Source organism: Kribbella sp. VKM Ac-2566, from assembly GCF_004366005.1.
GTDB lineage: Bacteria > Actinomycetota > Actinomycetes > Propionibacteriales > Kribbellaceae > Kribbella > Kribbella pratensis.
Genome location: NZ_SODT01000008.1, coordinates 1 through 115,343, shown reverse-complemented (window position 1 = coordinate 115,343; position 115,343 = coordinate 1). Strand labels below are relative to the sequence as shown.

Genomic DNA, 115,343 nt, shown 5'->3' with positions numbered 1-115,343 from the left:
ACGCGACGCCGGCGCCGGAGCGGACGGAGGTCGGGGCGTTCCTGGCGTTGTGGGACAACACCGGTGACGGCGTACCGGATCGGTTCGACTGGGTGTGCAGTGGCACGATGGTTGACCGCGACACCTATCTGACGGCTGCGCACTGCACCGACGACTGGCCGGCCGGGACCAAGTTCTACGTGTCGCTCGACCAGGACGTCCAGACGCTCCTGGACAACGCCGCGTCCCAAGGCCTGACTCCCGCGCAGACCGCCGCCTCGTTCGTGACGAACCATCACGCTGTACAGGGCGACACTCACCAGGACCCGGCGTACCCGGGGAACTCGGCCGACGCGCACGACATCGGAGTGATCGACTTCGCCAACCGCGCGACCGATCCCGCCGACGTCTGGAGCTTCACGCCGGCAACGCTGCCGAGCGCGGGTCAGCTGGACAAGCTGGGCAGCCGGGCGCTCGATGCCGCGTCCTGGCTGGTGGTCGGCTACGGCACCCAGGAGGCCGTCAACGGTCCGGGTGGCCAGACGCATCCCGGCGGCGGCGTTCGGATGAAGGCGCCGGTGGACTTCAACGCGTTGAACAAGACCTGGGTCCGGTTGGCCATGACGGAGCCGCAGGGCAACGGCGGCGCCTGCTACGGCGACTCGGGCGGCCCGAACTTCGTCACGATCGGCGGCAAGCTGGTCCTCGCCGCAACCACCATCACCGGCGACTCTCCCTGCTACGCGACAAACGTCGTCTACCGAACCGACACCCCGTCGGCACGGTCCTTCCTCGCGCCGTACGTCAAGCTCCCCTGATCTCCGGAGAACTGGTCACCCGCCGACTACGCTTCGGCGGGTGACCAGTTATCTGATCGTCAGCGCCATCCGCGCAGAAGCGCGCTACGTCCCGGACGAACTGCCCGTCGTCGTCACCGGGGTCGGGAAGACGGCGGCGGCGGTGGCTACCGCGAGGGCCTTGGCGGAGCGGGACACCACAGGGCTGGTGGTGTTGAACGTCGGTACGACGGGCGCATTGCGGGACGGACTGTCCGGGTTGTATCTGCCGAGCATGGTGATCAACCACGACGTGAACGCGGAGGCGGTCCGGGCCATTGGGTTGGATCCGCAGGATGAGTTGGCTGTTGAGGGTGGGGACGGGACCGTGCTGGCGTCGGGGGACGTGTTCGTGACGGATCCCGTCGTACGGGCGCGGTTGGCGGAGCGGGCGCACTTGGTGGACATGGAGGCGTACGGCGTCGTGTACGCCTGCCAGGCGTACGGCGTACCTGTGCGGGTCGTGAAGCACGTGTCGGACTCGGCGGATGAGGCAGCACTCGACTGGCCGGCGTTGGTCGACGCCAGCGCGAAGGTGCTGGGGGAGTGGGTCAGCGAGAACGCTCGCTGAGCCATTCCAGTACGGCGATCTCGCGCACCAGCCAGCGCATCACGCCGACCCCGCTCGCCAGCACCCGCTGATTGGCGACCAGCGCGTCAGGCACCGAGATCCACACCGGTGCGAGCTCCAGCTCGGCCTCGTAGCCCTCCAGATCCTGTGCGGCATCGGCGACGCCGCCTGAGCAGGTGAAGTAGTACGACGTCATTGCGAACACGTCGTACTCGACGTCGATCGCCGGCACCTCCTCGCGGGTCGTGGCGAGTTCGGGGCCGACGAGAACGCCGTCGTACCCGCACTCCTCGCGGAACTCGCGGCGCAGTGCCTGCTCGAAGGACTCGCCGGGCTCGACCCCGCCGCCGGGGAACTTGTAGTCGCCGTGCCGCGAGCTGAGGAGCAGCAGCTCGGGGCCGCGGGCGAGTACGCCGCGGACGGCGGTGCGGGTGATCGTCCGGCCGCCGGGACTCAGGGTGGGATCGCGGAAGGTGGCGAGGTGCATCGGATTATGCTGGCTTGACCTTGACCCTGGGGGCAAGGTTTAGCGTCGGGGGGAAGGAGGCGGGATGCGGATCAGTGATCTGGCGGCCGAGGCCGGTGTGACGGTCAAGGCGGTGCGGTACTACGAGTCGCAGGGACTGCTCAAGCCGCGGCGGGAAGCCAACGGGTACCGGTCGTACGAGCCGGACGACGTGGTCGTCGTGCGTGAGGTGAAGGCGTTGCTGAGCCTCGGGCTGACCGCGGAGCAGACGTACCCGTTCATCGAGTGCCTGCGGGCCGGCAATGCGCGCGCGGACGTGTGCCCCGCATCGCTGACGGCGTACCGGACCCGGATCGAGGAAGTGGACCGGCGGATCGCCGAACTGACCGATCTGCGGGCGCGGCTGACCGACCTCCTGACCGATGCCGAGAACTGGAGGACGAGATGAGCGATCTGCGAAGTGTCGACGAGGCCACCTTCGACGAGGTGGTGCTGCGGTCCGAGAAGCCGGTGCTGGTGGACTTCTGGGCGCAGTGGTGCCCGCCGTGCCACCAGATCGCCCCGGTCCTCGCCCAGATCGGTGTCGAACGCAACGAAAAGCTGACCGTGGTGAAGCTGAACTCCGACGAGAACCCAGCGATCTCCGCCCGCTACCGGGTGATGGCGCTGCCCACTCTCATCCTCTTCCACCACGGCGAGATGATCTGGTCCGTCGTCGGCGCCCGCCCCAAGGCCAAACTCCTCAAGGAACTCGACGACGCGCTGCTGACCGCGGTCTAAAGGGCTGTTTGCTGGTGGAAGGCGACTCGCCAGTCGCCGTGGACGTCAGTCCAGACGGTGCTCGCATACGACGGGACGTAGACCTCGTTGCCCTCCACAAGCGCTGTGACGTGTCGATGATCCCGAACTTGGTCACCGCGACGGCGTCGTCCAGCAGGTACTTCTCGTAGAAGTCTCACCTCCGCAACGGCCACGAGAGGTAGGCAAAGGCGCTGATCCACCCGCCGCCGGGGCGCTCGATCCCCGGCGGGGCGGCTCCTCGGCGCACCAACCTGCCGAGCAGGTTCCACATCAACCCGCTCATGAGCCGTTGAACTGGTAGAGCTCGACCAGTACGCCGTGGGGGCCACGTACGTAGGCCGACGTGGTACCCCAGTCGGTGTCGACGGGCTCGAGGGCTATGTTGCCGCCGCGGCCGCGGATCTCCTCGATGTCGGCGCGGACGTCGTCGCTGGTGAACTGCAGCAGGGTCCCGCCGTGGGTCCCGAAGTCGTCGATCATCGCGCCGGTGTGCAGGGCGATCGTCATCGCGCCGGCCTTCACCTCGGCGTACCCCTCGCCGGCGTTGCCGGAGACTTCCAGGCCGAGTACGCCGGTGAAGAAGTCGGCGATGTCCTGGTTCTTCTCGCGGCTGTCCGTCAGTAGGCCGAGGTGGTCGAAGCGGAGATTCATTGTCGGACTCCCTGAGGATTGACGGCTGGCTTTCTAGGATGCTAGCAATATAGCCATGGTCGATGTTGGTGACAAGAAGGTGCAGTTCAACGTGTACCTGCCGCCGGAGTTGGTGCGGCGGGTGAAGCACAAGGCGATCGACGACGGGGCGAGTCTGTCCGCGCTCGTCGAGCAGGCGCTGGCTGAGTACCTCGACAACCATGGGGAGGCCCGGGGATGAACGACCTGGAGAACGCGGTGATCAGGCCGCTGCGGTTCACGGCGGACGTGGGGGCGATGCGGGCGTTCCTGGAGAGGCTGGGGTTGCGGTCGCGGATCGAGTCCGAGCGCGGGGGATGGGTCGACATGCTGACCGGTCGCGGGATGGTCGCGTTGCACGATGCGGCCTCGAGTTCGACGGGCGGGCAGCCGGGGCAGACGACGCTGTCGTTCGAGGCGGACAAGCTCGACGAGTTGAAGGACCGCCTGGAGCAGGTGGGGTTCGTCGACGCGACGGTCTTCGACGAGGCGTACGGGCGGGTGCTGTCGGTCAGTGGGCCCGAGGGGGTGGTGATCTGGGTCGACGAGCGCAGCGACGATCTGTACGGGTACAAGCTGCACGACGCCGCCCGGGACGATCGCTGGTCGGTCACGCCGTACCTGACCGGAGCGGACGAGGCGCCCTGGCAGCGGTTCCTCGGCGCGCTCGGCGTGCAGACGGTGGTTCGCTTCGGGCCGGCCGACGGCGACTTCGCCGTACGACTCGACCTGACCACGACCGAGGACCTCGACGACGTGCAGCGCCGTGTCGGCGGGTCCCGGACCGAGGCCGGCCTCGAGATCGTCGACCCGGACGGTCAGCTCGTGGTAGTCCACGGATGAAGTCTGAGGTCTTGACCTCGACCGGACCTGAAGTTGCAGGATGCGCGTCATGACGACGGTGGCGCCTGGCAGGCTGCGAGACGATCCGGATTTCCGGCGGTACTGGTCGGCTCGCGCCTTGTCGGTCACCGGGTCGATGGTGACGGCGATCGCGTTGCCGGTGCTCGTCTACCGGCTCAGCGGGTCGACGGTGCTGACCGCAGTGGTGACCGCGCTCGAGTCCGCGCCGTACCTGCTGGCCGGTCTGTTCGCCGGCGCCCTCGCGGACCGTTGGAACCGGCGGCGCACGATGGTGACCGCGGACGCCATCAACGCGGTCCTGGTGGGTTCAGTGCCGGCGGCGCATCTGCTCGGTGTGCTGACCGTCGTACAGGTGCTGATCGTCGCGTTCACCGTGCAGGCCGTCTACACGTTCTTCGACGGCGCGAACTTCGGCGCGCTGCCCGTCCTCGTCGGCCGCGCCCGCGTGGCCCAGGCGAACTCCGCGGTCTGGACGGCGTCGAGTCTGATCGAGTTGCTCGTCCCGCCGGCGACCGGTCTGCTCCTCGCCGTACTCGATCCGGCCAGTCTGCTCACGCTCGATGCCCTGAGCTTCGCGGCGTCCGCGTTCGCCGTCCGCGGGATCGTGCGGGCGATGTCCGAGTCCCGCGACGGGCAGCCGCCGTTACGGCCGAAGGTGGTGCTGAACGACATCGGTGACGGCCTGCGCTTCCTGATCCGGCACGCGGGCGTTCGCACGATGACGGTCATCGGCAGCGTGCAGTCCTTCGCGGGCGGCGGGTTCATGGCGCTGATCGTGGTGTGGTGCGACCGCGTCCTCGACATCGGTACGTCGGGAGTCCGCTTCGGACTGGTGTGGGGTGTGTGGGGGATCGGCGGGCTGATCGCGGCGCTCAGCCTCCCGCGGCTGCTGCGGCGGATGCCGCCCGCGGCGATCACGCTGTACGCGCTGCCGGTGTCGGCGCTGCTCGGAGTGCTCTCGCCGTTGTCGCCCAACTGGATCGTGGCCGCGCTGGCGTTGCTGGTCTGGGGTTCGGCGTACGTGCTGGTGATCGTCAACGCGGTGTCGTACCGGCAGCAGGTCACGCCGGAGAACCTGCTCGGCCGGGTGAACACGGCAGGCCGGATGCTGTCCTGGGGTGTCGGGTGGACCATCGGATCGGTCGTCGGCGGGCTGCTCGGCAACGCGTTCGGGCCGCGGACCGGGATGGTGCTGATGGGTCTGTTCGGTTGCGCGGGCGTGGTGTTCGCGTGGACGTCGCCGCTGCGCCGGATCGCCGCGGACCACGAGCCGCAGGCCGGCTGACCCGGCCCCGTTGCGGCCCCCGTTGCATACGGAGGTGTCGATGATCCGCTAGGTTCTGCGCGTGGGCGTACGGGTTCTCGGTCCTCGTGACCTCGCGGCGGCGCGTGCGGTCATCGCTCGCGATCCGGTCATCAACGTGTTCGTCGACAGCCTCGTGCAGGCGTCCGGACTCGACCCGCGGCGCGGTGCGGAGGTCTGGGGGTACGTCGAGAAAGGCGCGCTCGAGGCACTGTGTCACGCGGGCGGGAACATGGTGCCGGTCGGCGCCGACGACGCGGCACTCCGGGCGTTCGCGGCGTACGCGATGCGCCGCGGGCGGAACTGTTTCCAGATCCTCGGGCAGGCCCGCGCGGTCGAGCAGCTGTGGCACATTCTCGAGCCGCACTGGGGACCGGCCCGCGAGGTGCGCGACGACCAGCCGTTCATGGTGATCGAAGGGCCGCCGTCGATCGCACCGGATCCGCTGGTCCGCGCGGTCGAGCCGGTCGAGCTGCCGATCCTCTACCCGGCGTGCGTGGCGATGTACACCGAGGAGGTCGGCGTTCCGCCGCAGACCGGGCCGGACGGGACGTTCTACCGGTCGCGGGTCGCGGAGCTGATCCGGGCCGGGCGCGCGTTCGCGCGGATCGAGGACGGACGGGTCGTGTTCAAGGCCGAGGTCGGCTCGGTCGGATCGGGCGTGTGCCAGATCCAGGGCGTTTGGGTGGATCCGGAGTACCGCGGTCGCGGGCTGGCCGCGCCCGGGATGGCGGCCGTGGTCGAGCTGGCCCGGCAGATCAGCCCGGTGGTGACGCTCTATGTGAACGCCTTCAACCTGCCGGCGCGGGCGGCGTACGAGCGCGTCGGGTTCCGCACGATCGAGACGTTCGCGACGATCCTGTTCTGATGAGCCGGTGTGCGCCTGTGGATAACGTGGTGAGAGCATGTTCGCCGGACCGATATTCTCTGTGACGTCCGGTCAGCTACTTTTGCACGCTTGGAGACTCCCGTGATTTTGCGTATGTCGTCGTTGTTCCTCCGCACCCTTCGCGAGGACCCGGCGGACGCGGAGGTCCCGAGCCACAAGCTGCTCGTCCGCGCCGGGTACATCCGGCGGGCCGCGCCCGGTATCTACACCTGGCTGCCGCTCGGCCTGCGCGTCCTGCGGAACGTCGAGCGGATCGTCCGTGAGGAGATGGACGCGATCGGCGCGCAGGAGCTGGTGTTCCCGGCGCTGCTGCCCCGCGAGCCCTACGAGGCCACCGGCCGCTGGACGGAGTACGGGCCGAACATCTTCCGGCTGAAGGACCGCAAGGGCGCCGACATGCTGCTCGGCCCCACGCACGAGGAGATGTTCACGCTGGTCGTGAAGGACCTGTACTCGTCGTACAAGGATCTTCCGCTGTCGATCTACCAGATCCAGAACAAGTACCGCGACGAGGCGCGGCCGCGGGCAGGCGTGCTGCGCGGGCGCGAGTTCGTGATGAAGGACTCGTACTCGTTCGATGTCGACGACGACGGCCTCGCCGCGTCGTACGAGAAGCACCGCGAGGCGTACATCAAGATCTTCGACCGGCTCGGCTTCGACTACGTGATCGTGCAGGCCATGTCCGGCGCGATGGGCGGTTCGCGGTCCGAGGAGTTCCTGGCGATCGCGGAGAACGGCGAGGACACCTTCGTCCGCTCGCCGGGCGGGTACGCCGCCAACGTCGAGGCGGTCGTGGTGCCGCAGTCGGCGCCCGTCGACGCGTCCGGCGTACCGGCCGCCGAGGTCGTGGACACCCCGGACACACCGACCATCGACACGCTCGTGGACGCGATGAACGCGAAGCACGCGCGGACCGACGGCCGCGAGTGGACCGCCGCGGACACGTTGAAGAACGTGCTCGTGATGCTGGTGCACCCGGACGGCACTCGCGAGCCGCTCGCGATCGGCGTCCCCGGGGACCGCGCGATCGACGAGAAGCGGCTCGGCGCGCAGGTGGAGCCGGCCGAGGTGGTCGCCTTCGAGGAGGCCGACTTCGAGAAGTACCCGTCGCTCGCGAAGGGTTACATCGGTCCGGGCGTGCTCGGCAAGGACAACACGTCCGGTATCCGGTACCTGCTCGACCCGCGGGTGGCCGAGGGGTCCGCGTGGGTGACCGGTGCGGACAAGCCCGGGTTCCACGTCGTCAACCTGGTGCACGGCCGGGACTTCACCGCGGACGGGACGATCCAGGCCGCCGAGGTCCGCGACGGCGACGAGGCGCCGGACGGTTCGGGTGTGCTGGAGACCGCGCGCGGGATCGAGATGGGCCACATCTTCCAGCTCGGCCGCAAGTACGCCGACGCGCTCGACCTGAAGGTCCTCGACCAGAACGGCAAGCTCGTCACGGTCACCATGGGCTCGTACGGCGTCGGGGTCACCCGCGCGGTGGCGGCGATCGCGGAGGGCAACCACGACGAGCTCGGCCTGGTCTGGCCGCGCGAGATCGCGCCCGCCGACGTGCACCTGGTTGCCACCGGCAAGGACAAGGAACTCTTCGCGAAGGCCGCCGAGCTGGCCGCCGAGCTGGAGTCCCGGGGCCTGACGGTGATCTACGACGACCGCGAGAAGGTGTCGCCCGGCGTGAAGTTCAAGGACGCCGAGCTGATCGGGGTACCGACCATCGCCGTGGTCGGCAAGGGCCTCGCCGACGGCACCATCGAGGTCAAGAACCGCCGCACCGGCGACCGCGAGGACGTCCCGCTCGCCGACGTCGTGGACCACCTGGTCACCACGGTCCGCAGCTGAACCTTCCGGCCCGTTCCCCATGAGGGAGCGGGCCGGATTTTTTCCCGGCATATTTTCTTCGGCATTTGATGTCGAGGAACGTCGGTCGGCTCCGATCCCGGGGTGTGGCGCCTGAGGGGCGTCCGGGAGACAGGGAGTTGGCGATGAGGGAATCTGTGCTGGATGGGCGGGGGATCGACGGGCTGCGGCAGGCCGTTGCGGGTGACGTGCTGGTGGACGGGGACGCGGGGTACCTGGACGCCGGGCGGGTGATGACGGCCGAGGGCCGGCCGCAGGTGATCGTGCGGTGTGCGAGCGCGAACGACGTGGTGGCGGCGTTGAAGTACGCCGAGACGAACGACCTGCCGATCGCGGTCCGCAGCGGCGGGCACCACGCGGCCGGGTTCGGCACGAACGACGGCGGCGTCGTGATCGACGTACGGCCGATGGACGAGGTCAGGCTGCTGCCGGACGACGTCGTCCGGATCGGCACCGGCGCGACCTGGGGCCGCGTCGCCGAGCGGCTCGGCAAGGTCGGTCTGGCGATCTCGTCCGGTGACACGGCGAGCGTTGGTGTCGGCGGGTTGATGGCCGGTGGCGGCATCGGGTGGATGGTCCGCAAGCACGGGCTGGCGATCGACAACGTGGTCTCGGCCGAGGTGGTCACCGCGGACGGTTCGGTACGCCGGGTCGACGCCGCCACGGACTCGGAGTTGTTCTGGGGACTCCGCGGTGCAGCGGGCAGCCTCGGAGTGGTCACGTCGTACGACATCAGCGCCGTACGCCGACCGACCGTGCACTTCGGCACCCTGCTGTACCCGTGGACACAGGCGGAGCAGGTGCTCGAGGGCTGGGCGGAGTACGCCGCGGACGCGCCCGAGGAGCTGACGTCGTCGCTGCAACTGGCGCCGACGATGATGGCCGACCGGCAGGTTCCGGTCGCGATCATGGTGTGTGTGACCGGTGATGTGGACGCGGCACTGGAACCGCTGCGTCACCTCGGCTCGATGATCACCGAGAAGGTGTCCGAGGTCCCGTACGCCGACGTGTTCTCCGACATGTCGATGCCGGCGGACTGGCGCCCGCGGATCCGCAACGGCTTCTACAACGCCTGGTCGCCGGACCTGAGCCAAAGACTGCTGGAGGCCCGCCCGCGGATCCCGGGACTCGCGATCGAGATCCGGTCGCTCGGTGGTGCGTACGGCGCGATGCCCGCGGACGCGACCGCGTTCGCGCACCGTGACGCGCGGTTCCTGGTCAACTCGGTGCTGATGGGATCGCCCGAACAGCAGGGAACCCAGCAGCCCAAGGACTTCGACGCCCTGTGGCGGTCGATGAATCCGAACGGCGCGTACCAGAACTTCATCTCCGACCCGACCGACGCGGACCTGGACAGCTGCTTCCCGGAGCAGCACCGCGCCCGGCTGGCCGCACTCAAGCAGGCAGTCGACCCCGGCCACGTGTTCCGTAGTCCCTTGAGCGTGCCGCCGCGTCCAGAGTGGACGGGCGGGCGCCGTCATCTGATGAGGTGGGCGATGCGGTCGCGGAGATAGTTCTGCTCGGCCGTGTTCCGGGTCCGCTCCAGTGCCGCGAGGTAGTTGGAGCGGGCCAGGTCCGGGCGGCCGGCGAGCTCGTGGAGATGGGCGAGGACGGACAGCCGGCGGTGGTGATCCCCGAGGTACCGGTCGTCGGCGAGGTCTTCGACGATCGCGATCCCGGCGTCCGGGCCTTCGGTCATCGCGACCGCGACGGCGGACCCGAGCGTCACCATCGGACTCGGGTCGATCTTCTCGAGGATCCGGTAGAGCCCGGCGATCTGTTCCCAGTCGGTGGTTTCAACCGAGTCGGCTTCGCTGTGCACGGCCGCGATCGCCGCCTCCAGCTGGTACGGGCCGACGGGGCCGGAGCGCAGTGTCTCCTCGACGATGCGGACGCCCTGGGCGATCTCGTCGGCGTACCAGCGGGATCGGTCCTGTCGATCGGCCGGGATCAGATCGCCACCGGGGCCGGTTCGCGCGTCGCGGCGGGCGTGGGTGAGGATCATCAACGCCAGCAGGCCGGCCACCTCTCCGGCCTCGCCGGTGGCCTGACAGAGCAGGCGGGTGATCCGGAGCGCCTCCTCGGCCAGATCCACGCGCTGCAACGAGTCGCCGGCGCTGGCGGTGTGGCCTTCGTTGAAGATCAGGTAGAGCACGTGTAGTACGGCGCGCATCCGCACGTCGTACTCCTCGGCCGTCGGCAGCTCGAAGCGTGCGTCCTTGAGCTGTCGCTTCGCGCGGCTGATGCGTTGGGCGACGGTGGTCTCGCTGACGAGCAGAGCGGCAGCCACCTCGGCCGTGGTCAGGCCGCCCACCGAGCGCAACGTCAGCGCGATCTGCGATGCGGGAGTCAGCTCGGGGTGGCAGCACAGCACGAGGAGCCGGACCGTGTCGTCGGCGTCCTCGCGGTAGTCGTCCGGGTCGTACAGATCGTCCGGCGCTCGCAGGTAGTCGTTCAGCTCGCGCTGCCGGCGTGCGTTGTCCCGCCGCCACCCGTCCATCATCCGCCGCGACGCGACACTGATCAGCCAGCCGATCGGCTGTTCCGGTACGCCGTTCGCACGCCACTGCACGAACGCTTCGAGCAGCGCCTCCTGTACGGCGTCCTCGCACTGGTCGAACACGCCGTACCGCCGGACCAGCGCGGCCAGCGCCCGCGGCGCCGCCGCCCTGATCGCCGCCTCGAGCTCACTCATGGGCTGTAACTACTCGCCGAGCTCCGCCAGGAAGTCGTCCTGGTCGAGCCGGATCTCCCGCAACTGGACGCGCCGGAACTGCGCCAGCGGGATCATCGCCGCGATCTCCAGCGCTCGCTCGACCGACGCGCAGTGCAGCACCATCGCACCGGCCAGGTACTCCTTCGTCTCCAGGAACGGCCGGTCGGAGATCACCGGCGTACCGGCGACGAGCTGGACGTCCTTCTCCTCGCCGGGCTCGTTCAGCCCGAGGACCGACACCAGCTCACCGGTCTTCAGCAGGTCGCGGGCGAGCGTCGCGACGTGTTCCCGCCCGCCGGACAGCTCGACCAGTTGGTCCTCGGTGAATCCTTTGAGCGCCTCGAGGTTGTTGTGGATCAGCAGTAGAAACTTCACCCCGCCATTCTCCCGGATGAGGTGTCATGGCTCTCACTCCGCGGTGTAAGGGTTGAGCTGTACTACGCCCTTACCGGATCATCGGGCCGTGAGGACTTGCTGCTGTGCCTGATGTCTCGTTGCTGACCTTGCTGTTCCTGGTGGTCGCCGCCTTCGCGGCCGGCTGGATCGATGCGGTGGTCGGCGGCGGCGGGTTGCTGCAGCTGCCCGCGATGCTGCTCGGGCTGCCGAACGCGTCGCCGGCGCAGATCCTGTCGACCAACAAGATCTCGTCGTTGTTCGGTACGACGACCAGTGCGGTCACGTTCGGCGTGAAGGTGCGGCCGGACCGTAAGACCGTGCTCCCGATGGCGATCCTGGCCGGACTCGGGGCGGCGGCCGGTGCCCTGGTGGCGACCAGGATCCCGATGTCGTGGTTCAAGCCGATCGTCCTGGTGCTGCTGGTGGCGGTCGCGATCTACACCGCGATGAAGCCGTCCCTCGGCGCCCGCACCGCGCTGCGGTTCGACGGCCGCGACCACTACCTCGCGGCGGGCGGCGTCGGCGTACTGATCGGCTTCTACGACGGCGCGGTCGGGCCGGGGACCGGATCGTTCCTGATCTTCGCGCTGGTCGGCCTGCTCGGGTACAACTTCCTGCAGGCGAGCGCGAAGGCGAAGATCGCCAACGTGGCCACGAACCTGGGCGCGATCGCGGTGTTCGCGCTGAACGGCGCACCGCTGTGGCGGCTCGGCCTGATCATGGGGGCCGCCAACATGCTCGGCGGTCTGCTCGGCGCCCGGACGGCGGTCGCGCGCGGCAGCAAGTTCGTGCGGGTGATCTTCCTGGTCGTGGTCTCGGCGCTGATCCTGCGCCTCGCGTACGACGTCTTCTTCGCCTGACACCGCGTCTGTACCGTAGGCCGCGGGGGAGGTGGGGCCGTGCAACGGGACAACGTCGCTCTGTGGTCGTTCATCGGGTTGGTCGCGTTCGGCCTGGCCGCGGTGCTCGCCGCGAGCCGCCGTCGCGGCGGTTCGTGGGTGAATCCCTCGAACGCCGATGGACCGCTCTGGGTGCCGGCGGCCCCGGCGGCCGTTCTGCTCGCCTTGTCCACGCCACTGGTGATCTGGGCCGCCTTCACGACGATGTACGACCTCGCGTACTCGGACCCGTCGTTCGACGCCCCTGGCTTTCTGCTCCAACCCATACCTGGCCTGCTGGTCGGCATCGCAGCGGTGCGCTGTGCGCATGCGGTCCGCCAGGAGGCACGTGACCGGCCCAGCGGCCGCACCTTTGCGCTGTCCACGACGATCCTCGCGTACGCCGCCGCAGTCCTAGCACTGCTAGCGGCACTCCTGTCCTTCGCGGCAATGCTCGGCCAAGGCGGATAACCTCGGGTCATGGTCGACTACAACGGTCGGATGGGCAGTGTGTACGTCGCGGGCCGCGGCATCTCGCCCGCCGAGGTAGAGCGTTGGACCAGCGCCTTCGCGACGTACCTCCCGCAGCGGCGCCCGCTGGACGTCCTCGACCTGGGCAGCGGGACCGGTCGACTCACCCCGGGTCTGGCCGCGCGGTTCCAGGGCCAGGTGTACGGCGTGGAGCCGTCGGACCGGATGCGTGCCGCGGCCGAGGAGGCCCCGCATCCGGGGGTGACCTACCTGAAGGGCGCCGCGGAGGACATTCCGTTGCCTGAGGCATCGGTCGACGCGGTGCTGATGTTCCTGTCGTTCCATCACTTCCCGGATCCGTTGCAGGGACTCCGTGAGGTACGCCGGGTGCTGCGGCCCGGGGGAGTGGCGTTGCTGCGCACGCAGTTCGCGGATCTCATGCCGGACCTGTTCTGGTACGAGTACTTCCCGTCCGCGCGGGAGGTCGACGCCGCGATGTACCTCTCGCTGTCCGCGACGCAGGCGCTCGCGGTCGAGGCCGGGCTGACGCCGGGCGACGATATCGTCGAGATCACCGCCGAGGAGCCGCGCACCTTGCGGGAGCGGTACGACCGGCTCAGCCATCGTGCGCTGTCGACGTTCGAGCATTTGCCGGCGGACGAGATCGAGTCCGGGTTCGCCAGGTTCGCCGAGGACGCGGAGCGGGATCCGGACCGGCCGATGCCCGTCTACTCCGCGACGATGCTCGTGCTCACGCGTCCCAGCTGACCCGCAACGCCGACGGCTTGCGGAAGACCAGCCCGCGCGGCGGAGGCGAGTCCGCGGCCAGGCGGAGCCCGGGAAGTTCGAGGACGGCCTCCAGGGCGACGAGTGTTTCCAGGCGCGTCAGGTGCATGCCGAGACAGATGTGCGGTCCGCTCGCGAAGGCGAGATGGCGACGGGCGTTGGCCCGCCGTACGTCGAAGTCGTCCGGCGACTCGAACACCTCGGGATCACGACCGGCACCCGCCAGCGACACGGTCACCATGTCGCCACGACGGATCTCCCGGCCCGCAAGCTCGATGTCGCGGGTGGCGTAGCGGTCGACGACGGCGGCGGCCGGTTCGAGGCGGAGCGACTCCTCCATCGCGTTCGGCAGCAGCGACGGGTCGGCCAGCACCAGGTCGAGCTGCTCGGGATGCGTCAGGAGGTGCCAGAGCGCGTTGGTGATCATGCCCTCGGTCGTCTCGATCCCGCCGAACATGAGGACGGCGGCATTGGCGACGACCTCGTCCACGCCGAGCCCGGCGCGCGCGGCCGTGGCGACCAGGGAGTCCGACGAGTCGATGCCCGCGGCAACATGTTTGTGCAGCTCGGCGAAGGCGGCGGCGCCTTCGGCGGTGACCGGGCGACCGGCGGAGACGCCGGACACGGAGGCGGAGATCGCGGTGTACCAGTCGAGCACCGTCGAGGCCGACGCCGGCGGCAGGCCGAGCGACATCGCGACCACCGCGACCGACAACGGTCCCGCGAGCGCGGTGCGAAGATCGGCCGGCGATTCCAGAGCGGACACAAGCTCGTCGACCGTTTGCCGCACCGGTTGCAGGAAGCGACGACGGGTCTCGGCCAGGCCGAAAGGTGACTCGAAGGGGTCGCGGTGGGCCTTGTGGGGGCTGCCGTCCAGCGACAGCATCGACGGGCCGACCACCTGGGCCGTCGAGAACCGCGGATCGTCGACCGTGAACGTCTCCGGATCGCGCAGGACGGTCAGTACGAGCGCTCGCGACGTGACGACCCAGCTGTTCAGCGCCTCGATCCACCCGATCGGCCGGATCCTCGCCAGGGTCGGATGCGGATCGGTCTCGAGCTCTTCGACGGTCGCCACCCGACCAGCCTAGTGATAAGACCACTAATGGCACTGGTATTGCTGAGACAGATCGGATTTAAACGACTCAGGAGGCCTCCGGGTTACGAATCTTTCCGCATCGCCCTCTAGGGTGTGGCCATGTCTGAGAACCTGGTGCTGCTGCCTGCCGTCGATGTGGCGGACGGTCAGGCGGTTCGGCTGGTGCAGGGCGAGGCCGGCAGTGAGACGTCGTACGGCGACCCGCTGGCGGCGGCGATGGCGTGGCAGAACGCCGGTGCGGAGTGGATCCACCTGGTCGACCTGGACGCGGCGTTCGGTCGCGGCAGCAACCGTGAGCTGCTCGCCGAGGTGACCGGCAAGCTCGACGTACAGGTCGAACTGTCCGGCGGCATCCGCGACGACGACTCCCTGGAGGCAGCGCTGGCAACCGGCGCGCGCCGGGTGAACATCGGCACCGCCGCGCTCGAGGACCCGCAGTGGTGCGACCGGATCATCCAGCAGTACGGCGACCGCGTCGCGATCGGTCTGGACGTCCGCGGACGCACGCTGGCCGCCCGCGGCTGGACCAAGGAAGGCGGCGACCTGTACGAGGTGCTCGCCCGGCTGGAGACGGCCGGCTGCGAGCGCTACGTCGTCACCGACGTCACCAAGGACGGCATGCTCCAGGGCCCGAACCTGGACCTGTACCGCGACCTGTGCGCACGCACCGACAAGCCGATCGTGGCGTCGGGCGGCGTCTCCAGCCTCGACGATCTCAAAGCTCTCAGCACGCTCGTCAAGGACGGCGTCGAGGGCGTCATCGTCGGCAAAGCGCTCTACGCCGGCGCGTTCACCCTGGAACAGGCACTCGAGCTCACGCGTGGAGGCGACAAGTGAGTGTGGGCGGCAAGCTCAAGGACAAGCTCAAGGACAAGAAGGTCCTGGTCACCGGTGTCACCGGCTTCGTCGGTGAGGCGCTGCTGCACCGGATCATCGGCGAGCTTCCCGGCACAACCGTGGTCGCGATCATCCGGCCGAAGGGCTCGATGACCGGCACCGACCGGATGGCGCAGCTGCTGCGGAAGGACATCTTCAAGCCGTTCTACGGCGAGGGCACGGAGTACGCCGACGCCGAGGCCCTGTCGGCCGCCCGGATCCAGGTGATCGACGGCGACCTGTCCGACGTACCGGAGCTGCCGAAGGATCTCGACATCGTCGTGCACTGCGCCGGCGACGTGAGCTTCGACCCGCCGATCCACGAGGCGTTCACGACCAACGTGCTCGGCACCAAGAGCCTGCTCGAGCGGATCGTCGAAACGGGCCGGCAGGTCCATTACGTGCACATCTCCACCGCCTACACGGCCGGCCGCCGGCGCGGTGCGATCCCGGAGGCCCCGGTCGACCACTTCGTCGACTGGCGGACCGAGGCCGAGGCCGGGATGGCGATGAAGTCCCGGATCGAGGAGCAGTCCCGGTCCGCGCCGATGCTGGCGAAGTTCCGCAAGGAGGCCGAGAAGCTGCACCGGCGCGCCGGTCACCTGACGGCCGCGGCCGACACCGAGCGGCGGCGTACCGAATGGGTCGCGAAGCGGCTGGTCGAGACCGGCACCGAGCGGGCCCGCAGCCTCGGCTGGACCGACTGCTACACGTTCACCAAGGCGCTCGGCGAGCGCGTGGTGGAGGAGTTCTCCGGCAAGCTGCCGACGTCGATCGTCCGGCCGGCCATCATCGAGTCCGCGCTGCAGAGCCCGCACCCGGGCTGGATCGAGGGCTTCAAGATGGCCGAGCCGCTGATCCTGGCCTACGGCCGCGGCGAGCTGCCCGAGTTCCCGGCGTCGCCGGACTCCGTCATCGAGATCATCCCGGTCGACCACGTGGTCGGCGCGATCTGCGCGGTGATGGCGACCGAGCCCGAGCTGAGCAAGCCGGAGTATTACCACATCGGCTCCGGCGCCCGGAACCCGTTGACGTTCGAGCAGCTGTACGCCGGCGTCCGCGCGTACTTCTCCAAGCATCCCTTCGACCTCGGCGAGCGCGGCGCGGTCCGGCTGCCGGTGTGGAAGTTCCCCGGCGGCGACTCGGTCGAGAGCATGCTCAGGTACGGCGAACGCGCACACAAGATCGCCGACAAGATCATCACCACCATCCCGCGGGGTGAGCGGACCCGGAAGTACGCCCGCGAGCTCGACGTCCAGAAGCGCCGCCTCGACTTCCTGCGCCGCTACATGGACCTGTACTCCGAGTACGCACAGGCGGAGCTGCAGTTCATCGACGACAACGTGCTCGCGCTGCACAACGCACTCGAAGGCGACGACAAGGAGAAGTTCGCCTGCGACACCGCGGTCGTCGACTGGCAGTACTACCTGCAGGAGCTGCACTGCCCGAGCGTCACCGAGTCGATGCGCCGGCTGGACGTCGTCCGCAAGAAGCGGAACAAGGCGCTCGCCGAGTCCGCCGGTGTGCTGAAGAAGGTCGAGCCGTCCGAGGCCAAGGTCGTCGCGGCGTTCGACATGGACGGCACGCTGCTGTCGTCGAACGTGATCGAGACCTACCTGTGGATGCGGCTGCCCGAGCTGGACGGCCCGCAGCGGGCCGGCGAGATCGGCGCGATGCTCCGCAAGCTCCCGAAGCTGATCGCCGCCGAGCGCAAGGACCGCGGCACGTTCCTCCGCACGATCTACCGCCGGTACGCCGGCGCGGATCTGGAGGAGCTGAACCAGATCGTCGACGAGATCCTCGCCGAGCACGTGCTGGAACGGTTGAGCGGCGCCGCCGTACGCCGGATTCGCGAGCACCGCGCCGCGGGGCACAAGACGATCCTGATCACCGGGGCGGTCCGGCCGCTGACCCGTCCGCTGGAGCCGTTGTTCGACGAGATCGTCGCCGCCGAGCTGGCTGTCGACGACCGCGGCCGCTGCACCGGCTTCCTGTCCGGCCCGCCGCTGGTCGGTGAGTCGCGGGCCGCCTGGCTCAAGCACCACGCGCGGCAGACCAACATCGACCTGTCCAAGTCGTACGCCTACGCGGACAGCCACTCGGATCTGCCGATGCTGTCAGCGGTCGGCAACCCGGTCGCGGTCTCGCCCGACGTGTCGCTGTTCCGGGCCGCCCGGGCCGCGCGCTGGCAGATCGTCGACTGGAAGACACCGTCCACATCGTCCCGTCTGGAGCTCCCCGGGGTGAACGCTCGATGATGCTCGCTCTCGAGATGTACCGGTCGCCGGCGAAGTACCTGGCGGCCAAGGCGGTCGGCGGCCGTATCCCCGGCATCCTGACCGGACCGGCCGCCCCGCTGCGCCTCGTCACGATCAACGAGCCGAAGGCCGAGCGGGAGGGCTGGGCGCGGATCCGGCCGATCCTGTCCGGCATCTGCGGCTCGGACCTCGGCATGGTCACCGGCGCCACGAAGCTGTACTTCTCCGCGGTCGTGTCGCTGCCGTTCGTCCCGGGTCACGAGATCGTCGGCGAGTTGCTCGACGACTGCGAGGACCTGCCGAAGGGCACCCGCGTGGTGATGGACAGCGTCCTGACCTGCGCGGCGCGCGGCGTCGAGCCGTGCGAGGGCTGCGTGTCCGGAAACACCAACAGGTGCGACCGGATCACGGTCGGCCATGTCGCGCCGGGTCTGCAGACCGGGTTCTGCCGCGACACCGGCGGCGGCTGGGGCAACCTGATGGTCGCGCATCGCAGCCAGTTGTACGCCGTACCGGACGGGATGTCCGACGAGCGCGCCGTACTGGTCGAGCCGTTGGCGGGCGCGGTACACGCTGCGCTGCGGGCCAAGGTCGAGCCGGGACAGTCCGTGCTGGTCAGCGGTGCCGGTGCGGTCGGGCTGTTCGCGACGCTCGCGTTGCGTGAGCTGACGCAGGCCGGACGGATCACCGTGGTCGCCAAGCACCCGAAGCAGCGCGAGTTGGCGCGCGCGTTCGGGGCCAGCGATGTCGTGGCGCCGGACGAGGTGTTCCGCGGCGTACGGCGGGCGACCGGGGCGTTCCGGCTGAAGCAGGACTTCAGCGGCGGCGAGTTCCTGCTCGGCGGCGTCGACGTCGCCGTCGACGCGGTCGGCAGCAAGGACTCGATCGACACCGTGCTGCGGGTCACCAAGGCCGGCGGCCGCGTGGTGCTGTCCGGGATGCCGGCCAGCGGCGCCGACCTGTCGCCGGTGTGGTTCCGCGAGCTCGAGGTCACCGGCACGTACGCCTCCGCACGGGAGGAGCCGAACGGCCGCCCGGCGTTCGAGACCGCGCTGGAACTCGCCGGCCGGGCCCCGCTGGACGGGATCGTCGGGGCCCGCTACCCGCTGTACCGCTGGCGCGAGGCGCTCGACCATGCGCACTCCGCCGGCCGACTGGGAACAGTCAAGGTTGCTTTCGATGTGAGGGCCTCATGAGGGCCGTGACACCTGTGCAGTACGTACGACGAGAGAGGTTCTGACATGTCTCGGCCAGGTTTCGTGCTTGAGGTGGACGACCGGACGCCGCCGCTGCTCGTGCACAACGGCGAGGGCTTCCTGCTGGAGCGGTTCCCGCAGGGCACCCGGGTGGTGTACCCGCCGGAGGCGCTGCCGCCGGTCCGCGACGTCGACGAGGCGATCCAGAACGCGCTGCTGAACCCGATCGACTCCGAGCCGCTGCCGGAGCTGCTGCGCGCCGGGATGCGGCTGACGATCGCGTTCGACGACATCTCGCTGCCGCTGCCCCCGATGAAGAAGCCGGACATCCGGCAGCGCGTCATCGAGGCGGTGCTGGAGCTGGCCGCACAGGCCGGTGTCGACGACGTCGAGCTGATCTCGGCGAACGCGCTGCACCGCAGGCTGACCCCGAACGAGCTGCGCGAGATCGTCGGCGAGCGGGTCTTCCGGTCGTTCTTCCCGGACGGGAAGCTCTACAACTTCGACGCCGAGGACCGCGACAACCTGACCCACCTCGGCCAGACCCGGCACGGCGAGGACGTCGAGATCTCCAAGCGGGCGGCCGAGTCCGACCTGCTGGTCTACGTGAACGTGAACCTGGTGGCGATGGACGGCGGCCACAAGTCGACGTCGATCGGGCTGGCGTCGTACAAGTCGCTGAAGCACCACCACAACAGCCACACGATGATCCACTCGCGGTCGTTCATGGACCACAAGGCCTCGAAGATGCACCACTCCGCCTGGCGGATGGGCGAGGTGCTGACCAGCCACGTCAAGGTCTTCCAGATCGAGACGACGCTGAACAACGACATCTTCGGCGGGCCGATCGAGTTCCTGCAGAAGCGCGAGTGGGAGTGGTCGATCAAGGACCAGGCCTCGATGCTCGGCACCAAGCGCGCGCTGGCCGCCGCGCCGGCCAAGGTCCGGCACAAGATCTTCACCGACGTCCGGTCGAACTACGGCCTGACCGGGATCAACGCCGGGGCGATCGAGCCGGTGCACGAGAAGACGATCGAGGCCGTGCACCGTCAGCACCTGGTCGAGGTCCAGGGCCAGTCGGACGTCGCGATCATGGGCGTGCCGTTCGTCGGCCCGTACAACGTGAACTCGGTGATGAACCCGATCCTGGCCGCGTGCATGGGCCTGGGCTACTACTTCAACTCGTACCGGGGCAACCCGGTCGTCCGCAAGGACGGCGCGGTGATCCTCTACCACCCGGTCGACTACGAGTTCAGCCAGTTGCACCACCCGTCGTACGTCGACTTCTTCGAGGAAGTGCTGTCGGAGTCGACCGATCCGGCGACGATCGAGGCGAAGTTCGAGAAGCAGTACGCCGAGGACCCGTGGTACATCCACCTGTACCGGACGTCGTACGCGTACCACGGCGTACACCCGTTCTACATGTGGTACTGGATCTCCCACGCGCTGGACCACTGCGGTGACATCGTCTGGGTCGGCGCGAACCGCAAGACCGTCGAACGGATGGGCTTCCGGTCCGCGTCGACGCTGCAGGACGCGCTCGAGATGGTCAGCCACTCGGTCGGCCGGTCGCCGTCGATCACCTACCTGCACAACCCGCCGCACCTGCTCGCGGACGTGCGCTGATGGGCGCGAGTCTGGTGAAGTTCGGCAAGGACACCGCGCGCGACGTGAAGCAGGTCGCGCGCGGGTGGCGCTGGGGCCGGCGGCCGCAGGTGCCGCGGTCCGCCGAGCCGTACGTGATCCCGAAGGAGTCCACGGTCTTCCCGACGAAGTGGGCCCGGACGCCGGCCGCGATCGCGATCCGCGACCTGCTCCAGAAGGGTCCGCTGAACGCCGTCCTGAACTTCGAGGTCAGCCCGCGGGTCAGCGGCCTGGACTCGCTGCTCAAGCTCGACGGCCCGGCGATCATCGTGGCGAACCACTCGTCGCACCTGGACACCCCGTTGCTGCTGCTGTCGCTGCCGGACGCGATGCGCCGCAAGACGGCGTTCGCGGCCGCGGCGGACTACTTCTTCGACACCTGGTGGCGGGCTGCCGGTTCGGCGATCGTATTCAACACGTTCCCGATCGAGCGCCGCGGCGGCAAGATGAGCTCCACGCCGGGCGACCTGCTCGCGGACGGCTGGAACGTCGTCGTCTTCCCGGAGGGCACGCGCTCGCCGGACGGCTGGATCCAGCGGTTCCGGATGGGCGCGGCGTACCTGGCCGTCGAGCACGACGTGCCGGTGATCCCGGTCGGCATCAAGGGCTCGTTCGCCGCGATGCCGCGCGGCCGCGGCTGGCCGATCCCCGGTCGCCCGGCGGTGCACGTCCGGTACGGCGACCCGCTGAAGCCCGCCGAGGGTGAGAGCGCTCGCGACTTCGCGCCTCGCATCGCGGCCGCCGTCTCGGCCCTCCTCGACGAGGAGTCCACCACCTGGTACGAGGCCCGCCGCCGCGCCGCGATCGGCGCCTCGCCCTCGCAGACCGGCCCCGAAGCAGCCCGCTGGCGCCGCGTCTGGGAGTCCACCCGCCCCATGAAGTCCACCGACAACCGCCGTCGCGCCTGGAAGTGACGACCATCGAGGTCCGGCCGCGTTTCGGCGCGGCCGGCCGCCCGTTCTGGATCCTCGCCGGCGCCTACCTGGTGCTGCCCGCGGTGCTCTGTGTCTCGCTCGCGACCTGGGCCCTGAGTTGGGCGGCGGCCGCCAGTCTGTTCGTCGTACTGGTCGCCGTACTGACGCTCCTGTTCTGGCTGGCGATCCGTGGTGCCAGGATCTGGGTCAGCCCGGATGCGGTCGCCGTCCGGTCCTCCGCTTGGTCGCCGACGAAGGTGGTTCCGCGCGCCCAGGTGGTCAGGGTGCTGACGATCGGCCGGGTCAAGGGGTCGTTGCCGATGGGTCTGCTGGTCGTCCTCGCCGCGGACGGCACCCGCATCGGAGGAGCCCGCTGGCTCTGGACGGACACCGACTTCCACACCGTGACGAGCGCGATCGGCCTTCCGGTGGACCAGCGCGCGACGATGGGCTCGCTCGAGTTGGTGCGTGAGATCGGCGTCGATCCGGCGTACAAGCGCAACCCGTTGAACTTTCTGTGGCTGCTCGGTGCGGCGGCCGCAGGCGTGCTGATCGCGTGGCCTGTCGTCCGAGCGCTGCTCCTCTGAGACAGGTTGACCGGATCGGACGGCCCGGCTCGGTACGCTTGGCCGCGTGAGCCTTGCTGTGCGAGTCATTCCGTGTCTGGACGTTGATGCCGGACGGGTGGTGAAAGGCGTCAACTTCGCGGATCTGCGGGACGCCGGGGATCCGGTCGAGATGGCGCAGGTGTACGACGCGGAGGGTGCGGACGAGCTGACCTTCCTCGACATCACCGCGTCGTCGGGGTCGCGCGAGACGACGTACGACGTTGTCCGGCGGACCGCCGAGCAGGTGTTCATCCCGCTGACCGTGGGCGGCGGGGTCCGCGAGGTGGGCGACGTGGACCGGCTGCTGCGGGCCGGTGCGGACAAGGTCGGGATCAACACCGGCGCGATCGCGCGGCCGGACGTGATCCGCGAGATCGCGCACCGCTTCGGCAACCAGGTGCTGGTGCTGTCCCTCGACGTACGACGGGCCGCGGAGCAGCCGAGCGGGTTCGAGGTCACCACGCACGGAGGCCGGAAGTCGGCCGGGCTGGACGCGATCGAGTGGGCGCAGCGCGGCTGTGAGCTGGGCGCGGGGGAGATCCTGCTCAACTCGATGGACGCCGACGGGACGAAACAGGGATTCGACCTCGAGCTGATCAAGGCGGTCCGCGCGGTGGTCGACGTACCGCTGATCGCCAGCGGGGGAGCGGGGGCGCCGGAACACTTCCCGCCCGCGGTCGAGGCCGGTGCGGACGCCGTACTCGCCGCGAGCGTGTTCCACTTCGGCGACTTCCGGATCGCCGACGTGAAGAAGGCGCTCCGCGACGCCGGGATCGTGGTCCGGTGAGCACACCCGCCGAGGTCGACCACTCGAACCAGCCGGCCCCGTCTGGTGAGCGGTCGGAGCAGATGGTGGCAGCGATCGAGCAGGAACTGTCGGCGCTGTTCCGCCGGTCACGGTCGGCCTCGCTGCGGCTCGCCCGCCGCGTGCACCCGGAAATGGACGCGGCCGGCTACGCGCTGATCTCCCAGATCGAGATGGGCACCGGCAGCAGCGCCGGCGTACGCGCGTCCGACGTCGCCCAGGTGCTCGGCCTCGACAAGTCCACCGTCAGCCGCGGCATCACCCAGCTGGAGAACCTCGGTCTGATCGAACGCGTCGGCGACCCGGACGACGGCCGTGCCCGCCTGCTCCGCCTCACCACCACCGGCGCCGAACGCTTCGAGGCCATGCGAACGCAACGTCAAACCGAGTTCCGCGCCATCCTCGACCGCTGGAACCCCACCGACCTCGCCGACCTCGGCCGCCTGCTCGGCCGCCTCAACGCCGACCTCGGCTGAGGGCTCACTACTCGTAACCAGTTTTCCACAGCTTGTGCATATGGTTGTGGAAACCAACTACCCAGCTATATAGTTGGGTTATGCAACTAGCTCAGCAACCCCTTGTCCCGGGGGTAGAGCGGGATGCGGCCGCGCAGGAGCTGCTCGAAGGAGTCAGCTCGCTGGTGCGCGCCGTGCGGTGTATCGAGCACCGGCACCTGGCCGGCGACGGCGGACTCCGTCGTTCTGACGCGAGTGTGCTCAAGGTGCTGATGAAGGACGGCGAGCAGCGTGGCGGCGAGATCGCCGCCAAGCTCGGCGTCGACGCGTCGGTGGTGAGCAGGCAGCTGACCGCGCTCGAGGCCGACGGACTGGTGAGCCGTCGGCCTGACCCGGCCGATGCCCGCGTGGGGCTGGTCAGCCTCTCGTCCCAGGGCAAGGCCCAGCTCGAGGCGCTCTATTCGTCCTACACCCGGCAACTGAGAACCGCCCTTGCGGACCTCGACGACGACGCGATGACCGCGGCCGCGGCCACCATGCAGCGGGTCGCCACCGCCATCGTCGAGGCCAACAAGGTCGTGAGGCGTAACCCCAAGACTGGAGACTGATGACTGTCACCGAGACCCGGCGCCAACTGCCCAGTGTGCCGGAACTCACCCACCGCGAGATCCTCGAGATCCTGATCGGCCTGCTCGCCGCGCTGTTCACGGCGATGCTGAGCTCGACGATCGTCAGCAATGCGCTGCCGACGATCATCGCCGAGCTCGAGGGTTCCCAGACGCAGTACACCTGGGTCCTCACCGCGAGCCTGCTGGCCACCACGGTGTCCACCCCGATCTGGGGCAAGCTGTCGGACCTGATGAGCAAGAAACTGCTGGTCCAGCTCGCGATCTCGCTCTTCGTGGTCGGTTCGGCACTGGCCGGCCTGTCCCACAACGTGCCGTTCCTGATCGGCGCCCGGGTGCTGCAGGGCCTCGCGATGGGCGGACTGATGGCGCTCGCCCAGGCCATCATCGGCGCAGCGATCCCACCGCGGTCGCGGGGTCGGTACTCCGGGTACATGGGCGCCGTGATGGCGGTCGCGACCGTCAGCGGCCCGCTCATCGGCGGCGTCATCGTCGACACCTCGTGGCTCGGCTGGCGATGGTGCTTCTACGTGTGCGTCCCGCTGGCCGTGGTCAGCCTGGTGATCCTGCAGAAGTACCTGCACCTGCCGGTGCTGAAGCGTGAGGTCCGGATCGACTACCTCGGCGCGGTGCTGATCAGCATCACGGCCAGCCTGCCGCTGCTCTGGGTCACCTTCGCCGGCTCGGACTTCGCCTGGATGTCCTGGCAGTCCGCGTTGTTCGTCGGCGGCACCTTGCTGTTCGGGTTCCTCGCCGTCATGGTGGAGAACCGGGTGGCCGAGCCGCTGGTCCCGCTGAAGGTCGTCCGGGAGCGGACCACGGCGCTGGCGATCGTCGCCAGCCTCGCGGTCGGTGTCGCGATGTTCGGCAGCGCGCTGTTCCTCGGTCAGTACTTCCAGATCGCCCGCGGCTACAGCCCGACCGAGGCCGGCCTGCTGACGATCCCGATGATGCTCGGTTCGTTCGTCGGCTCGGCGGGCTCCGGTCAGCTGATCACCCGCTACGGCAAGTGGAAGCGGTACCTGGTTGCCGGCGGCATCCTGCTGCTCGGCGGTCTACTGATCCTCGGCACGATCGACCACACCTCGCCGTACTGGTTCGTCGGGCTCGGCATGCTCGCGATGGGCCTGGGCATGGGCATGACCATGCAGAACCTGGTCCTCGCTGTGCAGAACACTGTGGACGTCACCCAGATCGGTGCCTCGAGCGCGACGGTCGCATTTTTCCGCAGCCTAGGTGGTGCGGTCGGTGTCTCCGCACTGGGCGCCGTCCTGGCGGTCCGGGTGAAGGACCTGATCGTCGACGGTCTGCTGGCCACTGGTCCAGGTGGTGCCGATGCCGCGAGGAAGTTGCAGGAGGGTGGCTCCGGCGGCACGAGCCTGCTGGACGTCAACCATCTGCCGCCGCAGCTGGCCGAGCTGGTGCGGCACGCGTACGGCGACGCAACCGGACGGATCTTCCTGATCGCGGCCGCCTGTGCGGTGGTCAGCCTGATCGCGGTCCTCTTCATCAAGGAGGTCCCGCTCCGCACGACCGTCGCCAAGGTCGACGTGATCGAGGACTAGAGCTCGGGTGGTTCGAGGCCGGACAGTTCGCGGGTGCGGATGATCGGGGAGCCGACCAGCCACAGTACGGCGAGCAGGCCGCCGGCAGCGGAGACGAGGAGGGTTTCGCGGACACCGATCCAGGTGCCGAGGAACCCTCCGACGACCGCGCCGAGCGGCCTGATGCCGTAGTTGATGCTGCTGAACGCGCCCGCGACCCGGCTGCGCATGTGGTCGTGGACGACGGCCGCCTGCAGTGAGTTCAGCGGTACGTCGAAGCACATCACCGCGAATGCTCCGATGAACTCCGCGACCGCGAGCGCGACCGCCTTGAACCACGTCGGTCCGTCCGCGAGCGCGGCGATCGCGATCGAGGCCGGGAAGACGACCGCGCCGGCCGCGATCACCGGACCGGCGCCGAACCGGCGACTGAGCGGTGACGCGGTGACCGCGCCGAGCAGGCCGCCGGACGCGCCGACCCCGAACGCAACGCCGATGACCCCCGCGGACAACCCGAGGATGCGGCTCGCGAACAGCACGAGCAGCGCCATGCTCATCAGGTTGAAGAAGTTCACCGTGGTCGCGCAGCCCAGGCTGCGGCTGAGGTACGGATGCTTGAGCACGTACCGCATCCCGGCGGCGGCCCGGCGGAGCAGCGGCTCGTCCGACTGCTCGGATGCCCCCGGCTCGACCTTGAGCCGGCTGATCTGAACAGCCGAGAACACGAACGTCAACGCATCGACAACGATCGCGACCGGCGCGGTCAGCCACTGGACGAGCAGACCGCCAACCGCCGGTCCGCCCATGAACGAGATCGAGCGTGTCGCGGACAGCTTGCTGTTCGCCTCGAGGAACTGGTCCCGCTCGACGATCCGGACGAAGAACGAGGCGTACGCCGTACCGAACACGACATGCGCCGTGCCGGCCAGGATCGCGATCACGTACAACTGACCAAGGGCGAGCAGATCGAACCAGTAGGCGATCGGCAAGGTCAGCAGCAGGATCGTCCGGGCCAGGTCGGCGGCGATCATCAGCGGTCGTTTGTCGCGACGGTGGTCGACCCAGGTGCCGATGAACAGCGATGCAAGGTTCGGCAGCCACACCGCCGCGGTCAGGAAGCCGACCTGGCTGGGGGAGGCGTTGAGCATGGTGACGGCGATCAGCGGCAGCGCGAGCTCGGTGATCCGATCCCCGAACTCGGAGACGCCCTGAGCGGACCAGAAGGTCCGGAACCGTTGGTCGCGCCAAAGGCTGGGGGCGGGCAGCGTCTTCATGGTCGCTCCGTTGCTTCAGGCAAGGAGATGCGGACGTACCGCACCGGGCGGGCGTCGTCGGGGGACTCGCCCGCGTCGCGACGCTGGATGTACGGCGCCATCAGCTGCTCGATGGCGGACTCGAGGGCCTCGGCCTCGGCGGGCGTGACGACCATCAGGGTGTTCGCCGAGCCGGCCAGCCGGCTCCATTCCGGGTCCAGATTCGGCTCGGTCTCGACCAGCCATTGCTGGGCCGCCTCGAGAACCTGGTTCATCATCTCGGTGCGCAGCAGCCGGCCGGCCTCGGCACCCTCCGGGGTGTCCGGCATCTCGTACCGGAATCCGCGGGCGGCGGCGTTCCACCAGCGCTGGCGCCGGTCCGTTCCGCTCGGCGGCGGTACGTCGATCACCAGCCCGAACTCGGCCAGGTGCCGCAGGTGCCAACTGGTCACCGAGGGGGAGGCGCCGACGTGCTCGGACAGCTGCGTCGCCGTCGCCGGGCCGTTCTTCTGCAGATAGCTGAGCGCAGCGAGCCGCACCGGATGCGCCAGTGCGCGCATCGCCTGCGGGTCGGTGATCTCGAAATCGCCGTACGGATTCCTGAGAGACATGTTTCGAGAGTAATCTCTCAGATCTCCCGAAAGCAATCCCTCCAGCGTCGACAGGAGGGCCGGTGGTCAGGAGTGGATTGTCTTGGTCCAGATGTCGCTCGTGACGTCTGGGCGCATGCCGGCGCCTGTGTAGAGGGCGACCGCCGGGGTTGGGTTGCCGGCGTCTACGTGCAGGATCGTGCCGGTGCGGCCGGCGGCGGCGTCGACCGCGAACGCGTTCTGCAGGAGGAACTTGGCCAGGCCCCGGCCGCGGGCGGACGGTACGACGCCCAGTCGGCCGATATACCCGCAGTTGTCGGTGCTGAGGAAGTTGTGGTTGCACTCGGTCATCCCGACCGCCCGGCCGTCGACCTCGACGACCGTCACCTGCGACCAGTCGAACGTCGACCGGCTCTCGCGCGATGCGGCCCAGTCCTCGAACGGTCGCGGCAGGGTCCCGGGCTGGTCCGCGAAAGCTTCCATCAGTACGTCGTGCGCCGCCCGGCGGCTCGCCTCGTCCGGAGCGCCGCGCCGTACGACGACGCCCTCCGGTACGGCCGGTGGTGGCACCGGGCCGTCGAAGGTGATGCGCATCCGATGCGTCGACGTACCGACCATGAAGCAGTGCGCCGCGGCCACCTTCGCGAGTCGATCGTCCTGCCGGATCACGCCGAGTCTGAGGATCACCTCGTCCCGGCCGATCTCGCGGGCGCGGCGCTCCGACCGGTCGAGCAGCCAGTCGAGGACGGCCGGGTCCTCGCTGAGGACGTCGAGATTCAGGTGGGTGCCGGCGGTGATCGCGACGGCCGTCGCGGAGCCGGCGAAGTCGCCGTCCGGGCCGAGCACCACCCACGCGTCGGTCGCCAGGTCGATGCCGGGATCCCGGAGGTAGTTGGCGACATCCTCCGGGCTGTGTTTCGGGAAACCGAGCAGCGCCGACGTGTAGACCCCGGACCGCTCCGCGATCAGCGCGGCGTCCTCCTGCCGCATCGGCCGAGCGGTGTAACCGGGCGGCCCGCCGCGACGGAGTCGCGGCGTCAATGCAGTCATGCGGCGGGCACCTCGCGTCGCCAGACCTCCATCACGAGGACGGCCTGCATACCGACCGACAGGTAAACTCCGAGTGCCGGCGTCGGGTTGTTGGTGTCGACGTGCAGGATCGTGCCGGTCCGGCCGGCGGCCGCGTCGAGCGCGAACTGGTCGCGGAGCAGGAACTTCGCGAGGCCTTTCCCGCGAGCCTTCTCGAGTACGCCGAGCCGCCCGATGTAGCCGCAGTTCTCGTCCTCGACGAACTGGTCGTTGCACAGCCGCATCGCGACCACCTCGCCGTCCAGTTCGAGCAGCGTCTGCTGGGACCAGTCGAACCCCGAGAAGTTCTCCAGCGAAGCGTGCCATTCCTCGTACGAGCGCGGCGAGAACCCGAACTGCCCTGCGAAACTGGCATTCAGTACGTCGTGCGCCGCCCGGCGGCTCGCCTCGTCCGGCGCGCCCCGCCGTACCGTGACGCCGTCCGGAACCGCGGGCGCCGGCACCGCCCCGTCGTGGTCGATCCGCATCCGGTGGAAGATCGTGCCGCGTTCGAACCCGTAGCCGGCCAGCCGTTCCTCGCGGGCCTTGTCGGCCTGGTAGTTGACGATATCGACGAGCACCACCGGGTGCCCGTACTCCGCGGCGAGCTCGGCTGCGCGGCGCTCGACCCGGTCGAGCAGAAAACGCTCCACGACGGGGTCGGTGGTGACGACATCGAGGTCGAGCTGGCGATGATCGCCCTTGCCGAAGACCGAGCCGTACCCGACCAGCCGGCCGTCGTCGAACACGAGCCAGCCGTCGGTCGCCGGGTCGAAGCCGGGCTCGGTGAGCTGGTCCTCCGCATCCTCGAGGGTGTAGTCGGCGAAGCCGATCACCGGGGTGTTGTAGGCGGCCACAAGGTCGAGGACCGCTTGCGCGTCCTCCTTCGACGGGGGCCGGACGGTGTAGGTGCTGGGCAGTACGGCGGTCATTCCCACATGGTGATGAACGACCGCCGTACTGTCCACGGCATTAAAGAGGCATCAGCACGCCTTGTCCCACTCCAGCTCACACGTGGTCTGGGCGGTTCGCAACGTGGACACGGCCGCGGGAGGTGCTTGGTCGGACCAGGACGCGAGCGTGACGCCGACGGCGTCCTCGATCGAACGCGGGCTGACCAGGTAGTTGTTGCTGATCATCGAGAACACCAGCTTCCGGCCGTCCTTGTTCGTCACGTACCCGGACAGCGAGGTGACGCCGGTGAGCGAGCCGGTCTTGCCGTGCAGGTTGTTGGCGGCCGGCGTGTTCTGCATCCGGCTGCGCAGCGTGCCGCCGACGAACCGATCCGGGTTGCCCGCGATCGGCAGCGCGTCGTACCACTGCTTCCACCAGGACTCTTTCTGCGCACCGATCAGTACGTCGGTGATCGAGTCCGCGGTCACGTTCACCTTGCGCGACAGACCGGAGCCGTCGGAGAGCCGGATCCGGCTGGTGTCGACGCCGATGCTCTTCGCGTAGGCGGTGACGACGCCCAGGCCGGACGACCAGGAGCCGTCCGCCTCGACGACGGCACCCATCGCCTTGACCAGCGTCTCGGCGTGCATGTTGTTCGAGAGCTTCAGGAACGGCGTCATCAGTTCGCCGACCGTCATCGACTCGTCCCGCGCCAGGCGCGTTGCACTCGCCGGAGTGGCCGCGTTCTTGATCCGTCCGCTGACGGAGATGCCCTGGGCGGACAACGCGCGCCGGAACACGTCAGCGGCGTACAGCTCGGGCTCCCAGACGGTCACCCATTCCTGGTCGACAGAGGCACCCAGCGGCAGCGAGCCGCTGACCCGGACCACATTGGTGCCGTGGTCGCGCTCGACGTTCAGCGTGTTCGAGGAACCAGCCGCGCCAGTCGTCGCGGTGTTGACGATCGTGAGTACGCCGTTCGCCGGGACCATGGTCAGCTGCACCGGCGCGCCGGCGGTCGCCCCGGGGCGGCTCTCGACGATCGCCGTACCGGAGTCGTAGTCCGTGTTCGGGGCGAGCGTGAGTGCGGAGATCTGGGCGTTGTAGTAGAACGGCTCGTCGTCCCAAGCCCAGCTGTCACCGAGACGGACGTGGTCGAAGTACGTGTCGTCCGCGATCAGGTCGCCGTACACCCGCCGTACGCCGGCCGCCTTGAGCTGCTTGGCCAGTGCCGCGTAGTCCGACTCGAGTGCGGTCGGGTCGCCGTACCCCTTCAGGTAGAGGTTGCCGAGCAGCTGTCCGCCGCGGACGGGCGCGCCGGCGAGGACGTCGGTGTGGAAGCGGTACGACGGGCCGAGGACGTGCATCGCGGCGGTCGAGCTGAACAGCTTGGTGTTCGACGCGGGCAGCATCCGCTGGCCGCCGTTCCGGTCGTACAGCGTCTCGCCGGTGGTCGCGTCGCGGACCACGAGCGCGACCTGCGAACCGTCGTACCGGCTGTCGTTCAACAGCCCGTCGAGCCGCTGCTGCAAAGCAGATGCCTGTACGGCGGTGGGCGCGGCGACGGACTGTGTCACGACCCCACCCACAGCGGCCGCGACCGCGGCGACCGCGGCGATCATCCCTCTCGGTAAACGACTCACGAGACACTCCCTCACCCCTGGCGGAAACCAACTAGCGGGAGTCAACACCTCGCAGTCGTCGGGGTCCAGGGATTGAGGTCTCGTGTTTCAGGTGAATCGATGGAAAAGTTCGTCCCACAGGTATCCGCCCCCACCTGAGGAGTCACACATGAGACGACTTCTGGCGGCCGCTCTGGCCGTCTTCAGCCTCACCGCCTTCCTGTCACCCGCGGTCCACGCCGCCACCACCGTGGCGGTCTTCCCGAGCGAGATCACCGGCGAGAACTTCCCCGACCCGGACGTCTTCGAGCAGAACGGCACCTGGTACGCCTACGCGACCAACGGCAGTCGCGGCACGCTTCCGGTCGCGACCGCCCCGAGCGCGAACGGGCCGTGGACGGTCCGCGGCGACGCGATGCCCGGCGGGCCGTCCAGCGCCTGGGCCCAGCCCGGCCGCACCTGGGCGCCGGACGTCTACCCGAACTCCGACGGCACCTACACCTTGACCTACACCGCCTGGCACAAGGCCTCCGGCCGCCAGTGCATCGGCGTGGCCACCGCAACGAGTCCGCTCGGGCCGTTCCAGCCGGTCGGTACGGCGCCGTTGATCTGCCCGCTCGACCTGGGCGGCGCGATCGACGCGAACACGTTCGTCGCGAACGACGGCACCCGGTACCTCGTCTGGAAGAACGACGGCAATGCCATCAGCCGGCCGTCGACGCTCTGGCTGACCCGTACGGCGAACAACGGTCGGAGTCTCGTCGGCGGCAACACCGCGATGCTTACCTCGAGCGGTGTGATCGAGGCGCCGGATCTCGTCCAGCGCGGCAGCCAGTACGTCCTGTTCTTCTCCGGCGGTGGGTACAACGACTGCAACTACCTGACGTCGTACGCGACCTCGACGAGTCTGAGCGGGCCGTGGACCACGGCGTACCGGCCGTTGATGACGACGGCGACGTTCGACAACCACGTCTGCGGCCCGGGTGGCGCGGACGTCGTCGGGGACAAGGTGTTCGTCCACGGCTGGGTGAACGGCGGACGGCATCTGTACGTCGCTGACGTCGGGTGGGCGAACGACTACCCGGTGGTGCGCGGGAGCCGGGTCCGGTACGAGGCGGAGCGCGGCACGCTCAACCACTGCGTCGTACGGTCGAACGCGGCCGGCGCGTCGGACGGGAAGGTCGTCGCGTACATCGACTACGCCGACTCGTGGGTGGAGAACACGGTGTTCGCGCCGGTCGCCGGCGGCTACACGCTGCATGTCGGGTACGCCAACGGTTCGGCGTCCACGGCGAGCCACGGTCTCGTTGTCAATGGCAACAATGCCGGTTCGGTCAGCTATCCGGTCACTGGCTGGGACAACTGGCAGCAGAGCTCGGTCTCCGTCACGCTCAACGCCGGCTGGAACACGATCCGGCTGACCAAGGGCACGCTCTACACGGAGGTTGACTACCTCGAGGTGCAGTAAATCCGTCTGTAGGACCCCGTACCCTCGTACTGGCACTGTGAGGTGCCGCAGGGCGACGGACGGGGAGCACGAAGCAGGCGATGGCGAAACCACCAGAACAGGTGTCGAAGAACAGGCGTGGACGTCCGGTGTGGCTGGACCTGCGCCGCACCGGACGCGGCCTGCAGGCGATGCTGGTCGGCGGCCTGCTGTCGTTGATCTCGCTGATCATCACGTTCTGGACGCTGCCGCAGATCAGCAGCGACGGCCGGCTCCCGATCCTCCGGCTGGTCGTCCTGCTGGCGGTGTTCTCGGTGCTGGTGCGCTGGGTGCTGGCCGGGGTCGCGGTGCTGATCGGCTCGCTCGGGGTGCTGATCGGCGGGCTGCTGTCACAGTTCGGAGTCGTCTACCTCGCCATCACCGTCGATCCCGGGGTGAGCCTGCACGGCGGGGTGGAGGCGCCGCTGCTGGTGTCGATCTGGATGGCGTCGGTGAGCGCCTTCGTCGGCTGGGTCGCGTACGCGGGCAGTGACGACGCGTACGTCGCGGAGGTGATGCGGGTCGTGCACCGCCGTGCCCGGCGGATCCAGCCCGCGTCGAAGACCGGGATGCTGATCATCCAGATCGACGGCCTGTCCGCCCCGCTGCTGAACTGGATGGTCCTGGCCGGCAACCTGCCGAACCTCGGCGGCTGGATCCGGGACGGCAAGCACTCGATGCTCGCCTGGCACACCGGCGTACCGGCCACGACCCCGGCGAGCCAGGCCGGGATCCTGCACGGCGGCTCCCGGCACATCCCGGCGTTCCGGTGGTACGAGAAGGAGACCGGCCGGGTGATGGTCACCAACCGCGGCCGGGACGCGGCGGAGATCGAGGCCCGGATGTCCACCGGCCGCGGCCTGCTCGCGGACGGCGGCGTCAGCATCAGCAACAACTGGTCCGGCGACGCGGACAAGTGCGAGCTGGTGTTCAGCCGGGCCTCCCTGCCGAACAGCCGCAGTCGCGGCTATGTGCGGTTCTTCTCCAGCCCGCAGGGCGCCGCGCGCGGCCTGGTGCTGTGCGTGGCCGAGATGGTCAAGGAGCTGCACCAGGCCCGCCGGCAGCGTGTCCGGCACCTGGTCCCGCGGGTGAAGCGCGGCGGCGCGTACATCTTCCTGCGCGCGGTCACCAATGTCCTGCTCCGCGACCTGAACGTCTCGCTGATCACCGACGAGCTGGTGAAGGGCACACCGGCCATCTACTGCGACTTCGTCGACTACGACGAGGTCGCGCACCACGCCGGCCCGACCCGCGCCGAGTCTCTGCAGACCCTCGAAGGTCTCGACCGGGTGCTCGGCGCGCTGCAGCGGATCATCGAGATCCTCCCGCACTCGTACGAGATCGTCGTGCTGTCGGACCACGGCCAGAGTCAGGGAGCGACATTCCTGCAGCGCTACGGCCGGACACTCGCCGAGGTCGTCGACGACCTCGTCGACACCACCAAGGAGCCGGTCGCGGCGGTCGGCAAGTCCGAGGGCTGGGGCCCGGTGAACGCGTTCCTGACCGAGCTGAGCATGCGCCGCAGCGTCGCCGGGTCCGTGACCCGTAGGGCGCTGCACGTGAAGACCGGCGAGGTCGAGCTCGGCCCGAAGGACTGCGAGCCGATGATCGCCGCGGACGAGCAGATGGTCGTCACCGCGTCCGGCAACCTGGCGCTGATCTACCTCGCGACGACGCCCGGCCGGGTGCCGCTGGAGGAGATCGAGCTGCTGCACCCGAAGCTGATCCCGGGCCTCGCGACCCATCCCGGGATCGGGTTCGTCGTGGTCGACTCGCTCGCCGAGGGACCGGTCGCGATCGGACGGGCCGGGGTCCGGGTCCTGCGGTCCGGCCGGGTGGAGGGTGAGGACCCGCTGGCGGCGTACGGCGAACTTGCGGCGCCGTCGTTGCTCCACCAGGCGGAGATGCCGCACAACGGTGACCTGGTGGTGGTCAGCCGGCTGGACGAGTACACCCACGAGGTGGCGGCGTTCGAGGAACTGGTCGGGTGCCACGGCGGGATCGGCGGCTGGCAGACCGAGGCGGTTCTGGTACACCCGAGTCGCTGGGTGCTGAACGAGCCTCCCGTAGGCTCCGACGCGGTCCACGAAGTGCTCATCGACTGGCTGGAGAAGCTGGGACAGCGCAAGGACCTACCGGTCGAGTCGAAGGTGGAGGCCTGAAGCGTGCGAGTGACATGCGGGTGACATGCGAGTGACATGGTGGGGGCATGCCACCACCACGATCGAGGCGAACGGCACGCGGCTCCTGACAGATCCGGTGCTGACCTCGCGGATCGCGCACCTGCGCCGCCGCCGCGGCCCGACGCCGGCCGCCGAGGCGGGTCAGTGCGACGCGGTCCTGATCTCGCACCTGCATGCCGACCACCTGCACCTCACGTCGCTGCCGTTCATCGCGCCGGACGCCGCGCTGATCGTGCCCCGCGGTGCGGCCAGGCTCATCCACGCCGACAGCGGGCCGATGTACTCGGACCGCTGTATCGAGGTTGCGCCCGGCAATCAGGTCCGGATCGGGTCGCTCGAGATCACCGCCGTCACGGCCCACCACGACGAGCGGCGGCTGCCGTGGTCGTCGTACGCCGCCCAGCCGCTCGGGTACCGGGTCGACGGCTCGTCGAGTGTCTGGTTCGCGGGGGACACCGATCTGTACGACGACCTCGCGGCCGAGACCGGCGCGATCGATCTCGCGCTGGTGCCCGTGGGGGGATGGGGACCGTCGCTCGGGCCGGGGCACCTGGACCCGATCCGTGCTGCCGAGGCGGTGCGGCGGGTCGGTGCGTCGACGGCGGTGCCGGTACATTTCGGGACGTTCTGGCCGATCGGTCTCGACTGGGTCAAACCGGAGCTGTTCCTGCCACCGGGGGACAGGTTCAAGGCTGCGATGACCGAGGTGGATCCCGCGGTGAAGGTGGAGGTTCTGGTGCCGGGCGAGTCGATCGAGGTGCCTACGTGACGGGTGACACCAGGTTCGATCTCTGGTACTTGTTCGCGTTGGCCGGTGCGGTCCTGATCGGAGCGGTGCTGCCCGTGTTGCCGACCGGCGCCGCGGTGTCGGCTGGCGCCGTACTGGCGTCGCACAGCAATCCGATCGGGCTGGTCGGCGTACTGATCGCGGGCGCGGCCGGAGCGTACGTCGGGGACCTGATCGTGTACGCCGGATGCCGGTTCGGTGGCGAACGACTGGCGAAGCGGGTCGGGTGGTTGCGCAACAACGGGTCGCTGGACGCGCTCCGGGAGCGGCTGGCCGAGCACGAGATCAGCGTCCTGCTCACGTCCCGGCTGATCCCGGGCGGCCGGGTCCCGGTGCTGCTCGCGGCCGGGCTCGCCGGTTACAAATGGGAGCGGTTCGCGCTCGTCGACCTGTTCGCGTCATCGTTGTGGGCGGCGGTCTACATGGCGATCGGCCTGCTCGGCTACGCGCTCTTCGACGAGCCGTGGCAGGGCGTCGTGGCAGCGATCGTGCTGGTCATCCTCACCACAGTGGTGAGCAGTCTGATCCAGCGCGCCCGGCGTAAATCACACGCCGAATGACGCGTTGCGGAGCCGCTCGACCGTCTCCGCGTCGCCGTCCAGCTGTACGTCGGCCACCTGCTGCCGCCCGAAGCAGAACAGCACCAGCTCGCCGGGCTCGCCCGTCACGGTGACAGAACCGTTGTCGTTCGGCCGCTTCGCGACGGCCGTCGTACCGTCCGTCCGCTTCAGCACCAGGCCGCTCGGCGCCTTCCGCATCATCGTCTTCGCCGCCAGCCGGACCGCCTTCCACAGCGCGTCCTGCTGCTCGGCCGGAAGGTCGCGGACGTCGTACGACGGCTGGGCGCGGCGGACGTCCTCGTGGTGGACGAAGTACTCGGTCGTGTTGAGCTGGTGCCCGAGCTTCGGCAGCGCGTAGATCGAGACCGGCGGCGGGCCGTTGCGTACCTTGCCGACGACCTCCGCGAAGCCGTAGCGCTCCTTGGCCCGCTGCATCCGTCTCTCGGTGGTGTCCGCGAGCGCCGGGATCATGATCCCGGGGCCCGCCATCGGGTCCGCTTCCCGGACGTACAGGTGGACCGCGAGGTCGTAGGCGTCCCAGCCGTCACACAGCGTCGGAGCGGCGGGACCGACTTCCTCGAACAGGTCACACAGAGCGAGTCGTTCTACCCGGCTGTAGTCGGTCACATATCCGATCGTAGTTGTCTGTAGCGGGTGGCAGAATGTCAATCGTTGTCATGCCTGTGTCCCACATATGCACCTGACTGTCCTGGAGTGTGTCTTGCCTGTGCCGAAAGTCCCAGACAAGGGCGGCGTCACCCGGAGAGGTTTCGGGGTGTTGCGGGTGGCGATCTGGGAGGAGCCGGGCATCTTCGCGCTGTCCGTGCTCGCCGCCATGCTGTACGGCGCGATGACCGTGGCCGGCGGCTGGGCGCTCGGCTGGTCCACCGATCACCTGATCCGCCCGTCGTTCGAGCGCGGTGACACCACCGGAGGCACGATCGCGGCGCTGATCTCGCTGTTCATGGGGATCGCGATCCTGAACGCGATCGGGGTCGTCGGACGGCGGCTCGGGGCCGGTGTGATGCAGTTCCGCCTGCAGGCGACGTACCGCCGCCGGGTCACCCGGCAGTACCTGAAGCTGCCGCTGGAGTGGCACCACCAGCACTCGACCGGCATGTTGCTGTCGAACGCCAACGCCGACGTGGAGTCGACCTGGTTCGTGATCGCGCCGCTGCCGATGGCGATCGGCGTCATCGCGATGCTGGTGTTCGCGACCGTCGCGATGTTCGCGGCCGATGTGTGGCTCGCGCTGGTGGGATGCCTGGTGTTCCCGCTGGTGTTCGTCGCGAACGTGATCTTCCAGCGCTACCTGCAGCCGCTCGCGACCCGGGCGCAGCAGCTCCGCGCGGACGTCTCCGAGGTCGCGCACGAGTCGTTCGACGGCGCGCTGGTGGTGAAGACGCTGGGCCGGGAGGCCGCCGAGACGGAGCGGTTCCGCGCGCCGACGTACGCGCTGCGCGACGCGAACATCGCGGTGAACAAGGCCCGCGGCATGTTCGACCCGGTGATCGACGGCCTGCCCAGGCTCGGCGTACTCGCGGTGCTGCTGGTCGGCGTCGGGCGGGTGCGGTCCGGCGGTGCGGACGCGGGCGACGTGGTCCAGGTGGCGTTCCTGTTCACGCTGATCGGTTTCCCGATCCGGGCGCTCGGCTGGGTGCTCGGTGAGCTTCCGCGGTCGGTCGTCGGGTGGGACCGCGTGCAACGGGTGCTGACGGCCGAGGGCGGGACGGAGTACGGCGAGGCGCGGCTGACGTCGACGAAGGCGGCCCGGCTGCAGGTCGCCGGCGTCCGGTTCGGGTACCTGCCGGAGCGCGACGTACTCGCCGGGGTGGACTTCACGATCGAGCCCGGCCGGACCGTCGCGGTCGTCGGGCCGACGGGAGCCGGGAAGTCGACGCTGACGACGCTGCTGACCCGGCTCGTCGACCCGGAGCAGGGTGCGGTGAAGATCGACGGGATCGACCTGCGAGACCTCGCGCGTGACGAACTGGCCGGATCGGTCGCGCTCGTCGCGCAGACCGCGTTCCTGTTCGACGACACGATCCGCGGCAACATCACGCTCGGCGGGGACTACAGCGACGACGACGTGTTGGACGCGCTGCGGATCGCGCAGGGCGACGGCTTCGTGAAAGCCCTGCAGGACGGGCTGGACACCAAGGTCGGCGAGCGCGGTACGACGCTTTCCGGCGGGCAGCGGCAGCGGATCGCGCTGGCGCGGGCGCTGGTACGGCGGCCGCGGCTGCTGATCCTGGACGACGCGACGAGCGCGGTCGACCCGCAGGTCGAGGCGCGGATCCTGGCCGGACTGCGATCCGCCGTCCAGTCGTCGGGGCAGGACGACACCGGTGCGGCGACGACCGTGCTGGTGATCGCCTATCGCAAAGCGACGATCTCGCTCGCCGACGAGGTGCTGTTCCTCGACGAAGGCCGGATCCAGGCGCACGGGACGCACACCGAGCTGCAGGCTTCGACGCCGGCCTACCGGGACCTGGTCGACGCGTACGAGAAGGACACCGAGCGCCGCCTGGAAGAAGCCCAAGAGGATGCGCAGCTTGATTCGGAAGGGGTTTCAGCGTGAGCGCGGCGGAAGCTTCGCGGCTTGACCACGGCGACAACGCGGGCGGACTGCAGACCCTCAAGGACGGTCTGAAGGTCTCGCCCGAGCTCGCGCGCGGGTGGTGGCTGACCGGGCTCCTCGCGCTGACGATGACGGCCGGGCGGATCGTCGTACCGATCGCCGTACAGCAGACCATCGACAAGGGTCTGTCCGGCCCGGGCGGTCCGGATACGTCGTACGTCGCCTGGATGTGCCTGATCTGCGCGGTGGGCGTGATCCTCACCGCGGGAGCGTCGTACCTGACGACCGTGCGGCTCGCGGTCAACTCGGAGCACGGGCTGGCGACGATGCGGATCAAGGCGTTCCGGCACGTGCACGACCTGCCGGTGCTGACCCAGAGCACCGAGCGGCGCGGGGCGCTGGTCAGCCGGGTCACGTCGGACGTGGACACGGTGTCGCAGTTCCTGCAGTTCGGCGGGTTCATCTTCCTGGTCAGCCTCGGGCAGATGCTGCTCGCGACGATCGTGATGTTCTTCTACTCGTGGCAGCTCGCGCTGGTCGTGCTCGCCTGCTTCATCCCGCTGTTCGGCAGCCTGAAGTACCTGCAGCGCGCGATGTCGAAGGCGTACGGCGTGGTGCGGGCGAAGGTCGGCGAGATGCTGTCCGCGATCGCCGAGCCGGTGGTCGGCGCGCAGGTCGTCCGCTCGTACGCCATCGAGCAGCGCACGCAGGACCGGATCGACGCGTCGATCGAGGACTACCGCCGTACGGCGACGAAGGCGCAGGCGCTCACCGGTCTGACGTTCTCGATCGGCGGTCTGGCCGCCGGTCTCGCGAACGCCGGCGTACTGACGGTCGGCGTACTGCTCGGCATCGACAAGCAGGCGACGCTCGGCGAGCTGCTCGCGTTCATGTTCCTGGTGGCCCTGTTCTCGGACCCGGTGCAGATCGCCACGCAGGTGCTGACGGATGCGCAGAGTGCGTTCGCCGGCTGGCGCCGGGTGCTCGGTGTGATCGCGACGCCGGCCGATGTCGCGGACCCGGGCGAGGACGGCGTGAAGCAGGCGCGCGGGCCGATCACGGTCGAGTTCGACGACGTCGATTTCGCTTATCCGGAAGGCGAACTGGTGCTGCGTGACGTCGACGTACGGATCGAACCGCATCGGCGGGTCGCGGTGGTCGGGGAGACCGGGTCCGGCAAGACGACGTTCGCGAAGTTGCTGACCCGGTTGATGGATCCGACGTCCGGGGCGGTGCGGCTGGACGGGGTGGACGCCCGCGAGATCTCCTTCGAGTCGCTGCGGGAGCGGGTCGTGATGGTGCCGCAGGACGGGTACCTGTTCGACGCGTCGCTGGCCGAGAACGTGCGGTTCGGGCGGCCCGAGGTGACGGATGCGGAGCTGGTCACGGCGTTCGAGTCGCTCGGACTGACGGACTGGCTGGAGTCGCTGCCGGACGGCCTGCAGTCGCCGGTCGGTCAGCGCGGCGAGTCGCTGTCGGCGGGGGAGCGGCAGCTGGTGGCCCTGGTCCGCGCGAACATCGCCGACCCGGACCTGCTCGTGCTCGACGAGGCGACCTCAGCGGTCGACCCCGGCACCGAGGTGCGGGTGAACGCGGCACTGGAGCGTTTGATGTCCGGCCGTACGTCGGTCACCATCGCGCACCGCCTGTCGACGGCCGAGGCAGCCGACGAGGTCCTGGTCTTCGACGAGGGCAAGATCGTGGAACGCGGCCCGCACGCCGAACTCGTCGGCGCAGGCGGCGTCTACACCCGCCTGCACGACAGCTGGATCGCTCAGCGCAGCGCCCTCTAATTTGCCTGGCTGACCAGGCAAATTGCCTGGTCAGCCAGCCAAGTCCGGGGTTTGTCACCCACTTTCAGGGTGTAGAACCCCTCATTTGCCTGGCCGACCAGGCAAACGTGGTTGGCTCAGGGGGTCGGGGCCGCGCCGTTGCTCGGGCCCGGCTGCGGTACCAGCAGGAACTCGACACCGCCCTTGTCGTCGACCGCCGCGTCCAGGATCTTGTCGTCGAGCGCGTTCGCGGCGTTCTGCTCGAGGAAGACCCGGGCACCCGCGTCCTCGACGACCTGGTCACCCGGTTGCGGAGCCTCGGTCGTGGTCACCGCGAGCGCCGGATCCGCCGGGTTCTCCTGCGAGATCCGCACCCCGGCCCCGTCCGGCGCGCCCTCGACCCCGGTGATGCTCTTGATCACCAGCGTCGCGTTCTCAGTCAGGGTCAGCACAGCCACTCCATCCGTCGATTGTCACTAGCCCACGCCCCGTGCCCGACCGCCGAAACCTCAAACACTCCTCGAGCACCCACCAACCACGGACGCGCCTCGAAAACGGCTGGCCCGTGCTCAAGGTCACGCGGCATCGACGTGCGGCGGCGGAGCGGTACGCCAGTGGGGTGGCTCGGTGTGACGCGCCTCGCCGCGCGCAAAGGCCGCTCGGAAGCGATCGATCAGATCCGACCTCGGATCGACCACGTCCTCCCAACCGAAGTGAACGAGTTCGACGCCACGGTCACTGAGCCGCTGGTCACGCCGGTGGCTCCGGCGCAGCAGACGCCGACGCTCCTCCGGGCTGCTTGCTTCGTACTTCGCAAGCCCGTCCGCCTCCCCGACCGTACGAAACCACGGCCACCAGAAGTCAACCCGCTCGAGCATCCAGTCGAAGCCGTCGAAGAACTGCACTTGGAGAACGGGAGAAGGCAGACCGGCGGCCGCGAACCTGGCCCGGGCGATCGACTCCAAAGGGGACTCCGACGCGGGGTCACCGAACGCGATGGCCGACAGTGCTCGCCGGATGCCGGGCCAATGCTCCTGGCGTTCGGCCATTGCGTGCAGGTCCGCCATCGCCGTACCGCTACGCAACGCGGCGTCGACCGTGACGATCGACTCGCGCAGCGGCAGTTCCCGGGCGAGGTCGAGCACGGTCCGGGCGCTGCAGGTGACCGGTAGCCACAAGTGATGTGACAGGTCAGCCACCGTCAGGCCGGCACGCCGTACGACGATGTCCGCGCGTCGCTGATTGCGCGGGGCTTCCGGCGGACGGGTCAGCCACGCGGCATCGATCGGGACGCCACTCGGGCGGCCGCGGTCGGTCCACACCGGGATGTCGGCCAGCCGGGCGGCGCTGAAGTGACTCACGACAGAGCCCGGGTACGCCGCATGTGCGCAGGCGATCGCCGCGAGTTGCTCATCGAGACGCCCGTCGACGTAATGGCCGTGGTGGTGTCGCAGAGCACCACGCCGTACCAGCCTCCGGAGGTCGGCGTCACCGAGCCCGAGCTCACGCAGGGCGGCGCGCCGCTGCGGAGTCCGCGCAACCGCAGCCAGCCGCTCCCGCACCCCATGATCAAGCCGATCCATCCCACCACCCTCCCTCCACCCACATCACCCCCGCACCCCGTTACCCACCGACCTGTGGAAAACGTCTTTGAGCACGGGCCAACCAAATCTCGCGGCGGATTTTGGTTGGTGGAGGCTCAAGGTGGCGGTGGGGTGGTTGGTGGGGCCTCAAAGTCGGGTGCCGGGGCTGGAAGTGGGGTGCGGGGAGCGGGGTCGATGGTGTGTGATCGGGGGATGGGTATTGAGATGGTTACGGCGGGGGTCGGGGAGTTGGGGGATGTCGTGGGGGTGCTGCGGGAGTGGCAGCGGGAGGGGGTGGCGTCGCAGTTGCATCCGGGGGATCTCGGGTGGTTCTGGCGGTTCGGCGAGGAGCGGACCGCGGCGGCGACCCGGATCTGGCGGCGGGGCGGGGAGATCGTCGCGATCGGGATGCTCGACGAGCCGGACTGGCTGCGGATGGCGATCGAGCCGGACCTCCAGCGTGACGAGGAGCTCGCGCAGCGGATCGCCGAGGACGTGTCGGAGTCCGCGCGGGGTGTGCTGATCGAGGGCAAGGTGTACGTCGAGACGCCGATGGGAGCGCTCGTCCAGGACCTGCTGTTCAAGGACGGCTGGAACGCGGACGTGCCGTGGGTCCCGGTGTGGCGCGACCTGACCGACCCGGTGCCGGATCCGGGGGTACGGATCGACGTGATCGGCGCGGAGGAGGCTCACGAGCGGACGGGCGTACAGCGGGCGTCGTTCGACGGGTCGACGTTCACCGACGACCGCTGGTTCGCGATGGCCGACGGCCTGCCGTACGCCGACGCACGCGATCTCGTGCTCCGCAACGAGCTCGGCGAATCCGTTGCCGCCGCCACCGTCTGGTCGGCCGGCGAGGGACGCCCCGGCTACATCGAGCCGATGGGCGTCCACCGCCTGCACCGCGGCCGCGGGTACGGCACCGCGATGGTCCTCGGTTGCGCCCGCACGCTCCAGGAGATGGGCTCGTCCAGCGTCTACACGGTCACCCCGGCAACGAACGTCGGCGCGGTCGCGACGTACCAGGCCGCCGGGCTCGAACCCCAGGACGAGATCCGCTCCCAGTACCGGGACGCCTAGGCGGTAGCTGCGTCGTCCGCGGCCCGGAGCACGCGCAGGATGTTGCCTCCGGCAAGTTTGCCGAGCTCCTCGTCGCTCCAGCCGCGGTCGGCCAGCGCGCTGAACAGCACCGGGTACGACGCCACGTCCGGCAGCTCGACCGGGAACTCGGGGCAGCCGTCGTAGTCCCCGCCGAGACCGATGTGGTCGACCCCCGCGACCTCGCGGGCGTGTTCGACATGCTCGACCACGTCCGCGAGCGTGACCTCCGGCCGCGGCACGCCGTACATCGCCTCGACCTTCTCGCGATGCTCAGGTGCCTCGAGGCCGTGCTCCTTTGCCAGTGCATGCATCCCGTCGAGCCAGTCGACGTACGCCTGGGAGGTGAAGTACGGCACGAACGTCACCATGCAGACGCCGTCGTTGCCGGTCAGCGTCTCGAGGACGTCGTCCGGCGCGTTCCGCGGTACGTCGCAGACCGCGCGCGCAGACGAGTGGCTGAAGATCACCGGCGCACTCGTCACCCGCAGCGCGTGCCGCATGGTGTCCGCGGAGACGTGCGACAGGTCGACGAGCATGCCGATCCGGTTCATCTCCCGGACGACGTCCTCGCCGAACTCGTTCAGCCCGCCGAGCACCGGCTCGTCGGTCGCCGAGTCCGCCCAGGACACGTTGTTGTTGTGGGTCAGCGTCATGTACCGCACGCCGAGCGCGCGCATCACCCGCAGCACGCCGAGCGACTCACCGATCGAATGGCCGCCTTCCATCCCCATCAGCGACGCGACCCGGCCGGCCTTGATCGCCGCGTCCACGTCGTCGGCCGTATCCGCCAGTTGGAGATCCGCCGGGAACCGCTCGACGAGTCGCCGGACGAAATCGAGCTGTTCGAACGTACGCCGTACCGCGTGCTCGTCCTGCGGCACCCACAGGGACCAGAACTGCGCACCCACGTGGCCCGCGCGCAGCCGCGGCAGGTCCGTGTGGAGTTGCGGCACCGAACCGGCCAGGTCGTACGCGTCCAGGTCGTACCCGCAGAGCTCGTAGAACGCGATCGGCAGGTCGTTGTGCCCGTCGATCACCGGATGCTCCGCCAGCAACGCCTCGATCCGCGCCTCACTAGTCATTGCGCCATCCTCGCAGTTCGGGACCGTGGTCAGAAGGCAACCCCGGATCGGGGACAATGGGCGGGTGATTATCGACGAGTTGACCTTCGACGCGGCCGGTCTGATCCCGGCAGTGGTGCAGCAGTACGACACGCGCGAGGTCCTGATGGTGGGCTGGATGAACGCCGAGGCGGTGCGCCGTACCGCGGAGAGCGGGCGGAGCACGTTCTGGTCGCGCAGCCGGCAGCAGTACTGGGTGAAGGGCGAAACCAGCGGCCACCGTCAGCACGTCAAGCAGATCCTCGTCGACTGCGACGCCGACACCCTGCTGGTCCTCGTCGACCAGGAAGGCCCCGCCTGTCACACCGGGACCCGCAGCTGCTTCGAGCACGGCGAGATCGAGGTGAAGGCAGCGTGACGGCGCCGGCGCTCGAGACGTTCCGCGAGTACGCGAAGGACCGCCGGGTCATCCCGGTGACGCGGCGGCTGCTGGCCGACGCGGAGACCCCGATCGGCGTGTACGGCAAGCTCGCGGCCGAACGGGAAGGCACGTTCCTGCTGGAGTCGGCGGAGAACGGCGGCGTCTGGTCCAGGTATTCGTTCATCGGTGTCCGCTCCTCCGCGACCCTCACCGAACGCAACGGCGAGGCCGTCTGGACCGGCAACCCGCCCGTCGGCCTGCCGCAGACCGGCGACCCGTTGAAGGCGCTGCGCGAGACGCTCGAGATCCTGCACACGCCGCGGCTGCCGGACCTGCCGCCGCTGACCGGCGGCATGGTCGGCTTCCTCGGGTACGACGCCGTACGCCGCCTCGAGCGCCTGCCGGACACGACCACCGACGACCTCGGCCTGCCCGAGCTCACGTTCCTGTTCGCCACCGACCTGGCCGCGCTCGACCACGAGACCGGTGAGATCTGGCTGATCGCGAACGCGGTCAACTGGGACGACTCCGACGAGCGCGTCGACGAGGCCTACGCCGACGCCGTACGCCGCCTGGACGCCATGGAGCGCGACCTCGCCCGGCCCACCCCGTCGTACGTCGTGCACGCGGACCGGCAGGCCCAGCCGGACCCGCACCGGCAGCGCTCCAGCGCCGAGTACCGCCAAGCGGTCGAGGACGCGAAGGAGGAGATCCGCGCGGGCGAGGCGTTCCAGATCGTCGTCTCGCAGCGGTTCGAGCTGCAGAGCAGCGCCTCCGCGCTCGACATCTACCGGGTGCTGCGGCGCTCGAACCCCAGCCCGTACATGTACCTGGTCCGCCTGGACGGCTTCGACATCGTCGGCTCCAGCCCGGAGGCACTGGTCAAGGTCACCGAGAACAAGGTGATCCTGCACCCGATCGCCGGCACCCGCCGCCGCGGCGCGACGCCGGAGGAGGACCACGCGCTGGAGGAGGAGCTGCGCGCGGACGTGAAGGAACGCGCCGAGCATCTGATGCTCGTGGACCTCGGCCGCAACGACGTGGGCAAGGTCTGCGCGCCCGGCACGGTCGAGGTCGTCGACTTCATGGACGTCCGCCGCTACAGCCACGTGATGCACCTGGAGTCGACGGTCACCGGGCAGCTCAAGGCCGGCATGACGGCCTTCGACGCGCTCACCGCCGCGTTCCCCGCGGGCACGTTGTCGGGGGCACCGAAACCGCGCGCGATGGAGATCATCGACAAGCTCGAGGTCACCCGGCGTGGGGTGTACGGCGGTGTGGTCGGCTACCTGGACTTCGCCGGCGACGCCGACACCGCGATCGCCATCCGCACCGCGGTGCTGCGCGGCGGTACGGCGTACGTCCAGGCCGGAGCCGGGATCGTCGCGGACTCGGATCCCGCCGCGGAGGACGCCGAGTGCCGGACGAAGGCGGCCGCCGTACTGAACGCGATCGCGGTCGCGGGAACGTTCAGCGACGTCCTGGCGGACGGATGAAGCCGCAACGGCTGGTCGACCTGCTGACCCTGGTGGCGGTCGTCCTGCTCGGCCTCTCGGCGTACCTGACCTGGGTGTCGGTCAACCCGGGCACCGGTCGCGTGGACGAGGTCTTCAACGGCTACACGATCACCAAGGCCCCGGTCGCGCTGGCGCTCGCGTCGCTGGTGGCGGTGGTGATCACCAAACTCGCAGGTACGGCGCTGCGCCGCCTGCTCGGTGCTCTTGTCGTGGTGCTGGGTGCGATCGCGGTCGCCGTCGCGCTGCTGGTGCGGCCCGACGGCGCCGAGTTGAGCCGGATCCGGCCCGTGCTCAGCGCCGTACTGACCGATCAGGTCGTGCAGACCGGAGGCCCGGCGCCGTGGTTCGCCCTGGGCGGCGGAATCGCGCTCGTCGCGGCAGGTCTGCTCACCGTGCTGACGGCGCACCGCTGGCGCAGCGCGACCCAGCGTTACGAGCGTGACCCGGCCACCGCCAGGTCGGATCAGGGGGCGGATCAGTGGAAGGCGATCGACGCCGGGGAGGACCCGACTCTCTGATGTCGGCGGGCTACCGCCACAATAGGACGGGACGACGAGGAGGAGTGGCGCCAACTATGGACAATACGGTGGCGGATCAAGGGGCAGCTCGGACCGAGGAAGCTCCGCACGATCTGCACGGCAACAGCCCGGCTGCGTGGACGGCGGTGGCGATCGTGCTGGTCGCGTTCACGGTCGGCGCCATCGCCATGGTGCTGGGACCGAACTGGGTGCTGTTCTGGATCTCCGTCGGGATCGCGGTGCTGGGAGCGCTGGCCGGCAAGGTGCTGCAGCTGCTCGGCTTCGGGGTCCCGGCCGACGGCGACCACTGAAGGGCGGACGGACATGACTGTGCTTGACGACATTCTCGCGGGGGTCCGGGAGGACCTCGCGGAGCGCCAGGCGCTGGTCAGCCTGGACGACCTGAAGCTCGAGGCCCAGCGCAAGCCCGACGCCAAGGACCCGATGCCGGTGTTCCGCGGCGAGGGAATCGCGATCATCGCCGAGGTGAAGCGGTCCAGCCCGTCCAAGGGCGAGCTGGCCGAGATCACCGACCCGGCTGCGCTGGCCGGTGAGTACGAACTGGGCGGCGCCGCGGCGATCTCGGTGCTGACCGAGGAGCGCCGGTTCAACGGCAGCCTCGACGACCTCCGTGCCGTCCGCGGCCGGGTCGACGTACCCGTGCTGCGCAAGGACTTCATCGTCTCGTCGTACCAGCTCTGGGAGGCCCGGGCGGCCGGCGCCGACATGGTGCTGCTGATCGCGGCGGCGCTGGAGCAGGAGGCACTGGTCTCGCTGATCGAGCGGGCCCATTCGATCGGCCTGTGCCCGCTGGTCGAAGTGCACGACGAGGAGGAGACCCGGCGTGCGGTGGACGCCGGCGCCCAGCTCATCGGCGTGAACAACCGGAACCTGAAGACTCTCGAGGTCGACCGGGACACCTTCGCCCGGGTCGCGCCGACGATCCCGACCGAGCTCGTCCGGGTGGCCGAGTCCGGGGTCCGCGGTCCACGTGATGTAATCGAGTTCGCGCGCGCCGGGGCCGATGTCGTCCTCGTCGGTGAAACTCTGGTGACCGGCCGCGACCCCCGCGCCTCGGTCGCCGATCTCGTCGCCGCCGGATCGCACCCCGCCATCCAGCAGCGGCACTAGCCCTTCCCGGCCGGTCCAAACGGCACGGGACAGCAACTCTCCCGTGCCACAAGGCCGGGTTGGAAGGTTTGTCGGATGTCTACTGTGCTGCCCGACCAGTTCGGGCACTTCGGCCGCTTCGGCGGCAGGTTCATGCCGGAGGCGCTGATCGCGCCGCTCGACGAACTCACCCAGGCATGGCGGGACGCCATGGCCGACCCGGAGTTCACCGGCGAGTTCGAGCGGATGCTGCGCGAGTACATCGGCGCCCCGAGCCTGCTGTACGACGCGACCCGGCTGTCGGACGTCGCCGGTGCGCGGATCCTGCTGAAGCGCGAGGACCTCAACCACACCGGCGCGCACAAGATCCGCAACGCGATCGGCCAGGCGCTGCTGACCAAGCGGATGGGCAAGCCGCGGGTGATCGCGGAGACCGGCGCCGGGCAGCACGGCGTCGCGACCGCGACCGCGTGCGCGTACCTCGGCCTGGAGTGCGTGGTCTACATGGGCGAGGTCGACACCGAGCGGCAGGCGCTGAACGTGGCCCGGATGCGGCTGCTCGGCGCCGAGGTGATCTCGGTGAAGACCGGCAGCCGGACGCTCAAGGACGCGATCAACGAGGCGCTGCGTGACTGGGTCGCCAGCGTCGACAAGACCCACTACATCCTCGGTACGGCGGCCGGTTCGCACCCGTTCCCGGCAATGGTCCGCGACTTCGTGCGCGGGATCGGCGACGAGGCGCGGGAGCAGTCGCTCGCCCTGCTGGGCAAGCTGCCGGACGCCGCGGTCGCGTCGGTCGGCGGCGGGTCGAACGCGATCGGTCTGTTCACCGCCTTCATCCCGGACGAGGACGTGAAGCTGTACGGCATCGAGCCGGGCGGCGACGGGTTCGAGACCGGGCGGCACGCGGCGACGATCACCGCGGGGCAGGTCGGTGTACTGCACGGTGCGCGGTCGTTCCTGCTGCAGGACGACGACGGGCAGACGATCGAGTCGCACTCGATCTCCGCGGGACTGGACTACCCGGGTGTCGGACCGGAGCACGCGTGGCTGGCGGAGACCGGGCGGGCGACGTACCGGCCGATCACCGACGCCGAGGCGATGGAGGCGTTCCGGTTGCTGTCCAGGACCGAGGGCATCATCCCGGCGATCGAGTCCGCGCACGCGGTCGCGGGCGCGCTCGACATCGCCAAGGAACTGGGGCCTCAGGCTTCCATCTTGGTGAACCTGTCCGGCCGCGGCGACAAGGACATGGACACGGCCGCGACGTGGTTCGGCCTGGGGGGGTTCTGATGAGTGATGTGGTTGCCCTGGGCAAGGCAGGGGTCGCGATCCGGAAGGCGAACGACGCGGGCCGCGGCGCCCTGATCGGGTACCTGCCGGCCGGCTTCCCGTCGTACGACGGTGGCGTGGACGGGATCAAGGCGCTGATCGACGGCGGCGTCGACGTCGTCGAGATCGGCCTGCCGTACAGCGATCCGGTGATGGACGGTGTCACGATCCAGCGGGCGACCGAGGTCGCGCTGGCCGGCGGGCTGCGGACCCGCGACGTACTCAGCACGGTCGAGAAGGTCGCGGCGTACTCCGACGTACCGCTGCTCGTGATGACGTACTGGAACCCGATCGAGCGGTACGGCGTGGACCGGTTCGCGGCCGACTTCGCCGCCGCCGGGGGAGCGGGGCTGATCACGCCCGACCTGATCCCGGACGAGGGCGCGGAGTGGATCGCGGCCGCAGACAAGAACGAACTGGACAAGGTGTTCCTGGTCTCGCCGTCGTCGACCGACGAGCGGATCGCGATGACGACGGCCAACTGCCGCGGCTTCGTCTACGCGACTGCTGTGATGGGTGTCACCGGTGCGCGGGACAAGCCGTCGGATCTCGCGGCGCCGCTGGTGGCCCGGGTGAAGTCGGCGACCGGCCTGCCGGTCGGCGTCGGTCTCGGCATCTCGAACGGCGACCAGGCAGCCGGTGTGGCGGCGTTCGCGGATGCGGCGATCGTTGGTGCGGCCCTCGTCAAGGCGCTCCAGGACGGCGGCCCCGCGGGTGTTCGCAAGCTCACAGAGGCCCTGGCCGAAGGCGTCCGCCGGGAACCCCGCGCGACCGCCGGACGTTAGAACCGCCGTGAGTCGATCGAGGAACGCTGTCCTGCTCCTGGCGGCGGTAGCTCTGCTCGCCCTCGCGGGCTGCAGTGGCAAGGATGAGAAGCCGGACAACCCCGGCGGCGCGATCATCCGCAGCAGCCAGGACCCGAACGGGTTGCGCGGTGCCACCCTCGACCGGCCGTACACGATGCCCGCGGCCACCTTGACCGACACCGCAGGGAACCCGTTCAACCTGGTCACCTCCACCAAGAAGCCGGTCACGCTGGTGTTCTTCGGGTACACGAACTGCCCGGACGTGTGCCCGACGGTGATGGCCGACGTGGCGTCCGCGCTCACCAAGCTCGACGACCAGGTGCAGAACCAGATCCAGATGCTGTTCATCACCACCGACCCGGCGCGCGACACCGGGCCGGTGATCCGCAAGTACCTGGACCGGTTCGACCCGGCGTTCGTCGGGCTGACGGGATCGCTGACGTCGATCAAGGACATCGCGAAGGCCGTCGGGGTACCGGTGGAAGGGATGCAGAGGCTTCCGTCCGGCGGGTACGAGGTCGCTCACGGAGCGCAGGTGATCGGCTTCGGGAAGAACGACAAGGCGAACGTGCTCTGGCTGTCGAACGCCGCCATCGGCGACCTGGCGCACGACTTCGGGAAGCTGGTGGAGGACAACCGGTGAAGCCGTGGATTCCCTGGGTTTCCCTGGTGGCGCGGCTGGTGCTCGGCGGCGTGATGCTGGTCGCCGGCGCGCTCAAGGTGACCGATCCGGAGACCGCCGCGCAGGCGGTCCGCGCGTACGAGTTGCTCCCGTCGGCCCTGGTGGAGCCGGTTCGGCTGGGGGCTGCCGTTCCTGGAGATCGCGATCGGGTTGCTGTTGATCATCGGCTTCGGTGTCCGCGCCTCCGCGGTGGCCGCGGGTGTTTTCCTGATCGTCTTCATCGCCGCGGTGTCGTCCGCGTGGGCCCGCGGCCTGTCGATCGACTGCGGCTGCTTCGGCGGCGGCGGTGAGGTCGCCCCGGGACAAACGAAGTACCTGCAGGAGATCCTCCGCGATCTCGGGCTGCTGGTGCTGGCCGGCTGGCTCTGGTTGAAGCCCGCCAGTAAGTTCGCTGTCGTATCAGAACCGGACACAGGGCCGGACATAGAACCTGACACAGGACCGCAAGGAGTCACCGCGTCGTGAGCAAGACCAATTCCCCTGGGAATCCGCTGCTGCAGCCCAAGCGCCGGATCTCACCCGGGATCATCGTGGTGATCGTCCTGGTGCTGGCCCTCGGCGCCGGTGTCGGCGTGCAGTACTACCGCGGCCACTCCAAGGTCGAGGTGAGCTCCAACGGGCGCCCGGAGCCCGCGGTCGTCACCGGTCCGGGCACGTCCGGCAAGGGCGTGACGGTCGGCAAGCCCGGCGCGAAGGTCAACATCGACCTGTACCTCGACTTCCGCTGCCCGCACTGCGCGGAGTTCGAGGAAGCCAGCGGCGCAACCGTGGACAAGCTGGTCCAGGACGGTACGGCGACGCTCACGTACTGGCCGCTGCAGTTCGTGAACCCGGACGCCTCACCGCGACTCGCGAACGCGTTCGCCGCGGCAGCCGCGAACGGCAAGGCGCTGAGCTTCGTCGACGAGCTGTACGGCGACTTCTCGAAGTCCTGGACCACCGACCAACTGCTGGAGCTCGGCAAGCAGCTCGGGGTCGGCGACGCGAAGTTCCAGCAGGCCGTGCAGGACAACACGTACGCGAGCTGGCTGGAGTCCGTGGGCAAGTCGGCCGACGACCGGGGCGTGACCGGTACGCCGACCGTCTACGTCAACGGCAAGCAGCTCGAGACCGACCAGCTCACCGCCGAGGGCCTGCAGAAGGCCGTCGACGCGATCGCATCGTGACCCGGGGTTTGTGGCCGTGGTCTGACGGGTCGAGTAGCGTTCCCCTTTGCCATGTCTAGTCTGAGTCTCGCCGTGACAGTGCCGGCGTTCATCCCCAGCCCGAGCCAAGGTGTCTGGCACGTCCTCGGTCTGCCGATCCGCGCGTACGCGCTCTGCATCCTGGCCGGCATCTTCGTCGGCTACTGGCTCGGTCGCCGGCGCTGGGTGGCGCGCGGCGGCTCGGCCACGGTGCTCGCCGACATCATGTTCTGGGCGATCCCGTTCGGGCTGGTCGGTGCGCGGATCTACCACGTGATCACCGACGCCGAGCTGTACTTCGGCGAGGGCAAGCACCCGATCGACGCGCTGAAGATCTGGCACGGCGGGCTCGGCATCTGGGGTGCGGTCGGCTTCGGCGCGCTCGGCGCCTGGATCGCCTGCCGGCGGGCCAAGGTGCCGTTCCTGGCGGTCGCGGACGCGATGGCGCCGGGGATCGCGCTGGCGCAGATCTTCGGCCGGTTCGGGAACTACTTCAACCAGGAACTGTTCGGCGGCCCGACGACCAAGCCGTGGGGCCTGGAGATCGCGACGGACCACCGGCCGGCCGGGTACGCCGACTTCGCGACGTTCCACCCGACGTTCCTCTACGAAGCGGTCTGGAACCTCGGTGTGGTCGCGCTCATTCTGCTCGCCGACCGCCGGTTCAAACTCGGTCACGGACGGGCGTTCTTTTTGTACGTCGCGGCGTACACCGCCGGCCGCGCGTGGATCGAGAACATGCGCATCGACACCGTGAACCACTTCCTCGGCCTGCGGCTCAATGTGTGGACCGCGATCATCCTGTTCGTCCTGGCCGTCGTCGCCTTCGTCGTCAGCGCCCGCACGCGCCCGGGCCAGGAGGACATCGCGACCGGCCCCGCCGCCGGCCAGACCCCTGCTACCGAAAACCCCGAAACCACCGAGCCCGAAACCACCGAGCCCGAAGCCGCTGCTGACGAAACCGCTGCTGACGAGGCGGAGGAGGCGGCACCGGCCAAGGCTGGGAGCACCAACGGGTCCGAGTCCGACGACGGGTCTCGTGACTGAGACGCCGGAGGTTTCAGCCGAGCATCACGGGGACCACACGCACCGTGATGTGAACGGCGGCTGGCTGCGCCCGGCGGTGTTCGGCGCGATGGACGGCCTGGTGTCGAACTTCGCGCTGATCGCCGGCATGGACGGCGGCACCAGCTCCGGTTCGAAGTTCATCGTGCTGGCCGGCCTCGCGGGTCTCGCCGCCGGCGCCTTCTCGATGGCGGCGGGGGAGTACACGTCGGTCGCCTCCCAGCGCGAGCTGGCCCGTGCGGAGATCGAGGTCGAGCGCGCGGAGATCAAGAAGCACCCGCTCGACGAGGAGATCGAGCTCGCCGAGACCTACCGGGCGAAGGGTCTCGACCCGGACCTGGCCAGCAAGGTCGCGAAGCAGTTCCACGCCGACCCGGACCAGGCGCTCGAGGAGCACGTCCGCGAGGAACTCGGTATCGACCCCGGCGACCTCCCGAACCCGGTGGTCGCGGCCGCCTCGTCGTTCATCTGTTTCGCCATCGGCGCCTTGATCCCGCTGGCGCCGTACCTGTTCGGCGCGGGCTCCGTCATACCCTCCTTGATCCTGTCTCTGACCGCCCTCTTCGTCTGCGGCGCCGTCGTCTCCCGCGTCACCAGCCGCTCCTGGTGGTACTCCGGTCTCCGCCAACTCCTCCTCGGCGCTGCCGCAGCCGGACTGACCTACTTCGTCGGCACACTCGTCGGCCCCGGCATCGGCTGAGTGTGCGTGAACAGGCTGCTGTAGGCGTTCAGGGCGGGTTGGCCGCCGAGGTGGGCGTAGAGGACGGTTGAGTCCTTGGGGATGTCGCCGGTGCTGATCAGGTCGATGAGGCCGGCCATGGACTTTCCTTCGTAGACCGGGTCGATGATCATCCCCTCCAGCTGACCGGTCAGCCGGATCGCGTCGAGGGTCGACTGCACGGGTACGCCGTACTCGTCGCCGGCCCAGCCCTCCAGGACGGTGATCTCGTCGGCGCGGAGGTCCCTGCCGAGGTCGATCAGTTCCGCGGTGGCGCGGGCGATCCGTTCGACCTGGTCGCGGGTCTCCTGGAGCTTGGCGCTGGCGTCGATCCCGATCACCCGCCGCGGGCGGTCCTGGCCCGCGAAGCCGGCGATCATCCCGGCGTGCGTCGACCCGGTCACCGAGCAGACCACGATCGTGTCGAAGAAGACCCCCAGCTCCCGCTCCTGCTGCTCCACTTCGTACGCCCACTGCGCGAACCCGAGTCCGCCGAGCCGATGGTCCGAAGCACCGGCCGGGATCGCGTACGGCGTACCTCCGCGAGCCTCGACGTCCGCGAGCGCCTGCTTCCAGCTGTCCTTGAACCCGATCCCGAATCCGGCCGGGTCGAGGCGTACTTCCGCGCCCATGATCCGGCTGAGCAGGATGTTCCCGACCCGGTCGTTGAGGGCGTCCGGCCAGTTCACCCAGTTCTCCTGGACCAGCACCGCCTTCAGCCCGACCTTCGCCGCGACGGCGGCCACCTGGCGGGTGTGGTTCGACTGGTACCCGCCGATCGACACCAGCGTGTCGGCGCCCTGCGCCAGCGCGTCCGGGATCAGGTACTCCAGCTTCCGGGTCTTGTTCCCGCCGTACGCGAGCCCCGAGTTGCAGTCCTCCCGCTTCGCCCAAACCTTCGCCCCACCCAGGTACGCACTCAGGCGTTCGAGCGGATGCACCGGACTCGGCCCGAACAACAACGGGTACCGCGGAAAATCGCTGAGTCCCATCAGTTCCTCCCACTACGATCGGCGGATGTTCCCCGGTGAGATCGACGTCCCTCCGGCCACGTACCTCGATCAGCTAGGCACCATCTTCACCCGCTTCGACACCCAGGACTCCGGCAACATCGCGTACGGCGTACAGACCGACGACGCCCGGTACTTCGTCAAGACCGCAGGCGACCCTTCGTACACCAGGCCGTGCCTCGATTTCGACAGCCGCGTCGCACTCCTGCGTACTGCGGCGGAGCTCGCGGCTTCGGTCACGCACCACACGATGCCGACGCTGCACACCGTGATCGAGTCGCCGGCCGGGCCGCTGCTCGTCTACGAGTGGCGCGACGGCGACCTGCTGCACGACCCACCGGCCCGCGAGCGTTTCCGGGCGCTGCCCACCGAGGAGATCCTGGCCGCCCTCGGCGACTTGTACGAGCTGCACGTCGCCTTGGACTCGGCCGGCTGGGTCGAGGGCGACTTCTACGACGGCGCCCTGCTCTACGACTTCGCTGCCCGTCGGCTCACCGCGATCGACCTCGACACCTACCACCGCGGCCCGTACCGCAACACCATGGGCCGCATGTTCGGATCCGAGCGCTTCATGGCCCCCGAGGAGCTCACTCTCGGAGCACCTGTCGACAGCCGTACGACGGCGTACGTCATGGCTCGCACCGCGCTCGTCCTGCTGCCGGAGCCGCCGCCCGCGCTGCAAGCCGTTCTGCTCGAGGCGACGACCGCTCGCTTCCCCAGCTACCAAGCGTTCTACGACAGGTGGCTGACCGCTTCGTCCACGACCGCCGACAGCGTGACCAACCGCTCCACATACACCCCAGGGTCGGGTTGACCGAGCGCCCACGCCGCGCGCGCGACCAGGGTGACGGCAGCGATCAGTACGGCGCCTCGCCGTACCAAATCGGCCGGCCACGTAGCTGCGCTGTGCGTCGCCATGGACGAGCCGTCCGCCGGTCCGTTGCCCACGGTGAGCAGGGTCCAGTCACGCTCCGGTTGCCAAACCATCGCGCAGATTTATCACCCGATTGGTCCACTCACCCACAGATCTGGCCGGCAGCTTCCTCCACAACTGCGGACAGGTCGAGCATGTGCCTCACGTGATCGCCGGGATGCGGCTGGGTGAGCGACCAGGCCGCGCGTGAAACGACGGTGTACGCCGCAGTCAGGACAGCTCCACGTCGTACAGCAGCCATGTCGCCGCCATGCGCCGCCACCAGTTCGTCCAGCGGTACGTCGACGGCCAGGAGCAAGTAGCCGAGGTCGAAGCCGATCGGGCCCAGGCCGAACTGCTCCCAGTCGATCGCGACCACGTCGTCACCCGCGCGGCCGAGCAGGTTCATCGGATGTGCGTCACCATGCGTTGGCACCCGAGGTAGGTCATCCAGCACTGCCAGCGCGCTGTCCCGCAGCCCCCACAGCTCCTCGATCGCGGGCGACGCGACCCCCGCGCGGCTCAGCGACGCCCAACCGCCGCGCCGCTCCACAGTCCCCAGACGGTCCCGCAGGACGTCGCGAGCGCCCCAGGCGGGCTCTTCCAAGGAGGAGGCCGCAAACCGCCCCAGAGCCCCGGCCAGCGCCTCGGGAGCCCACTCGACGGGAGGCGTGTACGCCATCCGCAGCGTGATCCCGTCGGCATCCCGCTCGACACCGAGGCAGGCGGGTGCGCGAACTCCCGCCGTACCAGCAACCACGCCGGACTCGGCCACCAGCGCCTGCCGTTCCCAGTAAGCGTGGTGACGTGGGTCCCGTACGCCGGGAACCAGGCGCTTCACCACCTCGCCGTCGGGGGTTCGCCAGACCCCACCTGTGGCTTGGCCTGTGCCGGCAGTCAGCGGTTGCCAGTCGAGGGAGGGGTGCCAGGGCATAGAGCTGGCCTATCAGGATCTCGCGGTCTCAGCAGGTGAATTTCGAGCGGGTGTGGGTGGCTGTGACGGAGGTGGGCTGGGATGATGGGAGGCCATAGTGAGCGCTTGCTTACGGAGGGTTATCAAGGCGTTTCGTGATGGACAGGAAGTCCAACTGGCGGGCGTCATGAGGTAGTCTCGGGACTCCCGGCTTGGGCCAGTGTTGTCCCGCGGCCAGTTGTGTTGACCGTAGGACGACGGGAGCTCCTGAATGTTTGGTGTCCCCCCTGCCCAAAACCGGCACCGCCCCAGCGAGGGCCTGTACGACGGAAACCATGAGCACGACGCTTGTGGAGTCGCTTTCGTCGCGACCCTGACCGGTGTACCGAGCCACGACATCGTGGCCAAGGCGTTGACCGCCCTGCGGAACCTCGAGCACCGTGGCGCGTCCGGTGCCGAGCCCGACTCCGGTGACGGCGCCGGCATCCTGATCCAGGTCCCGGACGCCTTCTACCGCAAGGTGTGCGAGTTCGAGCTGCCCGCGCCGCACAGCTACGCGGCCGGTATCGCCTTCCTGCCCGCCGATCCCGACGACGCCGCGAAGGCGATCGCGCGGATCGAGGAGCTGGCGGCCGAGGAGGACCTGGCCGTGGTCGGCTGGCGCGACGTCCCGACCAACCCCGATCTGCTCGGCGCCACCGCACGCTCGGTGATGCCTACCTTCAAGCAGCTCTTCGTGACGGCGAAGGCGGGCCGCGTGCTCGGCCTGGCGCTGGAGCGGATGGCCTTCCGGCTGCGCAAGCGCGCCGAGAAGGAGACCGAGACGTACTTCCCGTCGCTGTCCGGCCGGACCATCACCTACAAGGGGATGCTGACCACCGACCAGCTGGACAAGTTCTTCCCCGAGCTGACCGACCCCGACCTCGCCTCCGCGATCGGGATCGTGCACTCGCGGTTCTCGACGAACACGTTCCCGTCCTGGCCGCTGGCCCACCCGTACCGCTACATCGCCCACAACGGTGAGATCAACACCGTCCAGGGCAACCGGAACTGGATGCGCGCCCGCGAGGCGCTGCTCTCCAGCGACCTGATCCCGGGCGACCTCGAGCAGCTCTACCCGATCTGTACGCCGAGCGCCTCGGACTCGGCGTCGTTCGACGAGGTTCTCGAGCTCCTGCACCTCGGCGGCCGCTCGCTGCCGCACGCGATGCTGATGATGATCCCGGAGGCGTGGGAGAACGCCACCACGATGGACCCGAAGCGGCGCGCGTTCTACGAGTTCCACTCGACGCTGATGGAGCCCTGGGACGGCCCGGCGTCGGTCGTCTTCTCCGACGGCACCAAGGTCGGCGCGGTCCTGGACCGCAACGGCCTGCGGCCCTCGCGGTACTGGGTGACCGACGACGGTCTCGTCGTCCTCGCCTCCGAGGCCGGCGTCCTGGACATCGACCCGGCCACCGTGACCGAGAAGGGCCGGCTCGAGCCGGGCCGGATCTTCCTGGTCGACGTCGACGCGCACCGGATCATCACCGACGCCGAGGTGAAGAACGCGCTCGCAGCAGAGCACCCGTACGACGAGTGGCTGCACGCCGGCCTGATCCGGTTCGAGGACCTGCACGAGCGGGAGCACGTCGTGCACAGCCACGCGTCGGTGACCCGGCGCCAGCAGGTCTTCGGGTACACCGAGGAGGAGCTGCGCGTCATCCTCACCCCGATGGCGAAGTCCGGCGCGGAGCCGATCGGCTCGATGGGCACCGACACGCCGATCGCCGTCCTGAGCGACCGGCCGCGGCTCCTGTTCGACTACTTCGCGCAGCTGTTCGCACAGGTCACGAACCCGCCGCTGGACGCGATCCGCGAGGAGCTGGTGACCTCGCTGTCGTCCAGCCTCGGCCCGGAGTCCAACCTGCTCAACCCGAGCCCGGCCTCCTGCCGGCAGGTGGTGATCCCGTTCCCCGTGATCACCAACGACGAGCTGGCCAAGCTCCGGCACATCAACCTCGACGGCGACATGCCCGGCCTGGCCACCACGGTCCTGCGCGGCGTGTACGACGTCGAAGGCGGGGGTGAGGCGCTCCGCACACGCCTCGACGAGATCTGCGCCGAGGCCGACGCCGCGATCCGTGACGGCGCCCGCATCCTGGTGCTGTCCGACCGGCACTCGAACGCCGACAGCGCACCGGTCCCGTCGCTGCTGCTGACCGCGGCGGTTCATCACCACCTGGTGAGGAAGAAGACCCGCACCCAGGTCGGTCTCGTCGTCGAGGCCGGTGACGTCCGCGAGGTGCACCACGTCGCGCTCCTGATGGGGTACGGCGCGGCCGCGATCAACCCGTACCTGGCGCTCGAGTCCGTCGAGGACCTGTGCCGCCAGGGCACGTACCTGCCCGGTATCGAGCCGGAGCAGGCGATCCGCAACGTCGTGAAGTCGCTCGGCAAGGGCGTGCTCAAGGTCATGTCGAAGATGGGTGTCTCGACGGTCGCGTCGTACACCGGCGCCCAGATCTTCGAGGCGAACGGGCTGTCCCCGTTCCTGGTCGACATCTACTTCACCGGTACGTCGTCCAGGATCGGCGGCGTCGGCCTGGACACGATCGCCGAGGAGGTACGCCGCCGGCACCTGCGCGCGTACCCGGCCGACGGCATCCTGCCGGCGCACCGCAAGCTCGAGATCGGCGGCGAGTACCAGTGGCGCCGCGAGGGCGAGCCGCACCTGTTCGACCCGGAGACGGTCTTCCGGCTGCAGCACAGCACCCGGACCGGGCGGTACGACATCTTCAAGCAGTACACGTCGCGGGTCGACGAGCAGTCCGAGCGGCTGATGACGCTGCGCGGCCTGTTCGGCTTCAAGAGTGACCGGCAGCCGATCCCGATCGACGAGGTCGAGCCGGCGAGCGCGATCGTCAAGCGGTTCTCCACCGGTGCGATGAGCTACGGCTCGATCAGCGCCGAGGCGCACACCACACTGGCGATCGCGATGAACCAGCTCGGCGGCAAGTCGAACACCGGTGAGGGCGGCGAGGACGCCGACCGGTTGTACGACCCGGCCCGGCGGAGCTCGATCAAGCAGGTCGCGTCCGGCCGCTTCGGCGTCACCGCGGAGTACCTGACGAACTCCGACGACATCCAGATCAAGATGGCGCAGGGCGCGAAGCCCGGTGAGGGCGGGCAGTTGCCCGGCCCGAAGGTGTACCCGTGGGTCGCCAGCACCCGGCACTCGACGCCGGGCGTCGGCCTGATCTCGCCGCCGCCGCACCACGACATCTACTCGATCGAGGACCTGGCGCAGCTGATCCACGACCTGAAGAACGCGAACCCGCAGGCGCGGATCCACGTGAAGCTGGTCTCCGAGGTCGGCGTCGGCACGATCGCGGCCGGTGTCTCCAAGGCGCACGCGGACGTCGTACTGATCTCCGGCCACGACGGCGGTACCGGTGCGGCGCCGCTGACCTCGCTGAAGCACGCGGGCGGGCCGTGGGAGCTGGGTCTGGCCGAGACGCAGCAAACCCTGCTGCTGAACGGTTTGCGGGACCGCATCGTCGTACAGACCGACGGTCAGTTGAAGACCGGTCGGGACGTGATCGTCGCGGCGCTGCTCGGCGCGGAGGAGTACGGTTTCGCGACCGCTCCGCTGGTGGTGTCGGGCTGCATCATGATGCGGGTCTGCCACCTGGACACCTGTCCGGTGGGGGTCGCGACCCAGAACCCGGTGCTGCGGGAGCGGTTCAGCGGCAAGCCCGAGTTCGTCGTGAACTTCTTCGAGTTCATCGCCGAGGAGGTCCGCGAGTACCTGGCGGAGCTCGGGTTCCGGACGCTGGACGAGGCGATCGGGCACGCCGAAGTACTCGACATCGAGCGCGCCGTCGACCACTGGAAGGCCGACGGGCTCGACCTGTCGCCGATCCTGCACGTGCCGGCGCTGCCCGAGGGCGCGTCGCTGCACCAGACCATCGAGCAGAACCACGGTCTGGACAAGGCCCTCGACAACGAGCTGATCCGGATCTGCCAGCCCGCGCTGGACAACGGCGAACCGGTCCGGGCACAGCTCGCGATCCGCAACGTCAACCGGACCGTCGGCACGATGCTCGGCCACGAGATCACCAAGCGGTACCGCGCGGCCGGACTGGCCGACGGCACCATCGACCTCACCTTCACCGGGTCGGCCGGCAACTCGTTCGCCGCCTTCGTCCCGCGCGGTGTCACCCTGCGCCTCGAGGGCGACGCCAACGACTACGTCGGCAAGGGACTGTCCGGCGGCCGGGTCGTCATCCGGCCCGACCGGCGCGCCCGGTTCGACGCTGCCGACCAGATCATCGCCGGCAACGTGATCGCGTACGGCGCGACGTCCGGCGAACTTTTCATCAGCGGCGGCGCCGGCCAGCGGTTCTGCGTCCGGAACTCCGGCGCGACCGCGATCGTCGAGTCGGTCGGCGACCACGCGTGCGAGTACATGACCGGTGGGCGCGTCGTCGTACTCGGCGCCGTCGGCCGGAACTTCGCGGCGGGCATGTCGGGCGGCGTGGCCCACGTGCTCGACCTGGACCACACGCTGGTGAACCCGGAGCTGGTGGATCTGCACCCGGTCACCACGGACGAGTCCGAACTGCTGCACGACCTGGTCCGCAGGCACTTCGAGGAGACCGGTTCGGAGCGGGCGGCCAAGCTGCTCGCCGACTGGCCGGCCGCTGCTGCCAGGTTCACCACGGTGATGCCCCGCGACTACGCCCGGGTGCTGGCGGCCAAGGCGGCCGCCGAGCGCGACGGGCTGGACGAGGATGCCACCACGCGAGCGATGATGGAGGCCATCTGATGGCTGACCCCAAGGGATTCCTGACCACCCCGCGGGAGGTCGCCGACCGGCGGCCGGTCGAGGAGCGGGTCAAGGACTGGAAAGAGGTCTACCCCGGCGGTCCCGGCAAGGCGCTGCTGCCGATCATCACCAAGCAGGCCGGCCGCTGCATGGACTGCGGTATCCCGTTCTGCCACAGCGGCTGTCCGCTGGGAAACCTGATCCCGGAGTGGAACGACCTGGTCTGGCGGGACGACTGGTCGAGTGCGATCGAGCGGTTGCACGCGACCAACAACTTCCCGGAGTTCACCGGGCGGCTCTGCCCGGCGCCGTGCGAGACGTCCTGCGTCCTGGGCATCAACCAGGACCCGGTGACGATCAAGAACGTCGAGGTCGCGATCATCGACAAGGCCTGGGAGACCGGTGACGTCAACCCGCAGCCGCCGGAGTGGCTGACCGGCAAGACGATCGCGGTCGTCGGGTCCGGTCCCGCCGGACTGGCCGCCGCGCAGCAGCTGACCCGCGCGGGGCACACGGTCGCGGTGTACGAGCGCGCCGACGCCCCGGGCGGCCTGCTGCGGTACGGCATTCCCGAGTTCAAGATGGAAAAGATCCAGGTCGACCGGCGCATCCAGCAGATGAAGGAGGAGGGCACGGTCTTCCGCTCCGGCGTCAACGTCGGCGTGGACGTCACGGGGACCCAGCTCAAGCAGCGGTACGACGCGGTGGTGATCGCGACCGGTGCCACGGCGGCCCGTGACCTGCCGGTGCCGGGCCGTGAGTACGGCGGCATCCACCAGGCGATGGAGTACCTGCCGCAGTCCAACCGGGCCGCGCTCGGGCAGACCGTCGAGAACCAGATCGTCGCGACCGGCAAGGACGTGGTGATCATCGGCGGCGGCGACACCGGCGCCGACTGTCTCGGTACGGCGCACCGGCAGGGCGCGCGGACGGTGACCCAGCTGGAGATCATGCCGCGACCCGGCGACGACCGCCCGGGCCACCAGCCGTGGCCGACGTACCCGATGATCTACCGGGTCGCCTCCGCGCACGAGGAGGGCGGCGACCGGGTGTACGCCGTCTCCACGGTGAACTTCGAGGCCGATGCCGACGGCAACGTCTCGGGGCTGAACCTGGTCGAGGTGGAGTTCAAGGACGGGAAGTTCACCCCGGTCGAGGGCTCCGAGCGGACCATCCCGGCGCAGCTCGTGCTGCTGGCGATGGGCTTCGTCGGCCCGGAGCGCGAGGGTTTCCTCGAGCAGCTCGGGGTCGAGCTCGACGAGCGCGGCAACGTGAAGCGGGACAACCGGTACCAGACCTCGGTCGAGGGTGTCTTCGCCTGCGGTGACGCCGGCCGCGGCCAGTCGCTGATCGTGTGGGCCATCGCCGAAGGCCGTTCCTGTGCCGGCGGCGTCGACGCGCACCTCACCGGATCGTCGACGCTCCCGACACCGATCCCGCCCACCGCCCGCCCCCTCGCAGTCTGACAGCAGCCCCACCTTGGGCCCCAGGCAACCAAACCCGGCAGGGAAACGGTGGTCGGTGCTCGAGGTGGGGCTTCTCGGTAGGTTGGTGAGTGTGGTGGTACGGCTGGTGACGAAGGAGCGGCTGCGGGCGGTTGTGCCGTGGGCCGGGTTGAGCCTGCTCTTCGTCCTGACCTCGGTCCTGGTGGGACTGTTCGGGTTCGTGAACGACTCCGAGCGGGTCACGATCGGCGCCCACGCGGCGACGGTGTCGCCGACGTTCGACGGGCACGCGACCGTCGACCTCGGCGCAGTACTGCCGCGGTTGCGGATCCCGACGAACGCGCCCGGCGGCATCGGCGTCAACGTCGACGTCCAGGAGACCGACGCCGGCAACCTCACCGAGCTGCTCACCCGCGACACCCTGATCGCCTCCCAGCCCGACGGTGAGATCGGGCGGATCCAGCAGGTCGTCCAGGAGATGGCGGTCGACAACGCGGTCGCCGGGGCCGGGTCCGGCCTGCTCGTCGTGGTGGTGGTCGCGACCCTGTGGACGGCTCTCGGGGCACGGCGCCGGAGCGAGCTGTGGCACCTGGTGCATCGGCACGAACGCCGGACGGAGCACCGGATGATCGTCGTCCTGGTCGCGATGCTGATCACGATCGCGTCGATCTACGGACCGGGACGGATGCGGCAGCCCGACGTACCGCCGACGCAGTGGCAGCCGTTGTTCAAGCTGCTGCCGGAGATGTCGTTCGACGACCGGCTGAAGACGGTCGAGGTCGCGTCCGGGTTCTCCACCACCGGCGGGGTCGGCGTGATCCGCACGCTGGTCGAGACGTACCGCAAGTCCACCGAGCTGTACGGCAGGCTCAAGGACCGGGTCGCCGACGTCGCACCGCAACTGCACCAGCCGAACGAGAACGAGAAGGTCGCCCTGCTGGTCTCGGACCGGCACGACAACATCGGGATCGACGGCTTCGCGGCCGCGGTGGCCAAGGCGGGCGGCGCCAAGCTGCTCATCGACGCCGGGGACGACACCTCGTCCGGGCAGAGCTGGGAAGCGTTCAGCATCAACTCGCTGCGGCAGCACTTCAAGGACTTCAAGGTGGTCGCGGTGGCCGGCAACCACGACGCCGGCGGCCACATCGAGGGGTCCATGCGCAAGGCCGGGTTCACCGTGCTCGACAGCAAGCCGGTCGAGGTCGAGGGGATCCGGTTCCTCGGCGACAGCGACCCGACGCGCACCGGACTGGGCAGCGCGGACAGCCCGGGCGACGAGACCATCGAGCACCAGTCGCAGCGGCTCGCGGACATCGCCTGCGACCAGCCGGAGGACAAGCGGATCTCGACGATGGTGGTGCACGACCCGTCGTCGTTCGCCGACACCGCGGCGCGGGGGTGCGCGACGTTGCTGTTGTCCGGTCATCTGCATCGCCAGGTCGGGCCCGAACACCGGGTGGTCGACAACCGCGCGGTCACGACGTACACGAACGGGACGACCGGGGGAGCGGCGTACGCCTTCGCGCTGGGCTACACACTGCGCAAACCGGGTGAGGTCACCCTGATCACGTACCAGAAAGGCCTTCCGGTCGGTCTGCAGGCGGTCACCGCCCAGCCCAGCGGCGACGTGACCGTCGGGCCCTACACCCCCTTGGGTTCTTGACGATTCAGGCGATGCCGCTGCTCGTCTTCTACTGTTAACTGTCCAGTAACGGGGGCGGACCAGCGGACCCAGTGGTTTGCAGGAGTAGGGTTTTGTGACGTGCGTCGCGCAAAGATCGTTTGTACGCTCGGCCCGGCTACGGCCGCCCCGGAGCGCATCACAGAACTCGTCCAAGCAGGTATGGACGTCGCAAGGCTCAACCTGAGCCACGGCGCCCACGCCGAGCATGAGCGCATCTATCAGCGGATCCGCACCGCTGCGGCGGAGACCGGGGCCAATGTCGGCATCCTGGTCGACCTGCAGGGGCCGAAGATCCGGCTGGCCGAGTTCGCCGAGGGCAAGGCAACGCTGACCTACGGCGAGCGCTTCACGATCACCACCCGGGAGGTGCCTGGTGACCAGACCATCTGCGGTACGACGTACGACGGTCTGCCGGGTGACGTGAATCCGGGCGACCAGCTGCTGATCGACGACGGCCGGATCGCGCTCGTCGCCGAGGAGGTGACCGAGACCGACGTGGTCTGCCGGGTCACCGTCGGCGGGCCGGTCTCCAACCACAAGGGCATCAACCTGCCCGGCGTCTCGGTCAGCGTGCCCGCGCTGTCGGAGAAGGACGCCGAGGACCTGCGCTGGGCCCTGCACCTGCCGGCCGACATGATCGCGCTGTCGTTCGTCCGGGACGCCGCCGACATCCAGCTGGTGCACAAGATCATGGACGAGGAGGGTCTGCGGATCCCGGTCGTCGCGAAGATCGAGAAGCCGCAGGCGGTCGCCAACCTGGACGAGATCATCGAGGCGTTCGACGGGTTCATGGTGGCCCGCGGCGACCTCGGCGTGGAGCTCCCGCTCGAGGAGGTCCCGCTGGTCCAGAAGCTGATCATCGACCAGGCCCGGCTGAACGCGAAGCCGGTGATCGTCGCCACCCAGATGCTGGAGTCGATGATCTCCGCGCCGCGGCCGACCCGGGCCGAGGCCTCCGACGTCGCGAACGCCGTACTCGACGGCGCCGACGCGGTGATGCTGTCCGGTGAGACCAGCGTCGGCCGGTTCCCGATCGAGACCGTCAAGACGATGGCCCGGATCGTGGAGTCGACCGAGGAGCACGGTCTCGGCCGGATCCAGGAGATCGAGTGGGAGCCGAAGACCAAGGGCGGCGTGATCGCCCGCGCGGCCGCGGACGTCGCGGAGCGGCTGGAGGCGAAGTACCTGATCGCGTTCACCCAGTCCGGTGACACTGCGCTCCGCCTCGCTCGCTATCGCACCGATGTCCCGCTGCTCGCGTTCACACCGGTCCCGTCGGTCAGCGCCTGGCTGAGCGTGGTGTGGGGCATCACCACCCACATCGTCCCCACCGTCGACCACACCGACGAAATGGTCCGCCAGGTGGACCAGCGCCTCCTGGAACTCGGCATCCTCAACAAGGGCGACCTGGTGGTCATCGTCGCCGGCTCCCCACCCAGCATCCCCGGCTCCACCAACGCCCTCCGCGTCCACCGCATGGGCGACGCCATAGAAGGCAACGCCCCCGCCTACCGAAGCCCCAACCCGTAACCCGGGCTGACGAGAGCTGTGCTCGAAGCGGGCGGTCCGCTGACCGCCCGCTTCGACCCGTCTCAGGCCGTCGGACCGACGAATATGTCGAGGGCCAGCGCTGGAGAACAGGTAGCGCGGGTACTCGTAGCGCTTCGGTTGGCCGGCGACTGTTCTGGTTGTCCAGTTGGTGACGCGGCAGCCGTCGGAGTTGAAGAGGCCGCGGAGGAACAGTTGGGGGAACTCGGCAACGATCTCCTGCTGCCAGTCTGCGAGCGCGCTCGTACGCCGGTGCTTCGGCCCGGGACCGTGCTGCGGGAACAGGCACGTCCAGTGCTTCCAGTACGAAACCACTGACGTGTAGCCGACCGCCTGGACCCGGTGCACCGGTCGACTCGGATGAACCGCGCTCATCGCGGCGGCCGCTTCGTCGATGAGCCGCGGGTAGAGATCATCACAGGCGATCCGCAGCGCATACACCTCACGCCGGTGCCTCGACAGGCAGCCGTCCCCTAGATACAGCCCCAGAAGATGCGCGTACGACGAGGCGTCGAGCATCCCGCTTCCACACCGCGGGCAGCCGCTCGGGGGAGTCCGACGTACCTTGCCGTCCCGCCACTCCCGAAGCGCCGCCCGACTGACCCCGAGCCGCTTGCCGATCGCGCTGAGACTCTCACCGGCGGCCATCGCGGTATGCGCCATCGCCCGGGTCTGCTCGTCGTACACAACGGCTAAATTTCCAGCCGCAACCGACAGTTTCTGTGCCCTGGGTGGGATTCGAACCCACACTGTATGGTGTTTGAGACCATCTTCTCTGCCGGTTGGAATACCAGGGCATCTGTGTCCCAGAATCCTAGCCCATAGGCCCGGTCGATCAGCAAAACTGTCGGTGGTCGTCGGCAGCCTGGTGGCGTGGGTCACGTCAGGTCGAGGGAGACGGTGGAGTCGGCGCCGGCGATGTCCGATGCCGGCGTACCTGATCGCGTCAACGCGGAGATCCACGGGGTCGCGTTGCGGACGATCCGTACTTGGCGGCGGCGGTATCAGCGTGAGGGCCGGATCTGCGGAGGTTCTCGAGGAACTCCGTGTCCGCGGTGCGATGGAGCCGCACTGGACGAGGAAGCGTATGCGTTGTTGCTGGGGTGGTATCTGGGGGACGGTTCGATCGCGCGTGCCAGGCGGGATGTGTTCACGCTGCAGATCATCAACGATGAGCGGTACGCCGACCTCAACCAGGAGATCGCGGCGACGATCAAGCGGGTGAAGCCCAATGCCAGCCCTTGCCTGCGTGGCGGTGGCGGTGCGATCCGGGTCGAGGCGCGTTGGAAGCATTGGCCGTGTGTGTTTCCGCAGCATGGTCCGGGGCGGAAGCATCTGCGGAAGATCGAGTTGACCGACTGGCAGCGGGAGATTGTTGCCAAGTACCCCGAACAGCTCCTGCGCGGGCTGTTCCACTCGGACGGGTGCCGCTTCGTGAACTGGGCGAGTAAGCCGGACGGCAAGCGGTACTACTACGCGCGGTACATGTTCTCGAACGAGTCGGACGACATCCGGAAGATTCTCACGGATGCGCTTGACCAGTTGGGGATCGCTTGGCGGCAGCCGCGGTGGAATGCGATTGCGGTGAGTCGGCGGGAGGCTGTTGGGGTGCTTGACGGGTTTGTGGGGCCGAAGAGCTGACGTGGGGTCGCTAGGGTGTGCGGTGTGACTGCTAAGCGTGTGGTGATTGCTGAGGACGAGGCCCTGATTCGGATGGATCTGGCTGAGATGCTCGCGGAAGAGGGGTATGACGTCGTCGGGCAGGCGGGGGACGGCGAGGAGGCCATTCGGCTGGCGATCGAGCACCGGCCGGATCTGGTGATTCTCGACGTGAAGATGCCGAAGCTGGACGGGCTGAGCGCGGCCGAGAAGATCGCGGGGGAGCGGATCGCCCCGGTGCTGATGCTGACCGCGTTCTCGCAGCGGGAGCTGGTCGAGCGGGCGCGGGACGCCGGCGCGATGGCGTACCTGGTGAAGCCGTTCTCCAAGGCCGACCTGCTGCCCGCGATCGAGATCGCCGCGTCCCGGTACGTCGAACTCGCCGAGCTGGAGCGGGAGGTCGCCGACCTGGCCGAGCGGCTGGAGACCCGCAAGCTGGTCGACCGGGCGAAATCGATCCTGCAGACCAAGTTCGGGCTGTCCGAGCCGGACTCGTTCCGGTGGATCCAGAAGACCGCGATGGACAAGCGGGTCTCGATGCGCCAGGTGGCCGAGCTGGTCGTCAACGAAGCCGGGGATTCCTGATCGGGCCAGGACATCGGCCTGTCCATGCGCAACTTGCCGTCATCTGCTCCCAACACCGGCGTGTCGTAACCGTGAGGTGAACCTGCACGGGCCTTGGTGACAAACCGTGGCGGCGGCGGCCGCGCCGGTCCAGCGGATCTCACCGAGAAAGTCCGCTCACTGACTCTATGTCACCACAATGACCCACCGGACAGTAATCAGGTCATAGGACGATGCTTACCGGGGTAACGACCTCACAACACAGCCTGTGCGCTGTTCGCTTGGAACACCCGCTGGGTCTAACCTGCGGATGCTCGCGGCAAATGCGCGAGAGTCCCGGTTTCGCTGGGACTATCCAGACATTGGAGGAACAGTGCACCAGCGTTCCGTAGTACGGGTCGGCGCGTCGCTGATCGTTGCGTCGTTGGCCCTGACTGCCTGCGGCTCACGCAGTGGCAACGACTCTGGGGGGAGCTCCGGAGGCTCGACCAAGACCGCGAAGATCGGCGTCATCGCGCCGCTGTCCGGAGACTTGTCGGCCCTGGGTCTGGGTATCCAGCACTCCGTCGAGCTGGCCGTGAAGCAGGCCAACGACTCCAACGCGATCCCGGGCTGGAAGCTCGAGGTCGTGCCGAAGGACGACGAGGCGAAGCCGGACCCCGGCAAGAACGCGGCCACCGCGCTCTCCAGCGACAAGGACGTCATCGGCGTCGTCGGCACGCTGAACACCAGCGTCAGCCAGCAGGTGCAGCCGGTCCTCGCCTCGGCGAAGATCGTCCAGGTCTCGCCGGCCAACACCGGTCCCGGCCTGACCCAGGGCGCCAAGTGGCAGACCGAGCCGAAGCGGCCCTACCCGACGTACTTCCGGACCTGCACCACCGACGCGGTCCAGGGTCCGTTCGCGGCCCGGTACCTGTACGAGACCGCGAAGATCACCAAGGTCGCCACGATCCACGACAAGAAGGCCTACGGCCAGGGTCTGGTCGGCACCTTCACCGAGGAGTTCAAGAAGCTGGGCGGCACGATCGTCGCGGCCCAGACCATCAACCCGGACGACGCGAACTACCAGGCCGCGCTGACCGCGATCAAGCCGTCGAACCCGCAGGCCATCTACTACGGTGGTGAGTACCCGCAGGCCGGTCCGCTCTCGCAGCAGGCGAAGGGCGCCGGCCTGAACGTCCCGCTGATGGGCGGCGACGGTATCTACGACCCGAAGTACATCACCCTGGCCGGTAAGACCAGCGACAACGACCTGGCCACCTCGGTCGGCGCTCCGGTGGACTCGCTGGACTCGGCGAAGAAGTTCGTCGCCGACTACAACGCGGCCGGCTTCAAGGAGCCCTACGCGGCGTACGGCGGTTACTCCTACGACGCGGCGAACGCCATCATCGCCGCACTGAAGACGTCCCTGAAGGACGCCAAGGACGTCGAGTCCGCGCGGCAGGCGACGGTCGACGCCATGGGCAAGGTCTCCTTCGACGGCGTGACCGGCAAGGTGGCCTTCGACCAGTACGGCGACACCACCTCGAAGGTGCTCACCGTCTACAAGGTTGCCGGTGGCAAGTGGGCCACCGTCGAGACCAAGGCGTTCGAAGAAAAGTAAGCAGGGTCGACCTCATGTCTCGGGGGTGGGAGGGATCCTCCCACCCCCGACACATGTCACAACCGAGGCAGATGGGAGGTCGACGTGGACCAGTTTCTCCAGCAACTCGTCAACGGGTTGACCTTGGGCTCGCTGTACGCCCTGATCGCGGTCGGGTACACGGTCGTGTACGGCATCGTGCAGCTCATCAACTTCGCCCACGGCGAGGTGTTCATGATCGGCGCGTTCGGCGCGCTGACGACGTACCTGTTGTTCTTCAACGGTGAGACCAGCGTCTGGATCCTGCCGGTGATGATCGTCGGCGCGATGCTCGCGTCGGTCAGTACCGCGGTGCTGATGGAACGTGTCGCGTACCGTCCCCTGCGGAACGCGCCACGACTCGCACCGCTGATCACGGCGATCGGTATCTCCGTGTTCCTGCAGGAGTTCATCCGGCTGTTCTACGAGCGCCCGGCCTGGACCGTGGTGGTGTTCGCCGGGCTCGCGATCGCGGCCGGCTACGTCGCAGGTAACCGGCAGACCGAGGCGAACCTCGACCACCCTGTCAGCAAGTGGCACGACCGGGCCCCGCTGCTCGGCGGCGCGGCCGGTGCGGTGGCACTGTGGATCGTCGTCCTGCTGATCAGCACCGATCTCTCCGCGCTGTACGTCGTGGTAGCGATCGTCGGCGGCGCGCTCGTGGGTACGGCGGTCGGCATGACGGCCGGCGAGGCGACGAAGTCGCATGCGCGGGTCCGGGTCGGCGTCCGCGCGGTAGCCGTCAGCGCCGGGGTGGCCGCGGTCACCGCGGAGGTCGGCTGGATCCTGTTCAAGGTGCTGATCAACAAGGTCGAGTGGCCGAGCGCGAAGGCGCGCATCCCGTTCCCGCAGCTCGACGTGGTGACCGGCAAGGCGCTGCAGGTCGGCGGAGTGACCATCCAGCGGTCGGCGATCTTCACGGTCGCGGCGCTCGCGGTCTGCGCCGTACTGCTGTGGTTCTTCATCAACCGGACCCGGCTGGGCCGCGGTATGCAGGCGGTGTCGCAGGACCCGGACACCGCTCGGCTGATGGGTATCAACGTGGACCGGATCATCGTGGTCGCGTTCGCCCTCGGCGCGGTGCTGGCGTCGATCGCTGGTGTCTCGCAGGGCCTGCAGAACAACAACATCGACTTCCGGATGGGCTTCCTGGCCGGTCTGAAGGCGTTCACCGCCGCGGTCCTGGGCGGTATCGGCAACGTGTACGGCGCGGTCGTCGGTGGTCTGGTCCTCGGCGTGGTCGAGGCGATGGCCACGCAGTACATCCCGGGCCAGTTCGGCGGTAGCACCTGGAAGGACGTCTGGGCGTTCGTGATCCTGATTCTGGTTCTGGTCTTCAGGCCGCAGGGCCTGCTCGGCGCGAGGGTGGTGGACCGGGCATGACACATGTGAAGACGCCTGTGGACGAGGCCTCGGAGTCCCCGGTGGCGAAGCCGGGCAAGCCGATCGCGTGGCCGATGGGCATCGCCGGCGTGGCGCTGCTGATCGTCGGGTCGTTCCTGTCCTGGAGCTACGACGGCCAGATCCTGAACGACCTGTCGATCAACTTCTACCCCGGTGGCCTGCAGATCCTCGCAATCATCGGTGCGGTGCTGGCCCTGGTGCTGCTGCTTGCGGAGAAGGGCCCGCTGACCAAGCTGGGTTCCTGGCTGGACGCCACGCTCGGTATCCGGGCGCTCGGCGCCGGCCTGGCGCTCTACATGGTGCTGGTCGTGGTCGCGATCGGCACCGAGTCCGACGGTCTGATCAACGTGAACCCGGGCGCCTACATCTCGCTCGTGGGCGCGCTGTTGCTCGCGGTCTCGGGCTGGTTGCTGCCGTTGCGGCAGTTGCGGGACATGAGTGCGGCGAGGCTGCCGGCCTGGTCCGAGATCCTCATGATCGCGGTGCTGATGGCCGCGGTGCTGTTCGCCGCGGCGTACGCGCTGGGCCTGCAGGACGCCTGGTCGTTCATTCTCTGCCTGGTGTTCATCGCTGTGGTCGCGACGGCGTTGTTCCGGACCGGCTCGATGAGCTTCGTCGGTCACGTCGGGCAGCGGCACAGCAAGGTGCTCACGCTGTCCGCGTTCGTGGTGGCGTTCCTGTTCCCGTTCACACAGAACGGGTCGGACGCGAACATGTCGATCGCGAACCAGGTGCTGATCTTCGGTGCGACCGCGATGGGCCTGAACATCGTGGTCGGCCTGGCCGGCCTGCTCGACCTCGGGTACATCGCGTTCCTCGGGGCCGGCTCCTACACGGCCGCGGTGCTGTCGACCTCGGCGTTCGCCACCGTCGGGTGGAAGCCGCCGTTCCTGGTCGTGATGCTGGTCGGTGCGGGTGTGTCCGCGACGCTGGGTCTCATCATCGGTACGCCGACGCTGCGGGTCTCGGGCGACTACCTGGCCATCGTGACGCTCGGCTTCGGTGAGATCTTCCGGTTCTCGATGGGCAACCTGGACGGCAACAACGGCCCGAACCTGACCAACGGACCGAACGGCATCCCGGGCATCCCGGACCTGTCGATCGGCGGGTTCAACTTCGGCGACGAGCACATGGTCGCGGGGATCGAGCTGGGCCGGTTCTCGAACTACTACTTCCTGCTGCTGATCCTGATCGGCTTCGTCATCCTGGTCTTCTCCCGGCTGAACAACAGCCGGATCGGCCGCGGCTGGGTGGCGATCCGGGAGGACGAGAAGGCCGCCGAGGCGATGGGCGTGAACGTGTTCGGGCTGAAGCTGCTCGCGTTCGCGGTCGGCGCCTTCCTGGCCGGTCTGGCCGGCACCATCAAGGCCCACCAGGACGCGGCGGTCAGCCCGGACCAGTACCAGTTCATCGAGTCGGCGTTCCTGCTCGCGGCGATCGTGCTCGGCGGTATGGGCACCATCGCCGGTGTGTTGCTGGGGGCAACGATCCTGAAGCTGCTGCCGGAGAAACTGCGGTTCTTCTCGGAGTACCGGCTGCTGATGTTCGGTCTGCTGCTGGTGCTGATGATGCGGTTCCGGCCGGAGGGTCTGGTCGCGAGCAGACGAAGGCAGCTCGAGTTCCACGAAGAGGACGAGGAGCTGGCCGTCGCGGTCGAGGAAGAACGCCTGATCGTCGAGGAGGCCAAATGACCACCGCCGAGCAGGAGCGGGTGCGCCCCGAGGTGACCGGTGAGACGGTGCTCGAGGCCACTGGTGTGACGATGCGGTTCGGCGGTCTGCTGGCCGTGAACGACGTCAACCTGACTGTCCGCGAGGGTGAGATCGTCGGTCTGATCGGCCCGAACGGTGCCGGCAAGACGACGTTCTTCAACTGCCTCACCGGGCTCTACAAGCCGACAAGCGGTCAGGTCCGGTTCGCCGGCCTGCCGCGGAAGCCGGCGAAGGCGATCCGTCCCAAGAAGGGGCAGACCGTCGAAGCCGTACCGGTGCCGCCGCTGGAGCCGCTGTCGCCGTTGCCGCCCAAGCCGCGGGCGGTTGTCCGGGCCGGGATGGCGCGGACGTTCCAGAACATCCGGTTGTTCGCGAACATGACCGCGCTGGAGAACGTGATGGTCGGGCGGTACTGCCGGACCAGCGCGGGCGCGCTCACCTCGGTGCTGCGCGGGCCGAAGTTCCATCGCGAGGAGGAGGCGACCCGGGCCCGGGCGCAGGAACTGCTCGACTTCGTCGGCCTCGGCCGGTCGGCCGAGCACCTGGCCCGGAACATGCCGTACGGCGACCAGCGCCGGCTCGAGATCGCGCGGGCGCTGGCCACCGACCCGAAGCTCATCCTGCTGGACGAGCCCACGGCCGGGATGAACCCGCAGGAGACCCGGCAGGCCAGTGACCTGATCTTCAAGATCCGGGACTCGGGCCTGGCGGTCGTGGTGATCGAGCACGACATGCGGTTCATCTTCAACCTCTGCGACCGGGTGCTGTGCCTGGTCCAGGGCGAGGCCCTGATCGAGGGCACGCCCGAGGAGGTGCAGTCCGACCCGCGGGTGATCGAGGCCTACATCGGGACCGGCGAGGACGAGGAGGACGACGTCGACGTGCAGGACGCCCACGTCCAGGACACGACGGTCGCCGACGAGGAGGGCCGGTCATGAGCGCGATGCTCGAGGTCAAGGACCTGGAAGTTGCCTACGGCAAGATCCTTGCGGTGAAGAAGATCAGCTTCAGCGTGGAGCAGGGGCAGGTGGTGTCGCTGATCGGCACCAACGGCGCCGGCAAGACCACCACGCTGAAGACGATCTCGGGCCTGCTCCGGCCGACCGGCGGGGAGATCTGGTTCCAGGGCGAGCGGATCGACCACGTGGCGGCGCACGACATCGTCACCCGCGGTCTGGCGCACTCGCCCGAGGGCCGGCGGATCTTCCCGCGGCTGTCGGTCGAGGAGAACCTGATGCTCGGCGCGTTCTCCCGCCGCGATCCCGGGGGCGTGCGCTCCGACCTGCAGGCGGCGTACGACCTGTTCCCGATCCTGGGGGAGCGGCGCAAGCAGCCGGCCGGTACGTTCTCCGGCGGTGAGCAGCAGATGCTGGCGATGGGCCGGGCGATGATGTGCCGGCCGAAGCTGCTGATGCTGGACGAGCCGTCGATGGGTCTGTCGCCGATCATGATGAAGCGGATCATGACCACGGTGAGCGAGTTGCAGCGGCAGGGTACGACGATCCTGCTGGTCGAGCAGAACGCCCAGGCCGCGCTGAAGCGGGCCGACTACGGGTACGTGCTCGAGGTCGGGAAGGTCGTGCTGTCCGGCAGCGGCCGGGACCTGCTGGTGAACGACTCGGTCCGCAAGGCCTATCTCGGCGAGGACTGATGCGAGCGCTGCTGGTTCAGTTGCGGATGACAACGAGCAACTGAACCAGCAGCGGCGCCACGATCAACGCGGGCAGCAGGTCGGCGACAGCGACCTGCTTGAGCTTCAGCAGGCGCAGCGCCACGCCGATCAGCATCACTCCGCCGGTGGCTCCGAGCGCGGTCACGTGGGCCTGCGGCAGTACGTCGCCCAGTAACGCTCCGACGGCCGTCATCGAGCCCTGGATCACGAGGACGACCAAGGCGGAAGCCGCCACGCCCCAGCCGAAGGACGCGGCGAACGCGATCGACGCGAAGCCGTCCAGCACCGCCTTGAGGAACAGCTGATCGGCGCCGCGCCCGAGGCCGTCGGACAGTGAGCCGAGGAAGGTGAGCGGCCCGACGCAGAACACCATCGAGGCGGACACGAACCCCTCGACGAACGTGCTCCGCCCCTCGCCACGGTCGAACCGGCGCTGCATCCAGCCGCCGAAGTCCTCCAGCCGCTGCTCGATCCGCAGCACCGAGCCGAGGATCCCGCCGATCAGCATCGCGCCGAGCACGATCAGGATCGGCGCACTGCTGCCGACGGCGTCGCTCAGCACCTTGTCACCTACGGTGAGTGCCGAGCTGATCGCGATCAGGAGCGTGACGAGTCCGAGCGCGTCGGTGACGAGGTCGCGCGTCCGGTGACTGAGCCGGTGTCCGACGAGTACGCCGAGTACCGAACCGACGAGCACTGTCGCGACGTTCACGACGGTCCCGATTCCGATGAACAAACTGATCTCCGCTCAGCTTTGCATGTGACTCCCGAGGGCCTACTGTTGCGCGAGGACGAGCGTATCCGCCCGTCTGTTCACCTCGGGGGTGGACCGTACCGGGAGGTCGCTGTGGTGGCTGCCGTCGAGGTGAGGGACGCCCAGCCGGGTGACGCCGGCGCGCTGGTGACGCTGTGGCGTGAGCTCAGCACCGCTGCCGGTCTGCCGTCCCGGCTCCCGGCGCCGCCGTCGGTCGCCGCGGCCGAGGTTGCCGTCAGCAAGCATCTGAACGACCCGTTCGGCCGGCTGCTGGTGGTCGAGCTGGATGGTCACGTGCACGGTATGGCGTATCTGCGCCGGACCGTGATCAGTCCGCTGCACGAAGACTCGACCGTCACGGTCGAGTACCTGCACGTCAGCGACACGTCCCGCCGGCACGGCCTCGGCAAGGCGCTGATCGCGGAAGCGGTCACCTGGGCCGAGCACGAGAGCTGCGTCCACCTGGCCGTGGTCGCGCCCGCGATCGCCCGCGAGGCCAACCGTTTCCTCGCCCGCCTCGGCCTCGGGCAGGCCGGCGTACTGCGGTTCGCGAGCACCCACACCGTACGTCGGCGGCTCACCGCCGAGCACGCGCCGAACCTGCTCGCCCTGCTGTCGTCGCGCCGCTCGGCCGTCGCCCGCCGCGCCGTCAGCTCCCGGGCGGCGCCTGAGTCAGCTGACAAGTGATCCGGGCGGTGCACACGCGCTTGTCCCGGTCGTCGGTGACGACCACCTCGTACGACGTGGTGGTGCGGCCGAGGTAGATCGGTGTCGCGACGCCGGTGACGACCCCGTCGCGGACCGCTCGGTGGTGGGTCGCGTTGATGTCGACGCCGACCGCGACCTTCCCGGACGCCGCGGCGTGCAGCGCCGACCCGATCGAGCCGAGGCTCTCGGCCAGCACACAGGACGCGCCGCCGTGCAGCAGACCGTAGGGCTGCGTGTTGCCCTTGACCGGCATCGTCGCGACGACCCGCTCGGGAGACGCCTCGCTGACAACGATCCCCATCAACTGGAGGAGAGTGCCCTCCACGCTCATACCTGGCCCGAGGTTCGATTCGTCTGTCACGGAAGCAGTGTGTCAGAACTGTCGGTGGGAACCACTAGAGTCGGTGTGTGGCTCCAGATACAGACACTTCGACGATGACCAAGGACACCGTTCAGGCCGGCGCAGGCCGGCCGCGGATCCTGCTGCTGGACGGGCACTCGCTGGCCTACCGGGCGTTCTACGCGCTCCCGGTGGAGAACTTCTCCACCACCACCGGGCAGCACACCAACGCGGTGTACGGGTTCACCTCGATGCTGATCAACATGCTCCGCGACGAGCAGCCCACGCATGTCTGCGTCGCGTTCGACGTGTCCCGCAAGACCTTCCGCTCCGAGCAGTACACGGAGTACAAGGCGGGCCGGTCGAAGTCGCCGGACGAGTTCAAGGGGCAGATCTCGCTGGTCAAGGAGGTGCTGGAGGCGCTCCGGATCCCGACCACGGAGATCGACGGCTGGGAGGCCGACGACATCATCGCGACGCTCGCCACGCAGGCGGCCGACCAGGGCTTCGAGGTGCTGATCAGCAGCGGTGACCGGGACGCGTTCCAGCTGGTCAGCGAGGACGTCACGGTGCTGTACCCGAAGCGCGGCGTGTCCGAGATCGCCCGGATGGACCCGGCCGCGGTCGAGGAGAAGTACGGCGTGGGGCCGCGGCTGTACCCGGATCTCGCCGCCCTGGTGGGAGAGCAGAGCGACAACCTGCCGGGTGTGCCCGGGGTCGGCCCGAAGACGGCGGCCAAGTGGCTGAACCAGTTCGGCTCGCTGAACGACGTGGTCGACCGGGTGAACGAGATCAAGGGCAAGGCCGGTGAGTCGCTGCGTGAGCACCTCGCCGACGTGATCCGGAACCGGCAGATCAACGAACTGGTCCGCGACCTGACGCTGGACGTCACGGTCGACGACCTGGTCCGGGTGCCGTGGGACCGGGAGAAGGTGCACACGCTGTTCGACAGCCTGGAGTTCCGGGTCCTGCGCGAGCGGCTGGTCGCCGAGCACGAGGAGGTCGACGCGACGGTCGACCACGGGTTCGAGCTGGACGGCGTCCAGCTGAAGCCGGGCGAGGTGGCGGCCTGGCTGAAGGAGCACGTGAGCGGCGGCGAGCGGGTAGGCGTCGCGGTGCAGGGGAGCTGGGGCGGCGGCACCGGCGAGATCACCGGCCTCGCGCTCGCGACCACGTCCGGTGCGGCGGCCTGGTTCGACCCGACCACGATGACGCCGGACGACGACGCGGCCTGGCAGGCGTGGCTCGCCGACGAGAAGCAGCCCAAGGCGCTGCATGACGCGAAGGGTCCGCTGCTGGGCTTCCTGGAGCGCGGCTGGACACTCGGCGGCCTCAACTCGGACACCCAGCTCAGTGCGTATCTGGTCCGCCCGGACCAGCGGGCGTACGACCTGGCCGACCTGACGGTGCGGTACCTCAAGCGTGAGCTGCGCAACGAGGAGGCCGAGAACGGCCAGCTCAGCTTCGACGACGTCGAGGGCGGGCCGGCCGCGGACCACACGATGCTGCGCGCCCGTGCGATCGCGGACCTCGCCGACACCCTCGACGGCGAGCTCGAGAAGCAGGCCGGTACGGCGCTGCTCGCGGACGTCGAGCTGCCGCTGATCCAGGTGATCGCGGCCATGGAGCGGGACGGCATCGCGGTCGACCGGCCGTACCTGGAGCAGCTCGAGGAGCGATTCGCCACCGGTGTACGGGAAGCGGCCACGGCGGCGTACGAGGTGATCGGCAAGGAGATCAACCTCGGGTCGCCGAAGCAGCTGCAGGTGGTGCTGTTCGACGAGCTGCAGATGCCGAAGACGAAGCGGACCAAGACCGGGTACACCACGGACGCGGACTCGCTGCAGGCGCTGTTCGAGAAGACCGAGCACCCCTTCCTGGCGTACCTGCTGGCGCACCGGGACGCGACCCGGCTGCGGCAGACCGTCGAGGGGCTGCTGAAGACGATCAGCCCGCGCGACGGGCGGATCCACACCACGTTCAACCAGACCATCGCGGCGACCGGCCGGCTGAGCTCGACCGAGCCGAACCTGCAGAACATCCCGATCCGCACCGAGGAGGGCCGCCGGATCCGGCAGGCGTTCGTGGTCGGCGAGGGCAACGAGTCGCTGATGTCGGCCGACTACAGCCAGATCGAGATGCGGATCATGGCGCACGTGTCGCAGGACCAGGGCCTGATCGACGCGTTCAACTCCGGGATGGACTTCCACTCGGTGACCGCGTCCCGGGTGTTCTCGGTCGAGCCGTCCGCGGTGACCCAGGAGCAGCGCGCGAAGATCAAGGCGATGAACTACGGGCTCGCGTACGGCCTGTCGGCGTACGGGCTGAGCCAGCAGCTGAAGATCGGCGTCGACGAGGCCAAGGGCCTGATGGACGAGTACTTCGAGGGCTTCGGCGGGGTCCGGGACTATCTGCGGTCGATCGTGATCGACGCCGGCAAGACCGGGTACACCGAGACCATCCTGGGTCGCCGGCGGTACCTGCCGGACCTGACCAGCGACAACCGGCAGCGCCGCGAGATGGCCGAGCGGATGGCGCTGAACGCGCCGATCCAGGGCTCGGCCGCGGACGTCATCAAGATGGCGATGCTGAAGGTCGAGCGGTCGCTGCGCGAGTCCGGCCTGAAGTCCCGGATGCTTCTCCAGGTCCACGACGAACTCGTCTTCGAGATCGCCCCGGGGGAGCGGCAGGCCCTCGAGGACCTGGTCCGCCACGACATGGGCCATGCCGTCGACATGGCCGTCCCACTCGACGTCTCAGTAGGCGTAGGCCGCACCTGGCACGAGGCCGCCCACTAAGAGGTCTCGAACGCCGGTTGCAGGCCGGGGGAGAGCGCTCGCTCGATGCAGACTCTCTCCCGGTCCGTGAGGTCCGGGAGGGCGTTCAGGGGCCACCAGCGGACGTCGAGCGACTCGTCGTCGTTGACGCGTGGGTCGCCGCGGAGGGGGCGGCAGCGGAAGCAGAGGTCGAGGAACTGGACCTGGTCGCCGTTCGGGTAGCTGGCGGGTGGGAGTGACTCGACGCTGACCAGGCGCTCGACCGCGGCCTCGACCGCGGTCTCCTCCTGGATCTCGCGTACCAGCCCGACGGCCGGCTGCTCACCTGGCTCGAGGATGCCGGCGACCAGGCTCCACCGGCCGTTGTCGGAGCGCTTGACGAGCAGCACCTCGTCCCGGTCGTTGAGCACGACCGCGGTCAGCCCGCTCAGCCAGAGCAGGTCGTGCCCGATCTTCTCGCGCAGGTCGAGGATGAACTTCGGCGTCGGCATGCCCAGAACCCTACCGAGGCCGGCGGCCGGGACTTTCTTCGCCGCAAGAAATTTGGGTGCCTCAACGCAAGCGGTAAGCGTTTGCCGCGCAACTTACCAACAGTGATTGATCGATTCCGATCGGTATCGACCGAGGCCTTCCGTCGGGTCGCTTTCTATGTCATTCTCCCGGGCAAAGATCCGAGATCCTATCGGATATCGCTCTCGGATATTTCGTCTTTGTTCCGACCAGCCGCCAGGAGTAACCCATGCCGAACGATCACGTGCGCCCTGGAGTCAGCCGTCGATCACTCATCGCGGGCGCGCTCGGACTGACCGCCGCAACCGCCGGCGGCGGCCTGCTCAGTGCGTGCAGCGGCAAGAGCAGCGCGACCGGAGCGGCCGCCGGCGCGGGCGAGGCCGCCCCCAGCGTCACCCTCGGCCCGAAGCTGGCCACCGTGCAGTACCCGGACGGGTACGTCGGCCCGGTCGCCCGCGCGCTGAAGCCGATCACGACCGAGAAGACGACGTACAAGATCGTCGTCAAGCAGGACGTGACGATCGGCGACTGGAAGACCAACGCCTTCACCAAGTGGCTGGAGTCCAAGACCAACATCCACATCGAGTGGAGCCAGATCGGTGGCACCGACGACGACGTGATGACGAAGGTCAACGCGATGATCGCGGCCGGCGACATCCCGGACGCCTTCCTGGGCATCGCCTTCACCCGGTCGCAGCTGTTCCTGTACGGCGCACAGGGCCTGTTCACCGACATCAACCAGTACATCGACGGGTACGCGCTGAACCTGCAGCAGGCGATGAAGGACTACCCCGACACCCGCAAGCTGATCCAGGCGCCGGACAAGAAGATCTACTCGTTCCCCGGCATCAACGACTGCTACCACTGCCGGGCCAGCGACGGCCGCGCCTGGCTGAACACCGAGTGGATCAAGCAGGTCGGGCTGGCCATGCCGCAGACCACCGACGAGTTCCACGAAGTACTGCGCGCGTTCAAGAAGGCCGACCTGGCGGGCAACGGCAAGACGATTCCGTTCGCCGGCTACAAGGACTCCGCGATCGACCCGTTCTTCATGAACCCGTTCCTCTACAACCCGGGCGAGCCGTGGCTGGTGGTTCGCGACGGCAAGGTCGACGTCGCGTTCGACAAGGACGAGTGGCGTGAGGGGCTGAAGTTCGTGAACAGCCTGTACAAGGACGGGCTGATCAACCGGGACGTGTTCACCGCCGACGAGGACCAGTTGAAGCGCTACGGCAACGCGTCCGGCAAGCCGCTGATCGGGGGCGCCCGGACGAACTACTGGGGCAGCTTCCTGGACATCGACCAGAAGGACCCGGACGCCCGCTGGCGCCAGTACGAGGCGTGCCCGCCGCTGAAGGGACCGAACGGCGTGCAGTACGCGGCGTGGGACTACACCGGCGTCGGCGTCGAGGTGGCCCACCTGGTGATCACCAAGAAGTGCGCCAAGCCGGAGCAGCTGGTCCAGTGGGCCGACGCCCAGTACGAGCTGGAGGCCATCCTGCGCGGGTACGGCGGTCCGGCGTTCGCCTGGGCGAAGAAGGGCGAGCTCGGGATCAACGGCAAGCAGGCGGTCTACGGGTTCGACGCGACCTGGAACTCGCAGAAGAACATCAACTGGAGCCAGGACAACCCGATGTACCGGTCCCAGGACTTCCGGCTCGGTGAGCGGGTGAACCCGAAGGACATGACCTTCGAGAAGCCGCTCTACGAGCAGACCAGGGACAAGTACTTCCCGCACAAGCAGCCGCAGGAGATGCAGTTCCCGCCGGTCACCCTGGACCAGGACCAGGCCGCGCAAGAGGCGGAGCTGAGAACCAACCTCAAGGGCGAGGTGAACCAGTCGTTCGCCAAGTTCCTCACCGGGCAGCTCGACCCCAACGACGACGGTGCGTGGAACGACTACAAGGGCCGGGTCGAGAAGATCGGCGTGAAGCCGTATCTGGAACTGCAGCAGGCCGCCTACGAGACGTACAACGGATGAGCGCGGCCGGCGGAACGCTGCCGCCGGACGAGCGGCGGCTCGGGGCCGGTGCGGCGATCCAGGACACCAAGAGCGACAAGATCGCGCTGGCCTGTATCTACACCGCCCTCGGGCTCTTCTGCCTGGCGGTGCTGTACCCGATCGTCTACGTCCTCAGTGCCTCCGTCAGCAACACCAAGCGGGTGTCCGCCGGCGAGGTGTGGCTGTGGCCGGTCGGGTTCACGCTGGATGCGTACAGGGCGATCCTCGACTACAAGTCGATCGTCAGCGGCTTCGGCAACTCGGTGTTCTACGCGGTCGCCGGCGCTGTGGTCGCCACGATCCTCACGCTGCTCGCGGCGTACCCGTTGTCGCGGAAGGGGCTGCCGGGCAAAGGGATCATCATGGCGGCGTTCGTGTTCACGATGATGTTCAGTGGTGGGCTGATCCCGACGTACCTGGTCGTGCACGACCTGGGGTTGCTGAACACGCGCTGGGCGATGATCCTGCCGACCGCGCTGGCGGTCTGGAACGTGATCATCACCCGGACCTACTTCATGGTGACGATCCCGGAGGAGCTGGTCGAGGCCGGCAAGGTGGACGGCTGCAGCGACTTCGGGTTCTTCTGGCGGGTCGTGCTGCCGCTGAGCAAGCCGATCATCGCGGTGAATCTGCTGTTCTACGCGGTCGGTTCGTGGAACTCGTTCTTCAACGCGCTGATCTACCTGACCAACGAGCACCTGTTCCCGCTGCAGGTGATCCTGCGGCAGATCCTGCTCCAGACCAAGGTCGACCCGTCGCAGATGGCCGACACCAGCAAGCTGGCGCAGATGCAGGAGCTGCAGCAGCAGCTGAAGTACTCGCTGATCGTGATCGGCATGATTCCGCCGCTGCTGGTCTACCCCTTCGTCCAGAAGCACTTCGTCAAGGGAGCCATGGTCGGCTCCCTGAAGGGATGAGGCCCCGTGGCCACAACAGAAACTGAGACAAGGTCGTCGGTGCCGTCGGCCGCCCACAAGCGCACTCGGGTGGCGAAGTCCAGGGTCGGCCTCGGGCTGCGGATCCGCCGGAACTGGCAGCTGTACGCGATGCTGGCGCTGCCGCTGATCTGGCTGGCGATTTTCGCCTACTGGCCGATGTACGGCGTGATCATCGCGTTCAAGGACTACAACGTGGTGTCCGGGATCTGGGGCAGTCCCTGGGCCGGGATGAAGTACTTCGAGCGGTTCGTGGAGTCGTACCAGTTCTGGCGGCTGATCAAGAACACCGTGTATCTGCACGTCTACGAGCTGGTCGCGACGTTCCCGTTGCCGATCATCCTCGCGCTGTGCCTGAACACGGTCCGGAAGAAGTGGTTCAGCCGCACCACGCAGCTGATCACCTACGCGCCGCACTTCATCTCCACAGTGGTCGTGGTCGGTCTGCTCGTGGTCCTGACCAGCCCGAACACCGGTGTGACGAACAAGCTGATCGGGTTGTTCGGGTTCGGTCCCACCGACGTGATGGGCGATTCGGGCATGTTCCGGCATCTGTACGTCTGGTCGGGGGCGTGGCAGACGATGGGGTTCGCCGCGATCATCTACCTGGCGGCCCTGACCAGTGTGCCGCCGGAGCTGCACGAGGCGGCGATCGTGGACGGGGCGTCCCGCTTGCGGCGGATGTGGCACATCGACCTGCCGGCGATCGTGCCGGTCGCGGTGATCCTGCTGATCCTGGACATCGGCAGAATCCTGTCCGTCGGCTTCGAGAAGGTGCTGCTGATGCAGAACAGCCTGAACCTCGATGTCGCGGAGGTGATCGACACCTACGTGTACAAGATCGGTCTGGCTTCCTCGGTCCCGCAGTTCAGCTACGCCACCGCGATCGGACTGTTCCGATCGGTCATCGGACTCGTGCTGCTGGTACTGGCCAACACGTTCGCGCGGCGGTTCGCGAAGTCAAGCTTGTGGTGATTGGTCAAGCTTGTGGTACTTCGGCGGCCTGGCGGCGCAGTCCTGCCGCCAGGCCTGCCGACAGCAGGAGCGCGCAGGTGCTGGTCGTCGCGGCCAGCACCTTCACGCCGTCCAGGCCGGTCGCGGTGCCGGTGCCGAGGATGATCCCGGCGGCGACCGCGAGTACCACGAGCCCGAGCCAGATCCCCAGCGCGGCGCGCTTCTCCTGCTGCGCGATAGCGGCGTACACGACCAGCTGCAGTACGGCGTACGCGGAGCCGGCGACTGCGAACAGCCAGGTCGAGGGGCCGAGCGGCGCGTAGTTCGCCTTGCCGCCGATGACCTCGACCACGATGCCGGGCAGGATCAGCGTCCCGACGACCGCGCAGACGCCGAGGCCCGCGACGGCGAGGATCGCGCGGCGGAGCCGGACGGTGTCGCCGGGGGAGTTGGCCAGGGACGGGAACACCAGCACGATCACGAACTGCGGGAGGAACAGGCAGGCCTTGGCGACGATCAGGCCGGCCGCGTAGTACCCGCTGTCCTTCTCGTCGAGCAGGGCACGCGCGAAGAGTACGTCGGCGTTGGCGAGCGCGAAGAACGCGAGCAGCGTGTGCGTGCCGTGCACGGTCTCCCGCAGTACCTCTTTGATCTCCTGCCGGGTCGAACCGGTCGATCCGCGGAGGAAGAACTGACCCAGCGCCGCCGGTACGGCGGCGCCGAGCGCGAGGCCGGCCATCGCCCAATCGAGCGACGGGTGAATGAGCAGCGCACCGCCGCCGAGCACCAGTCGGCCGATGCCGCCCGACGCGTAGACAGCGGCCAGCTCGGTCCAGCGGTGGCTGCCCTGCAGTACGCCGAGCTGGGAGCCCATCAGCGTGAGACCGCCGAGTGTGGGAGCGAGCAGCACGATCGCGACGATGGAGTCGATGTGCAGCAGCCACATGAACACCGGCGTCAGCAGCAGGCAGAGCACTGTGAGCCCGAGAGCGGACCGGCGGCCAGCCTTCAGCATCGCGTCGCCCAGCGCGGCCGCGCCGTCGCCGGTGTGGGTGGCGAGCCGCCGGGCTCCGGTGGCCTGCAGCCCGAGCGAGGCGACGTTGCCGATCAGCAGCAGACCGAGCAACGCGGTGATCGCTCCGAACTGCTCCGGCAGCAGCCGGCGGGACCCGATCAGGGTGAATCCGTAAGCCGCGACGTTCATGATCGCCATCGCGACGGCAACAACCGTGGCGCTGCGCAGGAACGACCGGCGGGGTGCCTGCGGTTCGGGCGCCGGGGTGGTGCCAGATGTCATGCTGCGCTGCCTCGGATCCGTGTGAGATTTGCCGGACCTCACGGTACGGCAACGATGCCGCGCAGGAGCCGCCGGATCCGTTAATGTCCCGCCGGTGAGGAGGCTGAAGGCTGGTAGTTCGGAGCAGGTCGTCTGGCGGGCACGGCTCGTCCTGGGATGCCTTGCTCTGATCGCCCTGTGCTTTCAGCGTGCTCCCGGCGAGATCGTTCCGGATCGCCGGCTCGAGCTGACGGCCGGGCCGGGCGGTTTTCTGTCGCGCGCACTGCACCTGTGGGATCCGCACACCGGGTTCGGGCAGCTGCAGAGTGACGCCTACGGCTACCTGTTTCCGATGGGGCCGTTCCACTGGTTGCTGGACACGCTGTCGGTGCCGGACTGGATCACGCAGCGCCTGTGGTGGGCGCTGGCCCTGTGCGTCGCGTTCCTCGGTATCTGGAAGCTCTGCAACGTCCTGCAGCACGGCGTGGCTTGGACACGGCTCGCCGTCGCACTGCTGTACGCCGTGATGCCACTGGCGTTCGGCGGACTCGCCATCGAGGTGTGGCCGCTGGCCATGGCCCCGTGGGTACTACTGCCACTTGTCTCACCAGGTGCCCGCTCCGGCTGGTGGCGGGTCAGCTGGTCGGCTGTCGCGTTCGCGCTGATCGGCGGCGCCAACCCGGTGGCCGGCGCCGCGACCCTCGTCGTACCGGCCGTCTGGCTCGTGGCCCGCGCCAGAGTGAAGCTGACTGCCGCGTGGCTGGGTTTCGTCGTCGCAGCGTCGATCTGGTGGCTGGTGCCACTGCTGATGCTCCTCCGGTACGGCGTCGCGCCGCAAAGCCCGCGCTGGGTACCGGTTGCTGCTGCGGCCGCCGGAGTGCCGCTCGCACTGGCCGCCGCGCACTACCTGCGTCGCTTGACCAACCTGTCCGTCTCACGAGGCATCCACCGCCGCGTAGTACCTGTTCTGGTCACCTGTCTGGCTGTGGCCGCCGCCCTGCCTGTGGTGCTCATCCGACCGGATGGGGCGTTCGCTGCGATCCCGCAGCACTGGGAGGACGCGGCCAGTTGGTTGGACGAGCAGACCACGCCTGGCAGCGTGCTGGTGCTGTCAGGCTCCAGCGAACCGCTCGCCGCCCTGGTGAACCGCCAACTGGCTGCACTCACCAACGACATGCGCAGTCGTATCGACTCCGGCGTTGGTGACCCGGCGCTGCGGCAGGAGCTGACCCGCGACGGCGTCCGGTACGTCGTCGTGCGCAACGACGTACCGGAAGACACGCCGTCGCTGGCGATCCACGAGAGCCTGGCCGACGCCGGCATCGGACGCGTGGCGTACTTCGGCCCGCCTGGGCGGTCTCGGCTGCCGTACCCGAGCGTGGAAATCTACGACGTCGGGGCGACCATGCCGGGGCGGCTGATCCCGCGGTCGCGGCTCGTAGCGGTCGGTGGTACCGCTGACGACGTACCGACCGTGGTGACCGCGCTCGGTGGGCAGGGGGCCGCAGTACTGCGGGCGGACGCCGACGGCAAGCTGGACGGGCTGCCGTTGATCGCGACTGATCAGCAGACACAGCAGACAGGGCAGCAGACAGAGCAGCAGCCGAGTGCCGTAGTACTGCGGAACACGCAGATCGGCCGGTCCGCTTGTCTGCACGTCGGGGCACGGGCACTGTGCAGCGAGGACCAAGCCAAGGACTCTGCCGAACCGAACGGCCTGTCCCGCGGCGTGCAGCTCCCGCAGGCCGCGACGTACCAGCTGCGCGGGACGGCTCTGCCGCAGGACGGCGAGGCGCTCGAACGGCTGCTGTCGGTGCCGGGAGCGATCACCGCCACTGCGTCGTCGCGGGCGGTCGCTGCGCCGGAAGGACGGCCGGATGCCGCGGTTGATCGTGATCTCGGCACGGGCTGGACGGCCGCGCCGGACGACCCGACGCCGAGCCTGACCTTGAAGTTGCCCGCAGCAAGGGACGTGCGCGGGCTGCGGTTCCGGGCGTATCTGAACGGTTCGCGGCCGGCAGAGGTCAAGCTGCACTTCGACGACGGCGCGTCGATCCCCGCCATGGTCGACGCCGACGGGTACGTCCGGTTCGCGACCAGGCACGTGCGGACCGTCAGGATCGACTTCGTCGCGACGAAGCCGCTACAGGACGCGCAGACCAGTCCGGTCGGCGTGACCGAGATCGAGGTGCTCGGTGCGGACGAGCTGCGCAAGGCGGTCGCTCCGCAGCGTCGCGTTCCGGCGTACTGCGGCAACGGGCCGACGGTCCGCGTCGACGGCGTACCGGCGCGGACGCAGGTCGCGGCGACCATGCGGGACCTGCTGCGGCGGCGACAGGTGGCGTTCAGCCTGTGCGGCCAGATGTCGACCATCCCGTTGCGGTCCGGGCTCCACAAGGTGGAGGTGCAGGCGAACGGTGGCCTGGTGCCGATCGAAACCACGCTGGCGAAAGCAGGGTTCGGGGACGTGTCCGTGACGCCGGTACAGGGTGTGGACGTGTGGCGTCCGAACCCGACCGAGCTGACGGTCGAGGTGCCTGGTGCTGACGCGCAGTCCGTGCTGGCAGTCGCGCAGACCTACAACGAGGGCTGGGAGGCGTACGACGGCAGCGGCCAGAAGCTCACGCCGATCCGGATCGGCGGCTGGCAGCAGGGCTGGATACTGCCGGCCGGACCGGAGCAGGTGGTCACGGCAAGTTTCATGCCGGACAGGGCCTACCGCGCCGGGCTGCTGCTCGGACTGGTCGCCTTGCTCTCGATCTTGGCCACCGCCGCGTTCTTCACGATAGGACGTTCGACCAGGCGGTAGCTGATTGCGGCCAGGACGACAGAGGCCAGCAGCGTCAGGGGAAGTTGTACGGCGAACGGGCCGTCGAGCAGGCCTAGTACGACGAACTGGTACGCCACAACGCCGTACGACAGCTGTGCGGCGCGCTGCGCCGGTCGACTGCCTAGTACGCGGACCGTCCCGGCTGTGGGCGTCAGGACCGGGAAGAGCACACAGGCGACGACGACTGTGTAGAGCAGGCTTTTGATGAGGGCCTGTGCCGCTGTGGGGGTGGTGTGGTCGTACGGTCCGGCGATGGGAGTTGCGGCGATCAGCAGGAGTGCTGCGGCGATTCCCCAGAGCGTGCCGGGGACTCTGGTCAGCGTGTCGAGTGTTGACGCGCCGAGCCGACCTGTGGCCCGGGCGACCTGCCAGAGCGCCATACCCATACCGACGGCGAACCAGCCGAGGTACCCGGGCAGCCATAGCCCTGCCTCGGGATGACCGGTTGCCATGACCGCGGCCATCCACACCGGTCCGAGTGCTGTCAGCGCGACCAGGACAAGGAGCCGCCACCGGACACTGCGGCGGGTGGGACGCTCGTACCCGGTCAGCAGCCGCCCCAGACCGGGAAGGAGCAGGTAGAACGGGAGGGGCGTCAGTACGGCCCAGCGGAGGTACGTGGTCGCCGGGTGTGGGACGAGGACGATCGACAGCACGACGGCGACCAGCAGTGCCGGGAGGATGCGTAGTGCGCGGCTGCGCAAGTACGGGAGGGTGAGCGGTGGCAGGGTGCCGGAGAACCACGCCAGTACGTGCGGCCTGTAGAGCAGGAACCCGGACACCGCGCAGAAGATCGCCCAGCCGACGTCCAGCCGGGACACGACCCCGGCGAACGGCGCATGCGTGTGCAGGCCGACCTGTGACACCACGACTGCGAGCGCAGCAATCACTCGCAGTCCGTCGACTGCGGGGAATCGGGTCATGCGAACTGTCCTTTATGGGCGGTCCAGATGGCTGTGCCGGGGACGAGCGGGCCGCGCTCGGGGCCCCAGCCACCCCAGACGAGCTGGTGCCCGGCCGGCCATTCCGGTTCGAGCAGGTCGTCGACGACGAACCCGGCACCGGTCAGCTCGCGGATCCAGTCGCCGGTCGTGCGGTGGTGCTCCGCGTAGACCGGCGTACCGGACGCGTCGACCTCGACGTACGGCGTCCGGTCGAAGTAAGAGTGCGTGATCCGCAGACCGGCGGCCGACGGGTCGTCCGGCATCGTCCAGCGGAACGGGTGCGTCACCGAGAAGACCAGAAGGCCTCCGGGTTTCAGAACGCGTGCGATCTCGCGGAACGCCGTACCGGCGTCGGCCACGAACGGGAGCGCTCCAAAGGCAGAGCAGACGATGTCGAAGGTGCTGTCGCGGTACGGGAGTGCGACAGCGTCAGCGGCCACCGTTCGGACCGCCGTGCCCGTGCGTACGTCGAGTTCGTGAGCGATCCGGAGCTGCTCGAGCGAGATGTCGAAAGCAACCACGTCGGCGCCTTGGCCGGCCAGCCAGCGCGAGCACTGTGCCGCACCGCAGCCGACCTCGAGGATCCGCTTGCCGCGCACCGGCCCGAGCAGCTGGGCCGCCTCCTCGTCGACGCCCTCCGGACACCAGACGAACCGGTCGTCCCCGAGGAAGTCACCGTGCTCTGCCAGGTACTCCGCGGCGGCACCGTCCCAATACGTCCGGCTGGCACGTGACGTCTGAGCTTCCGTCAGCTCAACCCTCTGCGGCTCAACCACCGGCCCAGCCTAGGGGACCCCGGAGTCTGCAGCCTCCGAGGTCCCGGATCAGTCGTCCAGCTTGCTGTCGGCGTACACGGTCATGGCGTCGCGCAGGTACTCGACCAGTGCGTCGTCGCCGTTGCCGATGTTCTGCCGGAACCGCTCGTCGTCGACGTACATCTGCCCGAGTCCCTTGTACGCCTCACGTGTCGGCGTCCAGAACAGACTGGTGACCTCGTAGTGCAGCTGGATCAGCTCCTGCACACTCAGGTCGGTCACTGCGACTCCTTCCGCCTTCAGCGCGGCCAGCCCTTGGTGGACCTTGGGGTAAGCCGTCCGGGCCTTCTCGGCGTCCGCTTCGGTCCAGCCGCGCATCCGCTCGTAGCTCGCGTCCACGGCCTCGTCGCCCCAGCGCTCACGCGCCTCGGCCTCGTACGGGTTGTGCTCGAATCCTTCGAAGACGTTCTCCGGTGACACCTCTCCTCCTCTCTTCAGGTTGTCGATGGTGGCGTCGACGGTCTGCACCAGCCGGCCCAGGCGCAGTTGCTCCTTGACCAGCCACTCCTTGTGCTTGGCGAGCACCTCGATCGCGTCCTGCTCGTCGCGGTGCGCGATCACCTCGCCGACCACGTCCAGACTCAGCCCGAGGTCCCGCAGCAGGAGGATCTGCTGCAACCGCAACAGTTGCTCCTGCTCGTAGTACCGCCGGCCGTTGGGAGCGACCCGGGCCGGCACCAGCAGGCCGATGGAGTGGTAGTGCCGGAGCGTGCGTGAGGTGACACCGGAGGACCGGGCGACCTCCGCGATCGACCACGCCATCGGGCTGCTCCTTTCGTTCTCCGTCGACATCCCCGACGTTAGATGTTGCCGCTACGTCAACTTCAAGCCGATTTGTCGAGGGGATGCGGCAGGATGCGGAGACATGAGTGATTTCGCGGCCAGCGCCGTTCCGCTGACCGGTGGGTACGGCGGGCAGACGTTCGCGGTGAGCGCCGGCGACGAGGACGCCGTCATCAAGTTCTACGCGCGCGACCCGGAGCGGGCCGCCGTCGACGCCTCGCTGCTCGAACTGGTGCGCGGACTGCTGCCGGTGCCGCGGGTGCTGGACCTGAAGCGCGACGGGTCCTTCGAGGATCCGCCGTACCTGCTGACCGAGCGGCTGCCGGGGATCAACCTGCAGGTCTTCCTCGAGTCGGCGACGGACGAGGAGCGGCGGCGGGTCGGGACGCAACTGGGGGAGTTGCTGGCGCGGCTGAGCGGGATGCCGTTCCTGCGGTCCGGGATGTTCCGGGGCGGTGAACTGACGGTCGAGCCGTTCGGGTTCGGCGACCTGGCGGAGTACGTCGCGGGTCTCCGGCTCGGGTTCGACGACCGGCAGCGGGAGGGCTTCGCGGCGGTGATCGACGAGGCGGAGGACGTGCTGGCGGACGGCGTGCACCGGGTCTGCCTCGTGCACAGCGACTTCAACCCGAAGAACCTGCTGGTCGACCCCGGGACGGTGCGGATCACCGGGCTGATCGACTGGGAGTTCGCGCACGCGGGTTCGCCGTACGCCGATCTCGGCAACCTGCTCCGCTTCTCGGAGGACCGGATCCTGGCCGGGGCAGTGCTGGACGCGCTCCGGGGAATGGGGCTGGGGGAGCGGCTGGTGGACCTCGGCCGGGCGGCCGATCTGTGGGCGCTGCTGGACCTCGCGGAGCGGGCTGCCGAGCACGAGGTCGCGGCGGCCGCGCACCGTCTGGTCTCCCGAATGGCGGACACCGGCACCCTGGCCGGGGGCCGTCCGGACCTGGACGTCGTACATTGAGATCAGTGGCACGTCGGGAGACCTCGGCGGGCGGCCGGTCGGCACCGGGTGCCCCAGGTTGTGCTGTCTTCGTCAAGACCGGTATTCTGTGAGATGCGCTATGGGCCCGCGCGACCTCGGACGGAGCAGGCTCGTGCTCGCAGCAGTCGGTGGTGAATCTGTGCTCTTCAGGCAATCCAGCGGTTTGATGCGATCCAACGGTTCATGACGCGACCGCACAACACCACCAGTCCACGGAGCAACCCACCACATGACGGCCAGCATCGAGGCACCTCTCGACCCCGCAGTGCGCACCACCCCGCAGGTAGCGGTCAATGACATCGGGTCGGAGGCAGACTTCCTCGCCGCGATCGATCAGACCATCAAGTACTTCAACGACGGCGACATCGTTGAAGGGACCATCGTCAAGGTCGACCGGGACGAGGTTCTCCTCGACATCGGTTACAAGACCGAAGGCGTCATCCCCTCCCGTGAGCTGTCGATCAAGCACGACGTCGACCCGAACGAGGTCGTCAACGTCGGCGACCACGTCGAGGCCCTGGTTCTCCAGAAGGAGGACAAGGAAGGCCGTCTGATCCTGTCCAAGAAGCGCGCTCAGTACGAGAAGGCGTGGGGCACGATCGAGAAGATCAAGGAAGAGGACGGCGTCGTCACCGGCACCGTCATCGAGGTCGTCAAGGGTGGACTCATCCTGGACATCGGCCTCCGCGGCTTCCTGCCGGCCTCGCTCGTCGAGATGCGCCGGGTCCGCGACCTCCAGCCGTACGTCGGCCAGGAGATCGAGGCCAAGATCATCGAGCTGGACAAGAACCGCAACAACGTGGTCCTGTCCCGCCGGGCGTGGCTGGAGCAGACGCAGTCCGAGGTGCGGATGAACTTCCTCACCCAGCTGCAGAAGGGCCAGATCCGCAAGGGTGTCGTCTCCTCGATCGTCAACTTCGGTGCGTTCGTGGACCTCGGCGGCGTCGACGGTCTGGTGCACGTCTCGGAGCTGTCCTGGAAGCACATCGACCACCCGACCGAGGTCGTCGAGGTCGGCCAGGAGGTCACCGTCGAGGTGCTGGACGTCGACATGGACCGCGAGCGCGTCTCGCTGTCGCTGAAGGCGACCCAGGAAGACCCGTGGCAGCAGTTCGCCCGGACCCACCAGATGGGCCAGATCGTGCCCGGCAAGGTCACCAAGCTGGTTCCGTTCGGTGCGTTCGTCCGCGTGGAGGAGGGCATCGAAGGTCTGGTGCACATCTCCGAGCTGGCCGAGCGGCACGTCGAGATCCCGGAGCAGGTCGTCCAGGTCAACGACGACACGATGGTCAAGATCATCGACATCGATCTCGAGCGTCGCCGGATCTCGTTGTCGCTGAAGCAGGCCAACGAGGGTCTGGACCCGGTCTCGGACGACTTCGACCCGACGCTCTACGGCATGACGGCGACGTACGACGACCAGGGCAACTACATCTATCCGGAGGGCTTCGACCCGGAGACGGGCGAGTGGCTCGAGGGCTTCGACGCGCAGCGCGAGGAGTGGGAGCGGCAGTACGCCGAGGCCCACACGCGCTGGGAGGCCCACAAGAAGCAGATCGAGGACGCCAAGACGGCGGACGTCGAGGCCGGCGAGGCGTCGACGTACTCCTCCGCGGCTGCCCCGAAGGACGACGCTCCCGTCGAGGGTGCGCTCGCTTCCGACGAGGCACTGCAGGCGCTTCGCGAGAAGCTGACCGGCCAGGGCTGATCCGGTAGCAGTACCACTCAAGACCCCCGCACCCTCACCGGGTGCGGGGGTCTTGTCGTTTCGGCCCGGACGGCTCACCCGCCGGCCGAACCGGGTCGGTAGGCTGCGACGGTGCTGAGAGTGGGACTGACTGGCGGGATCGGTGCCGGGAAGAGCGCGGTGTCGTCGCGGCTGGCCGAGCGGGGTGCCGTGGTGATCGACTCCGACGTGCTCGCGCGGGATGTGGTCGCGCGCGGGACCGACGGTCTCGCGGAGGTCGTCGAGGCGTTCGGTGCCGGCGTACTGGCGGCCGATGGTGAGCTGGACCGGCCGGCGCTCGGGAAGATCGTGTTCGGCGACGAGACCGCGCGGCGGAAGCTGGAGGCGATCATTCATCCCCGGGTCCGGGCGCGGGCGGCCGAGATCGAGGCCGGTGCGGCGGCGGACGCGATCGTGGTGCACGACATCCCGCTGCTGGTCGAGACGGGTCAGGCGGACCGGTTCGACCTGGTGCTGGTCGTCGATGTGCCGGTGGAGGTCCAGGTACAGCGGCTGACCGCGCAGCGTGGAATGACTGACGAGGAAGCGAAACAGCGGATCGCCAGCCAGGCGTCGCGGGACGACCGGCTCGCGGCCGCGGACGTGGTGGTCGGCAACTCCGGCAGCCTGGCCGACCTGGATCGCCGCCTGGACGAGGTGTGGGCCACACTCGTACACCGCCAAGGCCACGGTCCGGACACGAAAAGGTGACCCTTGCGCGGGAAATGATGCATCCGGGACCGGCTGTACGAGAATCTGTCCCGGTTCGGCCCGAGGTGTGTTCCAGGGCCGGACACGATCGGCGCATCCCGCGCCGGTCCAAACGTCCGACGTTGGGAGGTTGGCGTGGTTTGCCCGCGCTGCAGCTCTGACGTCCCCGAGGTGTCGCACTTCTGCCATCACTGTGGCAACGACATGCGCACCGGGGACTCCGAGCGGAAGAACGCGTACGCCGCCAGGCCCGATGAGGCCGTGGCCTCGTTCAAACTGGTCTCGACGATCATGCCGCAGGGGTCCGGCAAGCAGCCGTACACCTACAAGGTCGCGCTCGGCATCGCCCTGCTGCTGACCGTGGTGACGGCCGCGCTCGGCGCGCTGCCGGTGGCGATCATGATCGCGGCGTTCGCGATCCCGATCGTCTACATCATCTACCTGTACGACGTGAACCTCTGGGAGGACGAGCCGATCCCTGTGGTCGCCGCGGCCTTCGTGCTGACCGGCGTACTCGCGGCGCTGTTCACCTGGATCTGGTCGGACAAGGTGGGGCTGTCGATCGCCACGATCGGCGAGAACCGCTCCGGCCCGTCCTTACGGGACCTGCTGATCGTGCTCCTCCTGGTGCCGGTCGTGTCGGAGCTGATCCGGCAGATCGGCCCGCTCTACCTCGCGTCGCGGCCGCGGTACGACGACCTGATGGACGGCTTCACGTTCGGTGTGGTCGCCGGTGTCGGCTACGCGTGCTTCGAGACGCTGGTGCTGCACTGGGGCTGGATCAGCGGCGGCTTCGCCGGTCCGGGCAGCAGCGCCGGGACCTGGATCTCGATCGTCGTGCTGCACGGCTTCATCAAGCCGCTGGTGTACGGCTCGGCGACCGGTCTCGCGGGCGCGGAGTTCTCCGGCCTGGGCGAGAAGTACGACGGTTTCACCCCGCGCTGGGTGGGTGGCCTGCTGCAGGCGATGGTGGTGAACGCGCTGTTCCAGGGCGGCATCTACCTGCTCGGCTTCGTCGGCGGTCGCGGCTCGACCGTCGGTGCGATCCTCGGCGTCGTCTGGGGCCTCTTGCTGCTCGGCGCGCTGATCATCCGGGTCCGGACCGTGCTCCACAAGGGCCTCCTGGAGGCTGCGCTGGAGTCGGCCGCCCGGGGTGGCTCCAACCACGCGTCCGGCGAGCTGGCGTTCTGCTCGCGCTGTGAGATGCCGCTGCTCCCGCACTCGGACTTCTGCTCGGCGTGCGGCAACTCGGTGCGATCCGTGCCGAAGTCCGCCCGCGGGGTGACAGCCGCGGCGGGCGCCAGTGGGTACGAAGCGACGACTGGGGAGACGCAAGCATGAGCAACCAGCAGCCGCCCTACGGTGGCCAGCCGGGGCAGCAGCCCGGTCAGCAGCCTGGCTACGGACAGCAGCCGGGCTACGGGCAGCAGCCCGGGTACGGCCAGCAACCAGGCCAGCCAGGCCAGCCAGGTCAGCAGCCAGGCCAGCCAGGCCAGCCAGGTCAGCAGCCAGGTCAGCAGCCAGGTCAGCCGGGTCAGCCGGGTCACCAGCCTGGTTACGGGCAGCCGCAGCCTGGGTACGGTCAGCAGGCGCCGTACCCTCAGCAGCCGACGTTCCCTGGGCAGCAGCAGTACCAGCAGCCCCAGCAGGGCTACCCGGGTCAGCAGCAGGGGTATCCCGGCCAGCAGCCGGGCTTCCCCGGACAGCAGCCCCCGTACGGCGGCCAGCAGCAGTGGGGTCAGCAGCCTCCGCGCCGTGGTGGTGGCGGCAGCGGCAAGACCCTGATGATCGCCGGCGGTGCGTTCGCGGTCGTGGCGATCATCGGCGTCGTACTCGCCCTGATCTTCAAGGGCGGCGACGACGAACAGGCCGACCCGACACCGACCCCGACCTCGGCGCCGACCTCACAGCCGACCGAGGAACCGACGGGCGAGCCCACCGGTGAGCCGACGTCTGAGCCCACCGGCTCGCCGACCACGGAGCCGACCACGGAACCGAACGGCGGCGACGAGGGCATCGAGGTTGCCGAAGGCGTCTACGTGAAGCCGCGGACGGGGTACATCCGCAAGAGCGTCGACGGATTCAAGGGCGTCGTCCTGGTCAAGCAGGGCGAGGGCGTCTTCATGGTCCAGGCCGCGAAGGTGACGGGTACCAGCGCAGCGGCGCTGCTGCCGCAGGTCCTCAAGACCGACACCAAGAGCCTGTCCTCGGTCAAGACCAACGAGGTCAAGACGACGACACCGGGTCCGGACGACAAGACCCCGGTCAAGGTCCTGCTCACCCAGTCGTACTCCGGCATGCAGAGCAGCCAGAGCGGCAGCCTCGCGGTCGTCGGGTTCGTCGCGGTCGTGGAGCGGGAGGACGGCGTGTTCACCGTCGCCAGGGCGTACGGGCGCAAGGACAAGCTCTCGACGCTCGACCCGGACACCACGGCCATGTTGAAGTCGGTGCTGCAGAGTCAGTGAGCGGAAAGCGAGACAAGGGGACCGGCGGTAATCCCTGGGTCAACCAGACCGGACCGGACCCGGACGAGACCGACGAGGCGGAGGACCAGCTCCCGCCGTCGCCGTGGGATCTCGAGGTGACTCCACCGCCGTCGCCGTGGGGCGGCGGCGGTGCGCCCGGACCGGGTCCTGGACCTGGCCCGGGGTCCGGTGCCGGGCCTGGCCCGGCGACGCAGACCTCGTCGGCGTGGGGCGACAAGGTCGGCCCGCCCGCGTTGCGCCGTCCGCCGCCGGAGAAGAAGCGCTTCTCCGTCCCGCCGCTGCTGATCCCGATCGGCGCCGGCCTGCTCGTGGTCGCGCTCGTCGCGGTCGTGCTGGTGGCGCTGTCCGGCGGTGACAAGAAGGCAGACCCGGGCCGGTCGCCGAGTCCGTCTGCCGGTACGCCGACCGCGCCGGCATCGTCGTACCAGCCGCCGCCGAACGCGCTGCCGGTCGGGTTCGGCGTCTCGATCGTCCCGGCTCAGGGCTGGGTCGAGGTCACCTGGGAGAAGCGCGGCAAGCAGGTCGCGATCTACCCGCCGGGGACGAAGCCGGGCCCGAACGCCGACGCGCGGGCCTTCCTGTGGGTGCGCCAGAAGGAGAAGGTCACCGCGAACGCGTACCTGCTCGGCATCGTCGAGGGCGAGGTCGACAAGGAAATTGCGCAGCTCGGCAACGTACGGAACCTGCCGTGCCCGAAGGACGTCCTGGTGGAGTGCGTCGCGATCGATTACACCTCCAGCTTCAAGGCTGCCGACGGCACGGAGTCGAAGGTCAAGGGCTCCGTCGAGGTGTACCGGCGCAAGGACAACGTCGTCACCGCGCTGGACTTCCGGACCATGGCCGACTTCGCCCCGAAGGCAGAGGCGGACGCCGCGATCATGAAGAAGTCCGTGATCGACAGTCTGTGACGGATCCCCAGAACTACCGCGAGGAACAACTATGAGTCAGCAGTACGGTCCGCCGCCGGGCCCGCCGCCGGCACCCGCTCCCGGCGGCTGGGGCACCGGGCCGCAGGTGCAGGGACAGCAGGGACCGCCCGCAGGACAAGGCGTCGGCGTCGGCGTCGGTGGCTGGGGCCCCGGTCCGGGCCGGCCGAGCCGTCCGCCGAGGCCGAACCGGACGCCCTGGATCATCATGGCGGGCGCGATCGTGGCGGTGCTGCTGGTCGCGGTCGGCGTCGTGCTGATGGTGAACGGCAAGGACGACGAGCCGACCACGCAGTCGTCGCCGGAGCCGACGGGCCGCACCATGTACACGCCGTCGCCGACGCCGACCCCGAACGACTCCAAGGGGCCGAACGACGTCGGGGTCGAGGTCGGCTGGGGGATCTGGTTCACGCCGTCCAAGGGCTGGCTGCCGGACTGGGACAAGTCCAGGAGCGGGAAGAACTACATCCTGCAGCAGTTCAACGCGCGCGGGCTGATCGACGGGTACTACTGGGTCCGTCAGACCGAGCTGTACGACGCGAAGGGCTTCGCCGAGCACCTCGTCGACGTCGAGTCGAACGGCATGGAGGGCGTCCGGATCGGCAAGGGCACCGCCTGCAAGCCGGCGAACCCGAACATCAAGGCCTGCTACGCGGTCACCTACACCGGCGCCTGGGTCGCGAAGAACGGCAGGAAGGTCGCGATGCAGGGCTTCGTCACCGCCTACCAGGACCAGTTCGACCGCACCACCGCCACCGACGCGGCCCTCGAGACCCGCGTCTACGCCCGCCGCGTGAACGAGCTCATCTACATGAACAACAGCGTCATAAAAAGCTTCTGACAGCGTCCTGACCTGGGATTTTTAGAAACTGTCGGCGCGGGACCGTACGGTGGAGGGCATGAGACAGGTCTCGGATCTCCAGCGTATGGTCGCGCCGCTGAAAGTGGTGTCCGACTTCGAGCCGGCCGGTGACCAGCCGGCCGCGATCGCGGACCTCGAGCGGCGGATCAACGCCGGCGAGCAGGACGTGGTGCTGCTGGGCGCCACCGGTACAGGTAAGACCGCGACGATCGCCTGGCTGGCCGAGAAGATCCAGCGCCCGATGCTGATCCTGCAGCCGAACAAGACGCTCGCCGCCCAGTTCGCGAACGAGTTGCGGCAGTTCTTCCCCGCCAACGCCGTCGAGTACTTCGTGTCGTACTACGACTACTACCAGCCCGAGGCGTACGTCCCGCAGACGGACACCTACATCGAGAAGGACTCCTCGATCAACGAGGAGGTCGAGCGGCTGCGGCACTCCGCGACGTGGTCGCTGCTCACCCGCCGCGACGTGATCGTGGTGGCGACCGTCTCCTGTATCTACGGCCTGGGCTCCGCCGACGAGTACCTGAACCGCATGATCCACGTGAAGGTCGGCACCGAGATGGACCGCGACGGCCTGCTCCGCAAGCTGGTCGGCGTGCAGTACGCGCGCAACGACCTGGCCGGGACCCGCGGCACGTTCCGGGTCCGCGGCGACACGCTCGAGGTCTTCCCGGTGTACCAGGAACTCGCCGTCCGGGTGGAGTTCTTCGGTGACGAGATCGAGCGGGTGATGACGCTGCATCCGCTGACCGGCGAGGTGATCAGCGAGGAGGACGAGGTCTACATCGGCGCCGCCACGCACTACGTGACCGCGCCGGAGCGGATGGAGCGCGCGATCACCTCGATCGAGGCCGAGCTGGAGGAGCGGCTCGCCGAGCTCGAGCGCGGCGGGCAGCTGCTGGAGGCGCAGCGGCTGCGGATGCGTACGACGTACGACATCGAGATGATGCGCCAGATCGGGACGTGCTCCGGGATCGAGAACTACTCCCGGCACACCGACGGGCGCGAGCCCGGTACGGCGCCGCACTGCCTGCTGGACTACTTCCCCGAGGACTTCGTGCTGGTCATCGACGAGTCGCACGTGACCGTCCCGCAGATCGGCGGGATGTACGAGGGGGACATGTCCCGGAAGCGGACCCTGGTCGAACACGGCTTCCGGCTGCCGTCGGCGATGGACAACCGGCCGCTGCGCTGGGAGGAGTTCCTGGAGCGGATCGGCCAGACCGTGTACCTGTCCGCGACCCCGGGGCAGTACGAGCAGGACAAGTCCGACGGGTACGTCGAGCAGCTCATCCGGCCGACCGGTCTGGTCGACCCCGAGGTGATCGTGAAGCCGACCAAGGGCCAGATCGACGACCTGATCCACGAGATCCGGCTCCGGGTCGAGCGCGACGAGCGGGTCCTGGTCACCACGCTCACCAAGAAGATGTCCGAGGACCTGACCGACTACCTGCTGGAGATGGGGATCCGGACCAGGTACCTGCACAGCGAGGTCGACACGCTCCGCCGGGTCGAGCTGCTGCGCGAGCTGCGGATGGGGGAGTACGACGTTCTCGTCGGTATCAACCTGCTCCGCGAGGGTCTGGACCTGCCCGAGGTGTCGCTGGTCGCGATCCTGGACGCCGACAAGGAAGGCTTCCTGCGGTCGGGCCGTTCGCTGATCCAGACGATCGGCCGCGCCGCCCGGAACGTGTCAGGTCAGGTGTTCATGTACGCGGACAAGATCACCCCGTCGATGGAGCAGGCGATCGACGAGACCAACCGGCGGCGCGCGAAACAGATCGCGTACAACGAGGAGCACGGGGTCGACCCGCAGCCGCTGCGGAAGAAGATCGCCGACATCACCGACATGCTGGCCCGCGAGGACGCGGACACCGCCGAACTGCTCGGCTCCGGCCGCACCCAGTCGCGCGGCAAGGCGCCGGTCCCCGGCGGAGGTAAGGCGAAGGCCGGCGAGAAGGCGAAGGAACTGGCCGGTGGTCTCCCGTCGTCCGACCTGGCCGACCTGATCCAGCAGCTGACCGACCAGATGCACAACGCCGCTGCCGAGCTCCAGTTCGAGGTCGCCGCCCGCTACCGCGACGAGATCTCCGAACTGAAGAAGGAGCTCCGCCAGATGACCAACGCCGGCGCGAAGTAGCCGGGAGAGTCCGTGTTCGACCATCTGTCGCTGCAGTGCGATGACCTCGACGCCAGCCGGCGGTTCTACGAACAGACGCTCGGCCCGCTCGGGATCGCGGTGACCTTGAACTTCGGAGACGTTCTCGGGCTGGCCGGGCGGGACGGCGTACCGAAGTTCTGGCTCGGCCGGCAGACCACCGGCGGGGTCCAGCGAGAGATCCACCTGGCGTTCACGGCGCCGGACCGTGCGACGGTCGGCACCGTTCATCGGGCCACCGTGGAGCTGGGGGCAGAGGTGCTGCACGAGCCGAAGGAGTGGCCGGAGTACCACCCGGGCTACTACGCGGTGTTCCTGCGTGATCCGGACGGCAACAACGTCGAAGTCGTCTCACACAGCTGATCCGGAGGTACGAGATGGCGCGGCTTGGCGACGACGAGGTACTCGAGTACTGCCTGGGGAAGGCGGGGGCTTGGCAGGATGAGCCGTGGGACGGGGATGCGGTCGCGAAGGTGGGGCCGAAGATCTTTGCGTTTCTCGGGGGCGGTGCGGTCGGGCTGAAGTGCGGTGCGAACCGCGAGGAGGCTGACGAGTTGGTGGACACCTACCCGGCCGACGTCGGCAAGATGGCGTACATCGGGCGCGCCGGGTGGAACACGGTGCGGCTCGGGGGAGCGGTGCCGGACGACGAGGTGCTGGAGCTGATCGACGCGTCGTACGAGACCGTGGTGGCGAAGCTGCCGAAGCGGCAACGACCGACGGCCGGCGATTGATCGGCGGCCAATAGGTTACGGGCTGCGACTATTCCCTGACGGGCCTGTGATGATTTCGACAGGCGGACACGGCGTCCTGGATTTGGAGTCTTGGACGTCAAGCCGTCAGAATGGTCCTCGAGAAGGGGAGTATTCCTTTTGCGGCGGCATCGTCATCACGGTCAGGGCTCGTCCTGGACCCGGTGCCCTCGGCGTCACACGATGTAACGCAGTGTGACGCGGAAGAGACCTTCGGAGTCGATTTTTCATCTGAGCTCCGGAGGATTCTGTGCACGTAGCTGACTATGTCTGGTACATCACCGTCGGCCTGCTGCTGGCGCTGCTGGCCTTCGACGTCTTCGTCATCGGCCGCCGCCCGCACGAGCCGAGCACCCGCGAATCGGCCACCGCGATCGCGTTCTACGTCGGTCTCGCGGTTGTCTTCGGCCTCGGGGTCTGGTGGTTCTCCGGCGGGCAGTACGCCGGGGAGTTCTTCGCCGGCTGGCTCACCGAGTACAGCCTGAGCGTCGACAACCTGTTCATCTTCTTGATCATCATGTCCAGGTTCGGCGTACCGAGGAAGTACCAGCAGACCGCGCTGCTGGTCGGCATCATCCTGGCGCTGGTTTTCCGCGGCATCTTCATCGCGGTCGGCGCGGCCGCGATCAACCAGTTCTCGTGGGTCTTCTACATCTTCGGCGCGTTCCTGGTCTACACCGCGATCCATCTCGCCAAGCAGGGCGAGAACGACGACGAGGACTTCAAGGAGAACGCGGTCATCCGGTTCGCGAAGCGGCGGCTGAACGCCACCGACGAGTACAACGGCGTGAAGCTGACGCTGAAGAAGAACGGCCGGCGGTTCGTCACCCCGATGGCGATCGTGATCATCGCGCTCGGCACCACCGACCTGCTGTTCGCGCTCGACTCGATCCCGGCGATCTACGGTCTCACCCAGGAGCCGTTCCTGGTCTTCGCCGCGAACGTGTTCGCGCTGATGGGTCTGCGGCAGCTGTACTTCCTGCTCGGTGACCTGCTCCGCCGCCTGGTGTACCTGTCGCTCGGCCTGTCGGTGGTGCTCGCGTTCATCGGCGTGAAGCTGGTGCTGCACGCGATGCATGTGAACGAACTGCCGTTCATCAACGGCGGTCACCACATCGACTGGGCGCCGGAGATCCCGATCTGGTTCTCGCTCGGCTTCATCATCGTGACCCTGGGCATCACCACGATCCTCAGTCTGCACAAGTCCCGCACGATGCAGGCGGAGGAGCCGGCCGACAAGGTCGAGCCCTCGGAGCCGGAGCTGCACCACAAGGAGTCCTGAGCACAGCAGATCGCCCCGGACCGCACAGTCGCGGTCCGGGGCGGTTGCATGTGTCAGAAGCGCGCCGCAGTGACCAGCGTCGCCCGGCGGTCGTCGGTGAGTGCCTCGTTCTCCAGGCGCTTGCCGGTCTCGGACGCGTGCAGCATCCCCGCCGGGGACACGAACCCGACGTGGTTCACCTCTTTCCCGGGTCGCGCGAAGAAGTACAGGTCACCCGGCCGCGCGTCGTCGATGGGAATGTTCGGCAGCGTGTCCGCCTGGTCGTGCGCATCGCGCGGCGTCCGCAACCCGAGCACCCGGCTGACGGCGTGGATCAGCCCGGAACAGTCCAGCCCGTACGCCGACGTACCGCCCCACAGGTACTCCAGCCCGAGGAACTGCTCGCCGAGGCGCAACCGCTCGTCGGCATCGGACGGCTCGGACACGGACCGCAGTGCGGCGTCCGCAAGCCAGCCCGAGCCGCCGTCGGGTGTCGCCACCCGCGTGTACCCGTCGGCGTGTTCGTCGGAGGCCAGCACCGTCCCGAACGACAGCTCCGAGATCGGCCGGCCGTCAGGCTCGGCAAGCAAGGAGGCCGTCGGTACGGCGATTGCGACCGGGTCCGACGCGCTCTGCGGCAGCTCGCCGAGGTGACTCGACGGAACCCAGCCCGGGTACCCGAGCTCGTCCTGGGACGACGGCTGCCACGGCGCGAGGACCTCGGACCAGCCGTCCCGCTCCGAGCGCACCAGGACGGGCTCGGCGAACAGCAGCTGGGTCAGGGTCCGGCCGTGCAGGCCGAGCCGGGTCTCGGTGTCCATCGACTTGGCCCACGCGGCCACGTCGGGCTGTGCGGCGGTGGCCGGGGCGTCGATGTCACGCGGCGCGTCCGGTGACGTCCAGACGGTACTGATCGGGACCTTGGCGGCGGCTAACTTCATACGGTCAAGCCTGTCACGCCCAGTCCCGGAGCAGAAGGCAGGTGGATCAGCGAGCCGTCGTACCGGATCCCGCCGGTCACGGGCGCCTCGCGGAGCCACCAGGCGGCATCCAGGTCGTTGACCGCCGTCGTCGGGTACGCCGAGACCAGTGCGGCCGCCGCGCCGACGCCGACGTGGCTCTCCATCATGCAGCCGACGATCGCGCCGAGGCCGTGCTCGCGGGCGAGTTCGAGGAGCGTCCGCGCCGGCGCCAGCCCGCCGCACTTCGCGAGCTTCACGTTCACGAGGTCGGCCGCGCCGTGCCGGATCACCGCCACCAGGTCGCGGACGCCGTACACGGACTCGTCGGCGAGGATCGGCGTACTGACCCGATCGGTCACCCAGGCCATGCCGTCGAGGTCGGCTGCGGCGACCGGCTGCTCAACGAGTTCGATCGCGCAGCCGGCGTCCTCGAGGGCGCGAATCACCGTGACGGCGTCACGCCGCGTCCAGCCCTGGTTGGCGTCCAGGCGCAGCCGCGGCGCGGGGCCGATCGCGTCCCGGACCCGGCGAACGCGCTCGATGTCGCCGGCCGCGTCGGTGCCGACCTTGATCTTGAGTACGTCGAACCCGTCCGCGACCCGGGCCTTCCCGGCATCGGCCAGCGCGTCCGCGTCGCCGACCGACAGCGTCACGTCCGTCCGGACCACGTCGGTCGTCGACCCGAGGAACCCGTGCAGCGTCAGCCCGCGCCGCCGCGCCGCGAGGTCGTGCAGCGCGACGTCGACGGCGTCCTTCGCCCCGAAGTTGCCGACCGCCGCGCCCTGCACGCGACGCAGCGCCTCGGTGAGATCGTCCGGGCCGAGCCCGTCGAGCGCAGTGGTGATCGGGCCTTCGATACAGGCCTGCGAGCCGGCGAGCGAGTCGCCGGTCACCTTCCAGACCTGCGGCGCCTCGCCCCAGCCGCTGTGCTCGCCGTCGCTCACCTCGACCAGGAGCGACTCGACGTGGGTCGCCGTCCGCAGTGCGGTGACGAACGGGGTGTGCAGCGGTGCCGAGACCAGGTGGGTGGTGAGTTTCACCGCACTGCCTCCAGGTTGTGCCGGTGGTTCCAGGCCTCGAGTGCGATCGACGCGATCAGTTGCTGTGCCTCGGTGTCCGGCAGCTCGGACGTCGTACACACGACGAGCACGAACGGGTCGGCGTCCTTCGGGCGAACGATGCCGCCGTCGTGCCGGATCCGGCTGTCCCAGCCGTTCTTGTGCTCGACGCGCGTCCCCTTCGGCAGCAGCGCGGGGATCTCGCCGTTCCACCGGTTGGACGCCAGCAGTTCGCGCAGGTATTCGCCGTGCTCGCCCTGCTGGTTGCCTACCGCAACGAGGGCCCCGGCCAGGCCGGCCGGGCTCATCAGGTTGCTGATCCCGGCGCGGGCGGCGGGGACGTCGTCGATCCCGCGCTGGATCCTGGACTCCGGCGCGGGCGAGCTGGGCAGGGTCGACTCGGCCAGGGCGGCGTGGGCGGCCGCGATCCCGACCTGCTCGAGCACCAGGTCGGTCGCCAGGTTGCTGGACCGGGTGATCATCTCGGTCGCCAGCCAGTTGAGCGGCACCTTCTTGCCCAGCTGCTCCCAGGTCTTCGGTGCCTCGTCCTCCGCCGGGTTCACGCCGAACCGGCCACCGGCCGCGGACTCGAAGTCGTTGTGCACGGCCACCGGCTGAAAGATCGCCAGCTCACCCGCCTCGACCTTGCGCATCATCGCCATCGCCACCGGCAGCTTCATCGTGCTCGCGGAGTAGTGCGCGCGCTCCGCCTCGTGCACGAACACCGGCGTACCGTCCAACCGGCCCAGCCAGACCCCGAACTCACCGGCCCCGTCGACCTGCCGCAGCAGCTCCGCGATTCCCATGCCGCTCACCCAATCACAGCCTCGGACCTGGCAGACTGCCGAGGGTGTCACGGGCAATCGGTCTTCTTATCGGCTTCGCGGCCGACCGGCTCGTCGGCGACCCCCGCCGCTTCCACCCGGTCGCCGGCTTCGGCCAGACCGCTGCCCGCCTCGAGAAGCACCTGTACGCCGATTCGCGCGTCAACGGCACTGTCCACACCGCGGTTCTCGTCGGAGGCGCGACGGTTCTGGGCCTCGCGGCCGAGCGGCTCACCCGTCGGCATCCGATCCTGCACGCCGCAGTCACTGCCGCCGCCACGTGGACCGTTCTCGGCGCACGCAGCCTCGACCGCGAGGCCGAAACGATGGCCGCCTTGCTGGAGGAGAAGGACATCCCGGCGGCGCGTGACCGGCTGAGTCACCTGTGCGCTCGCGACGCGACCGACCTCGAGGCCGACGAGCTGGCCCGGGCGACGGTCGAGTCGCTCGCCGAGAACACATCGGACGCATGCGTCGCGCCACTGCTCTGGGGCGGGGTCCTCGGCGTGCCCGGTCTGCTCGGGTATCGCGCCGCGAACACGCTGGACGCGATGGTCGGCTACAAGTCACCGAAGTACCTGAACTTCGGGTGGGCGTCTGCGCGGTTGGACGACGTACTGAACCTGTTGCCGGCGCGGGTGTGCGCGCTGCTGACCGGCCTCGTGGCGGGTCGGGTGCAGGAGACGACGCGCGTCTGGCGGCGGGATGCGCCGAAGCATCCGAGCCCGAACGCCGGGCCGGTCGAGGCGGCGTTCGCTGGGGCGCTCGGGCTGACGCTCGGCGGGACGAACAGCTACGGGACCTACGCGGAGGATCGCGGCACACTGGGCGACGGTCCGGCGCCGACGGTCGCCGACGTCCGGCGTACGGCGGCACTCGCACGGTGGGTCGGGATGGCAGCGGCGGTACTGGCCGCGGCGATCGGGGGAAAGGGGAAGCGATGGAGTTGACGCATCGTCCGATGCGGATCGCGTTGATCCGGCACGGCGAGTCCGAGGCGAACCTGGACAAGACGATCTACGAACGCACTCCCGACCACGCGGTTCCGCTGACGGCCCTGGGACACGAGCAGGCGGGCAAGGCGGGGCGGGACCTTCGGGAGCTGTTCGAGAACGAGCCGGTCCGCGTGTACGTATCGCCGTACCTGCGGGCGCGGCAGACGCTGGACTCGCTCGGGCTGGACGACTTGATCGGCGTACCGCGGGAGGAGCCGCGGCTTCGGGAGCAGGACTGGGCCAACCTCCAGGACACGGAGGACATCGAGCGGCAGGAGCAGTTGCGCGACTCGTTCGGGCACTTCTTCTACCGGTTCACGCACGGTGAGTCCGGTTCGGATGTGTACGACCGGGTGTCGACGTTCCTCGAGACCATGCACCGCGACTTCGAGAAACCGAACGCGCCGCGCAACGTGCTGCTGGTGTCGCACGGGCTCACGATGCGGCTGTTCTGCATGCGCTGGTTCCACTGGTCGGTGCGGTTCTTCGAGTCACTGCGAAACCCGGCCAACGCGGAAACCCGCGTTCTGCTCCGGCAACCGGACTTCCGCTACAAGCTGGACCGCCCGTTCGAACAGTGGGCCGCCTACCAACCGACGGAACGCGAACGCTCGGCCTGGTTGTAGGGTCCTGTGGGAGGGCTACTCGACGGGAGTGATCGCATGGTGGTGGACCAGATCCGCGCGGCAACCCAGGACCTGCTGGACGCGCTGACGCCGCAGCAGCTGAACAAGATCTCGGCGCCGTTCAACACCCCCGATCACCAGACCTGGACCTACCTGCCCGGTGCTGTTCCGGGCCTGCCGCTGACCGAGCTTTCCGCGGAGCAGGAGGCCCTCGTCGTCCGCCTGCTCGAACTCGTCTACAGCAAGCGCGGTCTGGCCGACTTCCGCGCCGTGATGGCGGCCGAGATCATCGTCCGCGGTCTCAGTGATCCGATGGAGGTCGCGGAGGCCGGGGGATGGGAAGGGTCGACGGTCGGCGACCGCTACTACCTCCGCGTGCTCGGCGACCCCGCCGGGACCGGGCCGTGGGCCTGGCGGCTGAACGGTCACCATCTGGCGCTGCACGTGACTCTGGTGGACGGTGCGATCTCGTTCACCCCGCAGTTCTTCGGGTCGAATCCCGCGGAGGTCCTGTCCGGGCCGCACGCCGGGCGACGGTTCCTGGCGGCCGAACAGGATCTCGGCTTCCAGCTCCTGCACGCCCTCGAGCCGGCCCAGCTCGAAGTCGCCCTCGTCTCGGACGCGGCGCCCGACGACATCCTGACCCGCCACGACCCGGTCGCCGACCCGTCGCTGCTGCACCGCGGCCTGGCGTACGGCGACATGAACGAGGACCAGCGCCAGCTCCTGAGCCTCCTCATCGGTCAGTACGTCGGCCGCGCCGCCGGGCCGATCGGGTTGCAGACGTGGAACGACATCACCGAGCAGGGGATCGAGCGCCTGACCTTCGCCTGGGCCGGCGCGACCCAGCCGGGCATCGGCCACGGCCACTACTACTCGATCGCCGGCCCCACCTTCCTCGCCGAGTACGACAACACCCAGGACAACGCCAACCACATCCACTCGGTCTGGCGAGACCTGCGCAACGACTGGGGCATGGACCTCCTGGCAGCCCATTACGCCATGCACCGCTGACTGGTTCAGTGCACGGGCAGGAACTCGTGGGTCGCGATCCAGGTGGAGGTGCGGTGCCCGAGCCGGTTGCCGTCGTCCATCGCCTGCCGGAAGTGCAGCCCCAGCCAGATCCTGGCGTTCTTGGTTTCCGCGTCCAGGGCCGCCGCGGTGGCGTAGTGGCGGCTCGTCCCGGTGACCGAGGACGAGACGTCGATATCGATCGAGCGCGCTCCGAAGAGCCTGCTGAACGTCTCCGATGCGGCGCCGGTGAGGCAGGCGTGCCCGCTCACATATTCCGGGTACGGCGGTGTCGCGACCAGCGGGCTCCAGCTGGGATCGGCCGCGGTCGCGGGATTCCCGTCGGTGTCCGCCAGCCGGATCGCAGTGATCGGACGCCAGTACGCGTAGTCGTATTTCGCCCGCCAGCAGCCGATCACCGCGTCGGCGGTACCGGTGTTGAGGAGCGCGAAGGCGCGCGCGGTCCGGACGATGTCCATTCCGCTGCTCGTCGTTCGGTCCCGTAACGCCGCGTTGTACTGCACGGGCACGGGCGCGTTCCAGAACAGCGCGGTCTGGGTCTGCTCAGGGGTGCGGGACGAACCCACGGCGGCGCCCATCGCCTTCACCTCGGCGAAGTCACGGGCGTAGGCCTTCGACGTGATCGGGTCGGGACCGGGCAGCCGCACCTGGGTCGGCGACTTCAGCGCGAGGGGTCGCACGAAGCCGAGCCAGGGAGCGAGCATCGGCGCGAACAGTTCCGGGGTCGGACGCCACACACCCGGGGCAGGGGTGACATCGAGAGTGATGGGCGCGCCACGCCCGTCGTTCGTCCGTGCCGCGATCAGCGACGCCGCCGCAGCCTCGCCGACTCGCTGCCCACGACTCTTCGCGGAACCGTCGGGGATGCCGCTGAGCGAGGTGGCGTAGTCAGACGCGAGATTCGAAGCGGAGGCGGGGAAGTAGTGGCTCAGGACGCGGTACGCCGCAGTGGCGGCCGCTGCTTCCGTCGACGCCCTGCCGTGGACCGACGGTTGTCGCAGGTACGGCCGGTAGCGCCCCTCGATCGCCACCACCGCGTCGTACACGGCGATCGAGACGAAGCCGAAGTACAGCGTGGAGACCGGGACCGGAGTGGCGTTCTCGGTGAAGATGGTGCGGGTGGCAATCGTGTTCCAGGTGGTGACGACCGCCGGATCGGAGTGGTGTGCCGAAGCGTCGGCCGGAACCGTGACGGCCGAGCCGGCGAGTCCGGCGACCAGGACGACGGACGTGGCAAGCGCGTGATTGAAGCGCACAGGAGTCTCCTTCAGTCGAAAGTCGAACGACTTGCGCTGAAGCAACGATGTGCGCTGCTGGAGGGGGTCAGCGGCTCAAGCCCTCTCTGCCCGGACTACACCCGGGGTCCAGTGCGGTCAAGCATCAAGCGTTGGCTCTGCAGGTGCTGCCCGGGGACGTCGGATAGAGTCGCGGCGTCAATCGACGGCATCAGCAGGAACCCGGTGTGAGTCCGGGGCGGTCCCGCCACTGTGACCCGTGAAGGGGAGTCAGGAACTGCCGCCGTCGTACCTGAAGTCGGGGCGTGGATACCCCGGAAAGGAACGCGTGCGCATGCCTGCGAAGCTGTTGTTGCTGTCCACTGCCGACACCGACCTGCTGGCGGCCGCCGCGGCGGCCGCCGGGTGGAGCGTTGCGAACCCGGCCCGGCTCGAACTTGCCGGTCTCGAACCACTGCTCGACGACGCCGAGATCGTCGTCGTCCGGTTGCTCGGTGGGCGCCGCGCTTGGGAGGACGGGCTCGACGCGGTCCTCGCCTCGGGGAAGCCCACGGTTGTCGTGAGCGGTGAGGCCGCGCCGGACGCCGAGTTGATGTCGCTGTCGACCGTGCCCGCCGGTGCGGTCACCGAGGCGCTCGCCTACCTGCGTGAGGGCGGCGCGGACAATCTCCGCAACCTGGCCGGCTTCCTGCGGGACACGTTGCTGCTGACCGGCGACGAATTCGATCCCCCACGTGCGCTCCCGGCGTACGGCGTCCGTGGATCCTTCGTCGACGACGATCGGCCCGTGGTCGGGATCGTGTACTACCGCGCGCACGAGATCTCCGGGAACACCGCCTTCGTCGACGCGCTCGCGGCGGCGGTCGCCGAGGCCGGCGCGCAACCACTTCCCGTGTACTGCGGGACTCTTCGCGGGCTCGACCCGGCCGAGAACGTCGAGCTCTTCGATCTGCTGCGGAAGTGCGACGTGCTGGTCACCACACTCCTCGCCGCGGGCGGTGCGGTGGCGGCGAACGCGAGCGCGGGCGGTGCGGATGATGCGTGGGACGCGGGCGCCCTGGCGTCGCTCGACATCCCGTTGATCCAGGGCCTCGCACTCACCTCGACCCGCGAGCAGTGGGTGGAGAGCGACGCCGCCGTGAGCCCGCTGGACGCCGCGACGCAGGTGGCGATTCCGGAGTTCGACGGTCGGCTGATCACGATCCCGTTCTCGTTCAAGGCGTACGACGCCGATGGTCTGGCGCGTTATGCGCCGGATGCGGAGCGGTGCGCGCGGCTGGCCGGGATCGCGGTCGCGCATGCCCGGCTGCGGCACGTTCCGCCGGCCGAGAAGCGGATCGCGCTCGTGTTGTCGTCGTACCCGACCAAGCATGCGCGGATCGGGAACGCTGTCGGGCTGGACACGCCGGCGTCGGCCGTCGTCTTGCTCGGGCAGTTGAAGGACGCCGGATACGACCTGGGCGACCTCGATCTGAGCGAGCTGCAGGGCGCGGACGGTACGGACGGCTTGATTCACCGGTTGATCGCGGCGGGCGGACACGACGTCGACTGGCTGACGGACGAGCAGTTGGCCAACGCGGTCGCCAAGGTCCCGCTGTCCACGTACGCCACCTGGTTCGGTCGCGTGCCGGAGTCGTTGCAGGAGGCAATGACCGGGGCGTGGGGTGAGGCGCCGGGGGAGTTGTACGTCGACACGTCCGGTGACGAGCCGGCGATCGCGCTCGCCGCGCTGCGGTTCGGGAACGTGGTGCTGATGATCCAGCCGCCGCGTGGCTTCGGCGAGAACCCGGTCGCGATCTACCACGACCCGGACATGGCGCCGTCGCACCACTACCTGGCGGCGTACCGCTGGCTGGAGGCGTCACCCGACGAGGGCGGATTCGGCGCGCAGGCCGTCGTACATCTCGGGAAGCACGGCACGCTGGAATGGCTGCCCGGGAAGGGGATCGGGATGGCGGCCGGCTGCGCGCCCGATGCCGTACTCGGGAACCTGCCGATGGTGTATCCGTTCATCGTCAACGACCCCGGCGAGGGGACGCAGGCGAAGCGGCGGGCGCACGCGACGATCGTCGACCACCTGGTGCCGCCGATGGCGCGGGCCGAGACGTACGGCGACATGGCGAAGCTGGAGTACCTGCTCGACGAGTACGCGACGGTGTCGGCGCTCGACCCGGAGAAGGTGCCGACGCTGCGCGCGCAGATCTGGACGCTGATCCAGGCGGCGCAGTTGCACCACGATCTGCACACTTCCGAGAAGCCGGACGACGAGGAGTTCGACGAATTCGTCCTGCATCTGGACGGGTATCTCTGCGAGATCAAGGACGTGCAGATCCGCGACGGGCTGCATGTGCTGGGCGGGGCGCCGGAGGGTGAAGCGCGGGTCAACCTGGTGCTCGCCGTACTGCGCGCTCGGCAACTGTGGGGTGGTTCGTACTCGATCCCCGGGCTGCGGGCGGCGCTGGGTGACACGTTCGGAGTGGACGAGGCCGAACTGCTTGCCAACCCCGGGGCCGCCGCCGACCTCGCCGACCTCGCGACGCTGGCCGATCTGCCGGCGGTCAGTGGCGCGGACGGGGTCGATCTGCTGGAGGCGGTTGCGCGGAAGCTCGTGGTGGGGATGGAGACGCTGAGCTGGGACGCGACGAAGGTCCCGGTGGTGGTCGGCGAGGTTCTGGGCCGCGCATCCGAGCAGGTCGAGGCGTCGCTCACCTTCGCGGCAACCGAAGTCGTCCCGCGGCTCGGACGCACGGGTGACGAGCTGGCGAACGTCCTGCGGGCGTTGGACGGGCGGTTCGTGGAGGCTGGGCCGTCCGGCTCGCCGACTCGCGGGCTGGTGAACGTGCTGCCGACCGGCCGCAACTTCTATGCGGTCGACCCGAAGGCGATCCCGAGCCGCAACGCCTGGGACGTCGGCGTCGCACTCGCCGACTCGCTGCTGGCGCGGCACCAGGCAGAGACCGGGGAGTGGCCGCGATCCGTCGGCCTCACCGTCTGGGGTACGTCGGCCATGCGCACGCAGGGCGACGACCTCGCCGAAGTGCTCTGGCTGCTCGGCTGCCGCCCGGTCTGGGACGAGGCCTCACGACGCGTCACCACCTTCGAAGTGGTCGGTCTCGAGGAGCTCGGCCGGCCGCGGATCGACGTGACGATCCGGATCTCCGGCTTCTTCCGGGACGCGTTCCCGCATGTCGTCGCGCTGCTGGACGAGGCGGTGCGGACGGTGGCCTCCCTGGACGAGGATGCTGCGAGCAACTACTTGCGCGCGCACGTGGAGGCAGACGTTGCGGCGGGCAATGATCTGAGGCAGTCGACGGCTCGCGTGTTCGGCTCCAAGCCCGGTTCGTACGGCGCCGGCCTGCTGCCGCTGGTCGACGCGCGGAACTGGCGTACCGACGCCGAGCTGGCGGAGGTGTACGCCGTGTGGGGCGGGTACGCGTACGGCAAGGACCTCGACGGCGCCGAGGCCCGCGGCTCGATGGAACGCGCGTACGCCAGGATCCAGGTCGCGGCGAAGAACGCGGACACCCGCGAGCACGACATCATGGACTCTGACGACTACTTCCAATACCACGGCGGCATGATCGCGATGGTGCGGCACCTCACCGGCGCCAACCCGAAGGCGTACGTCGGCGACTCCGCCGTACCCGCACAGGTTCGGACCCGGACCTTGGACGAGGAGGCGAAGCGGGTCTTCCGTGCGAGGGTGGTGAACCCGCGGTGGATGGCGGCGATGCGGCGGCACGGGTACAAGGGCGCGTTCGAGATGGCCGCGACCGTGGACTACCTGTTCGGGTACGACGCGACCGCGGGCGTCGTCGACGACTGGATGTACGAGTCGCTGACCACGGAGTACGTCGCCGATCCGGAGATGGCCGAGTTCTTCCGCAAGTCGAACCCGTGGGCACGGCACGGGATCGCGGAACGGCTGCTGGAGGCGGCGCAGCGCGGGCTGTGGGCGGAGCCGTCGGCCGAGGCGCTGGAGACGCTGCGGAACGCAGTCCTTGAGACGGAGGGTGACATCGAGGACCGCGGCTGATTGGGTAGATGCATGCCCCGAGTGCTGATCACCAACGACGACGGTTACCGAGCGCCAGGCATCCGGGCGGTCGCGCCGGCGATCGCCGGGCTCGGGTACGACGTACTCGTGGTCGCTCCGATGATCGACGAGAGCGGTGTCGGCTCCGCGCGGGCCGGGATCGTCAACCGGCCGATCCGGACCGCGTCCGACGTGGAGAACGGCGTGACGTTCGTCGGGATCGAGGGCACCCCGGCCATCGCGGTGACGATGGCGCAGGCCGGTGCGTTCGGTGCGCCGCCGGACCTGGTGCTGTCGGGGATCAACCGCGGGATGAACATCGGGGTGTCGATCTTCCACTCAGGCACCGTCGCGGCGGCCCTGACGGCGGCCGAGACAGGTACGTCGGCGGTTGCCGTCAGCCTCGACTCGGAGGACCCTTTGCACTGGGCGACCGCGGCGACCATCGCGGGCGAAGCGCTCGGGTGGATCGCCGGCGAGCCGGGCGGGACGGTGCTGACGATCAACGTTCCGGACCGTCCGCTGGACCAGTTGGCCGGCGTACGGCACGCGTCACTGGCCGTGAACCGGCGTACCCGCCTCGTCGCCACGACAGCTCCGTCGGGTGAGCCGATGATCGCCCTGGAGCGCACCCCGCAAGCCGCCACGGTTCCGGGCACCGACGAGGCTCTCCTCGCCGAAGGTTTCGTGACGGTCACCCCGATCGTCGGCATCCGTGAGGTCAGGGACGACGCCGCCGCCACCGCACTCGCGAAGCGCCTGATGAGCTGAAGCTGTTCGTCGCCGAGTACGGCGCGACGGACGCACCGCCGCTGTTGTTCATCCACGGCCACGGCGGCGGTTACCAGTGGCAGCGGTGCCAGGGCGAGTTGTTGGGGCGCTCGCTGCATTCGGTCTCGGCGACCGATTCCAGGAGCTGTCCTTCCACGATCCGTCGCGCCGCTCCGAGTTCGTGCGCCTCGGCGAAGCGGCCGGTTTCACCGACGAGATGTAGGCCCGCGGCAACAATCACATGGTGACCCTGCCCGAGCTGCACACCTCGAAGCTCGACCGGCTGGCAGTAATTCCGCAGCCGACCTCGCCACAGACCCGGTCTCGGTCGACACCTACCGCAACACCGTTCCGACCGGCCAAGTCGTCACCTTCACCCGCTCCGGCCACTTCCCGCACTTCGAAGAGCCAAAGCAGTACGCCGACCTGGTGTGCAACTTCGTCCACCAACACGTCTCGGGCGCGGTGCGTGATCGACTGCGGGCCCGGGTCTCACCGAATTCGAGATCCAGCGCCGTGGCACGAAGATCCCCGGAGTGAAGAAGCAGCCGCTTCGGGGGGGCTGCGGTGGATCGTCGAGGCCACCAACACCTGGTGGTCGAACTACGGCCAACTCCGAAGAAACACCGATCGGCGCCCCCCTCGCCACGCTGCGCTCTGCCTCGCGACAACCGTGCTGATCGTCGGGCGGCTGATCGATTGGCGCGACCGGTGGAGCCCAGCGTGATGCCTATCCGCTCAGGGTCCTAAGTAGCCGACCGACCGCGACCGAGCAGCGATCGGGAGGCGACTGGGCAGCGATCGGGCAGTTGCTGGCCGGGAGCTTTCCACCTGGACGGTGCCTGGAGACGTTGACGGCAAGACAAGCTGCCCGTCAGAACGGTGGTGGGTCCGCCGACGGCTGTCTTGTCGACGGTTGTCCTGTTGGTGGATGGATCCTTGGTTGCTGATCGTTGTGGTTCTCGTTGTGGTTTTGGGCGATCGGGCCGCGGGCGGGTGGGACGGTGGTGTAGCGGTGGCCGGTGGGGGCGGTGAGGGTGACGGAGCCGTCGGGGTGGGTGGTGGTTTTCCATCCCCACGTCGGGGTGTCTTTGATGACGTGGTGGTATTCGCAGTAGGGCACTAGCCCGGTCAGGTTTGTCCGGCCGGATTGTTTGAATGGTGTGGCGTGGTCGCGGTCGCATTGGCGTGAGGTGCGGTTGCAGCCGGGCCAGGCGCAGACGGGGTGGCGGGCGAGCAGGGTTTCGGTGACGACCGTGCCTGGGTCGTGGCGGTGGGTGGAGGCTTCGAGGACGGTGCCGTTGGTGGGGTCGGTGAGGAGTCGTCGCCAGGTGCCGTCGCGTGCGATGCGGCGGGCCATTTCGGCGGGGATGGGTCCGTAGCCGGTGAGTTCGCAGGGGTTGTCGTCCACGCCGAGGAGGGTGGTGATGGGGACGAGGATCTCGATGTGGGGTCGTCGGCGGTGTTGGTCGGGTAGGCGGCGGCCGAGCCAGTCGAGGCCGTTGTGCAGCATGTGCTCGAACACGTCGGCTACTACGTCGGCTCGTCGTTGCTCGACGTTCCGCTCATCCTTTGCCCGCTGACCGGACTCCATCTCGGCCGGCTCACCGGAGAAATCCACTCCGGACCCGACGGTCCCGGTGACATCGTCACCACCAGCGCCGTCGGACTTGGCGCTGGGCGTGGCATTGGGCGTGGCATTGGACTTGGCATTGGACTTGGCGTTGGAATTGGAGTTGGCGCTGGACTCGGACTTGGTCGTCCGGGCTCCAGGGGCCGCGTCGGTGGTCGCGGTGCTGGGTTTGCCGGTGGGGTGGGTGGCTGGCGTCTGGTCGTTTGTGTGGTGGGGGTTGGTGGTTGGTGTTGGGCGTTTGGCGAGGTCGGCCATGGCTTGGATGACGACCCACATTTGCTGGATCTTGTCGGCGGTGTGCACGACCC

General features: G+C 68.8%; 105 protein-coding genes, 1 tRNA gene, 1 pseudogene and 1 riboswitch (1 of these 108 running past the window's edge). Of the genes and pseudogenes, 77 read left to right on the top strand and 30 right to left on the bottom strand.

All coding sequences use genetic code 11. The annotated features are described in order from the left end of the window. Together EV647_RS03590 and EV647_RS03585 are read left to right on the top strand one after the other, a co-directional pair. Positions 1-797, top strand: the 3' portion of a protein-coding gene (locus EV647_RS03590; protein ID WP_133998351.1) for a trypsin-like serine protease. It extends 85 nt beyond the left edge of the window; the window shows 797 of its 882 coding nt (coding positions 86-882); its start codon lies off the left edge, out of view; the stop codon is at positions 795-797. 40 nt (positions 798-837) lie between these two features. Then, complete coding sequence (locus tag EV647_RS03585; RefSeq protein ID WP_133998348.1) at positions 838-1,386, top strand: nucleosidase; 549 nt, start codon at positions 838-840, stop codon at positions 1,384-1,386. On the opposite strand, the gene EV647_RS03580 is transcribed toward EV647_RS03585, so the two are convergent. Further along, positions 1,367-1,873: an NUDIX domain-containing protein gene (locus EV647_RS03580; RefSeq protein ID WP_133998345.1), complete on the bottom strand. Its 507-nt coding sequence runs from the start codon at positions 1,871-1,873 to the stop codon at positions 1,367-1,369. The genes EV647_RS03585 and EV647_RS03580 overlap by 20 nt on opposite strands. A 64-nt stretch (positions 1,874-1,937) precedes the next feature. On the opposite strand from EV647_RS03580, the gene EV647_RS03575 reads away from it, so the two are divergent. Then, on the top strand, positions 1,938-2,300 hold the full coding sequence (locus EV647_RS03575) for a MerR family transcriptional regulator (protein ID WP_130379618.1): 363 nt from the start codon (positions 1,938-1,940) through the stop codon (positions 2,298-2,300). Continuing rightward, the gene (gene trxA / locus EV647_RS03570) at positions 2,297-2,632 is read left to right on the top strand and encodes a thioredoxin (RefSeq protein ID WP_133998342.1); all 336 of its coding nucleotides are present in this window, start codon (positions 2,297-2,299) and stop codon (positions 2,630-2,632) included. Before EV647_RS03575 ends, trxA begins: the two co-directional genes overlap by 4 nt. A gap of 300 nt (positions 2,633-2,932) precedes the next feature. Here the strand turns inward: trxA and EV647_RS03565 are convergent, their stop codons facing one another. Then, the gene (locus tag EV647_RS03565) at positions 2,933-3,304 is read right to left on the bottom strand and encodes a VOC family protein (RefSeq protein ID WP_133998339.1); all 372 of its coding nucleotides are present in this window, start codon (positions 3,302-3,304) and stop codon (positions 2,933-2,935) included. Positions 3,305-3,359: 55 nt separating this feature from the next. On the opposite strand from EV647_RS03565, the gene EV647_RS03560 reads away from it, so the two are divergent. The 6 genes from EV647_RS03560 to EV647_RS03535 all read left to right on the top strand — a co-directional run bounded on the left by EV647_RS03560 (position 3,360) and on the right by EV647_RS03535 (position 9,755). Then, positions 3,360-3,524, top strand: coding sequence for a CopG family transcriptional regulator (locus EV647_RS03560; RefSeq protein ID WP_133998336.1), 165 nt, complete (start codon positions 3,360-3,362; stop codon positions 3,522-3,524). Next, complete coding sequence (locus tag EV647_RS03555; RefSeq protein ID WP_133998333.1) at positions 3,521-4,165, top strand: VOC family protein; 645 nt, start codon at positions 3,521-3,523, stop codon at positions 4,163-4,165. Before EV647_RS03560 ends, EV647_RS03555 begins: the two co-directional genes overlap by 4 nt. A gap of 49 nt (positions 4,166-4,214) precedes the next feature. Next, positions 4,215-5,471: an MFS transporter gene (locus EV647_RS03550; RefSeq protein WP_166680218.1), complete on the top strand. Its 1,257-nt coding sequence runs from the start codon at positions 4,215-4,217 to the stop codon at positions 5,469-5,471. A 61-nt stretch (positions 5,472-5,532) separates the two neighbouring features. Continuing rightward, complete coding sequence (locus tag EV647_RS03545; RefSeq protein WP_133998327.1) at positions 5,533-6,357, top strand: GNAT family N-acetyltransferase; 825 nt, start codon at positions 5,533-5,535, stop codon at positions 6,355-6,357. Positions 6,358-6,459: 102 nt separating this feature from the next. Further along, positions 6,460-8,223, top strand: a complete 1,764-nt coding sequence (locus EV647_RS03540; RefSeq protein WP_133998324.1) for a proline--tRNA ligase — start codon at positions 6,460-6,462, stop codon at positions 8,221-8,223. Positions 8,224-8,366: 143 nt separating this feature from the next. Next, a complete protein-coding gene (locus tag EV647_RS03535; protein WP_166680217.1) occupies positions 8,367-9,755 on the top strand; it encodes an FAD-binding oxidoreductase in 1,389 nt (462 codons plus the stop codon). Here EV647_RS03535 and EV647_RS03530 read toward each other — a convergent pair. Continuing rightward, positions 9,719-10,936, bottom strand: coding sequence for an RNA polymerase sigma factor (locus tag EV647_RS03530; RefSeq protein ID WP_133998318.1), 1,218 nt, complete (start codon positions 10,934-10,936; stop codon positions 9,719-9,721). The genes EV647_RS03535 and EV647_RS03530 overlap by 37 nt on opposite strands. A gap of 9 nt (positions 10,937-10,945) precedes the next feature. After that, complete coding sequence (locus EV647_RS03525) at positions 10,946-11,332, bottom strand: YciI family protein (RefSeq protein ID WP_166679784.1); 387 nt, start codon at positions 11,330-11,332, stop codon at positions 10,946-10,948. A 104-nt stretch (positions 11,333-11,436) separates the two neighbouring features. On the opposite strand from EV647_RS03525, the gene EV647_RS03520 reads away from it, so the two are divergent. The 3 genes from EV647_RS03520 to EV647_RS03510 are packed head-to-tail and all read left to right on the top strand — an operon-like array spanning position 11,437 to position 13,470. After that, complete coding sequence (locus tag EV647_RS03520; protein ID WP_133998312.1) at positions 11,437-12,213, top strand: TSUP family transporter; 777 nt, start codon at positions 11,437-11,439, stop codon at positions 12,211-12,213. A gap of 39 nt (positions 12,214-12,252) precedes the next feature. Beyond that, entirely contained in the window at positions 12,253-12,702 is a 450-nt protein-coding gene (locus tag EV647_RS03515; RefSeq protein ID WP_133998309.1) for a hypothetical protein, read from the top strand. Positions 12,703-12,711: 9 nt separating this feature from the next. Continuing rightward, on the top strand, positions 12,712-13,470 hold the full coding sequence (locus tag EV647_RS03510; RefSeq protein WP_133998306.1) for a class I SAM-dependent methyltransferase: 759 nt from the start codon (positions 12,712-12,714) through the stop codon (positions 13,468-13,470). Here the strand turns inward: EV647_RS03510 and EV647_RS03505 are convergent. Continuing rightward, positions 13,454-14,566, bottom strand: coding sequence for a cytochrome P450 (locus EV647_RS03505; RefSeq protein ID WP_133998303.1), 1,113 nt, complete (start codon positions 14,564-14,566; stop codon positions 13,454-13,456). The two genes, EV647_RS03510 and EV647_RS03505, sit on opposite strands and share 17 nt — an antisense overlap. Before the next feature lie 120 nt (positions 14,567-14,686). Here EV647_RS03505 and priA point away from each other — a divergent pair, with 120 nt between their 5' ends. The 10 genes from priA (at position 14,687) to EV647_RS03455 (ending at position 25,534) form a co-directional block, all read left to right on the top strand. Further along, positions 14,687-15,424, top strand: a complete 738-nt coding sequence (priA, locus tag EV647_RS03500; protein ID WP_133998300.1) for a bifunctional 1-(5-phosphoribosyl)-5-((5-phosphoribosylamino)methylideneamino)imidazole-4-carboxamide isomerase/phosphoribosylanthranilate isomerase PriA — start codon at positions 14,687-14,689, stop codon at positions 15,422-15,424. Next, a complete protein-coding gene (locus EV647_RS03495; RefSeq protein ID WP_238177014.1) occupies positions 15,421-17,721 on the top strand; it encodes an HAD-IB family hydrolase in 2,301 nt (766 codons plus the stop codon). The genes priA and EV647_RS03495 overlap by 4 nt, the downstream gene beginning before the upstream one ends. Beyond that, complete coding sequence (locus EV647_RS03490; protein ID WP_133998297.1) at positions 17,718-18,917, top strand: zinc-binding dehydrogenase; 1,200 nt, start codon at positions 17,718-17,720, stop codon at positions 18,915-18,917. Before EV647_RS03495 ends, EV647_RS03490 begins: the two co-directional genes overlap by 4 nt. A 45-nt stretch (positions 18,918-18,962) precedes the next feature. After that, positions 18,963-20,543, top strand: a complete 1,581-nt coding sequence (locus EV647_RS03485) for a lactate racemase domain-containing protein (RefSeq protein WP_133786350.1) — start codon at positions 18,963-18,965, stop codon at positions 20,541-20,543. Further along, on the top strand, positions 20,543-21,475 hold the full coding sequence (locus tag EV647_RS03480; protein WP_133998294.1) for a lysophospholipid acyltransferase family protein: 933 nt from the start codon (positions 20,543-20,545) through the stop codon (positions 21,473-21,475). Before EV647_RS03485 ends, EV647_RS03480 begins: the two co-directional genes overlap by 1 nt. After that, on the top strand, positions 21,472-22,062 hold the full coding sequence (locus EV647_RS03475) for a hypothetical protein (RefSeq protein ID WP_133998291.1): 591 nt from the start codon (positions 21,472-21,474) through the stop codon (positions 22,060-22,062). Before EV647_RS03480 ends, EV647_RS03475 begins: the two co-directional genes overlap by 4 nt. Positions 22,063-22,108: 46 nt before the next feature. Beyond that, complete coding sequence (hisF, locus tag EV647_RS03470) at positions 22,109-22,870, top strand: imidazole glycerol phosphate synthase subunit HisF (protein ID WP_133998288.1); 762 nt, start codon at positions 22,109-22,111, stop codon at positions 22,868-22,870. Continuing rightward, entirely contained in the window at positions 22,867-23,364 is a 498-nt protein-coding gene (locus EV647_RS03465) for a MarR family winged helix-turn-helix transcriptional regulator (protein WP_238175114.1), read from the top strand. Before hisF ends, EV647_RS03465 begins: the two co-directional genes overlap by 4 nt. A gap of 80 nt (positions 23,365-23,444) precedes the next feature. Further along, positions 23,445-23,951 (top strand): MarR family winged helix-turn-helix transcriptional regulator, encoded by a 507-nt coding sequence (locus tag EV647_RS03460; RefSeq protein WP_133998284.1) that lies wholly within the window; start codon positions 23,445-23,447, stop codon positions 23,949-23,951. Continuing rightward, positions 23,951-25,534 (top strand): MDR family MFS transporter, encoded by a 1,584-nt coding sequence (locus tag EV647_RS03455; protein ID WP_133998281.1) that lies wholly within the window; start codon positions 23,951-23,953, stop codon positions 25,532-25,534. The genes EV647_RS03460 and EV647_RS03455 overlap by 1 nt, the downstream gene beginning before the upstream one ends. Here EV647_RS03455 and EV647_RS03450 read toward each other — a convergent pair. From EV647_RS03450 to dacB, 5 genes are all read right to left on the bottom strand, one after another. Next, positions 25,531-26,787, bottom strand: coding sequence for an MFS transporter (locus EV647_RS03450; RefSeq protein ID WP_133998278.1), 1,257 nt, complete (start codon positions 26,785-26,787; stop codon positions 25,531-25,533). The two genes, EV647_RS03455 and EV647_RS03450, sit on opposite strands and share 4 nt — an antisense overlap. After that, complete coding sequence (locus EV647_RS03445) at positions 26,784-27,377, bottom strand: ArsR family transcriptional regulator (RefSeq protein ID WP_133998275.1); 594 nt, start codon at positions 27,375-27,377, stop codon at positions 26,784-26,786. The genes EV647_RS03450 and EV647_RS03445 overlap by 4 nt, the downstream gene beginning before the upstream one ends. A 66-nt stretch (positions 27,378-27,443) precedes the next feature. Next, the gene (locus EV647_RS03440; protein WP_133998272.1) at positions 27,444-28,406 is read right to left on the bottom strand and encodes a GNAT family N-acetyltransferase; all 963 of its coding nucleotides are present in this window, start codon (positions 28,404-28,406) and stop codon (positions 27,444-27,446) included. Further along, entirely contained in the window at positions 28,403-29,356 is a 954-nt protein-coding gene (locus EV647_RS03435; RefSeq protein ID WP_133998269.1) for a GNAT family N-acetyltransferase, read from the bottom strand. Before EV647_RS03435 ends, EV647_RS03440 begins: the two co-directional genes overlap by 4 nt. Positions 29,357-29,407: 51 nt before the next feature. Then, the gene (dacB, locus tag EV647_RS03430) at positions 29,408-30,961 is read right to left on the bottom strand and encodes a D-alanyl-D-alanine carboxypeptidase/D-alanyl-D-alanine-endopeptidase (RefSeq protein WP_238177013.1); all 1,554 of its coding nucleotides are present in this window, start codon (positions 30,959-30,961) and stop codon (positions 29,408-29,410) included. Between the two features lie 148 nt (positions 30,962-31,109). On the opposite strand from dacB, the gene EV647_RS03425 reads away from it, so the two are divergent. From EV647_RS03425 to EV647_RS03410, 4 genes are all read left to right on the top strand, one after another. Then, positions 31,110-32,408 (top strand): family 43 glycosylhydrolase, encoded by a 1,299-nt coding sequence (locus EV647_RS03425; RefSeq protein ID WP_133998266.1) that lies wholly within the window; start codon positions 31,110-31,112, stop codon positions 32,406-32,408. A gap of 80 nt (positions 32,409-32,488) precedes the next feature. Further along, entirely contained in the window at positions 32,489-34,588 is a 2,100-nt protein-coding gene (locus EV647_RS03420; RefSeq protein ID WP_133998262.1) for an alkaline phosphatase family protein, read from the top strand. A 25-nt stretch (positions 34,589-34,613) separates the two neighbouring features. Next, the gene (locus EV647_RS03415; protein WP_133998259.1) at positions 34,614-35,378 is read left to right on the top strand and encodes an MBL fold metallo-hydrolase; all 765 of its coding nucleotides are present in this window, start codon (positions 34,614-34,616) and stop codon (positions 35,376-35,378) included. Beyond that, a complete protein-coding gene (locus EV647_RS03410; protein WP_133998256.1) occupies positions 35,375-35,956 on the top strand; it encodes a DedA family protein in 582 nt (193 codons plus the stop codon). Before EV647_RS03415 ends, EV647_RS03410 begins: the two co-directional genes overlap by 4 nt. Here the strand turns inward: EV647_RS03410 and EV647_RS03405 are convergent. Next, positions 35,942-36,583, bottom strand: a complete 642-nt coding sequence (locus EV647_RS03405) for a TIGR03085 family metal-binding protein (protein ID WP_133998253.1) — start codon at positions 36,581-36,583, stop codon at positions 35,942-35,944. The two genes, EV647_RS03410 and EV647_RS03405, sit on opposite strands and share 15 nt — an antisense overlap. A gap of 100 nt (positions 36,584-36,683) precedes the next feature. Between EV647_RS03405 and EV647_RS03400 the strand changes: the two genes are divergently transcribed. Together EV647_RS03400 and EV647_RS03395 are read left to right on the top strand one after the other, a co-directional pair. Continuing rightward, positions 36,684-38,537, top strand: a complete 1,854-nt coding sequence (locus tag EV647_RS03400; RefSeq protein WP_370342248.1) for an ABC transporter ATP-binding protein — start codon at positions 36,684-36,686, stop codon at positions 38,535-38,537. Beyond that, positions 38,534-40,330 (top strand): ABC transporter ATP-binding protein, encoded by a 1,797-nt coding sequence (locus tag EV647_RS03395; protein WP_133998247.1) that lies wholly within the window; start codon positions 38,534-38,536, stop codon positions 40,328-40,330. The genes EV647_RS03400 and EV647_RS03395 overlap by 4 nt, the downstream gene beginning before the upstream one ends. Positions 40,331-40,446: 116 nt before the next feature. Here EV647_RS03395 and EV647_RS03390 read toward each other — a convergent pair whose 3' ends face one another. Both EV647_RS03390 and EV647_RS03385 read right to left on the bottom strand, forming a co-directional pair. Next, positions 40,447-40,761: a Fe-S cluster assembly protein HesB gene (locus EV647_RS03390; RefSeq protein WP_133998244.1), complete on the bottom strand. Its 315-nt coding sequence runs from the start codon at positions 40,759-40,761 to the stop codon at positions 40,447-40,449. A 123-nt stretch (positions 40,762-40,884) separates the two neighbouring features. Further along, on the bottom strand, positions 40,885-41,892 hold the full coding sequence (locus EV647_RS03385; RefSeq protein WP_133998241.1) for a hypothetical protein: 1,008 nt from the start codon (positions 41,890-41,892) through the stop codon (positions 40,885-40,887). Between the two features lie 213 nt (positions 41,893-42,105). On the opposite strand from EV647_RS03385, the gene EV647_RS03380 reads away from it, so the two are divergent. Continuing rightward, positions 42,106-42,972 carry an N-acetyltransferase gene (locus EV647_RS03380; RefSeq protein ID WP_133998238.1) on the top strand — a complete coding sequence of 289 codons (867 nt, stop codon included), beginning with the start codon at positions 42,106-42,108 and terminating at the stop codon, positions 42,970-42,972. Here the strand turns inward: EV647_RS03380 and EV647_RS03375 are convergent. Next, positions 42,969-44,075 carry a dipeptidase gene (locus EV647_RS03375; RefSeq protein WP_133998235.1) on the bottom strand — a complete coding sequence of 369 codons (1,107 nt, stop codon included), beginning with the start codon at positions 44,073-44,075 and terminating at the stop codon, positions 42,969-42,971. The genes EV647_RS03380 and EV647_RS03375 overlap by 4 nt on opposite strands. A gap of 64 nt (positions 44,076-44,139) precedes the next feature. On the opposite strand from EV647_RS03375, the gene hisI reads away from it, so the two are divergent. From hisI to EV647_RS03315, 12 genes are all read left to right on the top strand, one after another. Next, positions 44,140-44,472: a phosphoribosyl-AMP cyclohydrolase gene (gene hisI / locus EV647_RS03370; RefSeq protein ID WP_130379534.1), complete on the top strand. Its 333-nt coding sequence runs from the start codon at positions 44,140-44,142 to the stop codon at positions 44,470-44,472. Continuing rightward, positions 44,469-45,971: an anthranilate synthase component I gene (locus EV647_RS03365; protein WP_133998232.1), complete on the top strand. Its 1,503-nt coding sequence runs from the start codon at positions 44,469-44,471 to the stop codon at positions 45,969-45,971. The genes hisI and EV647_RS03365 overlap by 4 nt, the downstream gene beginning before the upstream one ends. After that, on the top strand, positions 45,968-46,510 hold the full coding sequence (locus EV647_RS03360; RefSeq protein ID WP_133998229.1) for a Trp biosynthesis-associated membrane protein: 543 nt from the start codon (positions 45,968-45,970) through the stop codon (positions 46,508-46,510). Before EV647_RS03365 ends, EV647_RS03360 begins: the two co-directional genes overlap by 4 nt. Before the next feature lie 56 nt (positions 46,511-46,566). Continuing rightward, the gene (locus EV647_RS03355) at positions 46,567-46,821 is read left to right on the top strand and encodes an HGxxPAAW family protein (RefSeq protein WP_133998226.1); all 255 of its coding nucleotides are present in this window, start codon (positions 46,567-46,569) and stop codon (positions 46,819-46,821) included. A gap of 13 nt (positions 46,822-46,834) precedes the next feature. Beyond that, complete coding sequence (trpC, locus tag EV647_RS03350; protein ID WP_133998223.1) at positions 46,835-47,641, top strand: indole-3-glycerol phosphate synthase TrpC; 807 nt, start codon at positions 46,835-46,837, stop codon at positions 47,639-47,641. A gap of 75 nt (positions 47,642-47,716) precedes the next feature. Then, the gene (gene trpB / locus EV647_RS03345; protein ID WP_133998220.1) at positions 47,717-48,913 is read left to right on the top strand and encodes a tryptophan synthase subunit beta; all 1,197 of its coding nucleotides are present in this window, start codon (positions 47,717-47,719) and stop codon (positions 48,911-48,913) included. Next, positions 48,913-49,737 carry a tryptophan synthase subunit alpha gene (gene trpA, locus EV647_RS03340; protein ID WP_133998217.1) on the top strand — a complete coding sequence of 275 codons (825 nt, stop codon included), beginning with the start codon at positions 48,913-48,915 and terminating at the stop codon, positions 49,735-49,737. Before trpB ends, trpA begins: the two co-directional genes overlap by 1 nt. A gap of 7 nt (positions 49,738-49,744) precedes the next feature. Then, positions 49,745-50,401, top strand: a complete 657-nt coding sequence (locus tag EV647_RS03335) for an SCO family protein (protein WP_133998214.1) — start codon at positions 49,745-49,747, stop codon at positions 50,399-50,401. 189 nt (positions 50,402-50,590) lie between these two features. After that, complete coding sequence (locus tag EV647_RS42805) at positions 50,591-50,905, top strand: MauE/DoxX family redox-associated membrane protein (RefSeq protein WP_238177012.1); 315 nt, start codon at positions 50,591-50,593, stop codon at positions 50,903-50,905. Continuing rightward, complete coding sequence (locus EV647_RS03325) at positions 50,902-51,606, top strand: thioredoxin domain-containing protein (protein ID WP_133998211.1); 705 nt, start codon at positions 50,902-50,904, stop codon at positions 51,604-51,606. The genes EV647_RS42805 and EV647_RS03325 overlap by 4 nt, the downstream gene beginning before the upstream one ends. Before the next feature lie 51 nt (positions 51,607-51,657). Continuing rightward, positions 51,658-52,671, top strand: a complete 1,014-nt coding sequence (gene lgt / locus EV647_RS03320; RefSeq protein ID WP_202876030.1) for a prolipoprotein diacylglyceryl transferase — start codon at positions 51,658-51,660, stop codon at positions 52,669-52,671. Then, entirely contained in the window at positions 52,664-53,389 is a 726-nt protein-coding gene (locus tag EV647_RS03315) for a VIT1/CCC1 transporter family protein (protein WP_238175111.1), read from the top strand. Before lgt ends, EV647_RS03315 begins: the two co-directional genes overlap by 8 nt. Here the strand turns inward: EV647_RS03315 and EV647_RS03310 are convergent. Further along, positions 53,350-54,399 (bottom strand): 1-aminocyclopropane-1-carboxylate deaminase, encoded by a 1,050-nt coding sequence (locus EV647_RS03310; RefSeq protein WP_133998208.1) that lies wholly within the window; start codon positions 54,397-54,399, stop codon positions 53,350-53,352. The genes EV647_RS03315 and EV647_RS03310 overlap by 40 nt on opposite strands. Before the next feature lie 25 nt (positions 54,400-54,424). On the opposite strand from EV647_RS03310, the gene EV647_RS03305 reads away from it, so the two are divergent. Next, positions 54,425-55,231 (top strand): serine/threonine protein kinase, encoded by an 807-nt coding sequence (locus tag EV647_RS03305; RefSeq protein WP_133998205.1) that lies wholly within the window; start codon positions 54,425-54,427, stop codon positions 55,229-55,231. Positions 55,232-55,433: 202 nt separating this feature from the next. Here EV647_RS03305 and EV647_RS03300 read toward each other — a convergent pair whose 3' ends face one another. After that, a complete protein-coding gene (locus EV647_RS03300; protein ID WP_133998202.1) occupies positions 55,434-56,264 on the bottom strand; it encodes a phosphotransferase in 831 nt (276 codons plus the stop codon). Positions 56,265-56,514: 250 nt separating this feature from the next. On the opposite strand from EV647_RS03300, the gene gltB reads away from it, so the two are divergent. The 4 genes from gltB to pyk all read left to right on the top strand — a co-directional run bounded on the left by gltB (position 56,515) and on the right by pyk (position 65,712). Then, positions 56,515-61,053 (top strand): glutamate synthase large subunit, encoded by a 4,539-nt coding sequence (gene gltB / locus EV647_RS03295; RefSeq protein WP_133998198.1) that lies wholly within the window; start codon positions 56,515-56,517, stop codon positions 61,051-61,053. Further along, positions 61,053-62,519: a glutamate synthase subunit beta gene (locus tag EV647_RS03290; RefSeq protein ID WP_133998195.1), complete on the top strand. Its 1,467-nt coding sequence runs from the start codon at positions 61,053-61,055 to the stop codon at positions 62,517-62,519. Before gltB ends, EV647_RS03290 begins: the two co-directional genes overlap by 1 nt. 85 nt (positions 62,520-62,604) lie before the next feature. Next, positions 62,605-64,161: a metallophosphoesterase gene (locus EV647_RS03285; RefSeq protein WP_238175110.1), complete on the top strand. Its 1,557-nt coding sequence runs from the start codon at positions 62,605-62,607 to the stop codon at positions 64,159-64,161. A 99-nt stretch (positions 64,162-64,260) separates the two neighbouring features. Further along, positions 64,261-65,712: a pyruvate kinase gene (gene pyk, locus EV647_RS03280; protein WP_133998192.1), complete on the top strand. Its 1,452-nt coding sequence runs from the start codon at positions 64,261-64,263 to the stop codon at positions 65,710-65,712. A gap of 741 nt (positions 65,713-66,453) precedes the next feature. Here pyk and EV647_RS03275 read toward each other — a convergent pair. Continuing rightward, positions 66,454-66,527, bottom strand: a tRNA-Leu gene (locus EV647_RS03275). Positions 66,528-66,603: 76 nt separating this feature from the next. Here EV647_RS03275 and EV647_RS03270 point away from each other — a divergent pair. The 8 genes and pseudogenes from EV647_RS03270 (at position 66,604) to EV647_RS03235 (ending at position 74,341) form a co-directional block, all read left to right on the top strand. Continuing rightward, positions 66,604-67,371 carry a transcriptional regulator gene (locus tag EV647_RS03270; RefSeq protein ID WP_133998189.1) on the top strand — a complete coding sequence of 256 codons (768 nt, stop codon included), beginning with the start codon at positions 66,604-66,606 and terminating at the stop codon, positions 67,369-67,371. A gap of 15 nt (positions 67,372-67,386) precedes the next feature. Beyond that, positions 67,387-67,974 carry a response regulator gene (locus EV647_RS03265; RefSeq protein WP_133998186.1) on the top strand — a complete coding sequence of 196 codons (588 nt, stop codon included), beginning with the start codon at positions 67,387-67,389 and terminating at the stop codon, positions 67,972-67,974. A gap of 352 nt (positions 67,975-68,326) precedes the next feature. Continuing rightward, positions 68,327-69,556: a branched-chain amino acid ABC transporter substrate-binding protein gene (locus EV647_RS03260; protein ID WP_133998183.1), complete on the top strand. Its 1,230-nt coding sequence runs from the start codon at positions 68,327-68,329 to the stop codon at positions 69,554-69,556. A gap of 84 nt (positions 69,557-69,640) precedes the next feature. Further along, a pseudogene (locus tag EV647_RS43625) lies at positions 69,641-69,994 on the top strand (branched-chain amino acid ABC transporter permease); the annotation flags it as partial. Between the two features lie 258 nt (positions 69,995-70,252). Then, a complete protein-coding gene (locus tag EV647_RS43620; protein ID WP_370342790.1) occupies positions 70,253-70,957 on the top strand; it encodes a branched-chain amino acid ABC transporter permease in 705 nt (234 codons plus the stop codon). Then, a complete protein-coding gene (locus tag EV647_RS03245; protein ID WP_133998180.1) occupies positions 70,954-72,669 on the top strand; it encodes a branched-chain amino acid ABC transporter permease in 1,716 nt (571 codons plus the stop codon). Before EV647_RS43620 ends, EV647_RS03245 begins: the two co-directional genes overlap by 4 nt. Next, the gene (locus EV647_RS03240) at positions 72,666-73,628 is read left to right on the top strand and encodes an ABC transporter ATP-binding protein (RefSeq protein WP_133998175.1); all 963 of its coding nucleotides are present in this window, start codon (positions 72,666-72,668) and stop codon (positions 73,626-73,628) included. The genes EV647_RS03245 and EV647_RS03240 overlap by 4 nt, the downstream gene beginning before the upstream one ends. Then, complete coding sequence (locus EV647_RS03235; RefSeq protein ID WP_133786389.1) at positions 73,625-74,341, top strand: ABC transporter ATP-binding protein; 717 nt, start codon at positions 73,625-73,627, stop codon at positions 74,339-74,341. The genes EV647_RS03240 and EV647_RS03235 overlap by 4 nt, the downstream gene beginning before the upstream one ends. A gap of 16 nt (positions 74,342-74,357) precedes the next feature. Here EV647_RS03235 and EV647_RS03230 read toward each other — a convergent pair whose 3' ends face one another. Continuing rightward, positions 74,358-75,098, bottom strand: a complete 741-nt coding sequence (locus EV647_RS03230) for a DUF554 domain-containing protein (protein ID WP_133998172.1) — start codon at positions 75,096-75,098, stop codon at positions 74,358-74,360. A 114-nt stretch (positions 75,099-75,212) separates the two neighbouring features. On the opposite strand from EV647_RS03230, the gene EV647_RS03225 reads away from it, so the two are divergent. Next, positions 75,213-75,803, top strand: coding sequence for a GNAT family N-acetyltransferase (locus tag EV647_RS03225; RefSeq protein WP_238175108.1), 591 nt, complete (start codon positions 75,213-75,215; stop codon positions 75,801-75,803). Here EV647_RS03225 and EV647_RS03220 read toward each other — a convergent pair. Beyond that, on the bottom strand, positions 75,766-76,185 hold the full coding sequence (locus EV647_RS03220; RefSeq protein ID WP_238177011.1) for a hotdog fold thioesterase: 420 nt from the start codon (positions 76,183-76,185) through the stop codon (positions 75,766-75,768). The two genes, EV647_RS03225 and EV647_RS03220, sit on opposite strands and share 38 nt — an antisense overlap. A gap of 74 nt (positions 76,186-76,259) precedes the next feature. Here EV647_RS03220 and polA point away from each other — a divergent pair, with 74 nt between their 5' ends. Further along, entirely contained in the window at positions 76,260-78,962 is a 2,703-nt protein-coding gene (gene polA / locus EV647_RS03215; RefSeq protein WP_133998165.1) for a DNA polymerase I, read from the top strand. Here the strand turns inward: polA and EV647_RS03210 are convergent. Continuing rightward, entirely contained in the window at positions 78,959-79,432 is a 474-nt protein-coding gene (locus tag EV647_RS03210; protein ID WP_133998162.1) for an NUDIX domain-containing protein, read from the bottom strand. The two genes, polA and EV647_RS03210, sit on opposite strands and share 4 nt — an antisense overlap. Before the next feature lie 248 nt (positions 79,433-79,680). On the opposite strand from EV647_RS03210, the gene EV647_RS03205 reads away from it, so the two are divergent. The 3 genes from EV647_RS03205 to EV647_RS03195 all read left to right on the top strand — a co-directional run bounded on the left by EV647_RS03205 (position 79,681) and on the right by EV647_RS03195 (position 83,363). Next, positions 79,681-81,432: an extracellular solute-binding protein gene (locus EV647_RS03205; RefSeq protein ID WP_133998158.1), complete on the top strand. Its 1,752-nt coding sequence runs from the start codon at positions 79,681-79,683 to the stop codon at positions 81,430-81,432. Continuing rightward, positions 81,429-82,370: a carbohydrate ABC transporter permease gene (locus EV647_RS03200; protein ID WP_133998155.1), complete on the top strand. Its 942-nt coding sequence runs from the start codon at positions 81,429-81,431 to the stop codon at positions 82,368-82,370. Before EV647_RS03205 ends, EV647_RS03200 begins: the two co-directional genes overlap by 4 nt. Before the next feature lie 69 nt (positions 82,371-82,439). Next, positions 82,440-83,363: a sugar ABC transporter permease gene (locus EV647_RS03195; RefSeq protein WP_238175106.1), complete on the top strand. Its 924-nt coding sequence runs from the start codon at positions 82,440-82,442 to the stop codon at positions 83,361-83,363. A 4-nt stretch (positions 83,364-83,367) separates the two neighbouring features. On the opposite strand, the gene EV647_RS03190 is transcribed toward EV647_RS03195, so the two are convergent. After that, the gene (locus EV647_RS03190; protein WP_133998149.1) at positions 83,368-84,639 is read right to left on the bottom strand and encodes a lipopolysaccharide biosynthesis protein; all 1,272 of its coding nucleotides are present in this window, start codon (positions 84,637-84,639) and stop codon (positions 83,368-83,370) included. Positions 84,640-84,733: 94 nt separating this feature from the next. Here EV647_RS03190 and EV647_RS03185 point away from each other — a divergent pair, with 94 nt between their 5' ends. Beyond that, positions 84,734-87,427, top strand: a complete 2,694-nt coding sequence (locus EV647_RS03185) for an alpha-(1->3)-arabinofuranosyltransferase family protein (protein WP_166680215.1) — start codon at positions 84,734-84,736, stop codon at positions 87,425-87,427. On the opposite strand, the gene EV647_RS03180 is transcribed toward EV647_RS03185, so the two are convergent. The 3 genes from EV647_RS03180 to EV647_RS03170 are packed head-to-tail and all read right to left on the bottom strand — an operon-like array spanning position 87,334 to position 89,969. Further along, positions 87,334-88,371 (bottom strand): acyltransferase, encoded by a 1,038-nt coding sequence (locus EV647_RS03180; RefSeq protein WP_133998143.1) that lies wholly within the window; start codon positions 88,369-88,371, stop codon positions 87,334-87,336. The genes EV647_RS03185 and EV647_RS03180 overlap by 94 nt on opposite strands. Next, positions 88,368-89,168, bottom strand: coding sequence for a class I SAM-dependent methyltransferase (locus EV647_RS03175; RefSeq protein ID WP_133998140.1), 801 nt, complete (start codon positions 89,166-89,168; stop codon positions 88,368-88,370). The genes EV647_RS03180 and EV647_RS03175 overlap by 4 nt, the downstream gene beginning before the upstream one ends. Positions 89,169-89,216: 48 nt before the next feature. Further along, positions 89,217-89,969 (bottom strand): TipAS antibiotic-recognition domain-containing protein, encoded by a 753-nt coding sequence (locus tag EV647_RS03170; protein WP_133998138.1) that lies wholly within the window; start codon positions 89,967-89,969, stop codon positions 89,217-89,219. 103 nt (positions 89,970-90,072) lie between these two features. On the opposite strand from EV647_RS03170, the gene EV647_RS03165 reads away from it, so the two are divergent. The 11 genes from EV647_RS03165 (at position 90,073) to EV647_RS03115 (ending at position 101,884) form a co-directional block, all read left to right on the top strand. Continuing rightward, the gene (locus tag EV647_RS03165; protein ID WP_133998136.1) at positions 90,073-90,957 is read left to right on the top strand and encodes a phosphotransferase family protein; all 885 of its coding nucleotides are present in this window, start codon (positions 90,073-90,075) and stop codon (positions 90,955-90,957) included. A 250-nt stretch (positions 90,958-91,207) separates the two neighbouring features. Further along, the gene (gene rpsA / locus EV647_RS03160) at positions 91,208-92,686 is read left to right on the top strand and encodes a 30S ribosomal protein S1 (protein ID WP_133998133.1); all 1,479 of its coding nucleotides are present in this window, start codon (positions 91,208-91,210) and stop codon (positions 92,684-92,686) included. A 111-nt stretch (positions 92,687-92,797) separates the two neighbouring features. After that, complete coding sequence (gene coaE, locus EV647_RS03155; RefSeq protein WP_133998130.1) at positions 92,798-93,415, top strand: dephospho-CoA kinase; 618 nt, start codon at positions 92,798-92,800, stop codon at positions 93,413-93,415. A 204-nt stretch (positions 93,416-93,619) separates the two neighbouring features. Continuing rightward, positions 93,620-94,756 carry a PrsW family glutamic-type intramembrane protease gene (locus tag EV647_RS03150; RefSeq protein ID WP_238177010.1) on the top strand — a complete coding sequence of 379 codons (1,137 nt, stop codon included), beginning with the start codon at positions 93,620-93,622 and terminating at the stop codon, positions 94,754-94,756. After that, positions 94,753-95,880 (top strand): PT domain-containing protein, encoded by a 1,128-nt coding sequence (locus tag EV647_RS42465; RefSeq protein WP_202876029.1) that lies wholly within the window; start codon positions 94,753-94,755, stop codon positions 95,878-95,880. Before EV647_RS03150 ends, EV647_RS42465 begins: the two co-directional genes overlap by 4 nt. Continuing rightward, entirely contained in the window at positions 95,877-96,809 is a 933-nt protein-coding gene (locus tag EV647_RS03140; protein WP_133998124.1) for a hypothetical protein, read from the top strand. The genes EV647_RS42465 and EV647_RS03140 overlap by 4 nt, the downstream gene beginning before the upstream one ends. A 31-nt stretch (positions 96,810-96,840) precedes the next feature. Further along, positions 96,841-97,668 (top strand): hypothetical protein, encoded by an 828-nt coding sequence (locus EV647_RS03135; protein ID WP_238177009.1) that lies wholly within the window; start codon positions 96,841-96,843, stop codon positions 97,666-97,668. 58 nt (positions 97,669-97,726) lie between these two features. Continuing rightward, positions 97,727-99,832, top strand: coding sequence for an excinuclease ABC subunit UvrB (gene uvrB / locus EV647_RS03130; protein ID WP_133998121.1), 2,106 nt, complete (start codon positions 97,727-97,729; stop codon positions 99,830-99,832). 12 nt (positions 99,833-99,844) lie between these two features. Beyond that, on the top strand, positions 99,845-100,213 hold the full coding sequence (locus tag EV647_RS03125; protein ID WP_133998118.1) for a VOC family protein: 369 nt from the start codon (positions 99,845-99,847) through the stop codon (positions 100,211-100,213). 14 nt (positions 100,214-100,227) lie between these two features. Next, the gene (locus EV647_RS03120; RefSeq protein ID WP_133998114.1) at positions 100,228-100,584 is read left to right on the top strand and encodes an MmcQ/YjbR family DNA-binding protein; all 357 of its coding nucleotides are present in this window, start codon (positions 100,228-100,230) and stop codon (positions 100,582-100,584) included. 268 nt (positions 100,585-100,852) lie between these two features. After that, positions 100,853-101,884, top strand: coding sequence for a TerC family protein (locus EV647_RS03115; RefSeq protein ID WP_133998111.1), 1,032 nt, complete (start codon positions 100,853-100,855; stop codon positions 101,882-101,884). A 53-nt stretch (positions 101,885-101,937) separates the two neighbouring features. On the opposite strand, the gene EV647_RS03110 is transcribed toward EV647_RS03115, so the two are convergent. The 3 genes from EV647_RS03110 to EV647_RS03100 are packed head-to-tail and all read right to left on the bottom strand — an operon-like array spanning position 101,938 to position 104,689. Next, on the bottom strand, positions 101,938-102,804 hold the full coding sequence (locus EV647_RS03110; protein ID WP_133998108.1) for an NlpC/P60 family protein: 867 nt from the start codon (positions 102,802-102,804) through the stop codon (positions 101,938-101,940). Beyond that, entirely contained in the window at positions 102,801-103,865 is a 1,065-nt protein-coding gene (locus EV647_RS03105; RefSeq protein ID WP_133998105.1) for a mandelate racemase/muconate lactonizing enzyme family protein, read from the bottom strand. The genes EV647_RS03110 and EV647_RS03105 overlap by 4 nt, the downstream gene beginning before the upstream one ends. Further along, entirely contained in the window at positions 103,862-104,689 is an 828-nt protein-coding gene (locus EV647_RS03100; protein ID WP_133998102.1) for a serine hydrolase, read from the bottom strand. The genes EV647_RS03105 and EV647_RS03100 overlap by 4 nt, the downstream gene beginning before the upstream one ends. A 44-nt stretch (positions 104,690-104,733) precedes the next feature. Here EV647_RS03100 and EV647_RS03095 point away from each other — a divergent pair, with 44 nt between their 5' ends. Genes EV647_RS03095 through EV647_RS03085 form a run of 3 tightly spaced genes read left to right on the top strand, consistent with a single transcriptional unit; the run spans position 104,734 to position 107,342 of the window. Then, positions 104,734-105,657 carry a cobalamin biosynthesis protein gene (locus EV647_RS03095; RefSeq protein ID WP_202876028.1) on the top strand — a complete coding sequence of 308 codons (924 nt, stop codon included), beginning with the start codon at positions 104,734-104,736 and terminating at the stop codon, positions 105,655-105,657. Continuing rightward, entirely contained in the window at positions 105,648-106,328 is a 681-nt protein-coding gene (locus EV647_RS03090; protein ID WP_133998100.1) for a histidine phosphatase family protein, read from the top strand. Before EV647_RS03095 ends, EV647_RS03090 begins: the two co-directional genes overlap by 10 nt. A 36-nt stretch (positions 106,329-106,364) precedes the next feature. After that, positions 106,365-107,342, top strand: a complete 978-nt coding sequence (locus EV647_RS03085) for a DUF3500 domain-containing protein (RefSeq protein ID WP_133998097.1) — start codon at positions 106,365-106,367, stop codon at positions 107,340-107,342. A gap of 5 nt (positions 107,343-107,347) precedes the next feature. Here the strand turns inward: EV647_RS03085 and EV647_RS03080 are convergent, their stop codons facing one another. Continuing rightward, on the bottom strand, positions 107,348-108,616 hold the full coding sequence (locus EV647_RS03080; protein ID WP_133998094.1) for a vanadium-dependent haloperoxidase: 1,269 nt from the start codon (positions 108,614-108,616) through the stop codon (positions 107,348-107,350). 155 nt (positions 108,617-108,771) lie between these two features. Further along, a riboswitch (cobalamin riboswitch) is annotated at positions 108,772-108,895 on the top strand. 34 nt (positions 108,896-108,929) lie between these two features. On the opposite strand from EV647_RS03080, the gene cobN reads away from it, so the two are divergent. Then, complete coding sequence (gene cobN, locus EV647_RS03075) at positions 108,930-112,631, top strand: cobaltochelatase subunit CobN (protein WP_133998091.1); 3,702 nt, start codon at positions 108,930-108,932, stop codon at positions 112,629-112,631. Between the two features lie 12 nt (positions 112,632-112,643). Beyond that, positions 112,644-113,402, top strand: coding sequence for a 5'/3'-nucleotidase SurE (gene surE / locus EV647_RS03070; RefSeq protein ID WP_133998088.1), 759 nt, complete (start codon positions 112,644-112,646; stop codon positions 113,400-113,402). 70 nt (positions 113,403-113,472) lie between these two features. Here surE and EV647_RS41855 read toward each other — a convergent pair whose 3' ends face one another. Next, positions 113,473-113,643: a hypothetical protein gene (locus tag EV647_RS41855; protein WP_166680214.1), complete on the bottom strand. Its 171-nt coding sequence runs from the start codon at positions 113,641-113,643 to the stop codon at positions 113,473-113,475. Positions 113,644-114,276: 633 nt separating this feature from the next. Further along, positions 114,277-115,343: HNH endonuclease signature motif containing protein (locus EV647_RS03065; RefSeq protein ID WP_133998085.1), on the bottom strand; the 1,067-nt coding region annotated here is incomplete at its 5' end.

Excerpts from the sequence above, each read along its gene's own strand:
- EV647_RS03580 (WP_133998345.1), bottom strand. The coding sequence starts at position 1,873 with ATGCACCTCGCCACCTTCCGCGATCCCACCCTGAGTCCCGGCGGCCGG.
- EV647_RS03575 (WP_130379618.1), top strand. The coding sequence starts at position 1,938 with ATGCGGATCAGTGATCTGGCGGCCGAGGCCGGTGTGACGGTCAAGGCG.
- trxA (WP_133998342.1), top strand. The coding sequence starts at position 2,297 with ATGAGCGATCTGCGAAGTGTCGACGAGGCCACCTTCGACGAGGTGGTG.
- EV647_RS03565 (WP_133998339.1), bottom strand. The coding sequence starts at position 3,304 with ATGAATCTCCGCTTCGACCACCTCGGCCTACTGACGGACAGCCGCGAG.
- EV647_RS03560 (WP_133998336.1), top strand. The coding sequence starts at position 3,360 with ATGGTCGATGTTGGTGACAAGAAGGTGCAGTTCAACGTGTACCTGCCG.
- EV647_RS03555 (WP_133998333.1), top strand. The coding sequence starts at position 3,521 with ATGAACGACCTGGAGAACGCGGTGATCAGGCCGCTGCGGTTCACGGCG.
- EV647_RS03550 (WP_166680218.1), top strand. The coding sequence starts at position 4,215 with ATGACGACGGTGGCGCCTGGCAGGCTGCGAGACGATCCGGATTTCCGG.
- EV647_RS03535 (WP_166680217.1), top strand. The coding sequence starts at position 8,367 with ATGAGGGAATCTGTGCTGGATGGGCGGGGGATCGACGGGCTGCGGCAG.
- EV647_RS03530 (WP_133998318.1), bottom strand. The coding sequence starts at position 10,936 with ATGAGTGAGCTCGAGGCGGCGATCAGGGCGGCGGCGCCGCGGGCGCTG.
- EV647_RS03510 (WP_133998306.1), top strand. The coding sequence starts at position 12,712 with ATGGTCGACTACAACGGTCGGATGGGCAGTGTGTACGTCGCGGGCCGC.
- priA (WP_133998300.1), top strand. The coding sequence starts at position 14,687 with ATGTCTGAGAACCTGGTGCTGCTGCCTGCCGTCGATGTGGCGGACGGT.
- EV647_RS03490 (WP_133998297.1), top strand. The coding sequence starts at position 17,718 with ATGATGCTCGCTCTCGAGATGTACCGGTCGCCGGCGAAGTACCTGGCG.
- EV647_RS03485 (WP_133786350.1), top strand. The coding sequence starts at position 18,963 with ATGTCTCGGCCAGGTTTCGTGCTTGAGGTGGACGACCGGACGCCGCCG.
- EV647_RS03480 (WP_133998294.1), top strand. The coding sequence starts at position 20,543 with ATGGGCGCGAGTCTGGTGAAGTTCGGCAAGGACACCGCGCGCGACGTG.
- EV647_RS03460 (WP_133998284.1), top strand. The coding sequence starts at position 23,445 with ATGCAACTAGCTCAGCAACCCCTTGTCCCGGGGGTAGAGCGGGATGCG.
- EV647_RS03455 (WP_133998281.1), top strand. The coding sequence starts at position 23,951 with ATGACTGTCACCGAGACCCGGCGCCAACTGCCCAGTGTGCCGGAACTC.
- EV647_RS03450 (WP_133998278.1), bottom strand. The coding sequence starts at position 26,787 with ATGAAGACGCTGCCCGCCCCCAGCCTTTGGCGCGACCAACGGTTCCGG.
- EV647_RS03445 (WP_133998275.1), bottom strand. The coding sequence starts at position 27,377 with ATGTCTCTCAGGAATCCGTACGGCGATTTCGAGATCACCGACCCGCAG.
- EV647_RS03440 (WP_133998272.1), bottom strand. The coding sequence starts at position 28,406 with ATGACTGCATTGACGCCGCGACTCCGTCGCGGCGGGCCGCCCGGTTAC.
- EV647_RS03435 (WP_133998269.1), bottom strand. The coding sequence starts at position 29,356 with ATGACCGCCGTACTGCCCAGCACCTACACCGTCCGGCCCCCGTCGAAG.
- EV647_RS03425 (WP_133998266.1), top strand. The coding sequence starts at position 31,110 with ATGAGACGACTTCTGGCGGCCGCTCTGGCCGTCTTCAGCCTCACCGCC.
- EV647_RS03420 (WP_133998262.1), top strand. The coding sequence starts at position 32,489 with ATGGCGAAACCACCAGAACAGGTGTCGAAGAACAGGCGTGGACGTCCG.
- EV647_RS03415 (WP_133998259.1), top strand. The coding sequence starts at position 34,614 with ATGCGAGTGACATGGTGGGGGCATGCCACCACCACGATCGAGGCGAAC.
- EV647_RS03385 (WP_133998241.1), bottom strand. The coding sequence starts at position 41,892 with ATGGATCGGCTTGATCATGGGGTGCGGGAGCGGCTGGCTGCGGTTGCG.
- EV647_RS03380 (WP_133998238.1), top strand. The coding sequence starts at position 42,106 with ATGGGTATTGAGATGGTTACGGCGGGGGTCGGGGAGTTGGGGGATGTC.
- EV647_RS03375 (WP_133998235.1), bottom strand. The coding sequence starts at position 44,075 with ATGACTAGTGAGGCGCGGATCGAGGCGTTGCTGGCGGAGCATCCGGTG.
- EV647_RS03360 (WP_133998229.1), top strand. The coding sequence starts at position 45,968 with ATGAAGCCGCAACGGCTGGTCGACCTGCTGACCCTGGTGGCGGTCGTC.
- EV647_RS03355 (WP_133998226.1), top strand. The coding sequence starts at position 46,567 with ATGGACAATACGGTGGCGGATCAAGGGGCAGCTCGGACCGAGGAAGCT.
- trpC (WP_133998223.1), top strand. The coding sequence starts at position 46,835 with ATGACTGTGCTTGACGACATTCTCGCGGGGGTCCGGGAGGACCTCGCG.
- trpB (WP_133998220.1), top strand. The coding sequence starts at position 47,717 with ATGTCTACTGTGCTGCCCGACCAGTTCGGGCACTTCGGCCGCTTCGGC.
- trpA (WP_133998217.1), top strand. The coding sequence starts at position 48,913 with ATGAGTGATGTGGTTGCCCTGGGCAAGGCAGGGGTCGCGATCCGGAAG.
- lgt (WP_202876030.1), top strand. The coding sequence starts at position 51,658 with ATGTCTAGTCTGAGTCTCGCCGTGACAGTGCCGGCGTTCATCCCCAGC.
- EV647_RS03310 (WP_133998208.1), bottom strand. The coding sequence starts at position 54,399 with ATGGGACTCAGCGATTTTCCGCGGTACCCGTTGTTGTTCGGGCCGAGT.
- EV647_RS03305 (WP_133998205.1), top strand. The coding sequence starts at position 54,425 with ATGTTCCCCGGTGAGATCGACGTCCCTCCGGCCACGTACCTCGATCAG.
- EV647_RS03300 (WP_133998202.1), bottom strand. The coding sequence starts at position 56,264 with ATGCCCTGGCACCCCTCCCTCGACTGGCAACCGCTGACTGCCGGCACA.
- gltB (WP_133998198.1), top strand. The coding sequence starts at position 56,515 with ATGTTTGGTGTCCCCCCTGCCCAAAACCGGCACCGCCCCAGCGAGGGC.
- EV647_RS03290 (WP_133998195.1), top strand. The coding sequence starts at position 61,053 with ATGGCTGACCCCAAGGGATTCCTGACCACCCCGCGGGAGGTCGCCGAC.
- EV647_RS43620 (WP_370342790.1), top strand. The coding sequence starts at position 70,253 with ATGACGGCCGGCGAGGCGACGAAGTCGCATGCGCGGGTCCGGGTCGGC.
- EV647_RS03245 (WP_133998180.1), top strand. The coding sequence starts at position 70,954 with ATGACACATGTGAAGACGCCTGTGGACGAGGCCTCGGAGTCCCCGGTG.
- EV647_RS03240 (WP_133998175.1), top strand. The coding sequence starts at position 72,666 with ATGACCACCGCCGAGCAGGAGCGGGTGCGCCCCGAGGTGACCGGTGAG.
- EV647_RS03235 (WP_133786389.1), top strand. The coding sequence starts at position 73,625 with ATGAGCGCGATGCTCGAGGTCAAGGACCTGGAAGTTGCCTACGGCAAG.
- polA (WP_133998165.1), top strand. The coding sequence starts at position 76,260 with ATGACCAAGGACACCGTTCAGGCCGGCGCAGGCCGGCCGCGGATCCTG.
- EV647_RS03210 (WP_133998162.1), bottom strand. The coding sequence starts at position 79,432 with ATGCCGACGCCGAAGTTCATCCTCGACCTGCGCGAGAAGATCGGGCAC.
- EV647_RS03205 (WP_133998158.1), top strand. The coding sequence starts at position 79,681 with ATGCCGAACGATCACGTGCGCCCTGGAGTCAGCCGTCGATCACTCATC.
- EV647_RS03200 (WP_133998155.1), top strand. The coding sequence starts at position 81,429 with ATGAGCGCGGCCGGCGGAACGCTGCCGCCGGACGAGCGGCGGCTCGGG.
- EV647_RS03190 (WP_133998149.1), bottom strand. The coding sequence starts at position 84,639 with ATGACATCTGGCACCACCCCGGCGCCCGAACCGCAGGCACCCCGCCGG.
- EV647_RS03180 (WP_133998143.1), bottom strand. The coding sequence starts at position 88,371 with ATGACCCGATTCCCCGCAGTCGACGGACTGCGAGTGATTGCTGCGCTC.
- EV647_RS03170 (WP_133998138.1), bottom strand. The coding sequence starts at position 89,969 with ATGGCGTGGTCGATCGCGGAGGTCGCCCGGTCCTCCGGTGTCACCTCA.
- EV647_RS03165 (WP_133998136.1), top strand. The coding sequence starts at position 90,073 with ATGAGTGATTTCGCGGCCAGCGCCGTTCCGCTGACCGGTGGGTACGGC.
- rpsA (WP_133998133.1), top strand. The coding sequence starts at position 91,208 with ATGACGGCCAGCATCGAGGCACCTCTCGACCCCGCAGTGCGCACCACC.
- EV647_RS03150 (WP_238177010.1), top strand. The coding sequence starts at position 93,620 with ATGCGCACCGGGGACTCCGAGCGGAAGAACGCGTACGCCGCCAGGCCC.
- EV647_RS42465 (WP_202876029.1), top strand. The coding sequence starts at position 94,753 with ATGAGCAACCAGCAGCCGCCCTACGGTGGCCAGCCGGGGCAGCAGCCC.
- EV647_RS03135 (WP_238177009.1), top strand. The coding sequence starts at position 96,841 with ATGAGTCAGCAGTACGGTCCGCCGCCGGGCCCGCCGCCGGCACCCGCT.
- uvrB (WP_133998121.1), top strand. The coding sequence starts at position 97,727 with ATGAGACAGGTCTCGGATCTCCAGCGTATGGTCGCGCCGCTGAAAGTG.
- EV647_RS03120 (WP_133998114.1), top strand. The coding sequence starts at position 100,228 with ATGGCGCGGCTTGGCGACGACGAGGTACTCGAGTACTGCCTGGGGAAG.
- EV647_RS03110 (WP_133998108.1), bottom strand. The coding sequence starts at position 102,804 with ATGAAGTTAGCCGCCGCCAAGGTCCCGATCAGTACCGTCTGGACGTCA.
- EV647_RS03100 (WP_133998102.1), bottom strand. The coding sequence starts at position 104,689 with ATGGGAATCGCGGAGCTGCTGCGGCAGGTCGACGGGGCCGGTGAGTTC.
- EV647_RS03090 (WP_133998100.1), top strand. The coding sequence starts at position 105,648 with ATGGAGTTGACGCATCGTCCGATGCGGATCGCGTTGATCCGGCACGGC.
- EV647_RS03085 (WP_133998097.1), top strand. The coding sequence starts at position 106,365 with ATGGTGGTGGACCAGATCCGCGCGGCAACCCAGGACCTGCTGGACGCG.
- cobN (WP_133998091.1), top strand. The coding sequence starts at position 108,930 with ATGCCTGCGAAGCTGTTGTTGCTGTCCACTGCCGACACCGACCTGCTG.
- surE (WP_133998088.1), top strand. The coding sequence starts at position 112,644 with ATGCCCCGAGTGCTGATCACCAACGACGACGGTTACCGAGCGCCAGGC.